This is a genomic window from bacterium (assembly GCA_020444325.1).
Taxonomy (GTDB): Bacteria; Bacteroidota; Ignavibacteria; order SZUA-365; family SZUA-365; genus BM516.
Genome location: JAHLLD010000009.1, coordinates 1 through 115,343 on the forward strand (window position 1 = coordinate 1; position 115,343 = coordinate 115,343).

The 115,343-nt window shown below is 56.4% G+C and carries 88 protein-coding genes, 2 tRNA genes and 3 pseudogenes (1 of these 93 running past the window's edge); 47 read left to right on the plus strand and 46 right to left on the minus strand.

Translation table 11 applies throughout. The annotated features are described in order from the left end of the window. From KQI65_12190 to KQI65_12215, 6 genes are all read right to left on the minus strand, one after another. Positions 1-1,675: hypothetical protein (locus tag KQI65_12190; GenBank protein MCB2205498.1), on the minus strand; the 1,675-nt coding region annotated here is incomplete at its 3' end. A 196-nt stretch (positions 1,676-1,871) separates the two neighbouring features. Continuing rightward, complete coding sequence (locus KQI65_12195) at positions 1,872-2,651, minus strand: RNA methyltransferase (protein ID MCB2205499.1); 780 nt, start codon at positions 2,649-2,651, stop codon at positions 1,872-1,874. Further along, on the minus strand, positions 2,651-3,049 hold the full coding sequence (locus tag KQI65_12200) for a hypothetical protein (protein ID MCB2205500.1): 399 nt from the start codon (positions 3,047-3,049) through the stop codon (positions 2,651-2,653). The genes KQI65_12195 and KQI65_12200 overlap by 1 nt, the downstream gene beginning before the upstream one ends. Then, positions 3,046-4,572, minus strand: a complete 1,527-nt coding sequence (locus tag KQI65_12205) for a 5'-nucleotidase C-terminal domain-containing protein (protein MCB2205501.1) — start codon at positions 4,570-4,572, stop codon at positions 3,046-3,048. The genes KQI65_12200 and KQI65_12205 overlap by 4 nt, the downstream gene beginning before the upstream one ends. Before the next feature lie 61 nt (positions 4,573-4,633). Then, positions 4,634-4,705 (minus strand) — tRNA-Glu (locus KQI65_12210). Between the two features lie 104 nt (positions 4,706-4,809). Further along, a complete protein-coding gene (locus tag KQI65_12215; protein ID MCB2205502.1) occupies positions 4,810-5,442 on the minus strand; it encodes a cation transporter in 633 nt (210 codons plus the stop codon). Between the two features lie 82 nt (positions 5,443-5,524). Here KQI65_12215 and KQI65_12220 point away from each other — a divergent pair, with 82 nt between their 5' ends. From KQI65_12220 to KQI65_12265, 10 genes are all read left to right on the plus strand, one after another. Further along, on the plus strand, positions 5,525-5,815 hold the full coding sequence (locus KQI65_12220) for a hypothetical protein (GenBank protein ID MCB2205503.1): 291 nt from the start codon (positions 5,525-5,527) through the stop codon (positions 5,813-5,815). Between the two features lie 45 nt (positions 5,816-5,860). Next, positions 5,861-6,793 (plus strand): ABC transporter ATP-binding protein, encoded by a 933-nt coding sequence (locus KQI65_12225; protein ID MCB2205504.1) that lies wholly within the window; start codon positions 5,861-5,863, stop codon positions 6,791-6,793. Next, positions 6,790-7,608 carry an ABC transporter permease gene (locus KQI65_12230; GenBank protein ID MCB2205505.1) on the plus strand — a complete coding sequence of 273 codons (819 nt, stop codon included), beginning with the start codon at positions 6,790-6,792 and terminating at the stop codon, positions 7,606-7,608. Before KQI65_12225 ends, KQI65_12230 begins: the two co-directional genes overlap by 4 nt. Positions 7,609-7,611: 3 nt before the next feature. Further along, the gene (locus KQI65_12235; GenBank protein ID MCB2205506.1) at positions 7,612-9,273 is read left to right on the plus strand and encodes a hypothetical protein; all 1,662 of its coding nucleotides are present in this window, start codon (positions 7,612-7,614) and stop codon (positions 9,271-9,273) included. A 189-nt stretch (positions 9,274-9,462) separates the two neighbouring features. Further along, positions 9,463-9,696 (plus strand): cold shock domain-containing protein, encoded by a 234-nt coding sequence (locus KQI65_12240; protein ID MCB2205507.1) that lies wholly within the window; start codon positions 9,463-9,465, stop codon positions 9,694-9,696. A 118-nt stretch (positions 9,697-9,814) separates the two neighbouring features. Continuing rightward, the gene (pgsA, locus tag KQI65_12245; GenBank protein ID MCB2205508.1) at positions 9,815-10,429 is read left to right on the plus strand and encodes a CDP-diacylglycerol--glycerol-3-phosphate 3-phosphatidyltransferase; all 615 of its coding nucleotides are present in this window, start codon (positions 9,815-9,817) and stop codon (positions 10,427-10,429) included. Between the two features lie 2 nt (positions 10,430-10,431). Continuing rightward, positions 10,432-10,914 (plus strand): phosphatidylglycerophosphatase A, encoded by a 483-nt coding sequence (locus tag KQI65_12250; protein ID MCB2205509.1) that lies wholly within the window; start codon positions 10,432-10,434, stop codon positions 10,912-10,914. Positions 10,915-10,968: 54 nt separating this feature from the next. Then, the gene (locus KQI65_12255) at positions 10,969-11,739 is read left to right on the plus strand and encodes a hypothetical protein (GenBank protein ID MCB2205510.1); all 771 of its coding nucleotides are present in this window, start codon (positions 10,969-10,971) and stop codon (positions 11,737-11,739) included. Positions 11,740-11,743: 4 nt separating this feature from the next. Further along, on the plus strand, positions 11,744-12,607 hold the full coding sequence (ispE, locus tag KQI65_12260; protein MCB2205511.1) for a 4-(cytidine 5'-diphospho)-2-C-methyl-D-erythritol kinase: 864 nt from the start codon (positions 11,744-11,746) through the stop codon (positions 12,605-12,607). Between the two features lie 88 nt (positions 12,608-12,695). Further along, complete coding sequence (locus KQI65_12265) at positions 12,696-13,700, plus strand: hypothetical protein (protein MCB2205512.1); 1,005 nt, start codon at positions 12,696-12,698, stop codon at positions 13,698-13,700. A 72-nt stretch (positions 13,701-13,772) separates the two neighbouring features. On the opposite strand, the gene KQI65_12270 is transcribed toward KQI65_12265, so the two are convergent. Beyond that, positions 13,773-16,136, minus strand: coding sequence for a hypothetical protein (locus KQI65_12270; protein MCB2205513.1), 2,364 nt, complete (start codon positions 16,134-16,136; stop codon positions 13,773-13,775). After that, entirely contained in the window at positions 16,129-17,898 is a 1,770-nt protein-coding gene (locus tag KQI65_12275; protein ID MCB2205514.1) for a glycosyltransferase family 39 protein, read from the minus strand. The genes KQI65_12270 and KQI65_12275 overlap by 8 nt, the downstream gene beginning before the upstream one ends. A gap of 159 nt (positions 17,899-18,057) precedes the next feature. Here KQI65_12275 and plsY point away from each other — a divergent pair, with 159 nt between their 5' ends. From plsY to KQI65_12295, 4 genes are all read left to right on the plus strand, one after another. Further along, positions 18,058-18,759: a glycerol-3-phosphate 1-O-acyltransferase PlsY gene (gene plsY, locus KQI65_12280; protein MCB2205515.1), complete on the plus strand. Its 702-nt coding sequence runs from the start codon at positions 18,058-18,060 to the stop codon at positions 18,757-18,759. Positions 18,760-19,017: 258 nt separating this feature from the next. Continuing rightward, complete coding sequence (locus tag KQI65_12285; GenBank protein MCB2205516.1) at positions 19,018-20,022, plus strand: NAD(P)-dependent glycerol-3-phosphate dehydrogenase; 1,005 nt, start codon at positions 19,018-19,020, stop codon at positions 20,020-20,022. Next, positions 20,019-25,115, plus strand: a complete 5,097-nt coding sequence (locus KQI65_12290; GenBank protein ID MCB2205517.1) for a sigma 54-interacting transcriptional regulator — start codon at positions 20,019-20,021, stop codon at positions 25,113-25,115. The genes KQI65_12285 and KQI65_12290 overlap by 4 nt, the downstream gene beginning before the upstream one ends. Before the next feature lie 210 nt (positions 25,116-25,325). Then, positions 25,326-27,578, plus strand: coding sequence for a carboxypeptidase regulatory-like domain-containing protein (locus KQI65_12295; GenBank protein MCB2205518.1), 2,253 nt, complete (start codon positions 25,326-25,328; stop codon positions 27,576-27,578). Between the two features lie 327 nt (positions 27,579-27,905). Here KQI65_12295 and KQI65_12300 read toward each other — a convergent pair whose 3' ends face one another. From KQI65_12300 to KQI65_12330, 7 genes are all read right to left on the minus strand, one after another. Beyond that, positions 27,906-28,562 carry a hypothetical protein gene (locus KQI65_12300; GenBank protein ID MCB2205519.1) on the minus strand — a complete coding sequence of 219 codons (657 nt, stop codon included), beginning with the start codon at positions 28,560-28,562 and terminating at the stop codon, positions 27,906-27,908. Between the two features lie 26 nt (positions 28,563-28,588). Further along, on the minus strand, positions 28,589-30,955 hold the full coding sequence (locus KQI65_12305) for an OmpA family protein (protein ID MCB2205520.1): 2,367 nt from the start codon (positions 30,953-30,955) through the stop codon (positions 28,589-28,591). Positions 30,956-31,031: 76 nt separating this feature from the next. Continuing rightward, the gene (gene clpP, locus KQI65_12310; protein MCB2205521.1) at positions 31,032-31,658 is read right to left on the minus strand and encodes an ATP-dependent Clp endopeptidase proteolytic subunit ClpP; all 627 of its coding nucleotides are present in this window, start codon (positions 31,656-31,658) and stop codon (positions 31,032-31,034) included. Positions 31,659-31,680: 22 nt separating this feature from the next. Next, positions 31,681-33,114, minus strand: coding sequence for a trigger factor (gene tig / locus KQI65_12315; protein ID MCB2205522.1), 1,434 nt, complete (start codon positions 33,112-33,114; stop codon positions 31,681-31,683). Positions 33,115-33,147: 33 nt separating this feature from the next. Next, positions 33,148-33,231: transfer RNA gene (locus KQI65_12320), tRNA-Leu, on the minus strand. Between the two features lie 250 nt (positions 33,232-33,481). Beyond that, the gene (locus KQI65_12325) at positions 33,482-33,772 is read right to left on the minus strand and encodes a nucleotidyltransferase family protein (GenBank protein MCB2205523.1); all 291 of its coding nucleotides are present in this window, start codon (positions 33,770-33,772) and stop codon (positions 33,482-33,484) included. A gap of 116 nt (positions 33,773-33,888) precedes the next feature. After that, on the minus strand, positions 33,889-36,165 hold the full coding sequence (locus tag KQI65_12330; GenBank protein ID MCB2205524.1) for a T9SS type A sorting domain-containing protein: 2,277 nt from the start codon (positions 36,163-36,165) through the stop codon (positions 33,889-33,891). An 844-nt stretch (positions 36,166-37,009) separates the two neighbouring features. Between KQI65_12330 and KQI65_12335 the strand changes: the two genes are divergently transcribed. The 6 genes from KQI65_12335 to KQI65_12360 are packed head-to-tail and all read left to right on the plus strand — an operon-like array spanning position 37,010 to position 44,789. Then, complete coding sequence (locus tag KQI65_12335) at positions 37,010-37,687, plus strand: response regulator transcription factor (GenBank protein ID MCB2205525.1); 678 nt, start codon at positions 37,010-37,012, stop codon at positions 37,685-37,687. Then, the gene (locus KQI65_12340) at positions 37,684-38,928 is read left to right on the plus strand and encodes a HAMP domain-containing histidine kinase (protein MCB2205526.1); all 1,245 of its coding nucleotides are present in this window, start codon (positions 37,684-37,686) and stop codon (positions 38,926-38,928) included. Before KQI65_12335 ends, KQI65_12340 begins: the two co-directional genes overlap by 4 nt. Positions 38,929-38,984: 56 nt before the next feature. Beyond that, positions 38,985-39,452, plus strand: coding sequence for a PepSY-like domain-containing protein (locus KQI65_12345; GenBank protein MCB2205527.1), 468 nt, complete (start codon positions 38,985-38,987; stop codon positions 39,450-39,452). A gap of 7 nt (positions 39,453-39,459) precedes the next feature. Next, positions 39,460-40,845 carry a TolC family protein gene (locus tag KQI65_12350; protein ID MCB2205528.1) on the plus strand — a complete coding sequence of 462 codons (1,386 nt, stop codon included), beginning with the start codon at positions 39,460-39,462 and terminating at the stop codon, positions 40,843-40,845. Continuing rightward, positions 40,829-41,773, plus strand: coding sequence for an HlyD family efflux transporter periplasmic adaptor subunit (locus tag KQI65_12355; GenBank protein ID MCB2205529.1), 945 nt, complete (start codon positions 40,829-40,831; stop codon positions 41,771-41,773). The genes KQI65_12350 and KQI65_12355 overlap by 17 nt, the downstream gene beginning before the upstream one ends. A gap of 4 nt (positions 41,774-41,777) precedes the next feature. After that, the gene (locus tag KQI65_12360) at positions 41,778-44,789 is read left to right on the plus strand and encodes an efflux RND transporter permease subunit (protein MCB2205530.1); all 3,012 of its coding nucleotides are present in this window, start codon (positions 41,778-41,780) and stop codon (positions 44,787-44,789) included. 391 nt (positions 44,790-45,180) lie between these two features. Here KQI65_12360 and KQI65_12365 read toward each other — a convergent pair whose 3' ends face one another. Continuing rightward, positions 45,181-45,855 carry a hypothetical protein gene (locus KQI65_12365; protein MCB2205531.1) on the minus strand — a complete coding sequence of 225 codons (675 nt, stop codon included), beginning with the start codon at positions 45,853-45,855 and terminating at the stop codon, positions 45,181-45,183. Between the two features lie 166 nt (positions 45,856-46,021). On the opposite strand from KQI65_12365, the gene KQI65_12370 reads away from it, so the two are divergent. The 3 genes from KQI65_12370 to KQI65_12380 are packed head-to-tail and all read left to right on the plus strand — an operon-like array spanning position 46,022 to position 47,997. Further along, a complete protein-coding gene (locus KQI65_12370; protein MCB2205532.1) occupies positions 46,022-46,651 on the plus strand; it encodes a TetR/AcrR family transcriptional regulator in 630 nt (209 codons plus the stop codon). Between the two features lie 10 nt (positions 46,652-46,661). Next, positions 46,662-47,225 (plus strand): nitroreductase family protein, encoded by a 564-nt coding sequence (locus tag KQI65_12375; GenBank protein MCB2205533.1) that lies wholly within the window; start codon positions 46,662-46,664, stop codon positions 47,223-47,225. A gap of 25 nt (positions 47,226-47,250) precedes the next feature. Then, positions 47,251-47,997 carry a DUF169 domain-containing protein gene (locus KQI65_12380; protein ID MCB2205534.1) on the plus strand — a complete coding sequence of 249 codons (747 nt, stop codon included), beginning with the start codon at positions 47,251-47,253 and terminating at the stop codon, positions 47,995-47,997. Positions 47,998-48,029: 32 nt separating this feature from the next. On the opposite strand, the pseudogene KQI65_12385 reads toward KQI65_12380, so the two are convergent. Continuing rightward, a pseudogene (locus KQI65_12385) lies at positions 48,030-48,272 on the minus strand (nitric-oxide reductase large subunit). A 401-nt stretch (positions 48,273-48,673) separates the two neighbouring features. Here KQI65_12385 and KQI65_12390 point away from each other — a divergent pair. The 3 genes from KQI65_12390 to KQI65_12400 are packed head-to-tail and all read left to right on the plus strand — an operon-like array spanning position 48,674 to position 51,595. Then, the gene (locus tag KQI65_12390) at positions 48,674-50,293 is read left to right on the plus strand and encodes a PAS domain S-box protein (protein ID MCB2205535.1); all 1,620 of its coding nucleotides are present in this window, start codon (positions 48,674-48,676) and stop codon (positions 50,291-50,293) included. A gap of 27 nt (positions 50,294-50,320) precedes the next feature. Further along, a complete protein-coding gene (locus KQI65_12395; protein MCB2205536.1) occupies positions 50,321-50,776 on the plus strand; it encodes a response regulator in 456 nt (151 codons plus the stop codon). A 27-nt stretch (positions 50,777-50,803) separates the two neighbouring features. Beyond that, complete coding sequence (locus KQI65_12400) at positions 50,804-51,595, plus strand: PAS domain-containing protein (GenBank protein ID MCB2205537.1); 792 nt, start codon at positions 50,804-50,806, stop codon at positions 51,593-51,595. An 11-nt stretch (positions 51,596-51,606) separates the two neighbouring features. Here the strand turns inward: KQI65_12400 and KQI65_12405 are convergent, their stop codons facing one another. The 6 genes from KQI65_12405 to KQI65_12430 all read right to left on the minus strand — a co-directional run bounded on the left by KQI65_12405 (position 51,607) and on the right by KQI65_12430 (position 58,868). After that, positions 51,607-52,503 (minus strand): AraC family transcriptional regulator, encoded by an 897-nt coding sequence (locus KQI65_12405; protein ID MCB2205538.1) that lies wholly within the window; start codon positions 52,501-52,503, stop codon positions 51,607-51,609. A 155-nt stretch (positions 52,504-52,658) separates the two neighbouring features. Continuing rightward, entirely contained in the window at positions 52,659-53,648 is a 990-nt protein-coding gene (locus KQI65_12410; protein MCB2205539.1) for an aldo/keto reductase, read from the minus strand. A gap of 38 nt (positions 53,649-53,686) precedes the next feature. Beyond that, complete coding sequence (locus KQI65_12415) at positions 53,687-54,874, minus strand: iron-containing alcohol dehydrogenase (protein MCB2205540.1); 1,188 nt, start codon at positions 54,872-54,874, stop codon at positions 53,687-53,689. Positions 54,875-55,045: 171 nt separating this feature from the next. Continuing rightward, positions 55,046-56,398, minus strand: a complete 1,353-nt coding sequence (locus KQI65_12420) for an MATE family efflux transporter (GenBank protein MCB2205541.1) — start codon at positions 56,396-56,398, stop codon at positions 55,046-55,048. Between the two features lie 50 nt (positions 56,399-56,448). Further along, the gene (locus KQI65_12425; protein MCB2205542.1) at positions 56,449-58,515 is read right to left on the minus strand and encodes a hypothetical protein; all 2,067 of its coding nucleotides are present in this window, start codon (positions 58,513-58,515) and stop codon (positions 56,449-56,451) included. After that, entirely contained in the window at positions 58,512-58,868 is a 357-nt protein-coding gene (locus tag KQI65_12430) for a DUF4180 domain-containing protein (protein ID MCB2205543.1), read from the minus strand. The genes KQI65_12425 and KQI65_12430 overlap by 4 nt, the downstream gene beginning before the upstream one ends. A gap of 204 nt (positions 58,869-59,072) precedes the next feature. Between KQI65_12430 and KQI65_12435 the strand changes: the two genes are divergently transcribed. Beyond that, on the plus strand, positions 59,073-59,360 hold the full coding sequence (locus tag KQI65_12435; protein ID MCB2205544.1) for a DUF2164 domain-containing protein: 288 nt from the start codon (positions 59,073-59,075) through the stop codon (positions 59,358-59,360). Between the two features lie 48 nt (positions 59,361-59,408). Here KQI65_12435 and KQI65_12440 read toward each other — a convergent pair whose 3' ends face one another. Next, a complete protein-coding gene (locus KQI65_12440; GenBank protein ID MCB2205545.1) occupies positions 59,409-63,647 on the minus strand; it encodes a T9SS type A sorting domain-containing protein in 4,239 nt (1,412 codons plus the stop codon). Positions 63,648-64,031: 384 nt separating this feature from the next. On the opposite strand from KQI65_12440, the gene KQI65_12445 reads away from it, so the two are divergent. The 3 genes and pseudogenes from KQI65_12445 to feoB all read left to right on the plus strand — a co-directional run bounded on the left by KQI65_12445 (position 64,032) and on the right by feoB (position 68,021). After that, complete coding sequence (locus KQI65_12445; protein ID MCB2205546.1) at positions 64,032-64,673, plus strand: metal-dependent transcriptional regulator; 642 nt, start codon at positions 64,032-64,034, stop codon at positions 64,671-64,673. A 1-nt stretch (position 64,674) separates the two neighbouring features. Beyond that, positions 64,675-65,760, plus strand: a complete 1,086-nt coding sequence (locus tag KQI65_12450) for a DtxR family transcriptional regulator (GenBank protein MCB2205547.1) — start codon at positions 64,675-64,677, stop codon at positions 65,758-65,760. 90 nt (positions 65,761-65,850) lie between these two features. Next, positions 65,851-68,021: pseudogene (gene feoB, locus KQI65_12455) on the plus strand (ferrous iron transport protein B). Positions 68,022-68,060: 39 nt separating this feature from the next. On the opposite strand, the gene KQI65_12460 reads toward feoB, so the two are convergent. After that, a complete protein-coding gene (locus KQI65_12460) occupies positions 68,061-68,513 on the minus strand; it encodes an SRPBCC family protein (GenBank protein ID MCB2205548.1) in 453 nt (150 codons plus the stop codon). Between the two features lie 465 nt (positions 68,514-68,978). On the opposite strand from KQI65_12460, the gene KQI65_12465 reads away from it, so the two are divergent. The 10 genes and pseudogenes from KQI65_12465 (at position 68,979) to KQI65_12510 (ending at position 80,019) form a co-directional block, all read left to right on the plus strand. Further along, complete coding sequence (locus KQI65_12465; protein ID MCB2205549.1) at positions 68,979-69,392, plus strand: hypothetical protein; 414 nt, start codon at positions 68,979-68,981, stop codon at positions 69,390-69,392. Between the two features lie 188 nt (positions 69,393-69,580). Next, positions 69,581-69,799, plus strand: coding sequence for a hypothetical protein (locus tag KQI65_12470; GenBank protein ID MCB2205550.1), 219 nt, complete (start codon positions 69,581-69,583; stop codon positions 69,797-69,799). A 58-nt stretch (positions 69,800-69,857) separates the two neighbouring features. Then, positions 69,858-71,156 (plus strand): annotated as a pseudogene (locus KQI65_12475) (hypothetical protein). A 55-nt stretch (positions 71,157-71,211) separates the two neighbouring features. Beyond that, positions 71,212-71,712: a hypothetical protein gene (locus KQI65_12480; protein MCB2205551.1), complete on the plus strand. Its 501-nt coding sequence runs from the start codon at positions 71,212-71,214 to the stop codon at positions 71,710-71,712. After that, complete coding sequence (gene gatB / locus KQI65_12485) at positions 71,709-73,154, plus strand: Asp-tRNA(Asn)/Glu-tRNA(Gln) amidotransferase subunit GatB (protein ID MCB2205552.1); 1,446 nt, start codon at positions 71,709-71,711, stop codon at positions 73,152-73,154. Before KQI65_12480 ends, gatB begins: the two co-directional genes overlap by 4 nt. 2 nt (positions 73,155-73,156) lie before the next feature. Next, positions 73,157-74,266, plus strand: a complete 1,110-nt coding sequence (locus KQI65_12490; GenBank protein MCB2205553.1) for a glycosyltransferase — start codon at positions 73,157-73,159, stop codon at positions 74,264-74,266. Between the two features lies 1 nt (position 74,267). Beyond that, positions 74,268-75,182, plus strand: a complete 915-nt coding sequence (locus tag KQI65_12495) for a class I SAM-dependent methyltransferase (GenBank protein MCB2205554.1) — start codon at positions 74,268-74,270, stop codon at positions 75,180-75,182. Continuing rightward, positions 75,179-76,189, plus strand: coding sequence for an SPASM domain-containing protein (locus tag KQI65_12500; GenBank protein ID MCB2205555.1), 1,011 nt, complete (start codon positions 75,179-75,181; stop codon positions 76,187-76,189). Before KQI65_12495 ends, KQI65_12500 begins: the two co-directional genes overlap by 4 nt. A 333-nt stretch (positions 76,190-76,522) precedes the next feature. Then, positions 76,523-77,293: an ABC transporter permease gene (locus KQI65_12505; protein ID MCB2205556.1), complete on the plus strand. Its 771-nt coding sequence runs from the start codon at positions 76,523-76,525 to the stop codon at positions 77,291-77,293. A 152-nt stretch (positions 77,294-77,445) separates the two neighbouring features. Next, positions 77,446-80,019: an ATP-dependent Clp protease ATP-binding subunit gene (locus KQI65_12510; GenBank protein ID MCB2205557.1), complete on the plus strand. Its 2,574-nt coding sequence runs from the start codon at positions 77,446-77,448 to the stop codon at positions 80,017-80,019. 117 nt (positions 80,020-80,136) lie between these two features. On the opposite strand, the gene apaG is transcribed toward KQI65_12510, so the two are convergent. From apaG to KQI65_12535, 5 genes are all read right to left on the minus strand, one after another. Next, entirely contained in the window at positions 80,137-80,520 is a 384-nt protein-coding gene (gene apaG, locus KQI65_12515) for a Co2+/Mg2+ efflux protein ApaG (protein ID MCB2205558.1), read from the minus strand. Between the two features lie 112 nt (positions 80,521-80,632). Continuing rightward, a complete protein-coding gene (gene lptB / locus KQI65_12520) occupies positions 80,633-81,448 on the minus strand; it encodes an LPS export ABC transporter ATP-binding protein (protein ID MCB2205559.1) in 816 nt (271 codons plus the stop codon). Then, on the minus strand, positions 81,445-82,260 hold the full coding sequence (locus tag KQI65_12525) for a TatD family hydrolase (protein ID MCB2205560.1): 816 nt from the start codon (positions 82,258-82,260) through the stop codon (positions 81,445-81,447). Before KQI65_12525 ends, lptB begins: the two co-directional genes overlap by 4 nt. Further along, the gene (amrB, locus tag KQI65_12530; GenBank protein MCB2205561.1) at positions 82,260-83,501 is read right to left on the minus strand and encodes an AmmeMemoRadiSam system protein B; all 1,242 of its coding nucleotides are present in this window, start codon (positions 83,499-83,501) and stop codon (positions 82,260-82,262) included. The genes KQI65_12525 and amrB overlap by 1 nt, the downstream gene beginning before the upstream one ends. Positions 83,502-83,512: 11 nt before the next feature. Then, the gene (locus tag KQI65_12535) at positions 83,513-84,538 is read right to left on the minus strand and encodes an ATP-binding cassette domain-containing protein (protein ID MCB2205562.1); all 1,026 of its coding nucleotides are present in this window, start codon (positions 84,536-84,538) and stop codon (positions 83,513-83,515) included. 245 nt (positions 84,539-84,783) lie between these two features. Between KQI65_12535 and KQI65_12540 the strand changes: the two genes are divergently transcribed. The 4 genes from KQI65_12540 to KQI65_12555 all read left to right on the plus strand — a co-directional run bounded on the left by KQI65_12540 (position 84,784) and on the right by KQI65_12555 (position 89,694). Beyond that, positions 84,784-86,940 carry a SpoIIE family protein phosphatase gene (locus KQI65_12540; protein MCB2205563.1) on the plus strand — a complete coding sequence of 719 codons (2,157 nt, stop codon included), beginning with the start codon at positions 84,784-84,786 and terminating at the stop codon, positions 86,938-86,940. A gap of 56 nt (positions 86,941-86,996) precedes the next feature. Next, positions 86,997-87,362, plus strand: coding sequence for an STAS domain-containing protein (locus KQI65_12545; GenBank protein MCB2205564.1), 366 nt, complete (start codon positions 86,997-86,999; stop codon positions 87,360-87,362). Positions 87,363-87,474: 112 nt separating this feature from the next. Continuing rightward, the gene (locus KQI65_12550) at positions 87,475-87,855 is read left to right on the plus strand and encodes an ATP-binding protein (protein MCB2205565.1); all 381 of its coding nucleotides are present in this window, start codon (positions 87,475-87,477) and stop codon (positions 87,853-87,855) included. A 96-nt stretch (positions 87,856-87,951) separates the two neighbouring features. After that, on the plus strand, positions 87,952-89,694 hold the full coding sequence (locus KQI65_12555; GenBank protein ID MCB2205566.1) for a SpoIIE family protein phosphatase: 1,743 nt from the start codon (positions 87,952-87,954) through the stop codon (positions 89,692-89,694). 259 nt (positions 89,695-89,953) lie between these two features. Here KQI65_12555 and KQI65_12560 read toward each other — a convergent pair whose 3' ends face one another. The 15 genes from KQI65_12560 to KQI65_12630 all read right to left on the minus strand — a co-directional run bounded on the left by KQI65_12560 (position 89,954) and on the right by KQI65_12630 (position 111,142). Next, positions 89,954-91,315: an MFS transporter gene (locus KQI65_12560; GenBank protein MCB2205567.1), complete on the minus strand. Its 1,362-nt coding sequence runs from the start codon at positions 91,313-91,315 to the stop codon at positions 89,954-89,956. A 34-nt stretch (positions 91,316-91,349) separates the two neighbouring features. Further along, positions 91,350-91,790 (minus strand): PqqD family protein, encoded by a 441-nt coding sequence (locus tag KQI65_12565; GenBank protein MCB2205568.1) that lies wholly within the window; start codon positions 91,788-91,790, stop codon positions 91,350-91,352. Positions 91,791-91,880: 90 nt separating this feature from the next. Continuing rightward, a complete protein-coding gene (locus tag KQI65_12570; protein ID MCB2205569.1) occupies positions 91,881-93,935 on the minus strand; it encodes an oligopeptide transporter, OPT family in 2,055 nt (684 codons plus the stop codon). Between the two features lie 200 nt (positions 93,936-94,135). Continuing rightward, complete coding sequence (locus KQI65_12575) at positions 94,136-94,645, minus strand: thioredoxin (GenBank protein ID MCB2205570.1); 510 nt, start codon at positions 94,643-94,645, stop codon at positions 94,136-94,138. After that, on the minus strand, positions 94,642-95,580 hold the full coding sequence (locus KQI65_12580; GenBank protein ID MCB2205571.1) for an NAD(+)/NADH kinase: 939 nt from the start codon (positions 95,578-95,580) through the stop codon (positions 94,642-94,644). The genes KQI65_12575 and KQI65_12580 overlap by 4 nt, the downstream gene beginning before the upstream one ends. A 105-nt stretch (positions 95,581-95,685) precedes the next feature. Continuing rightward, the gene (locus KQI65_12585) at positions 95,686-95,937 is read right to left on the minus strand and encodes a NifU family protein (protein ID MCB2205572.1); all 252 of its coding nucleotides are present in this window, start codon (positions 95,935-95,937) and stop codon (positions 95,686-95,688) included. 1 nt (position 95,938) lies between these two features. Next, a complete protein-coding gene (apbC, locus tag KQI65_12590) occupies positions 95,939-97,042 on the minus strand; it encodes an iron-sulfur cluster carrier protein ApbC (GenBank protein MCB2205573.1) in 1,104 nt (367 codons plus the stop codon). Positions 97,043-97,149: 107 nt separating this feature from the next. Further along, positions 97,150-97,794 carry a hypothetical protein gene (locus KQI65_12595; protein MCB2205574.1) on the minus strand — a complete coding sequence of 215 codons (645 nt, stop codon included), beginning with the start codon at positions 97,792-97,794 and terminating at the stop codon, positions 97,150-97,152. A gap of 46 nt (positions 97,795-97,840) precedes the next feature. Next, positions 97,841-99,208, minus strand: coding sequence for a sigma-54 dependent transcriptional regulator (locus tag KQI65_12600; GenBank protein MCB2205575.1), 1,368 nt, complete (start codon positions 99,206-99,208; stop codon positions 97,841-97,843). Between the two features lie 156 nt (positions 99,209-99,364). Then, on the minus strand, positions 99,365-99,694 hold the full coding sequence (locus KQI65_12605; protein ID MCB2205576.1) for a hypothetical protein: 330 nt from the start codon (positions 99,692-99,694) through the stop codon (positions 99,365-99,367). A 112-nt stretch (positions 99,695-99,806) separates the two neighbouring features. Further along, a complete protein-coding gene (locus tag KQI65_12610) occupies positions 99,807-101,696 on the minus strand; it encodes a T9SS type A sorting domain-containing protein (GenBank protein MCB2205577.1) in 1,890 nt (629 codons plus the stop codon). 351 nt (positions 101,697-102,047) lie between these two features. After that, entirely contained in the window at positions 102,048-102,377 is a 330-nt protein-coding gene (locus tag KQI65_12615; GenBank protein MCB2205578.1) for a hypothetical protein, read from the minus strand. An 89-nt stretch (positions 102,378-102,466) separates the two neighbouring features. Further along, on the minus strand, positions 102,467-104,332 hold the full coding sequence (locus KQI65_12620; protein ID MCB2205579.1) for a T9SS type A sorting domain-containing protein: 1,866 nt from the start codon (positions 104,330-104,332) through the stop codon (positions 102,467-102,469). Between the two features lie 340 nt (positions 104,333-104,672). Further along, positions 104,673-109,673, minus strand: coding sequence for a PAS domain S-box protein (locus KQI65_12625; protein ID MCB2205580.1), 5,001 nt, complete (start codon positions 109,671-109,673; stop codon positions 104,673-104,675). A 56-nt stretch (positions 109,674-109,729) separates the two neighbouring features. Further along, positions 109,730-111,142: a sigma-54 dependent transcriptional regulator gene (locus KQI65_12630; protein MCB2205581.1), complete on the minus strand. Its 1,413-nt coding sequence runs from the start codon at positions 111,140-111,142 to the stop codon at positions 109,730-109,732. Positions 111,143-111,297: 155 nt separating this feature from the next. Here KQI65_12630 and KQI65_12635 point away from each other — a divergent pair, with 155 nt between their 5' ends. From KQI65_12635 to KQI65_12645, 3 genes are read left to right on the plus strand one after another with little or no spacing between them, the layout of a single operon-like run. Next, positions 111,298-112,092 carry an SDR family NAD(P)-dependent oxidoreductase gene (locus KQI65_12635; GenBank protein MCB2205582.1) on the plus strand — a complete coding sequence of 265 codons (795 nt, stop codon included), beginning with the start codon at positions 111,298-111,300 and terminating at the stop codon, positions 112,090-112,092. After that, complete coding sequence (locus tag KQI65_12640; GenBank protein ID MCB2205583.1) at positions 112,089-112,790, plus strand: HAD hydrolase-like protein; 702 nt, start codon at positions 112,089-112,091, stop codon at positions 112,788-112,790. The genes KQI65_12635 and KQI65_12640 overlap by 4 nt, the downstream gene beginning before the upstream one ends. After that, positions 112,705-114,843, plus strand: coding sequence for a choice-of-anchor D domain-containing protein (locus tag KQI65_12645; protein ID MCB2205584.1), 2,139 nt, complete (start codon positions 112,705-112,707; stop codon positions 114,841-114,843). The genes KQI65_12640 and KQI65_12645 overlap by 86 nt, the downstream gene beginning before the upstream one ends. A 111-nt stretch (positions 114,844-114,954) precedes the next feature. On the opposite strand, the gene KQI65_12650 is transcribed toward KQI65_12645, so the two are convergent. Further along, a protein-coding gene (locus tag KQI65_12650; GenBank protein MCB2205585.1) for a hypothetical protein crosses the window boundary here: on the minus strand, positions 114,955-115,343 show its 3' end. 775 nt of this gene lie beyond the right edge of the window; 389 of the gene's 1,164 nt are visible here — the last part of the coding sequence; its start codon lies off the right edge, out of view — the gene reads right to left on this strand; it ends in the stop codon at positions 114,955-114,957.

Here is a 115,343-nt window from a genome sequence, read left to right on the forward strand (position 1 = left end):
CGCGGTCGACCATGCCTTCGCCTTCACCGGTGGAAACACCTTTCCCCGCGCCGCCTTCGGCTCCGCCGGAAAGTCCTTCCCCGTCAAAATTCTCGCCGATGACGATGTCGCGATCAGACATCCCGTCACCCTCACCGGTGGAAATGCCTTTGCCGCGTCCACCCTGGCTGCCGTCACCTTCGCCCATGCCCGATGCCCCGGAATTACCGGATTTGCCGTAATCGGACATTCCGTCGCCCTCGCCGGTTGATGGACCCTTGCCCCGCCCGTTCAGGGCCAGGGGATCGTCCATGGTGCCGACACCGTCGGGACAACCGTCGTCATCCTTGATGCCGTTGTAGGTTTCGGGCACGAGGGGACACTGGTCGATGCCGTCCCAGATACCGTCGCTGTCGGTATCACGGTCGAGGGGATTGGTACGGGTTTCGACGATTTCCCTGTCGTCGGTGATGCCGTCGCCGTCGGTATCACGCTTGTTGGGATTGGTGTGATGATAGGCGATTTCCTCATAGTCGTTGAGGTCGTCACCGTCGGAGTCGCCACTGTCCACTTTCGTAAAATACGTCGACACTTCGTTGTAATCGAACACGCCATCGCCGTCCGTATCCGGCTTGAGGGGATTGCTGTGATGCACCCGCACTTCGGCGTAATCCGTCAGTCCATCAAAATCCGTATCAACAAGGGTCGGATCGGTTTTGAAGCGCACCTCATCCGCATCCTCGAGTCCGTCGCCATCAGTATCCCGGTTGAGGGGATTCGTCCCCGTGCGATAGATTTCCTCGAAATCCGAGAGTCCATCCCCGTCGGAATCATCCGCATAGGGCTCGGTACGGAAAATCGTCACCTCGGCATAATCGTCGATCTGATCGTTATCCGTATCCGCCTTGCGCGGATCCGCCTGGAAATGCTGCGTCTCCTCGAAATCCGAGAGTCCGTCCCCGTCCGAATCCGGGTTGTACATATCACTTCCGAGTCCTTCCTCCGACCAGTTCGGCAGCAGATCGCCGTCGTAATCGTCGTTGCGGAAAAGGAAGACCTTCAATCCGATCGTCGCGGTAATGAGGTTGTCGTTGACTTCTTCGGGACGATAGGCGCGCGACCCGCCGTCCTTGATATACTCGATAGTGAGGATGCGCTCGTCATAGGCATCCAGATCACCTTTGAAAATCATATTGTAGCGCAGTTCGGTGCTGATGGCGACTTCATGCGTGACAAACACATCGAGTCCCATCCCGAACGGCACGGAAATCGTCCCGGGCATGTCGGCGTCGGGACGCACGGTGACCTGGTTTCCGCCGTGATCCTGCGCATCGTACACCGTGATGCCGGCGCCCAACAGAAAATACAGGTCGAAGATGGATATCTGCAGCGGGGAATACTGCAGCATGAGGTTGAAGGACGTATACTCGGTTTCCCGCTCGGCGTCCGTCCCGCCGAACTGGTAGTCGTACAGCTCCGGATCCACCGCCGCGCGTTCACGCAGGTATGAGAACTGTCCGTAATCCACGGAAATACCGGCGGACAGAAAAGTCCGCACAGTGTACATGGCGGACATCGAAAGCTGACGGTTGTCGTCCCTCGATGTGAATTCCCCCAGGTAACGGTTCAATCCCCCCGCTCCGCGGAAAGACAGCAGTCCCTGCGAATACCGGGATCGGTATTCCTCGTCGAGCATACCCATGTCCTGCGCATGCAGCAGTGGCCGTGCGAGGGATAGGAGGAAAACGAGGGCTAGTATTTGAAAAAGGATTCCTCTCCGCGTCAGGCGCATGGGGAAATTAATCCTTCAGGCTGTTCAGATGTATTGTATAAAGCCAATGTACAGAAGAACATCTAATAATACCAAGCAATTCAGGAGGACACATAAAGTATTATTTCAGGGAGAAGGCATAGGCAAGAATCGCATGCGCAATGGCGATATTCAACGATTCCGTTCCTCCGCCCGGGATACGCAGCGTTCCCGAGGTACGCGCAAGAATGGGGGAAGCCACTCCGTGCGCTTCGCTGCCGAGGAGGATGATGGGGTTGGCGGACGGGAAATCCGCCGGCGCCCTGCCCTCTTCCGCCGCAGTGGCGACGAGGGGACGACCGGTCCTCTCCGCCTCGCGTTCGAGCCAGTCGAAATCCGGGTACACGCCGATGTTCAGGCGCAATGCCGAGCCCATACTTCCCCGAAGGGTTTTTGAATTAAAGGGATGCACACTGTCGGCGCTCAGCAAAAGGGATGCGCCGTTAAACCATTCCGTCGTGCGCATGATGGTGCCGAGATTGCCGGGATCGGCGATGCCATGCAGTACGAATACCGGACGATCGGCCGGAGCGGCATCCAGCGCGGCACGGGGATCGGTCGCGGGCATGTCGACCAGCGCGAAAATGCCCTGGGGATGCGGCGTGTCCGAGAGCTTGCGGGCATTGCGCGCGGAGCAGTGAAGCACCGAAACGCCTTTTTTCTCCGCCAAATATGCACTTTCTGCATATTTTGACGCCATTTCCGACTCGATAACGAGCATTTCCGTGCGCAAATCGCTGCGAAGCACGTCGCCGACGAGCCTCTCCCCTTCCAGCAGCAGCTGTCCTGCAGCCTCGCGGTGCTTTTTCTCATGCAGGCGCGCAAAATCCTTCGCCTGCTGCTGTGTGAGCGTACCGAACATCAGTTGTACTTCGCACCCTCGTTGATCCAGGTACGGATGCCTTCGAGCTGATTGTCGTTGATGATGATGGGCACGTCGATCGGATGCGGCAGTCGTCCGTCAATGCGCTGCATGAGGAGACTGCCGTTCGCGTTTCCGGGACGCACGATCGCAGGGTTTTCCGTCGTTTCGGAATACGAGGCGAGACTCAAAGACCCTGCCCGCGTCGACGCGTCATGACAGCCGATATTGGCGCAGCGCAGGTTGAAAAAGGGCTGCACATGCTGGGAATAGCTGACGTTGGATTCCGGGAAGACGATTTCATCACCAGGACGCGTCCCCTCATCGTCACAGCCCGGCATTGAGGAAATCAGTACCACGGTCAGCAGCAGCGACAGCAGCGTCATGGGGATTTTCATGGTTTTACTCCGATAAGCGTGATACGTCCTTCAACTTGCGATCGCACGTTCTTCTGTTTGCGCACGGCATCAATGAATACGTCGCGGTCCACATGCGTGGGCAGCACTTCGTGCACCTCGATTTCTGCCTCGGGCAAACCGAACACGTCGTGCAGGTGTCCGCCCACATAATTGCTGGTTACCACCGAGTACACTTCATCGTTCTTGATGTTCCGGCCATTGACCGTCGCCCGCCTGATGCGCTGTGTCGCGGGAGCCTCGTAGTCGAAGGTGTACGCGAGTCCGCTCACCTGGCAAAACTCACCGGTCACCATCGCCTGGTGATGAATCATCTCGCGAAGCTGTGCGCCGGACACCTGAAACATAACAAAATGATTTCCAAAAGGCGCGATTTCCCAGATGTCGCGGAGGGTGATGGGACCCGCGTCGAGATCCTTGCGTATCCCGCCGCTGTTCTGAAACGCGACGTCCGCTTTCGCGTATGCGCGCATGACATCGGTTTCCCAGTTGCCGATGTTACTTTCGCCTTCGCGCGAGCGCTTCCAGTCCGTTTCCAGCGTGCCGATCTGCTCACTGAGTCCAGCCGCTACTTCTGATTCCAGCTCCTCCACCAGCGCGCCCACCACGGGATCCGGCGTCACATCCGCCACCACCGTGGGAAGCAGTTTCCCGAAGGATTTCACCACGCGTCCCTCATCCGCATCCACGGTGAGGGAAAGGCGTCCGAGAAATCGCCCCTTATCCCCCGCCTGTGCGATCACTGTGCCGTTGATTTTTTTCGGCACCCACAGCGAGGTGTGGGAATGTCCCCCGACGATCACATCGATGCCGTCCACATTCGTGGCCAGGGCACTGTCGACTTCCACGCCCATGTGACTGAGGACGATGAAAAATTTCACCCCGAAATCCCGCTCCAGCTCCTTCATCGTCTGCCGCGTGACCATGGCCGGATCGAGTACATCGAGATCCTTCACGTTCTCGCGCAGACTCAGTTCCGCCAGGTCCGGCGGCGCGAGTCCGATGACCCCGATGGCCATGCCGTCGCGATGCAGCACGCGGTAGCGCGGTACGAACGGTGCGCCGATGGTTTTATCCCACAGGTTCGCCGACACGATCGGGAAGGTCACCGTGGGAAGCAGGTGCCGGATATTATCCGCGCCGTAATCGAACTCGTGATTGCCAAGCGTCATCACATCCGGTTGTATCAGCTCGAGCAAACGGAACTGTGATCGTCCCTTCGTGATCGAGCTGATCGGCGTGCCCTGAAAATCATCGCCCGCGTGCAGGAGGATGGGATTCGGATCCGCCGCACGTTCGCGGTCGATATACGCCTTGAGCACCGCGCTGCCACCCACCTCGACTTTCCCGCGACTGCCATCATCCTGCGTCAACCAGGTCGTTGTCGGCACATTCTGGGAATGAAAATCATTGTAATGCAGAATGGTCAGCTCGACCATGCGCTGCGCCTGCAGCGGAAGCGCCAGCACGAGCAGAAGGAACATCGAATGTATGAAACGTCGCATCACTATCACCGCGAGTATGGTTAAAAGAGAAAAACCCGCCTTGCGTGGCGGGTTATCACTGTAGCGCGTACGGGAATCGAACCCGTGTTTCAGCCTTGAGAGGGCCGTGTCCTAACCGCTAGACGAACGCGCCAGAACAGATCAGTAAATATACTGCCTTCCGCCGTCCTGCGCAAGAGAATCTAACCACGATGTCTCCAGGAAGGTATTGCTCCGCGACAGCGGAGCAATTCCCTCCTAATGCTCGCAGCTGCAGGCGAGGGTTTCGCTTGAGGCCTTCTCGAAGGCTTCGCGTCCTTCAGAAAAGGCAAAGTATGCGATGCCGAGGCTGCCGAGGAGGTCGAACCAGGCAATGCCGAAGAGTTCGTAGAGTCCGCTCGATGCCAGAAGGATGATTGAGAGGTAGAAGCAGGTGCGCGTGCAGTTGGCGTCGGCGATGATGGCGTCGGAATTCAGCGCCTTGCCGACCGAGAGTTTTGCTTTCATCAAGCCGTACATCGTCAGTATCGACAGCGAGGAAATGATGATGCCCACCAGTGTGGTTTCCGGCTTCACGTCCTGTATGATATTGAGGACGACCCCGGCGAGGAGTCCCGCCGTCAGCAGGTAGAAGCTCACTCCCGTTACGCGCAGCGCCGTGCGTTCAAAGGAATCGCGCTGCATCACCGGCGCGCGCTTCATGCGCATTATCATGTGAAGGATTCCCAGTCCTGAAATCACTTCAACAAAACTGTCCGCCCCGAAGCCGAACAGCGCCAGCGTCTCATCAGCATAACCGAAGTACACAGAGACGAGTCCTTCAATCACATTGTAGACAATCGTAATAACACTGAGTATCAGCGCCCGTCGGAGGAGTTGCTCGTTGTTCATGGTATAGCTAACAGTTTGCAGGTCAGTTGAGTTCTATCTTCCCCGCATAGGAGGGAGTTGCTCCGCTGCCGCGGAGCAGTGTTTGCACCAGACCCCGCTTCGCGTGGCCTGGCGCAGGTATTGTTCCGCTGCGCGGAACGTAGTCGGCAACACCTGCGCTTCGAACAAACACCCGCGCGAAGTCCCGCAGATCGGGACGCAGCGCAAAGAACTCTCCGCGACAGCGGAGAAACACCTGCGCAAAGCGCAAAAAACTCGCCGAAGGCGAAACACCCGCGCGCAGCGCGAAGAACTCTCCGCGACAGCGGAGAAACACCTGCGCGAGGTGCCGCGCAGCGGACCGAAGCGCAAACACCTTTTCTTCGTGGTTTGAGCTGTTATCACTATCTTCTGTGAATCCATCACAAGAGGGTACACCATGTCGATCATACATGCTGAAGGCATTACGAAGGTGTTCAATCCGCGGAAGAAGAATGGCGCGGTGAAGGCGCTTTCGGATCTCTCGCTGGATGTGCGCGAGGGTGAAATTTTCGGATTGCTGGGACCGAACGGTGCGGGGAAAACCACCTTCATCAAGGTGCTGCTGGAAATCGTATTCCCGACGGCGGGACGCGCGGAGCTGCTCGGTGCGCCGGTTGGAACGGCCGCGATGAAATCCCGCGTGGGCTATCTGCCGGAAAACCACCGCTATCCCGATTTCCTCACGGGTGCGGGCGTGCTGAACTATTTCGGCAAGCTGTCCGGTCTTTCCGGCGCGAAGCTTGAAGAACGCGTGAAGGACCGTATGAAGCTGGTCAATATGCAGGATTGGCATAAAACGAAAATCCGCAAGTACTCGAAAGGGATGATGCAGCGTATCGGACTCGCGCAGGCGCTGATCAATGATCCCCAGCTTGTCATTCTCGATGAACCGACGGATGGCGTGGATCCACTGGGACGCAAGGAAATCCGCGATCTTCTCGTGCGTCTGCGCAACGAGGGTAAAACGGTATTCCTCAATTCCCACCTGCTCTCGGAGGTGGAAATGATCTGTGACCGCGTGGCCATCCTCAACAAAGGGAAACTCGTCCGCCTCGGCACCGTGCAGGAACTGACGATGCAGGACAACGTCTTTCGCGTCGGCGTACAGGGAGATATCCCCCAGGAACTGTTCACGCAGTGGGATGCGACGCGCATCCGTGCCGAGCTTGAAGGCACGGTGCTGAGCCTGACCCTTGAAGACGTTTCCACGCTCAACGAGGTCATAGACCAGCTGCGTGCAAGAGGCGTGCTTATCACGGAGATCTCGCAGAAACGACAGAGTCTCGAGGATATGTTCATTGACGTCATTTCGCGGGAGGAAAACGCATGAAACTCCTCGCCATCATTGAACACACCATACGGGAAGGACTCGCGCGCAAGACCATCATCGGCTTCTTCGTAATATCGAGTTTCTTCCTCGCCCTGACCGTGCTCGCCGCCGTCTTCATGCCCGAATCCATTGAAATGGGTAGTCCCGAAGGCAAGCAGCAGACGGTGCAGATCATGACCGATCAGACCATCATTCGTCAGATACAGGCGGGACTCACCGGTTTCATCAATTTCGCCGCTCTCGTTCTGTCTATTTTCGCGACCGCGAGCATCCTCCCCAACGCGATGGAAAAAGGCAGCATCGACCTGCTGCTCTCGAAGCCCGTTTCCCGCCAGGAAATTTTCCTCGGGAAATTTCTCGGCTCGCTGCTTATCGTCTTCGCCAACGTCGCTTACTATATCATAGGCATGTGGCTGATCTTCGGCGTGCGCACCGGATTCTGGAATCCCGGCTTCCTCGCGGTGACGCTGTCCATCACCTATACCTTTGTCGTGCTGTATGGACCGATGACGCTGATAGGGGTATCCTCAAGGAGTTCGGCGCTGACCATTATCGTGCTGTACGTGTTTTACTTCCTCATCAGTCCCATACTCGAATCCCGCGAAGTCATCGCCCAGGTTGCATCCTCGGATGCCATCGCCGATGTACTCAGCGTGTTTTACTACGCCCTGCCTCGCCCCGACGCGCTCGGACAATTCGGCCATGCGCTGGTGACCGGGCTGCCCCTGGAATGGTCCGCCGTATGGACCTCCGCCCTCTCGGCCCTGGCCATGTACGTATGGGCCGCGTACATCTTCCGGCGCAAGGACTTCTGACGGATGTCCCGCCGCCGCGCGTACCCTCAAGAGCAGTCCTTCTACGGAGATACCCTTCTTCTCCTTCTGCTCACGGCCGCCGCGCTGCTGTTTTTCCTGCAGCCGGTGATTGGGACGCATCTGCATATCGGCTTCCCGCTCGATGACGGGTGGATACACGCCGTGTATGCGCGCAGCTTTGCACATGACGGCACATTCTCTTTCAATCCCGGCGAACCGAGCACCGGCAGCAGCAGCCTGCTCTGGACCGTGTTCCTCGCCGCGGGGAGGCTCGCGGGTGGGGGTCCCGTCGCCGTGGCCTGGATGCTCGGCGCAGTCTGCGCACTGCTCCTTTCCCTCGCCTTCCACCGCCTGCTGCTGCGCGGGGACTACGGACGCATTTCCTCCGCCGCCGGAGCCGCGATATTGCCGCTGAGCGGACTGCTGCTCTGGTGGACGCTCTCCGGCATGGAAATCCTTCTCTTCCTGCTCTTCGCCACCGCAGCGATGCTGTTTTTCGTGCAGGGACGACTGAAACTGAGCGGAGTCGCGCTGGCACTGCTGGTGCTCACGCGTCCCGAAGGACTCCTTCTCGCCATCGTGCTCGCCTTCGCCGCCTGGCGCCATGCGCGCAGCTGGCGTCCCGCACTCATCCTGCTCTCCATCTCCTCCATCGGCGTCCTCATCTATGCCGGCTTCAACCTCGCGATGAACGGCACTGTGCTGACCAGCACCTTTGCCGGGAGACGCTGGCTCGCAACCGGGGGACGTCCCATCTCGGATAACCCCCTGCGCATCTTCCCCGCCATCGCCGATATGCTCTATCGATGGACCCGTACCCTCGTCTGGGGCGTCATGCGTGGCGCCGGACCGGGATTGTGGGGTTTGGCTGGGGCCGCGGGGTTGGCGGGGATTTGGGGGATAGCCCGGCGGATCCGGGGTTTCGTAGGGCGGATTCATGAATCCGCCCCACGGCGGGCGTCGATGGGTATGGTTTTAATTGTTTGGATCGCGGGGCACGTTCTCGCCTACGCGATAATGTTACCCTATCCCGGGCACGCGGGACGGTACCTGGCGCCGATGCTGCTGGGGGTGGGATGGTTCGTGGCCTGGGTTCTTCAGGGTTTGACGCGGCAGGAGGTCACGCTGTCCGCCCTACGGCTGCTTGGAGGTTACGTGCTGCCGCGAGCGGTGCTGCTGGCGGCCATGGTCGTGCTCGGCGCGCGGGCGCTGACCGAGTGGCGGGTGGTGTGGCAGAGCAGCGTGGAGCATATCAACAGTGTGCATGTGCGCGCTGCCCGGTGGGTGCACGATGAGACTCCCCCGGATGCGCGCATCGCTGCATACGATATCGGGGCGCTGGGATATTTCGGGAAGCGCTATGTGATCGATCTGGGGGGACTGATCGAACCGGCGGCACTGCCGTACATGCGCGGGAATATCGATGCTTTCATCGATTCGACCAAAGCGGACTATATCGCCATGGTGGCGCCGCATCAGGGTATGTTCACACCGGGTTACATCCCCGCCATGCTCGGATACGGCAACAGCGGCACCGTGCAGGCGACCCTCGAAGCCCATTTCTCCTATCCGGAACAGCGTTACCAGCGTCATGTGACCGTCACCGGCAACGCATATCCCCGGATTATTATTGAAAAAGTCGCCCAAATACCTGCAAAACCGTGAGTTTATACTTGCGTCAAGTCCCTGAGGGAAGTATTTTAGGTCAAAATTCTATCCCCATCCAGCCATGCATCCAGCATATCTCTCCAGCTAGACTGTGGATCAGTCTGTAACCCATGTTTTTCATTGCACGGAGGAACATGGTGTCACTGATGTCTTGGCACTTGTATCACGGGTTTTCTAGGAGGCACTATGGAACAGGGCGTCGTGAAGTGGTTTAACAACGCCAAGGGATTCGGGTTTATCAAACCCGAAGAAGGCGGCGATGTGTTTGTCCACTACAAATCGATCGAGGGCGAGGGTTACAAGAAACTCAAAGGAGGCGAAATCGTCGAATATGAGGCGCAAATGGGGCCAAAAGGCATGCAGGCCACCATCGTGCGCAAGCTGAAGGAGGAACCGGTTTTCGACGAACCGCTGCCCTGATTCCCATATCACTGACATGCATGAGCCTCCCCCCCACCGGGAGGCTTTTTTTGTCCTTAAAATTGCCGTAATTTCAACTTCGCAGCATTCGCCAATAGTGCCGATTCCCCGATTCACAATGTTTTCCACCCTCGCAAATAAGCTCTCGCTCTTCCGGATGCTGCTATCCCCCGTCTTTTTTTTCCTGCTCATCTCGGAAAACACCCTGCTCAATCAGCTTTCGCTGGCGGTGTTCCTCATCGCGGCGGTGACGGACTGGTATGACGGGGAGATCGCGCGGCGCAGCGGCACGGTGACGAACCTGGGGAAATTCCTGGATCCGCTGGCGGATAAATTTCTCACGTCCGCCGCCTTCCTGGCCTTCGCCTTCCTCGCCTACGTCCCATGGTGGATGGTCATGGTCATCGTCATACGCGACCTGCTGATCACGCTGCTGCGCTCGTTCGCGGAAAGCCGCAACATGCATATCGCCACCTCCAAATCCGCCCAGACCAAGACATTCATTCAGATGGCCGTGCTCTACTACTTACTGCTCGTCATCGTGGGACAGGACGTTAGCTGGGTGCGCGGCATCGTCGGCTCGGCCTTCGAGACGCTGCTGCATCCCACACTGACGTACGTGCTGATGCTCGCGGTCACGCTGATCACGCTGCTCACAGGAGTGCAGTACCTGATCGACAACCGGCGCCTCGTCATTCAACTGCTGCGAAAACCCAAACAGATCGCCGGATAAGCATGAAACAGCAAGACGCCGCTCCCCCGCACCCCATTCTTTATGCCTGGTATCATTTCCTCGGGAGTTTTGCGTTTACGGGACACGCCCCGTTCGCATCGGGGACCGTCGGCTCGGCGGCGGCGCTGGCGCTGTACTGGGTGCTGCCGTGGAGCGACAACGGGACGCTGCTCACGCTTTTCGCCCTGGTTTTCCTCTTCCTCGGCATCCCGGCCGCATCGGCACTGGAAAAACGTCATGGCGACGATCCCTCCCTCGTCGTGGTGGACGAAGCGGTGGGCATGTGGCTCGCGGTGGCTTTCCTGCCGAAAATCTGGTGGGTGGCGCTGGCGGCATTCTTCCTCTTCCGCATCTTTGATATTGTCAAACCCGCGCCCGCCCGACAGTTCGACCGCATGCGCGGCGGTGGCGGGATCATGATGGACGATGTGATCGCCGGCATTTACGCGAACATCGTCATGCAGATTGTTGTCGCATTGTTGTAGCGCTGTAAATCCTGCCTATATTGGGGCATTCACGCAACACAGGAAAGGTTTCCGATGACCCGCAACTGCTTTCCGATGACTCGCATCCTTGTACTGCTGCTCCTTGTCCTCCTCCCCGCGGCCAGTCTGCTGGCGCAGGAAGAAGATTATCCCCGCAACCGCAGACAGCGCGGCGGCGGAATCGTGGGCGGCGGCGGCGGCGTAACCCCCACCTGGTATTTCATCAACACCTCTCCGCTCAACAGCGCCCTTGCAGAAAAGGGATTTCCGGCATTGAACGAAGACGGCATGTTCCTCTTCGGGGGACGCGGCTACGCGTACATCATGATCGTCCCGAACCTGCGCATCGGCGGCATGGGATACGGCGGCTCTGCTGAAGAGCGCGTGGATATTGACGGGCTCTATCGCTCGACCAAGCTGGATGTCAATTCCGGCGGCGTCACGATCGAATACGTCATTCCCTTCGGACGCTTTCACATTGCCCTGGGCGGCATGCTCGGCGGCGGCAGCTATACGCTGACGATGACGCAATCCGAGAACAGGGATAAAACCTGGGGAGAACTTTTCCCCGTGGAATTCGAATCCCACGCCGACCGCAGACATGTTCTCACAAGCGATTTCTTCACATGGCAGCCGACGCTGTCGCTGGAATACGAAGTGCATCCTTTCGCCATCGTCGACCTGACCGGCGGCTGGTATGGCGGCTCGACCAGCGACTGGGAAATGGACGACCGTTTCGCGGTGAACGACATGCCGGAATTCGATTTCGGCGGCGGTTTCGTGCGGCTGGGGCTGACGTTCGGACTCTTTCTCGGGGAAAACTGACAGTATGACGGTACGTTCGTACGCCAAAATCAACCTCGGATTGTATGTGCTCGGAAAGCGCGACGATGGGTTTCACGACCTCGCGACCGTCTTTCATCGCGTCAACCTGTACGATACGCTGAGTTTCGAGGCAACGGACAGCGGCGTTACGCTGGATTGCAACAGGGATGATATTCCCCGCGACAGCGGGAATCTCTGTGTGCGCGCAGCAGAAATGCTGCTGCGTGACGAGCGGCACACCGGCGTACATATGTACCTGGAAAAACACATTCCCGCGGGAGCAGGACTCGGGGGCGGCAGTTCCAACGCGGCCGCCGTGTTGCGCGTATTGCCCGAACTGCTGGGACTCAGCGTTCCTGACGAAGAGCGCATGGAAATCGCTGCGATGCTGGGCTCCGACGTCCCGTTTTTTCTGCAGGACGACAGTGCGGAGGCACGGGGACGCGGGGAAATCCTCACCCCCTTTTCCTGGCAGTGTCCTTTTTACATTCTGCTCGTCTACCCCGGCATTCATGTCTCCACAGCATGGGCCTATGGAAGCCTTCGGGTGCGTGAACCGCGTCCCGAACCCGCCCTTCGTGAAAAAATTATGCAGATTCTGCATAATTCAGATGCGCTGGCCACTGTTCTGCACAACGATTTCGAGGAAGTTGTCATGCAGCAGCACCCCGAAATTCGCCACGTTCGCGACCGGATGATGGAAATGGGGTCTGTCGGATCCCTCATGAGCGGCAGCGGATCGAGCGTGTTCGGCCTCTTTGAAACTACAGAACAGGCAGCAGAATGTGCCGCTCAATTCCCTGATCATTACGTCACCTCCGTGACGGCACCCGATTTTTCCCCCAGCCATATGGTCGGTGATGCGTAACTTTCACCGAACATCCCGTGTTGTAGAGAACGAAGCACGGAGGGAAGCCCTGCCGCTCCACCAACCGATCAACAGTTCACCGACGCGCATGCTCACATTCAGACGACTTTTTCTCCCCATCCTCACACTGGCATTACTCTCTGCTTGTTCGGAAGACGATCCGGCGACAATGAGGCATTATTTCAATCCCCTCTGGACGCCGGATGGCAGCGCCGTTGTTGCGGGCTACCTCGAAGCACCTTCAGGCGTGGTGGATGCCGACAACCCGGTTTCCAGCGGCGAGCTCGCAGTGCGGGATTTCGACACCGGCAACCTCCGCATCGTGCCCATGCCCGACGTGCAGACTCTGCACCGACTCTACGATTTCGATCCTTCAGGACAGGCGCTGGCATTTACGCAGAACGGCAGCATCCGACTCTACGATCTGCAGGGACAACTGCTGCTCAACTACCAGCCGGCCGAGGGCGGCGAACCGCAGCTGATGCAGTTTACCAACACGGGAAAATCTTTCGTCTGGATTGGCGGCACACCCGGAAATTACTCGGTGAACCAGTCCACCTACGACATGGCGACATGGACGGTGGAGTCTGAATTCCCCATGATGACACTCGACAAAAATGCGTCGATTATCAGCATGGTGCTGACCGGACAGCGTTCGGTGGCGATCCGGTGGGATGACGGCGAAGTGAAGGAATACGATTTTACCGGGGCGGAACTCAACAGCCTCACCACCGTGCCCTTTACCGACGAAAATCCCTGGCAGCATCGCCTCGTGTACGCCACACGCTCACAGAACCGCTGGCTTTACGTCCGCGATCAGGAGGGCATTTACCAATTCGACCTGGAGACCGGCGAGGCTGATCAGATTCTCGTGGGACATGTGGTGGATTTCGACGTGCAGGGTGAGCGCGCGAGCATGGTGTATGAAACCGGCACCGGCGACACCTGGCTGGCCACGCTCGACGCCACGCCGCTGACGCGTATCGGTCCCCAGAACCTCATGCCCCGCTTCTCCCCCGCCGCCAACGGCATCGCGACCATCGAACGCCTCGACGCGTATACCGATACGTTGAGGATTCAACGCTTGAAATAGTCCCTACAATTCGGTAAGGCGGATTCATGAATCCGCCCTGCTGAAACCCGAATCCGCCCCGGTAAGGCGGATTCATGAATCCGCCCCACGAGAATCCGCCCTGCAGCGCTCCAACCACTCCTGGATCTCCAAACGCAGCATCTGCTCTTTCGGGAGCATGCGGTGTGCGGTCATCATCAGAGCCTTTCTGAAAAATTCCTTCGCCCGGCCATTTTCCCCCAGCGCGTAGTACACGGCGCCGCAGCGCATGAGCAACTCGGTGGGCATTCGATCCACCGGCAGCCAGGCGATGCGCGTCAGTGCCTGGCGTCGTCCGGAGCTGTCCCGCGCAACGAGGCGGAGCCATTCATCGAGCAGCAGCGGCGCTGCCGGATGCGCTGTACCGAGCGAGTCCATCCACATTTCCATTTCCTCACTCCGTACGTTGCGCAGCGAATCCTCATTCCGCTCCCGACGCAGGGCGCCAAGCAGTGTGTGGCGGAGTGCGGGACGCGCGGCGCCACCGATCCTCAGCGCATTGCGCATGCGCTGTGCCAGCGCCGTGGGCCAGCCTGAAGGATTCGCGGTCAGGAGCCGCGTCAGTGCACGATCGGCTGCGAGCGAATCCCCCAGCTTCCATGCGGCCGCGCCCTCCCAGAGCAGCAGCGGATAGAGGCTGTACGCGCGGGTGCTGTCGATGAGGTAGCGTGCGACAAGGGAACGGACAGAGTCCATTTCCCCCAGTTGATACAGCGCGCCGGTCATGCCGAACACGGCGCGGGCATTGGGCGCAAGCTGTTCGGTCTCCCTGTACATCTGCAGAGCGTCGGCGAAACGGAAATCCCGCAGCGCTTCGGCGGCATCACGCGACTGCTCGGTGATGACTCGGGGACACACCGCGGTGAAGAGCGAGGGACGTTTGAACGCGTAGAGCGTGGCGATGCTGTCGGGTCGGGCACGCTGAACGGTGCGCAGGTAGCGGCGCCAGCGCGAGTTCATTTCCTCGTACGAGATGCCGATGACTTCCTCGAGATTGTCTTCCGCATAGGCTCGGCGAATCACCGGCACGCCCAGCGAATCCATCAGCCAGCGTGTGAGACTGCCGCTGGCAACGTAGCTGACTGAAGAACTGTTGGTCGCGAAACCGATGGTGCTGATGCACTGCCGTGCCGTGGGCAGCAGGCCATAGTTGAGCATCGCGGCTGCGTGCTGATGCAGGGTGCGATTTCCCCACGACCATTCGACGGCCATTGCGAGTCCTTCTGTCAGTCCCAGCACCCGCACGAAAGGTGCATGATTGATGTAGGGACCAAAGGCGCCCGCCACCACGTGCACAATTTCGTGCTTGAGCGATTCGCGCCAGTAATCCATGCTGAGGTGGATTTCCTTTTTCCAGGGCCGCGCGATCTGAGAGCTCTCCGTTCCGAGCAGCCGCTTCTTCGTTCTACTGTCAGGATACAGATACGACTGCAGCCTGCCCTTCCATTGCACCTGCAGCGCCGTACAGACCTGTTTGAGCTGGAAGCGGTGTTCCCGTGCGATGAGACGGATATCCTCCCCGCTCACCTGCGTGCTGTCATAGTAGATGTCCACATCCCCGGAGCTGAATTTCGCCCCGAGTTCTTCACGCAGATGTTCATAGCTGTTCGTAAAACCGAGGGCATCGCTCTGCTGTGCAAAATACAGGGTGGCCGCCAGGGCAGGAATGAACATCGCGAGGAGAAGCAGCCGCATGCGTCCTTCCAGCACGCCGCCACGCCTGCGCTGCTGCAGTGCGAGAGACACCCCGAGAAGCAGCACAACGTATGCCAGCGTGGAAAGCCGGTAAAGAAGCAGTGTCAGGAAGGGCGGTTGCGTCTGATCCCACGACAGTCCGAGAAACATCCCGAACACGTGGTTGTAGGCGAAGAGCTGGGGACGCGTGTAAATCTGCACGAAGGGCTGCAGGAGGAAAAGCAGGATCAGCAGCGCGTACAGCAGTCCGGCACGTCTGCCCGCAACCAGGCGCAGCAGCAGTACGAGCGCGGAGGTGAAGAGCACGGTGGGAAAAGGCAGCAGGAGCCAGAAGCCTGCTCCGTCGAACATGGCGCAATTGCGTACGAAGGCCGCATTGACGGTGAGGACCGCAGCGGGCAGCACGAGCAGCAGCGCCCCTGTGCCCGCAACCCGCAGCCAGTGCGTGGCCAGGGCGGGAACCGGCAGTGACGCGGGTACATCGCGCAGCAGCCGCAGCGAGAGCACCCCGCCGGCAAAGGCAGCGATGAGCGCGAAGACGAGAGCGGATTCGTATCCGAGCGTGTTGAGCAGGCGGATCTGCGTCATCGCGAGTCCGGCAGCGAGATACAGCAGCGCCGTTACCGCCGTCGCGCGCGTGCGCAGCAAGGGGAAGCGCCCATCGGGAGGTGGCGTGCCAGTGCGGGAGGCTGATGGAGACGTGGACAATGGCTGCTCACTCATTCGGCTGCAGCTCACTTTCACCGGCAATGACATAGCGCCGGGTTTCAAAATAAATGCGGAAATTCGAGGGCATGACATCCTGCGCCGAGCGGTACACGCCAGAGGTGATTTCATCCTTCTCGATAATCATCGCGACGCGCGAGGTATCGGCGAAGCGTTCAGCGCGCGAACGAATGCCGTCCACCCCCATCGCCTCGGGTTCGAGACGGAAAAATCGCTGTCCCTCGCCCTCGACCCAGCCGATATCTGCACCGCCCAGGTACCATGTCAGTTGCGGATTGTCGCCGTTGCCGACAAGGAGCACATGATCAGCCTCCAGCGTCTCGAGTGCGTACACGGTGTCCTGCGCTCCATCCACAAACTTCGCCGGGTCCACAAACCAGATGCGGTACATGGTGGTGACGGCGATGATGACAGCGACGGTATAGAGCAGAGGCAGTGTGAGCCACGAGCGGAGCCGGCGGCGGCGGACGAGGATGAGCACACCGAGCAGCAGCGCGATCGTCGTTCCGGCCATCAGCAGCAATGCCGTGAGCGTATCCCCGGGAATGTTCCCTGCAAGCACGAGCGTGTACAGTTGCTTGACCGCCACACGTCCCTCGGGAAACAGCGACCACGCGAGGCAGAACACCGCAAAAATGGCAATGCTCGTGGCACCGATATTGCTCATTCGCTTCACCAGTCCGAACCCATGCACGGCGAGCAGGAAAAGCAGCGGGAAGGCCGGGAGCAGGTAAACGGTGAAAGAAGATTTCAGGAAAAGCAGTACGACGAACAGCAGCAGCGTAAACACCGAGGCCCATGACAGCATGCCGCGGGATTCACGGCGGAGTCCGTCAAGCAGTCCCACCACCGCAAAGGGAAACAGCAGTCCGAAATGCACGACCAGCTGATTGAGATAAAACATCATTCCCGTGTCTTTCGCCGTCCCCTCCGCTCCCGTAATGGTAGCGCCAAGCGGAAGTGCAGGGTCGAAGAGCCAGAACACATTCCCATTCCCATGGCGTGCGGTCATGGCCCAGAACCACGGCACCCACAGCGGCAGGGAAATGATGGTCATCAGCACGGCGACACGCAGGGTGCGCAGTCGGCGTGCAGGAGTTTCGAGCAGCGTCGTCAGTGCAACGGCGGCAGGGATGCTCAGCGCGAAACCGAATTTCGTGAGCAGGGCGACCCCGAGTGTGAGTCCCGCCAGCCAGGTATCCCCCGCTCTCCGGCTCTGCACGCTTCGCCATGCGAAATACAGCGCTGCAAGCATGCCCAGTGCAAGGAGCATATCCAGTTGTCCCTGCCGGGAATAAAAGGTGGGAAGAGGTGCGAAGGCAAAGAGTCCTGTCGTGACCAGTGCGCGTCCCGCGGGAGCGCTGCTGCGCGCGATACGGTAGACCAGGGGAATCAGCAGCGCGGCGGCGATGGCCGAAGTCAGGCGATACACCCACAGGGCATCCGTCGTCAGCAGCACAAGCGAGGTGGACAGCCAGACGTACAGCGGCGGATGCACCGCGTAATATAATCCGCTGAGCATGTGGGGACTCTGATCCCAGATATCCCCGAAGCGCAGGATATCCTGCACGCGCAGAGCGTAAATCGATTCGTCCCATTGCTGCATCTCACCAAAAGAGAGTCCGACAAAGCGGTACACCGCCATGAACGCAAGTATGGCAACCCGGTAGCGGACCGTCAGGCGCAGCAGGAGGCGCCAGAAGGATCGTCGTTCGCGCGGCGTGGGCGCCTCGGTGTCAATGTAGGTGATCTGTGGCATGTACGTGTCGCAATTTCATCGAATTCGGGCAGAAGAGCAACTGGAAGCGATTTTCTTCCCGCCATTATTTTGACACTTGATGTGCTTTCCCATTGATTTTATTAGTGCAATGCGATATGTTGCAGTATTGTATCTGACACGAAGTTTTGGTGTGTACATATGTATCTTCTCAGTCTGATCATCATCCTCAGTTACATCGCCGGCTCGATTCCCACGGGATTGCTTGTGGGACGCTGGCTCAAGGGCGTAGACATCCGTACGCAGGGCAGCGGCAACATTGGCAGCACCAATGTCATGCGCACCCTGGGATGGAAACTGGGATTGCTGGTACAGGCCGGAGACATCACCAAGGGACTCTTTGCCGTGCTGGTTATCGCACGGCTGCATTACGGGGATTTCCCATTCAACAACCGCACGCCGTTTGACGACTTCACCGTCGTGCAGATTATCGCCGGCATCGCAGCGGTTATCGGACACATTTTCTCGGTCTTCCTGAATTTCCGTGGCGGCAAGGGAATCAACACGGCAGCAGGCATGCTCGTCGGTATTGCGCCGATCGACATCTCGATCGCGCTCATCGTCTTCGTGCTCGTGCTGCTTTCCACCGGCTACGTTTCGCTGGGGTCACTGAGCGCAGCGACGGCATTTCCGTCCTCACTCTTCATCCGCTTCAATGTTTTCAACGTCGATATTCCGAGCTATCATACACTGATTCTGTTCAGTATCGCGATTACGCTGCTGCTGTTCTACGCCCATCGCGCAAATATTCGCCGTCTGCTCCAGGGACAGGAAAACCAGTTCAGCAAGCTGAAAGTCCTGGGCCGCAAAATGGGCTCGTCGATGAAGACCTTCATGTTCTAGCAGCGCGCCTGCGTAGAGGCGCCGCAGGCCTGATACGGCACGGCAGCCCCGGATATACACTCCCGATCACGACAACGCCAGCATTCACCGCGCAAGTAGTGCGTTGCGGTACGCGTATGTGTTGCGGAATGCGTGTGTGATGCAACAGGCGTATGCAGAACGTGCATAATATGCAGAAAGTGCATAATGTGAGCACGCGTGCAGGATGTGTTTCCGTCATCGGTCATGAAACAGGATTTGTCCCACAACAGGGTACACATGAATATCGGTATACTGGGAGCTGGCAGCTGGGGAACAACGCTTGCCGCCCTGCTCTGCGAAAAACAGCACGAGGTCACCCTCTGGTCGTACGACGCGCATGACGTGGAAACCATGCGTACGACGCGGCATAATTCCGTGTTTCTTCCCATGCTCGAACTGCCGGAAGCGTTGCAGCTGACGGCGGACATCAGGCAGGCGGCGGAGGGACGCGATATGCTGGTGATCTCTACGCCGTCGCAGTTCGTGCGTCCCGTCCTCCGCGGTATCGACGGCGATCTGATCGGGGATGCGACCGTGGTCAACGTGGCCAAGGGCATCGAGAACGGATCGCTGCTGCGCATTTCGCAGGTGGTGCAGGAGCTGTGGCCGCAGCTGACGCCAGGACGATATGCCGTGCTCTCCGGTCCCTCCCACGCCGAGGAAGTATGCCGCAAGCGTCCCACCACTGTCGTCGCCGCATCCAGCAATCCCCGCACCACGCAGAACGTTATCGAAACCTTCATGACGGAGAGTTTCCGGGTGTACGGATCGGATGACGTCATCGGCGTGGAGCTGGGCGGGTCGCTGAAAAACGTGATCGCCATCGGTGCCGGTATCTGTGACGGATCGGAATTCGGCGACAACACCAAGGCCGCGTTGATTACCCGTGGACTCGCGGAAATCCGTCGTCTCGGCGCTGCGCTGAATGCGGATCCGCATACGTTTGCAGGACTCTCCGGGCTGGGCGATCTGATTGTCACCACGATGAGTCGGCACAGCCGCAACCGTCACGTGGGTGTTGAAATCGGCAAGGGTCGTCCCGTGCGCGAAGTCCTTTCCGAAATGACCATGGTCGCCGAGGGTGTCGACACCACACGTTCGGCGCATGAACTGGCGCTGAAGCTGGGCGTGGAAATGCCCATCATTCATCAGATGTACGCCATCCTCTTCGAGGACAAGGATCCGATTCTCGCCACGCAGGAGCTGATGAACCGCGAGGCAAAACATGAGGGCTGGACATGAGTGAAGCCGCTGAAATCAGCATTCCCGAGATTTCGGGATATGATCTTTCCGCGCATGTGGGCGCCGGTGGCAGCGGACTCGTGTTCCGCGGCACACGGAAAAGCAGCGGCGGTGAAGTCGCCGTCAAGCTGCTGCGAGACGTCGACGCGGCGCAGCGTGAACGCATGCAGTCGGAATTCCGTCTGCTCAGCCGTCTCGAGCATCCGCAGCTCGTGCATGTGCATGACTTCGGGTATACGTCCGACGGACACGCATACTTCGCGATGGACTGGGTGGATGGCGACATGCTGGCGCCCGCACACGTACGCAACGACGAGGGACATCTCGACGGGGAACGTTTCGCGGAACTGGTGTACCATCTCACCGCAGCGCTGGATTTCATTCACAGTCAGCATATCGCGCACGGAGATCTGAAGCCCGCGAACATCCTGCTTCCGCAGGACGGCGCGCCGAATGCGCTGCGCGTGATGGATTTCGGCCTGAGCTCATTTTCATCAGGCGAACAGCGAGGACTGAGCGGCACCTTCGAATACATGGCCCCGGAAATCATCCGCGGCGCACTGCCGGATGCGGGATCGGACCTTTACGCACTCGGTTGTATCCTCTATGAACTGGCTTCGGGCGATCCGCCGTATCGCGGCGAGCGTCCCCTTGACGTCCTCAAGCAGCATATCGAAGCCCCCCTGCCCTCCATTCCCGATGAAACCGGCGCACCCTTCGCACTGTGGATCACCACGCTGCTGCAGAAGCAGCCGCAGCTGCGTTACCGCTCGGCCTGGCAGCTGCATGCGCAGGCCGCCGAATACCTCGGGCGGGAAACGGCAATGAAACGGGCGGAAGAAACGCAGGTGCTGCGTCTGCTCGACATTCCGCGAGAGCAGGAACGCGCCAGCGCAATGGAAGCATGGGAAAATTCCCGCAGCGACTCCGGCGTACTGCGCATCGAGGGCGCGCTCGGTGCCGGGAAAAGCCGCTTCATCCGTGACCTCGTGACCGATCTGCAGTTCAACGGCGCACGCGTCGAACGCATCACCCTTCGTCCCGGACAGAGCAGTTTCTTAGGCGTACTCGAACTGATTGACCGCGGCGTCGCCCGCAGTGATGAAAGCACGCCGCTGCTGCGCATTCTCGCATCATCCTTCCCCGGCAGCATCAGTGGGGTCGAGGCGAATGAAGAACCCGCGGCCAGTTTTGAAAATGAAAAGCTGCGCATCTTTCATGCGGCGGCCGAGCTGCTGACCGGCGCCCTCGGTGCGGACGCCGTCGCCGTCGACGATCTTCACCTCGCAGATGCGCTCACACAGCAATTCTGCGCCAGCCTCCCCTCGTTTCTCGAGGCGGGGAAGCACGAAGGCTTTCTCCTCATCATCGGCAGCGATCCCACGACCGAATCCGGTGAACCGGCGGCGTCCGGTAAGGACATGCGTCTGCGCCGCATCACCCTTCCCCCGCTGTCACGACAGGAAATCGCCGACAATCTCGCACAGCTGCTCGGCAGTGTCTCTCCCTCTTTCGTCGAAGTGATTGTACGACAGAGCAAGGGCATGCCCGGTCGCGTGGAAGACCTGCTGAATTTCTGCGTCAGTGAACAGCTGCTCGAGGCCACCGACCATGGGTGGCTCGTACATGAGCGCGAGAACCTCGGCGGGCTTTTCCCCTCGTCGATGACGCAGATGTATACGCGCGCCATCGAGCGCCTTGGGCATGATGCCCGGCGGCTTCTGCATTTCCTCACCGCTGCGCGCATTCCCCTCACGGCGGGAACGCTTGCAGAACTCTGCGAGCGTGGAGACACCGCGGTGTTCGACGCGCTGGCCGAGCTCCAGCATGCCGAGCTGGTGGAAGCCTCACCTGAAGGACTCTATCCCGCACACGATGCCGTTCGCGATGCCGCGGGCGATGCCGGCGCCGACGTGCACGATGTTCTGTTCCAGTGGTTCAGCGCGCATCCCCCGCAGCAGGATGCCGATGCCGTACTCGCGCATCACGCCCTGCACGGGTCTGACAGCCTGCGCGCACTCGAACCTCTGCTGACCGCGGCGGAATACCGCGAGCAGAGATTCGACTATTCCTCCGCCGACCGCTTCCTGCGCGACGCCCTCACATTGCTGCCCACCGATGAAACCGACAGACGGTTTGAAGTCCTTTCCTCCCTTGGCAGACTGAACAACATTCTCGGCCGACGGGCCGATGAGGAAGAATTTCTCGAAGAAATGCTGCTGCTCGCTGCGCAGTCAAATTCCCCGCAGCGCCTGGCCGGCGTATACCGGAGTCAGACCGAGTACTACCTCTCCACCGGAGAGTTCGATCGCGCGCGCCGCAGTGCTGAGAAAGCCCTCGGGTATTACACCGAGACCGGTGACGCGATGGGACAGGCGTACTGTCATCAGAAAATCGGTTTTGTCGAGTACCGCACCACTCCCGGCGAGAGCGTACTCGGGCATTACGAAAAAGCGCTTGCGCTGTTCGCCGAGCAGGATGCGGATACGGAAGAAGGACTCATCCTGATCGATATCGGACTGGTGCATTTCTCGGTACTCGAAAACCCGGAAAAAGCCATTGACCACTTCCAGCAGGCGCGTGAACGCTTTGAACGCGCGGGGTACCGCCGCGGTATCATCCGCGCATCCGGCAACATGGGCGCGCAGTACTACGCCCTCGGCCGCTATGAGGAGGCGCTGGAGCGTCACACCGAGGCCAATGCCGTCGCACGTGAACTTGGCGACAGGCGCATGCTGGCGACCAGTGCGGGCGGGATGGGACAGTGTGAAATCGCGCTCTGCCGCTACTCCCCTGCCCTGCTGCACCTCGAAGAAGAATTGCGCATCGCCCGTGAAATCGGCGACGCGTACCTGCAGGAGCTCTGTCACGAAAACCTGGGCGAGCTGTACATGACGCTCGGCTCCTACGATCGCGCCATGGAAATGTATGCTGCCGCACGCAAGCTCGCGGAGGGTGCAGGCAGTGATGCCGGCGTGGCGGCAGACGATATTGACATTGCGGGCTGCCGCATCGAGCTGCGGGAATATGACATTGCCGAAAAGCTGCTCGCACAGGCGGAATCACTGCTTGCGAAGGCGCAGGATGTAAACATCAGCGCAATGCTGCACTACCGCAGGGGCATGCTGCATCTGCAGCGGGGAAAAGACAATGATTTCGAGAAGGCGCTGTCTGCGTTCAATGCGCTCGGTGACACGGCCGACCGGCACGGATTTGATTCGCTGAGCATCCTCGCTCGATCGTATGCGGGACGCTGCCAGCTGCAGCTGGGACGCACCAGCATTGCGGTGGATCTGTCGACCGACGCCCTTGCCATACTCGAAGAGAAAGGTCCCCTCTACGGCGGCGCGCATGACATCCTGCTCAACCACGCTCTTATTCTTCGTGCCTCACGCGAACACGCCGAAGCTGCAAAAATGATCGAGCGGGCGCATGAGGAGCTGATGGCGAGCGCAGAGAGCATACAGGACGCACAGCTGTACCGCAGCTACACCGAAAACGTGCGCGTGAACGCGGAGATCATTCGGGAATTCGCCGTCACCCATCGCACGGAATCCCCGCACGCCCTCACGGCGGTGCGCGAGCAGAATCTGCGCACACTCTACAACGTGTCGGAAAAAATCAATTCCGTTCTCGACCTCGACCGGTTGCTCGACAATATCATGGACAGCGCACTCGAAGCCATGAATGGCGAGCGTGGCATGATTTTCCTCATCGAAAACGAACAGCTCTCGCTCAAGGTCTCACGCAACGTGGAGAAGGAGACCATTCGTGACGCAACGGAGATCAGTCTGAGCATTCTGCAGGACGTCCTTCACGCCGGCAAACCCATCATCGTTTCCGACACTGCGTCGGACGAAGAATTCAGCAGGCGCGATTCGGTGGTCAACTACAATATTCATTCCCTCATCTGCGTCCCGATGAAGATGAAGGATGAAATCATCGGCACCGTGTACGTCGATTCCCGCTCCGACGCCCTGCAGGCCATGAGCTTTTCCGAGATTGATGCGGAGTTTCTCGAAGCCTTCGCGAACCTCGCGAGTATTGCCGTAGAGAATGCCCGTCTGCATCACAAGCTCAAGCAGGAAAATCTGTACCTGCGCAAGGAAGTCGAACAGCGGTTCGGTTTCGAGAACATCATCGGTTCGTCGCGTCCCATGCAGCAGCTGTTTTCCGAAACGCAGGCCGCCATCGGCAGCGAGGGCAGCGTGCTGATTTACGGTGAGAGTGGAACGGGAAAGGAACTCATCGCCAAGGCCATCCATTACCACGGCGCACGCAGCGCGCATCGCTTCGTGGCAGTCGACTGCGGTGCCCTGCCCGACACGCTGCTCGAAAGTGAACTGTTCGGCTACAAGCGCGGCGCATTCACCGGGGCTGTGGCAGACAAGCCGGGACTGTTCGAAGAAGCGCACAGGGGCACGCTGTTCCTGGATGAAATTTCCAACACCTCGCTGGCCTTTCAGGCCAAGCTGCTGCGCGTGCTGCAGGAAGGCGAGTTCCGCCGCGTGGGTGAAACAAAGACACGCATGGTCAACGTCCGCGTGATCTGCGCAACGAACAAGGATCTCCAGGTGGAAATCGAGGCCGAGCGCTTCCGTCAGGATCTTTTCTATCGCCTCAACGTCATCCCCATCACCGTGCCGCCATTGCGTCAGCGCATCAGCGACATCCCCGAACTCGTCGAGCATTTCATTCAGAAGTACAACGAGAGGCATGCCTCCAACGTCCACGGTGCATCCGGTGAACTTGTCGAGCATCTGAAAAGCATACCCTGGAAGGGCAACGTCCGAGAACTGGAAAACCTGATCAACCGCATGATCGCGCAGAGCACGGAAGAAATGCTGATTACAAAAATGCTGCCTTCCGAGTACACGGGTGACGCGGTACGGCGTGATGCCGGCACATCCGGCAGCGACCTCGAGCTTTCACTCAGAGCCCCGAAACGTCTCAGTACGCTGAAGGAGATGGAAAAAGAGCACATCAACTTTGTACTCAAACACACCGACGGCAATAAAACCGAGGCAGCCAAGATTCTCGGGCTCAAACGCACCACGCTCGTCGAGCGTATGAAGAAGCTGGGCATGATGTAAACGTCAATTTATTGACGAAAACGGCATGTTTTGACGTCATTATGATGCCGTTGTAACAAAAACGGGGCTAACGGGTCTGTTTAAGGGGCCGTGAAATGGCATGAAAATCGCATGTGTATTAATGTAAACTTAATGTGAAAAACGTCATTTTTCTTTGCATTATTAGTCTCGATCCACTAATTTTTACGGGAATAATCGAGTAGTCTATACTTGTTACGTTCAGCTTCCATACTGCTTGCCCTCCTGCTGTGCATGACCACGCTGTCATGGGCACAGGAACCGCCAAGAAATCTGCAGGCACACGTTGATGTCAACGGGTATGTTACGCTCAATTGGGAAGCACCCGTCGGCGGACTCACACCGTCCTCCTACTGGATCTACCGGGGTGACGAGGACGATACTGTTCCCCTGAAAATCAAGGCACAGATATACAGCGCGACCGCCGTGCAGTGGACGGACTTTGAAGTTGAGATTTCGAAGTCATACAAATATCTCGTTGTCGCAAAGTACTCAAGCGGGCAGACTGGCTATTCCTCAATCGTCGCTATCGAAGTGCTGCCCCCGCGTTCTGGTCTGAAGATTGTCTCCACTGCTCCCAGCACTGCGCTGGTGGGCAATGAGTGGGTCTATCAGATCAGACTCGCCAATCCGGCACGCCAGAATATCGAGTACAAATTACACAACGCTCCTCCTGGCATGGATCCCCGTAATCTCGCAGACGGCACCACTTATATCAGCTGGGTACCTTCTTCTGTTGGACGTTTTAAAGTCACTCTCGAAGCAAAAGACTGGTATACGAACGAGCAGGATTATCAGGAATTCTTCGTCACGACCGCAGAGCACGCCGGGACCATCCAGGGCTTCGTACGAACAATCAACAGCAAACCGCTGGCAAACGCACAGGTCACGGTCAAGCAGTGGTCCAGCGATCTGGATTATACCACGGTTACGGATGCGGACGGCAATTTCACACTCGATTATGTCGAGGCGGGGAAGACCAGCGCACACGCGACTTCGCCGCATCCGGATTACAAAACCCAGTGGTACAGCAATCAGGTCAGCATTGATAATGCCGCACGACTGCCTCTCGCCGAAGGCGATACCATTCGTTACGAATTTTACCTTCTGCCAAAGCCCGGTACCCGTACCGGTGTCATTGGCCGCGTTTATGATGATCGCGGAGTCGAACTCGAAAACGCTAAGGTATCGATTTATGCGAAAGAGAATTTCATCCACATTGGTGATCAGCCCGGAACAAATACACTTGACGTTGGAGCCGAAAAGGAATGGCGTCAATCGCTCGTGGACACGGTCGTCTATACCGACTTCACGGGCAAGTATATTCTCTCGCTGCCTGTCGGTGAAGACTATTATGCAGTTGTCGAGAAACCGGGATACCTGAATGCATTCTCCGGGAACGTAACCAACGCCATGCTCGCCAAGGCATTTCATGTAGGAAGCACAGGGGCATCCCGGACATTCAACCTCCCTGAAGCTGCCCCGACCGTCAACACGATTTACGGCAAGGTCAGCAGCAAGAATACCGGCGTGAGCAAACAGGCCACCATCGTGCTCATCGACTCAGAGATGAAACGTGGTGCAGGCGGCGGACATACCTACCGTAAGTACAAGTCCGTCGTTACCGACAGTAATGGTGTCTACCGCTTTGACGACCTTGAAGAATCGCCGCCTTCTGCGCTGCTGGCTATTCCCATGGATACGCGGCTTGCCCCGCAGTATTACCATTCGAACAACGGGCGCCTGAACTTCGTTGAGAGTGAGGAAATCACTCCGCTCGGCACAATGCAGGATTTCGATTTCGAGCTGCAGGAAGTGGTGCGCAACGGTATTGGCGTATTTTATGGACAGGTCATCCTGCGTGTCGGAAGCGAACGCATACCCGTGCCGGGTACGCTCGTGTTCGCACAGGATAACAACACCGGAGACATCATGGGCTTCGCCGTCTCCGACAGTCTGGGCTGGTACTCACTGCCGGGTCTCGGCCAGGGTGACTACCTTCTGTTCGCGGATAATCCGCAGTACAGCTTCCATGAGGTGTACAGTCCCGCCAAACCGACAGAATCGATGCCGGTAGAAATGGCGTATACTTCACCTACGTCCCCCTCTCGTACGACATTGGTGAACTTCTATATCGACGACGAGCGCACGACGGTGGATGTTGATCCCTTCGCGCGTCCCACGTCCGTCGAGCTGTATCAGAATTATCCGAACCCCTTCAATCCTTCGACGACGATTCGCTTCGAAGTGCCGCAGCGCCAGCATGTCGTCCTCCGCGTGATCAACGCACTCGGCGAAGTCGTCGCCACGCTGGCCGATGAGTCCGTCAATCCCGGCGCGCATGTGATCGAATTCAACGCTGCCGACCTCTCCAGCGGAGTATACTTCTACCAGCTGCAGACCGAAGGTGCTCTCCTTACCAAACGGATGACGCTGACCAAGTAGCGGGCAAGGATACATCAAAGTTTATGAAAAAAGGACGTCAGCATAGACGTCCTTTTCTTTTGGGATCTCACGAAAGAGTTGTTTCCCACGCCAGGGCGTGGGAGTTGTTTTCGCTACGCGAAGGCATTTCCAACGCTTCGCGTAGGAGGTTTCAGCGAGCTTCGTCGATTAAAATACGCTCCGCAACAGCGGAGCGAAAACGCCACAGAGTGGCAAGAACTCCGATCCGACCCGCACTGCGGGACGGATCGGGAAAAACACGCCACGTAACGGCGCCTCATTTCCTTCGTACCTTCGCGACATCGCGGTTCCCCTTCCTTATTGGAGCTACTTCTTGTCCGCTCTGCGGCGGAGGAAACGGAAAGTGAAGACGAGTATGACGGCGATGAGAAGGATGCCAAGTACCCAGTCGACATGCCTGCCAGTGGAGGCTTCGATTTTGGCTTCGAGAACATTGTCTTTGTCGAAATCGGAGAGCGGAATGATCCAGACTGCTGTGCGCTCGTCAGTGCTGTCGGCGTTCGTCGAACGGATGTCCCCCGGGAAGGTCCACGCGTATGTGAAGGTGAAATCTCGCAGCAGGTCTTCAGACGAAGACATTGTCGCATCCATCTGCTGCTCGAAGCGGAAGAAGTCACCTTCGCTCTGCCAGATGAACGTCGTTCCCTTGAAGCCTTCGCAATTGGACAGATCCTGCAGCGCATCGAACTTCAATTTCGTGTGTACATGACGCGTACTGTCATCGCTGTCGGATGTCGTCGACGCCTCCAGCACTTCGACCCCTTCGGCCTGGTACTGCAGGCGTACGGAGTCTTCGTTGAACGCCAGCTTCCCCTTGTCCATCACCATGAACAGGTTTTCTTTGATCCAGTAGTGGATGTCCACCGTTCCGGAGCCATCCTCCTCGATCGTTCCGTGCTGTTCGTAATTGAGGCAGCCCGGAATCAACAGCAACAGCAGCAATCCCCAGATTGCATGTCGCATGTTCAGCCTCACGTTCATGTTCAGCCTCAGTCTATGGTTTCGATAAGGATCTGCACAGTGCGGCAGTAGAACCTTCCTTCGGGCAATGCGTTATCGAACAGCAGTTTCGACTCACCAACACCCTCGGAACGCATGGCGGCGTTGCCGAGCATATCATCGAGTTGCGCGCGTACGGCTTCGGCACGCCGTTCGGAAAGCCGCTGGTTGTATGTTTCATCCCCCAGAGCGTCGGTGTATCCACGAATAATCATCGTCGATTTCGTGGTAAGCCGGTCTGCGGCGTTACGAAGGATTTCCCGGTTGCGTGCGCCGAGATCGGAACGATCATAGTCGAACAGGATGAGGCTGATTTTCTCAATGCTCCTGCCAGGCAACTTCTCCACGTTTTTCTTCTGCAGCGTGAGCACGTTGACTGGAATGGTCTGCGGTTTCGTGGTCACCTCGCTTCCCTTTTCGTCTTTCGCATACAGCGTAAAGCGGAGGGTATCGCCAGTGGGGAGTTCGCCCGCAAGGTTGCGCCAGTTCCATGAGATACTGTCAGGATATGTCGCATAGCCGTCGCTGTCGCGCATGACCTGGTCGCCGTCGGTGACTTTGAATTCCCAGCGTGAGAGTCCTTCCTCAGCAGTGATGGAGGGGTAGAAACGCACACGATCAGGTTTGAGCAGGCGCTGCACGGAGGATGTTTCGATCGGTGCGAGAAGTTCGGCGTCGGTGGATGTCAATTCCACGCGACGGTTCTCCGCGCGTCCCTGTTGCGAGCGGCTGCTTGAGGGTGCTGCGGGAAGCCCGCGCGCATCGACACGCACACGATCCTGCTCAATGCCCCAGACATCGGTGAAATACGAGGCCACAGTGCGTGCACGCGCCTCAGCGATGCTGCGAAGCTCCTTGCCGTCCGTCGTACCGGTGAGCGTGATGGAAGAAGCGGGACGCTGTTTCATCCGCTTCGCCACGATATTGAGCATGTGGTAATACCGCTCGAGCGTCCCTTCCGGCAGTGATGCGATGGCGAAGGATTCCGCTTCGGCGGGAGCAAGTTTTTCATATCGAGCAGGCAGCTCCGCCTTATCCTCATCGAAAAATACGTAGTTGAGAAGCGGCACGGTCTCACGTCCCACGATCTCTTCGATGGTCAGCCCTGTCGTCCCTGCGGTATTTCTGATGAGCGAGAAATCGAGCACATCCGCGCGAACGCTGGCAGTCAAGTCGCCTTTCGCGGCTTCTTCGCCGAGCAGGAAATCATGGGTAATTTCCCCGTAGACCTCACGGTTGAGCAGATCGAAACGTTCTGAAACCGGGTCGAACGTGCCTGACTCGGCAGTGACGTCATATACCGCTCCCGCAGTAAGGACGATAATATACTCCCCTGTATAGGCGTTGCTTTGATGCGTCCCGATCACCGTACCGGTTTCCGCATCGCGCACGGTGAGTGTTGCGGCCAGCGGATCGCGCGTGCTGCGTTCTCGCACCGTCCCCGACAGCACGATGACAGCACCGGGAGGAAACGGGTTCGGTGCGGCCTGGTAGAGATCATATCCACCGAAGCCATCGTCGCGACGGGAAGAGAAATACACCGTATTTCCTTTTGCCGCGAGTGTAAAAAATTCGTCGTTGAGCTCAGAGTTGAGCGGGATACCCAGGTTTGTCGGCTCCGTCCACCCCTTCAGCATTTTGCGTGTCACGAACATATCCGTACCGCCGAGGCCCGGATGTCCATCACTGGCGAAATACAGGGTCACGCCGTCCGAGGCAATGTACGGTGAGACTTCATCGCCGTCCGTGTTGATAATGGGTCCGGCATTGTAGGGCCGCTGCCAGAATCCCATGGAGTCACAATCACTGATCCAGATATCGAGTCCCCCCTGTCCACCGTCGCGGTCCGAGACGAAATACAGGGTATTGCCGTTCGCGGAAATCGAGGGATGGGATTCCCAGTCATCGGTATTCACCGGCCAGCCGAGGTTTTCACCCTGGCCCCAGTCCTTCCCGATCAGCAATGAGCGATAAATATCGGACTTCCCTTCACCGTCCGCCCGGTCCGCCGCGGCGAAGAACAGTGCCTGTCCATCCGCGGCAATGCTCGGAGACCCTTCATTCAGGGGAGTATTGATGTCGCCCTGGGCGATGAGGGGACGCCGCCAGAAATCACCTTCCAGCGAACTCTCGTAAAAGTCCCGTTCGAACGGTGCGCTCGTGTGTCCGCGGGTAAAAACCATGCGGAGTCCATTTGCCGTAATGCTCGGTGCAAACTCGTCTTCTTCGGAATTGACGGCGGCGCCGATATTGGTTATCTGAACGGGATAATGGCGGATGTTTTCAGGTGCCGTTCCGGCGCAACCCGCAAACACCAGCGCGATCAGGACGGAGGTAACTGTTCGGGTGTATTTCATGACAATAAAAAAGGTGGACGAGTGCTTCGTCCACCAATATACACAAATATCCGCGCTTTGAGATGTGCTGGAGCTATCAGCTCTCGCCGGGTTTCTGCTTGCCTTTGAGCACGGTATCGATGATGCCGTATTCGAGTGCTTCTTCAGAAAGCATGTACTTGTCACGATCGGAATCTTTCGTGATCTCTTCACGCGATTTTCCGGTGTGATGTGCGATGATATCGTAAAGCTGATTTCGCGTACGCATCATTTCGCGGGTATAGATTTCGATGTCGGATGCCTGTCCCTGTGTACCACCCATCGGCTGATGGATCATGATGCGGGAATGCGGCAGCGCGATGCGCTTCTTGGCTGCGCCGCCCGCGAGGAGGATGGCGCCCATCGAGGCCGCGAGTCCCACACAGATGGTGGAGACATCCGAGCGAATATGCTGCATGGTGTCGTAAATGGCGAGTCCCGCCGACACACTGCCGCCCGGACTGTTGATATAAAGGAAAATATCCTTCTCCGGATCCTCGGATTCGAGGAAGAGGAGCTGTGCCACGATGAGGCTGGCGATGTGGTCGTCGATGGCGGTGCCGAGAAAGATGATACGTTCACGGAGCAGGCGGGAAAAGATATCCCAGCTGCGTTCGCCACGGCCCGTCTGTTCGACGACGACGGGAACGAGCTGATCGTAGGGCGGTATGGACATGCTGGACATATCCTTGAACTTGTCTGTCATATCACGCATCCTTCGTTGCTGAGTCTTCCGGTGAATTATCTTCGGCGGAGGCGTCCTCTTCGATATTCTCGAATTCCGCGTCGACAGTGCCGTCCTCATTCACATTGTCCTGCTCACCTGCACCTGCCTGTTCGGCGACGTCGGCCAGCTGTCCCATCCCCGTCTGCGAAATATCGTCATCGTCGATTTCCTTGATCTCTGCGTTTTCCTTGAGGAAGGCAACGAGTTTTTCGACGAGAATGGTCTGCGTGTACTGCGGCGAGCTCTTGTAGAACTCAATCAGGCGCTCTTTATCGATGCCCATGGCGGCGCTGTCGCGTTCCGCTTTCTCCTCAACATCGCTGTCCTCCAGTTTGATTCCCTCCTGCTCGATAATACTGTCGCGCAGGTACATCCATTTCGCAGTAAATTCCGCTTCCTGGCGGCGGGAATCGCGATAGCCTTCCATGTCGAAATCAGGCGGCATCTGCTGTCCGGGCTGGCGTTCCTTGATCTGCTTCACCCAGTCGTCGAGGATGCTTTCGACCATGGTATCGGGGGCATCGAAGGAATTGCGCTTGATGATCTCGGTGACCATGTCGTTTTCGAGCTGCTGTTTGTAGCGATCGGCCCAGACCTCGACGAGACGGTCGCGCACCATCTGCCGCAGTTCATCAACCGTCTTCGCCTGCTCATTCGTGTAGTCGGAAGCAAACTCGTCGGTCAGCTCCGGCAGCGTCACATGCTCGATGTTCTTGACGATGATATGCGCTTTCTCGATATGCTCATGGTCATCGTGCTGATGCGTCAGCTCGACATCCTTCTCCTCGCCCACCTTCATGTTGAGCAGCTCGGCCTTCAGGTCGCGATTCATATACTCGTCATCGAGTTCGACCTTCATGTTCTCGTTGTGCTGACCCTCTTTGGGATTTCCGTCATCGTCGAGCATCTGGATATCGATGGTCACGAGGAAATCATCATCATCCGCTTTCTCGACAGCCTCGAGGTTGCGACGTGATTTGAGGATGCCCTCGATTTCGTCTTCGACCTCCTCGTCCGTCACCTCATGCTTGAGCTGCTCGAGCTGTAGTCCCTTGTAGTCCTTTGCGACCACGTCAGGTTCTGTCTCGTAGGCAACTTTGACGGTGAGTTTTTCGCCCTTCTGATAATCCATGTCCTTCAGCACAGGCTGTCCGACCGGTTTGAGATCGCGCTCCTCGACTGCCTCACGGAAAAAGTCATTCGATAGCTTCTCGATCACCTGGTACTCGATCGCCTCACCGAAGCGTTTCTTGATGATCTGCAGGGGGACGCGTCCACGGCGGAAGCCGGGGATGACGATATTCTTCCCCTCTTCGCGATACGCCTTGTCGAAATGCGGCAGCAGTTCTTCGTAGGGGACAATGATTTCCATCTCGTGAGAGACGTCGTTCTTCGAATTAATCAGGACTTCCAAAAGTGCTCCTTGTCTATCAGTTTAAGATCTCTGTGCGAATGGGGGGACTCGAACCCCCACGGGACTAAGCCCACTAGATCCTAAGTCTAGCGCGTATGCCAATTTCGCCACATTCGCAAATGCCGGTAACTCGTTTCATGACTGTCAGTTGCAGCGATACTCCGGAGAGAAAATCGACTTTAATCCCGGAGGCGATCACAGGCCAAACTTGACTAAAACCAGGTGCGAGTCACCGCTTCAAACACGCTAGATTTTTTGTCTAGCGTGCTTGACTAATTCGCCTGACTCAAGTTTGATCGGATCAGACGAATCAAGGTAAAATACGGGAATTTCGGGTGGAGACAAAGGGAGGAATTATATCCGGGCATCACGCATAGACTGTCTCGCGTGAGATCACCGATTTGAGTCGGGGCTTGATGCTTTCGAGCAAAACAAGATCGACCTCTCTTCCGATCACTCGCTCCAAGTGGAATTTCAGATCCATGTATTTGTCGAAGGTCGGGTGTTTCATATCCACAACGATATCGATATCGCTTCCGGCGCTTTCTTCACCACGGATCACCGAGCCAAACAGTCCGATGCGTCTGACGGAGTAACGTCTTTCAAGATCGTCCTTGCTTGATCGCAGGAGTTCCAGTATTTGTGCTCTCTTCAACATGTCTTCAGTAACCGGAAAGTTGTCGAATGGAGAAAGATACAAGATGTTTCTCTTACATCCGCTCTCAGTCAAAATGCCGAATCGCAGCGAAAAATGCACCGGCAACCAACCTCTCTTTAATTCACCACCACCTTGCCGCTCGCCACGCCATTTCCCGCCGCCATCCGCAGCACGTACACCCCGCGTTCGAGTCCGATGGTGGACCATTGCACAGTTCGCCGGGTGACAGTGACCTCGGCATCCCACACCACCGCCCTCCTGCGGCCGAGAAGGTCGTAGAGTTCGATGCGAACGGGTCCCGGCCGGATGAGTTCGATCTCCGTGCTCATCATCCCGCCCTGCGTCAGCGGCTGCGGCCAGATGGAGAGGATGCGGGGGGATTGTGGAATGGAGGGCGTCACGTTCGTCCAGTTGATGCCGCCGTTGGTGGTTTTGAAGATGGAATATCTCGTCGTCACGTATCCGTTGTCGCTGTCGATAAACCGGATATCCTGAAACACGTCGGAGAACATCTCGCCTTCCACCCGAAACGTCTGCCATCCGTCGGTCGTTGACACCATAGGTCGCCCTCCTTGAAAGATCGACCTGGCAGCATACCCGCAACTCCTTCCTTCGTCATCGATCGTGGAAAACGTGATCTGCGTTTGAGTGACATCGACGGAATCCCATGTCGCGCCGTGATCGAAGGAGCGGAACATTTTCTCCACCGAAGCTCCCGAGCTGTTATCCCGAGCCTGAACATACACGGTCCCGTTTGGTGTGATCGCGAGCTGTCCCGTTCTCCACGATCTTGGGGCAGATGGAAATCTCGACCAGTGGTCACCCCCGTCAGTGGAGCTGAAGATCAGGCCGGCAGTAACGAAATAACAGTACGGATAGTGAGAGATGTCGAGCGTACCCTGGTACAGTCTCCCAACACCCGGATCGATGCTGCGCCAGGTGGTCCCACCGTCGTTTGTAGCGCGGAACACAGAATCCATGGGGAACCAGAACACCTCCTCACCGACGGAAAACGTTCCCTTCCACGTGTTGATCCGCAGCCAGTCGGATGAACCTTCATCAACGGCATTCCAGGTGCGTCCCGCATCCGACGTTCGAAGGACAATGTCGTCGTCCTCCGGGGTTGTAGCTCTCGTTGCATACCAGACCTCCGGGGTGGCGACGTGAAGATTCTCCCAGTCTCGGTTGCGCATGTCGATACACTCGTCCCAGGTCTCCCCTCCGTCCGTCGTTCGCATGTACCAATTTGATGAATACGGCTCCTGCGTCGGATACACGCTCATGAACACCGTATCCATCGAGAATATACGAGGTCTGGTCGCGGACGTGTATCGCTGGTATTTTTCATCCACCCAGCTGAGTCCGCCATCATTACTGTGTGCAGTCACGCCATACACATCCGCATAAAACAGATTGTCGGGTTCAGTGTGCAGGAGGAGGGGTATCTGCCGGCTGTTGAGGTACAGCGATTCGCGGATGGTGATAGCGTTCGCACCAAAACCGCTGGTTTTTGCGATCGTACCGCCATCGAACGCGAGATAGCCGCTTCCATCCCTCCCCAGGAAGTATGATGTTATCGAACCCGACCAGTTCGTCTGTGGTGACCAGGTCTCCCCGCCATCGGTCGACATCTGTGTAACGTAACTCTCATCGAGATACATGACGGTGTCCGCGGAGATCCAGATTGCGGGCGGTTTCAGTCTGTCATACAATTCGCCACCCCAACTTGGACAAGGCGCGACGGACGCACGCATCCAACTTCGCCCGGCATCCTGTGTCGTAAACACGAATGTTCCCACCATGCCGAGATGCATTCCTATTAACATACCGACATCCCTGTCATGAAAGTACAGGGAGTGTCTCGTGTTCAGGGAGTCCGGGATGGGCAGCTTCTCCCAGGTCCGTCCGAGATCCGTGCTGCGTATCAGCGCGGCATCGGTGTAGCCCTGTTGGAGAAAGATCGCGTCGTCAGTTGCATCGCAGAAGAGATAGCGCCTGAACGGTTCTGTCACGGGAATGAACCACGGGACTTCGATCAGCCTCGGTTCGATTTCGTCCTTCGTAAACAACAGCAGGGATGTATGTGTCGAATCCTCCCACCCATCCGGCGCCCAGCGCATCGGCAGCAGTGTCGCGATAGCGTAATCCCGCGCAGCGGCGACCTGAACGATATTGAACTGTCGCACATGTGGAGTCAGGGAGTGCCAGGTCTCGCCATTGTCGGAGGACATCTCAATGACATGCTCGAGACCGACCCGGTAGACCCGCTGTCCGAGCACGAACAGTCCGGTGTACTCGACATGCTCAAATCCGGGATACACTGTTTGGTATGGCTGCGCCGTGAGCTGTACGGTCAACAGGATCAGGACTGCTATCGCATATGATGAACGCATAAGGTCAACCTCTCGACGTCAATGCATCAGATAACTGGTTATGGGATTGTGGGCTACAATCAATAACACCATGAGAATGCAATGGTTACAGGGACATCAACTCCAGGCACAGAAGATACCGCATCACGAGATCTTTTTCTACAAAGAAGCTATCGTGAGGAGGTTGGAATATCAAGCGATCCCTCTGGTTTTCGGATCCTGGATTCCATGTCGACTGGGCATGACGCGTTTTTTCCAGACTCTGCAATTGCTGGAATGACCGGTAAGGAAGGGATCAGATGTGTTTGCTGAGGGTGCCGTGAAGAGTGAGACAGTCAATTTCCACTTGACTAACGTGCTCCCTGTTAGTCAAGTACACCGGAATTCAGAGTGATTCCCGAGACAAATTCCGGCGTAAGTGCTTGAAATTATTCGATAAAAGCAAGGATACGGGCTATTTCCTAAGTCTAGCGCGTATGCCAATTTCGCCTCATTCGCATGAGGATGCCCTGGTGCATCAAATGCGATGCAACAGGTCAATCCTAGCTAGGTAAAGTACGGGATTTTCGGGTGGAGACAAAGAGGGGAATTATATCCGGGCATCACGCATAGACGGCCTCGCGTGTGATCACTGGTTTGAGGCGAGGCTTGATGCTCTGGAGCAAAAATGGTGCGTCTATTTGAAACTTTAAGATGCGTCCAATTGCAATGTCCTGATATGACTGGGTTCGGGATTTGCCGACTGTCGATATCGATTGAACTACTCGCCTCTCAGCAGGACAAGCAGTGTTGCGAGTCTGGATGGCATCCGGGGAAACCGGCTGGATCTGAGAAGTTCTTGAGAATTCGTGGTTATATTGGCTGCATGAACATTCTCGTAGTTGAGGACGAACCTTCCCTGCTGGAGGAGATACTGCACAGTCTCCAGGGGCAGACCGGTGTTTGCGAAGCGGCGCGGACCTTCGCGGAAGCGGAAGAGAAACTGCTTCTGCATGAGTACGATGTCGTGATACTCGACATCATGCTCCCCGATGGCAGCGGACTCCGATTGCTGCGCATGCTCAGGGAGATGCAGGTCGGCAGCGGCATCATCATCATCTCTGCAAGGGATGCACTCGACGACAAACTCGAGGGGCTCGCAACTGGAGCCGACGATTACCTGACCAAACCCTTCCACGTGGCTGAACTCAATGCCCGCGTGCAGGCCGTGTACCGCAGGCGCTACATGAACAGCGATGATGCCATCGCCGTCGGTAGCATCCGGATCGAACCCGGTGCGCGGAAAGTGCTCGTCGGAGCTGCCGAGGTTCCGTTGACGGCAAAGGAGTTTGAATTGCTCCTCTATTTTGCCGTGAATGCGGGACGTATCCTGAGCAAACATGCCATCGCCGATCACCTGTGGGGCGATGCGTACGATACGGCGGACAATTTCCAGTTCGTGTATGTGCACTTGAACAATCTTCGGAAAAAACTGCAGGACGCGGGTGTGACCGATGCCATTCAGACGCTCTACGGCATCGGGTACAGGATGGAAGCGCCATGAGACTGATGTGGAAAACAACTCTGACGAGCGCGGTTCTCGTACTTGCTGCCTTCGTCGTTGCCGGCGTTTTCATGATCTTTCTCCTGACACGAATCATGAACGACGAGATCGACGAGCATCTGCTCCGACTCTGCGATCGGGCACAACGGCAGATCGCACTGCAGCAGCAGCCTCGGGATGCTGATGTGCGCGTGTTGGGAACGGGGAGCGTTCAGAAGACTGAGGACGAGTTTCAGGATGTCATGCTGCGAGACGGCGGCAGCGAAGCAGAACCGTTTCGCGTCCTTCACGCCATACGCACGGTGCGAGACACTGCGTATGCCATTACCGTGCGTTCGTCGCGGCTCGAATCCGAAGACCTTTCGGAGGCCCTGCTCCTCGTCTTTCTCCTCGCAGGAGGATTCCTGGTCCTCACCAGTGTGATCGTGCACGGACTGGTTGCACGACGACTCTGGAAGCCGTTTTACTCTACCCTCGATTTACTCCGTGACTTTTCGGTCCGTGACGATGCTGATATCGAGTGGAGTGCGACGCGAACGAGAGAGTTCGCCGAAATGACGGCAGCACTGGATGCACTGACCGCGCGGGTACGCAATGAGTATTCGACACTGAAGGAATTCACCGAGAACGCCTCGCATGAACTGCAGACTCCGCTATCCGTACTCCGCACCAAGCTGGATCGTCTGCGGCAGGATATTGCCCCCGGGAGTGATGCCGCTCACACGATCGCATCGATGGAAACCGCGTTGGATCGTCTGACGAGGCTGAATCGCAGCCTGCTGCTGCTCGCCCGGCTCGAGAACAGACAGTATGATATCGGACCCGGAACGGATCTCGGTGCACTGGTATCCCGCCAGATCACGACGGTCCGGGAGCTGTTCGACTCTGCCGGCTACCTGCTGGAGACCGACATCGCTGCAGATGCACATCAGCCCGTCAATCAGCACCTCTTCGACATCATGCTGTCGAATCTGCTCTCCAACGCCCTGCGCTATACCGCAAACGGGCGCACCGTTCGCGTGACCCTGAACACCGACACCCTGAGCGTTGAGAATCCCGGCGATCCGCCCGACGTCCCGGTCGAGGATTTGTTCAAGCGTTTCCGCAAGGCCGGAGGAGATACAGAGGCGACGGGACTCGGATTATCCATCGTACGTGAAATTGCTGCCTTCCACAGGTGGAAGGTCACGTATCGATACGAGAAGGGCATGCACATCGTCACCGTCCATTTTCATCTTTAGCTTTGCTTGAGAATAACCGCATATCTTTGCTCCGTAACAATAACACAGGAGCACCCATGCGCTATTTCATCATCGCAATGTTTTTCCTCCCCCTTCTCTCTTCCTGTGCCGAGGCACAGGCGGATATCCCCCCTGCAGTCAGCAAGGCGTTCGATGTGAAGTTCCCTGGAGCAGTCGATCTGCGCTGGGACAAGGAGGACGCCAAAACTTACGAGGCCGAGTTCACAATGGACGGCAGCGAAATGTCCGCGTTGTTCGATGCTTCGGGCACGTGGATGGAAACGGAGACGAGCATCAAAACCAGGGACCTTCCGCAGGCGGTGCACGAGACGATTGCGAAACAATTCTCCGGATATGACATCGAAGACGCTGAGCAGATCGAGGATGCGAAAGGAAGCATCTCGTACGAGGTCGAACTCGAAAATGAAGAGCACAGTGTGGAAGTCGTGTTCACCGCCGATGGACATGTGCTAAAGCAGAAGGCGGAAAAGGAAGATGGTCAGAACGAACGTGACAACGACTGAACATGTTTTGATTAACAGAGCAGCTGGAATCCGGCAGTGCAGCAACCGAAATCCCGTTCCTGGAGCTGTCGGACTCCTCTGCTGTCTCATCCTCTTCCTGATTTTCACTCCTGATCAGCAGGGGATCGCACAGTCCACTCAAGTTGAGACTCCCCGGCTCTCCCGCACGCTTGATTTCTACATCCGCGCTGCTCTGGAGAACGCTCCGGCACTGCATGATCTTGACAGACAACGCACGATCACCGCACTGCAAAAGGAAGTCGATGCCGCACGCGTAAGCGGTACGCATGCCTGGCTCAGCAGCGAGTATCTGTTTGCGCCCTTCTTCAGCAACTCCGGTCTGCTTGTCAGCACAAACCCGCCCCCCGGTGCCGTCGGATACGACGTGGGAATCACGAACGGAGGCCAGTACTCGGCACAGCTTCATGTGGAGCGCAGCATTTTCTCTGGCACGCTTACTGACGCCCTGTCGAGACAGAACGACGTGAAGCTGCGATCCCTCCAGCATGACTATGCATTCGAAGAACGGAGGATGAGGAAGGAAGTCACGGAACTGTATCTCCAGACATACCGGCTGCAGCTCCTGCGCGCGATGTCGCAGGATGTCGCGGACAACCTGCGCAGCGAACTCGCTGTTCTGGGCAGTCTGCAGCGCAAGGGTCTCTCACGTTCGAAAGATTTTCTGCTTCTTAAAATTGAATTCGAGGCACAGCAAATTGAACTCCGGAATGCCGAACAGGCACTGCGAGGTACCCTGCGCCGGCTCACGACGTCCTGCGGTCTGCCGTCCGATACCGTGCCCGTCGATCTGCAGCCGGTCACGCTGGCGGTTGCTGATTCCGGTGACGGCACCGGTTTCCTGCAGGGTTTCGTACTCGACAGTCTCGCCATCACCGCTGAACAGGAAGTAGTTGACGCCTCGTATCATCCGCAGGTCCGTTTGTTCGCGAATACCGGGCTGAATGCGGTGGAACTGCATGATATACAGCAAAAATTCGGTTTCAGTGCCGGATTCAGCCTCACCCTCCCACTGTACGACGGCGGGCAGAAGCAACGCAAGCAGGAACAGGCGGTCCTGGCCCTGAAAAGCCTCGACGAATACCGGCGGCGTTCTCGATTGAACATACAGTCTGAACGGGCCACAGCCAGGGACCGTCTCGAAACGCTCCGAAGTGGTCTGCAGTCGATGGAATCACAGCTCGCTGATTTTGGAACAATTATGGAAGTTTCACGGCGCCAGCTTAGCGCGGGAGGAATTTCGATGACCGAGTATCTGATACTGGTGAGGAGGCGGATTGACATGCTCACACGGCAGATCGATCTGCGAATTTCCATGCAGCAGCAAATCAACACATTGAACTACTGGAGCTGGCAGAATGAACGGCAGCACTGATCGATTGCATCATGCCCTGATGAGAAACGCGGCAGTGACCACCATGATCCTGCTGCTGTTGGCAGGATGCAACAGTGATACGGGTAAACGCAGCATGAGCAGGTTGCCGGGAACACCGGTGAAGACCGTGCGTCCGCTACGCTCGGATCTTACAGAGTTCGTGAACATGAATGCATACACGAAGTTTCTGCGTAAGGAATCCGTGCGTGCCACGTTCCAGGGATTCGTTGCCGATGTACGAAAAAATATCGGCGACAGGGTCGCGGTAAACGATACCCTCCTGCGCATGCGTACGCGTGAAGCCGCTGCGGACGACAGCCTCGCAGTGCGCGTGGGCGAAACGTCCTTCAGCGGAGTTGTCGTCGTCCGGGCACATACTGCTGGTATCCTCACATCGCTACCATTCAAGGGAGGGGATTTCGTGAACGAAGGCGAACAGGTGGCCGAGATCGTCGATCTCGCTTCAATGCGCATCGTGCTGAACGTTCCCTACCAGTATGCGGCTGCACTGAAGCCGCATGCGACATGTACACTGCAGCTTCCCGACGGTCACCTGCATCCGGCGCGGGTGGAACACAGTCTGCCCAGCGTAGACCCGGTGTCACAGACGCAATCATTCCTTCTCAGGACCGACGGGATGGGTTTCCTGCCTGAGCACCTGAACCTGCAGGCTCGTGTGCCAATCCGAACCGTTCATGATGCACTGGTTCTTCCGCGTTCCGCGGTGATGTGCGATGAGATGCAGACACAATTCTGGGTCATGCGTGTCGCAGGCGATACGCTGGCTTTGCGCGTGAATATCGAACCCGGGCTTGAAACGGACAGCCTTGTCCAGGTGCTGCATCCGGCGCTTGACTCGGCAGCGCTCTACATCTCCAAAGGTGCATTCGGACTGGCGGACTCCGCACGCATCACGCTCTCTCGCTGACACAATGGAACGATTCTATCTCACATATCGAGGACCGATCGGCGTATTCATACTCCTGCTGCTCGCAGCCGGCGCATACGCACTCACGCAGATCAAGACGGGGTTGTTTCCCGACATCACCTTCCCAAAAATCAAGATCATCGCCGAGAGTGGTGAGCAACCGGTCGAAAACATGATGGTCACCGTGACCGTCCCCCTCGAGAATTCCGTGAAGCGTGTCGAGGATCTGCAGATGATCCGCAGCACGACGAGTCGGGGCAGCTGTGAAATTTCTGCCTTCCTGAACTGGGGCACGGACATCGATCTCGGAAAGCAGCGTGTTGAAGCGCAGATCGCTGCCATCCGCCAATCGCTGCCGCCGGGTGTCGTCACCACAGTTGAGAAGATGAATCCTTCCATCCTTCCAGTCATGGGATTTTCCCTGCACGGTGCCGGACGCAGTGCGGTCGAGCTGCGCGAGCTGGCAGAATTCACGATCAAACCCATTCTCGCACGCATCGACGGAGTTTCCGATGTGGGCGTCAGTGGAGGGAAAATCAAGGAATACCAGTTGCTGCTCGATGAAAACCACATGAGCGACTACCGCATCACGCCAGCCGTGATCGCCGAGGTACTGGTACGTTCGAACTTTATCGCATCCAACGGATTCACGGTTGACCACAACCGCATGTACCTTTCGCTTACCGATGCCGCGATTGATAATATTGAAGAACTGCGAAACACGGTGCTCGTTAGCACACCCCAGGGCAATGTCCATATTCGGGATATCGCAAAGGTGCAGGTGGGCGAACGGCGGGAGTATGTCCGCATCAACGCCAACGGCGAAAATGTGCCACTGATCGCCGTACTCAAGCAGCCCAACGCCAATCTCATGGACGTAACACAGTCGGTACGCGACCGACTGGATGAGATCGCAGCAATTCTGCCTGCGGGCGTTCGCCTCGAGCCTTATTATGACCAGTCAGAATTCGTCCGTGGTGCTGTTGGCAGCCTGCGTGATGTGCTCTGGATCGGACTGCTTCTCGCGCTGTTCGTCACCGTCGCGTTTCTGCGCTCACTCAAGGCGAGTTCCGTAGTGCTGGTGACGATCCCGGTCACCCTTTCCCTTACATTGACAGTGCTGTACGCAGCCGGCTACACACTGAACATCATGACGATCGGAGCAATTGCTGCAGCGATCGGACTCGTCATTGATGACGCCATTGTTGTGGTAGAACAAATACACCGCACACACGAAGAGCATCCGGATGAAAGCGGCAGTCATCTCGTCGGACGCGGTGTTCGCTATCTTCTTCCAGCCATGATAGGATCATCACTCAGTACGATCGTTATCCTTCTCCCCTTTATGTTTATGAGCGGCGTGGCAGGAGCATATTTCAAGGTCATGACTGACACGATGATCATTGCTCTCCTCTGCTCCTTCCTCGTCACATGGATTGGATTGCCCGTCCTGTACCTCATGTTCTCTCGGGGTGCCAACGACGTGAAGAAGGTGGCGAAGACCATGCACAGGCAAACCTGGGTGGCCTTCTTTCTCCGAAGGCCGTGGATCGCACTGACGTTCTCGCTGTTGCTGCTTCTTTCCGGCATCTACGCGATGCGACTCCTGCCCAGCGGGTTCCTTCCGGAAATGGACGAAGGATCCATCGTACTCGATTTCAACAGTCCCCCCGGCACCTCGCTCGACGCCACCGACCGGATGCTCAGTGTCGTCGACCGTATTCTGCACGAAATTCCGGAAGTGGATCATTACTCGCGTCGCACGGGCACACAGATGGGATTTTTCATCACCGAAGCGAATCGGGGCGACTACCTGATCCAGTTGCGTGACGACAGGAGCCGAAGCACCGAGGAGGTTTCGAACGATATCCGCCGCCGCATCCATGCAATGCTGCCTGTGCTGCAGGTCGATTTTGGCCAGGTGATCGGAGACATGCTCGGGGATCTGATGGCATCGGTACAACCAATCGAGGTGAAGCTCTTCGGTGACGATCACACACGACTTGTGGCGCTCGCTGACAGCGTGGCAAAACAGGTCGGCAGTGTTCCCGGTACGGCCGATGTTTTCAACGGCATCACCATTGCCGGGCCTGAACTGAGCATGGAGCCGGATATCAGCCGGCTGGCACAGTACGGGATGAGTCCGAGTGATTTCCAGTACCAGATGCAAACCCGCATCGAAGGGTCGGTCATCGGCAGAATACGCGAAAAGAACCGCATGATCGATATCCGGATGCTGAACACAGGACCGGGCACATCGATAAGGGATCTACGGAGCGCCCGGCTGTTTCTGCCTGACGGACGTTTGAAGCCGATCGGGGAATTCGCCACCCAGCGATTGCGCAAAGGGGTCGCGGAGATTGACAGGGAAAATCTCAAACCGATGGTGGCGGTCACTGCCCGTCTGAATCAACGCTCACTTGGCGACGTGCTCAAAGACATACAGTCGCGCCTCGCCCGCACGGTCGCACTGCCACCGGGATACCAGATTGAGTATGGTGGTGCATACGCCGAGCAGCAGCAGGCGTTCGGGGAATTGCTCATCATTCTGCTTCTCGCGCTGCTCCTGGTGTTCATCGTGATCCTTGTGCTGTTTCACAGCATCCGCGTATCGCTCGTCATCATCACGCTGGCGCTCCTGGGTACAGCGGGGAGCATCCTGGCCTTGTTCGTAACAGGGACGGCACTCAATGTCGGGAGTTACACGGGGATCATCATGATCATCGGCATCATCGGTGAGAATGCCATTTTCACATACCAGCAGTATCGAAGCATGCGCGAAAAAGGCGTGGGCCGTGATGATGCGCTTATTTACTCGATATCGACCAGGCTTCGGCCCAAACTCATGACCGCGCTCGGTGCGATTGCAGCACTGTCTCCGCTCGCCCTGGGCATTGGAACAGGCGCGCAGATGCATCAGCCGCTGGCCATAGCCATAATCGGTGGTCTTCTTACGGCCCTTCCACTGCTGCTCATCGTGCTTCCTACCGCCCTCCATCTGACGGAAACCTCCTGATCATCGAGCGGGCAATCCCGCACAAAAGCGTGCATTCTACCGGGAGCATCAGTTGACTAACCTGCTCCCTTCTAGTCAAGTCCACCGGAAATTCGTCTGATTCCCGAGACAGATTCCGGCGTAAGTGCTTGAAATTATTCGATAAACTCCAAAAAACGCGCTATTTCCTAAGTCTGGCGCGTATGCCAATTTCGCCACATTCGCATGTGGATAACCGATTGCATCAAATGCGATGCAAAAGGTCAATCCTAGCTAGGTAAAATTCGGGATTTTCGGGCGGGGACAAAAGAACCTGGTTCCCTCTGCCCGGCGACCAAGGAGGCAGCTGCGTCCAATTGCAAGTTTTCGATGCGTCTAATTGCAATTTAATACTGCGTTCAACCGGTCCCATTCACCACGGATCCGAAATCCCTTCATAGATCTCCCGCAGCTGTGCCCGTGTGGGATTGTGGTAGTATGCACCCTTGCCATAGTTTGCGGCAGTGATGAGATCGGTCGCATCGACGTGTTTTCCGAAACTCAGCACGTAGATGCGGACGCTGTCCCGCAGGGCGAGTCCGACGCATTCGGGTAGAGTCGCCTTGGAGCCATATTCGAATCCGTCTGTCATCAGGATTACTGCTTTTGAGGGACGAATGGCGATGCTGTGTACTTCCCGGATCGTTCCGTACAGCGCGTCCCAGATCACCGCTCCGTGACTGAAGGGGTATCCGTTCTCGAGATGACTCAACAACAGGGAAGTGTCGTGCGTCATGATCTGCCGAAACATGGCGTACCTGTGAAACCAGGCAATGGTTGCCTCGTCCATCTCACCGTCCATCATGCCGATAAAATCCCGTGTCGCTTTCTCCATCAACGATGCCGGCGTCGGATCCCACATATTCATCGTTGTAGAGATTTGCGAGATGAGTCCCACGGAGATCGGGTGGGGATCTGGCTTATCATTCACCGGGTTGGTATCATCAGAGCAGGCTGGTACAAAGATGACCAGCAGTGTGGCACTGATGACTGAGCCCAGGAGACGCAGCGAAGTTCGCGCGCTGCCATGATGCTTTTTCCTGTCCATTCCTGCCTCCGATGATGCGATGGAATCTCTGGGACCCCGGCATTCTGCGGAATTCATTGGAAAGATTCAACCCACGCGGATGGTCTTGCCCGTCAATGGAATAATTCAGACGTTTGTATGATTTTATTGCTCGTGATCACCAATCGGCATCCAAGATCCAGAACAGATGAAAAGCACGAGGGAAAAGATTCTTGATACCGCTGAGCGTTGTTTTGCCCGGCAGGGAATTGCCTCTGCATCCGTGCGCAGCATCGTCGATCAGGCAAGGGTCAACCTCGGTGCAATCACCTATCATTTCGGGTCAAAAGACAATCTGGTGATGGAAATCTTCCAGCGGCGCATGCTTCCCATGACGAAAGAGCGACTCGATATGCTTCGCCGGGCCCGGGAGGCGTGCGGAGATGCTCCCATCCCGCTCCGCAGAGTGATCGAAGCGATCGTCATTCCTCAGTACCGGCTCACCAGCCGCTTTCCGCAGTTCATCGCATTCCTCGTGCACATGAAGAATTATCCGAATGCGAAGTTCATGAAGCTGATCAACGACGATTTCAACAACCTGTACGAAGAGATCCATCACGCCCTGCGCAACGCTCTTCCTCCGATGTCCGACACAGAGTTTTTTCTGAAGCTGCACTTTGTCATTCATATGATGGACATCATTCCCAAAAACGATTATCAGCTCAGGCGGCTCCTCCCCGGCCAGCTGAGCGGTGAGGAGATCACTGACGTCCTCATGGCCTTCCTCGAAGGGGGACTCACGAATCGCGCACTACATACACTCTCCAACGAAACGTAAAAGGTGTAACATGAATATTCTCGATCACATCAAGTCGCGCAGAACAATTCGGAATTTCAAATCCGACCCCATCCCTCAGCCGGTTCTGGATGAAATCTTCGAAGCTGCCATGTGGGCGCCGTCGCCGGCAAATTCACAGCCGTGGGATTTTTACGTGGTCGGACCGGAGGCGAGAGGGAAAATCCTTCCCCTGCTTCAGGCGAAGGCGAAAGAGTTCTACGCCGATCCCAATCTTCCCGAACCGAAGCGCAGGGCACTGGAAGCGCTGTCGGAGGATTTTGGCGGTGCGCCGTACATGGTGGCTGTGGTCAGTCGGGTTGGACACGAACCCATGGAGCAGATTGAGTACCCTCTCAGCGCTGCGGCAGCCGTGCAGAACCTCTGCCTCGCGGCGTCGGCGCATGACGTCGGATCGATCTGGCTCTCCGTGGGTGCCGCACCACCGGTGAGGCAATTCCTCGGCATCGAAGAAGGCGCATCGATGGTTGCCCTCCTCGCACTCGGCTATCCGGAAGTGATCCCGCCCGCATTGCCGCGCGACGACTACCGCACCCACATGAAACAGGTACCCTGAAAAGAGTAAAAAAGGAGATTGCTGCATGTCTCACCGTCTCACCGAAGCCCTGGGATTGAAGTACACCCCCCTGGCGATCCTGTTGACCGACACCAGACCGGAAAAGGCCGCCCAGTTCAAGGAAGGCAGCTGGGGTTGCGTGGCTTCCATGCTGCAGGCCGCCAGTGAAGGCAAGACCGTCGTCTTCGACCGTAAAACCAGCGGTTGTCCCAGTGGGGGGACCGGACTCGGTTTCGGAAACTGCTATACCGGTTTCCCGATCGACCGGCTGCTCTCAACCGGTGGAAAAGCCGACCTTGGTAACGGACAGGTTTTTGACATGGGTGAGGGAGAGCGTTTTTTCGACAGTCCCGAAGCAGCTGCCCGGTGGGCGGACGCTCTCCCCTATCGCGACGTCCCCACCGAATACATCGTCTGCAAACCGCTCGATCAGGTCGCAGAGGATGAAGAGGTTTCGCTCATCATGATGTTCGTCAATCCCGACCAGCTCTCGGCGATGGTAACCCTTGCCGGCTTTCACCGGGGCACCATCGATGCGACAGTGGCACCCTGGGGCGCGGCATGCCAGTCCGTCATGTTCGCGCATGCGGAATCCGAACGCGATACGCCACGCGGCGTGATCGGTTTTTTCGACATCTCACAACGCAGCAAAATCGGCATGGAGATGCTCTCCTACACAGTCCCGTACGCCATGTACCGCGAGATGGAAGCCAGCGTTGACGACAGCTTCCTGCGCACGCACATCTGGGAGAAACTGCGCGAACGCTGGTAGCTAACCGTGCTCCCGGTGCATAGTGCCGGTGATTATTCGGTCCTGGCTTTTGCTGCAGATTTATTTCTCACTGTGAGGGTCAGCACGAACCATCCACGTGCGAGCGTACCAATCGTAAAGACGGTATCGCCGACCACGCGCAGCCAACGAAGAGTTTCCATATGCGGAAGCTGCATAAATTCCGCAGAGAGTGCGTACCACATTCCATGGTTCACACTGGCGACGGTCTGCAGCAGACCAATCGGCAACAAGCTGATCAGCACCATGAGCAGCAGGGCGATGAACAGGAAGTTCACGCCGGCACGTTGAAATGCAGGATCCCTGCCGAGGCGTGATGGTCCGATATACAATCCGGTGGCCAGCCAAGCCGCTGCGATCCAGAATATGGCGAGCTGGGCAGGCCATGTTCGCGTCACGGAGTATAGATGCGGCGACATTCTGATAGCATCCATCCACGAGGTGAGCGGCCTTACAGCTGATCACACCTGCGAACGGCACCATCACAGGATGCGACCTTGATGGTGCCGTTTCGGGATTGACACTTCGGGAAAAAATTCCTACCATGCAGTAGTCATCATCCACAATTAATCCAACGGAACAGACGTCCCACCATGTGCGTGCAGGACGCGAATGTGCGTGTCTTCAATGGTGTGTCTGCCATCTACAGGAGGATGCGATGTTGGCCCGAGGCGGAAACAATCAGTCAGAGCTGGAACAGCTCGCAGCACGGACAGTACGGGATACCGAGGAACGGTTCCGGGTGGTGTTCGAATCTACCAACGATGCGATATTCCTCCTTACCGAAGGAGGCTTCTTCGACTGCAATCCGAAGGCGCGTGAAATGTTCGGCATCCCGTCGCATGAAGAAATCACGCGCATACATCCTGCGGACATCTCACCCGTCACGCAGCCGGATGGACGTCCATCAATGGAAGCTGCCCTCGCTCATATCACACGCGCACTCGCTGAAGGGAAAGATAGTTTTGAATGGGTGCACCGGAGAAGAAACGGTGAGGACTTCCCCGCCGATGTCCTCCTTTCGTCATTTGAATTCGGGGGACGGCGGGTACTACAGGCGACCGTCCGCGACATCACCGCCCAGAAGGCGGCCGAGGATGCGCTTCGGCAGAAAACCGATGAGCTCGATCGTTTCTTCAACCTCGCACTCGATCTTCTGTGCATTGCTGATACGGATGGCTATTTCCGCCACCTGAATAAAACATGGGAAACAACACTGGGATATTCCCTTGATGAACTGGAGGGAAGGCTGTTTCTCGACTTCATTCATCCCGACGATCTACAGCCTACACTCGAGGCAATCGCCAAACTTTCAGACCAGGTGCCCGTCATCGGTTTCACTAATCGCTATCGATGCAAGGATGGCAGCTACCGGTGGATAGAATGGCGCTCGGCACCGTCGGGCAAACAGATCTATGCGGCCGCTCGCGACATCACTCCCCATATCGAGGCCGCTGAGAAACTGCGAGAGATGAATGAAACGCTGGACCATCGAGTGTATGAACGTACGCTGGAACTGCAGGAGAGCAAGGCGCGGCTCCGTCAGCTGAATACTGAGCTCGAGCAGCGTGTGCAGGAACGCACCGCTTCCCTTGAGGCGGCGAATCGCGAACTGGAGGCGTTCAGCTATTCGGTTTCGCATGACCTGCGCGCACCGTTGCGTCATATCAGCGGATTTGTAGAGCTGCTTCAGAAGAACGCACAGAACTGGCTCGATGAAAAAAGTAAGCGCTGGCTGCGGCTGGTCACAGAATCCACCAGGGAAATGGGCAAGCTGATCGACGACCTCCTTGTTTTTTCCCGTATGGGAAGGACGGAGCTTCTCCATACAGATTGCGACCTCTATGGCATCACGGCGGAGATCATTCACGGTTTCGAGCAGGTCTGCATTGATCGCCATGTCGAATGGATGCTTCCCGACCTGCCGACGGTGCGCGGCGATCCGTCCATGCTTCGTCTCGTCATGGTCAACCTGCTCGGGAACGCCCTGAAATACTCGCGAACCCGCGATCCGGCCCGCATAGAAATCTCATGTACTGAGACAGAAGAGGAATGGATCATCTCGATACAAGACAATGGCGTGGGTTTTGACATGCGCTATGTCGATAAGCTCTTCGGCGTGTTCCAGCGGCTGCATTCAAGCAAGGAATATGAAGGAACAGGAATCGGTCTCGCCAATGTGCAGCGCATCATCACGCGGCATCGGGGGCGCGTTTGGGCCGAGGGTGCCGTGGACGAAGGCGCTACATTCCATTTCACCCTCCCACGAAAGCAATGAGGCGTACACCAGCTGGAGGACATTGCAATGAAACCTTTCTTTAGACGCATTCTTCTCGCCGAAGACAGCGCACGCGACGTGGAACTGACAATCGAAGCACTCGGCCAGCATCATCTCGCAAACGAAGTCTTCGTTGTCGAGGATGGTGCGGAAGCGCTCGACTATCTGCATTGTCGAGGGAAATACGAGGGACGCGTCAACCGTCCCCCCGCAGTCGTGCTGCTCGACATCAAGATGCCCCGAATGAATGGCATCGAGGTACTGCGCGAAATCCGCGCCAGTGAGAAATTCCACGCGCTGCCCGTCGTCATGCTGACATCGTCACGGGAAGAACGTGATATCGTTGAAAGCTATGATCTCGGAATAAACGCCTACGTCGTCAAACCCGTCGATTTCCAGGAGTTCATCGAAGCCGTCAAGACGCTGGGTCTGTTCTGGGCGGTCGTGAACGAGCCCCGGCCGCCCGGAGGAGGATATGTCTGATTCATTGCATCATCGAAAGGCACAAACATGAAACCGCCACTTCGCATACTCTATCTCGAAGACAACCCACGTGACGTCGAGCTCGTCAAAGCATGTCTGGATGCCGAGAATATCGACTGCAGTATTGTCGATGTGGATGATCGGCCCGGCTTCCTGGAACACCTGATCGTGAATCCACCGGATGTCATTTTCAGTGACTATACTCTCCCCTCGTACAGTGGACTCGCAGCGCTCGACGATGCCGTGGGTTTCGCCCCAGACATCCCTTTCATTTTTCTCTCCGGTACGATTGGTGAGGAAAACGCTATTGAGTCCTTGAAACGGGGAGCAACCGACTATGTGATCAAGCACAATCTCCAGCGACTGCCTCCCGTGCTCCGCAGGGCGATCGCGGAAAAAGCAGAACAGCGACGCCGCCGGAATGCAGAGGAACTTATCCGTCAGAAAGAGCAGCGCTTCTCGGCATTCATGAACAATCTCCCGGGCGTTGCTTTTATCAAGGATAAGGACCGTCGCTATGTCTATCTGAATGACGCCGCGGAGAATTACATCTGTCACGATCCTCTCGACTGCCTGGGCAAGCGTGACGAAGAAATACTGCCGGACGAACTCGCCATGCGCATGCGCGATAGCGATGAAGAAGTACTGAAAGAAAAGCACATTGTGCACATTGTCGAGGAAATCACGGTGACATCATCTCCCCATCGCTGGTTCACCACCAAGTTCCCCATCCTCGACAAGTACGGAACAGCCAACTGGCTCGGCGGCGTCGGTATCGACATCTCCTCCAGCGAATTTCACGCACTCGGTCTTCAGTAAAAGCACGTCCGTCAGCTGGCGTGTCCCGCCTGGCGCATCGCGGAAATGTCTTTGACGGGGGGAGCACCGAAGAGTCGGCTGTATTCGCGGCTGAACTGCGAGGGACTCTCATAGCCGACCTGGAATGCGGCACTGGCGGCATCGATGCGTTCGATGAGCATCAGGCGACGCGCTTCCTGCAGGCGCAAACGTTTCTGGTACTGCAGCGGACTCGATGCGGTCATCGATCGGAAGTGATGGTGGAAGGTCGATGGACTCATTCCACTGCGATCGGCAAGGTCCTCGATGCGCAGTGGCGCTGTGTAGTTTTCCTTCAACCATTCAATAGCCAGTGCGATCTGTTGGCTCTGGCTGCCGGTCGCAGCAATTTGACGCAGCCTTTCGCCCTGTTCGCCAACGAGCAGACGATAGAGGATTTCTTTCTGTATGGTCGGTGCAAGGATGGGGATGGACTCTTCATCGTCGAGGAGCGTGACAAGTCGCCTGAACGCGTCAACCAGCGCTGGCGTCATCTCTCCTGTCGTCATTCCACGGCTGGACTGCCGGGTACGGGGCGCCGGGAGGTTGCCGTCAACGAGCATCTGTGAAATTTCCCGTACATCGAGTGTCAGGGTGATCCCGAGATAGGGCTTCTGCTCACTTGCGTCCTGCACCTGCACCACCGTGGGCAGATGCACCGAGGTCAACAGGTAACGATACGGATCGTAGGAAAAAACTTCCTTGCCGAGCATGACCCGTTTCCCGCCCTGCGCCACAACACAGACACTGGGCTCATGCATGCCGATCACAGCCTGTATCGGTTCGTTGAGACGATAGAGAGACATTCCTTTGATCGCAGTCGCCGGATGCTTTCGCCCCTCGGTCAATCGCGCTACATCACTTCTGAATTCCTGCAGTAACTGTTCCATGCTTCTATCCATACGCTGTTTTGCACTCAACACACCGCACTGCCCGTCCTCCCTGGACACTTCAGTTTTTCAGGAAGCTAGTGCATTCGCACAGAAGTTCCCAGTAGAGGACGGGCTGCAAGTTTCGCTGAAATTATATCAGTGAGACTTCACTGCTACCGGCCAAGTGTCTTCATGGCCCGTTCAGGGTAGCGCGTGCCCACGATCTCGATCGCGGATACCGCAGCTGCGATGTCCTGCAGATCCTGGTCTGTCAACTCAACCGACAGCGCGCCAAGATTCTCCTCGAGACGATGCGGCTTCGTGGTCCCCGGTATGGGAACGATCCAGGGTTTCTGCGACATGAGCCAGGCCAGGGCAATCTGTGCCTGTGTCGCATTCTTCTTTCCTGCGATGTCGCCAATCACATCGACAAGTGCCAGATTCGCTTTGCGTGCCTCGTTGTTGAAGCGCGGGACCGTGTTACGGAAGTCCGTCGCATCAAAATCAGTGTTCTCATCGATAGCGCCGGTGAGAAATCCCCTGCCGAGAGGACTGTAGGTCACGAAACCAATGCCCAGTTCTTCGAGCAGCGGGATGATCACTTCCTGGGGCTCACGTACCCAGAGAGAATACTCACTCTGCAGGGCAGTCACAGGCTGTACTGCATGTGCGCGACGAATGGTATCGGCGCCGGCTTCGGACAGACCGAAGTACTTTACCTTCCCTTCCCGAATGAGATCACCGACTGCACCGGCGACATCTTCGATGGGAACGTCCGGATCGACGCGGTGCTGATAATACAGATCGATGACATCGGTTCTGAGACGTTTGAGGGATCCTTCCACGGCTTTACGGATGTGTTCGGGACGACTGTTCATCCCGTGGTTCTTTCGCTCTTCGTCAATATTGAAACCGAATTTCGTCGCGATAACAACCTCGTCACGAACCGGGGCGAGCGCTTTACCGACCAGTTCCTCGTTGTCGAAGGGTCCATAGATTTCCGCGGTGTCGAACAGGGTGACACCCTCATCCACCGCCTTTCGGAGGATTGCGATGCCGTCGCTGGTGTCCACTGCGGGACCATAGCCCCAGCTCAGGCCCATACATCCATAGCCCATGGCTGATACCATGAGCCCCTGACTGCCTAATTTCCGTTCTTCCATTGTATCTCCTTCCATTGTTCATTCAGGGCGAATTGGGATTACAGCGCTTCTCGCAGAATCCCGACGATTTCTTCTTTACTCATTGAGGGACGACCCGGAAGCTTCCCATTGCCGTCATTGATGATGCGCAGCGTGTCTTCCGCGTAGCGATCGAGCAATTCGTCATCGATGCCGAGTTCCGAGAGATGGGTCGGACATCCGATGGAGCGCAGGAATTCTTCGAAGCGGTCGATGCCTTTCAGAGCGGTCTCTTCCGCACCACCGCCGTTGGATTTCACACCCATGACATTCTCTGCGAACTGCGCGAAACGTTCGGGACGCTGCTTCGCGGCAAAGCGCATCCATGAAGGATTGACAACCGCGAGTCCCGCCGCATGCGCGACATCATGGTGCGCGGAAAGCGTATGCTCGATCATGTGTACCGGATAGCCGGCATTTGTCCCTATCTGCACCCAGCCGTTCAACGCCACGACTGATGCCCACTGCACCTGTGCCCGGGCTTCCAGATCGTCACCGTTCTCGACCGCTTTCGGTCCCCACTCCATCGCGGTCTGAATCACACCCTCTGCGAAGCGGTCCTGTATCGGCGTACCGTCCACACCATTGAAGTATCCTTCCGTCACATGCGTGATGAGATCACATACACCGTACGCGGTCTGATCCTTCGGCACGCTCACCGTGAGCTCCGGATCGACAATCGCCGCCTTCGGGAAAAGGATTGGGACGTTGACGAAGGATTTTTCCTTTGTCTCTTCATTCGTCACGACAGCACCGCTGTTCATCTCCGAACCCGTGGCCGCGAGAGTCGGCACGGTGATGATAGGCAATGCCTTCTTGGGCGGAATGAAAGTCCCTTCAGCAGTGAAAAACATATTCCACGGCTCGCCCTCGTAAAACACCATCGCTGCCATGGCCTTCGCGGCGTCCATCGTGCTGCCGCCGCCGAGCGCAATGACGACGTCACAGTTTTCGTCCTTCGCAGTCTGCGCGCCACGAAGCACGGTCGTCAGACGGGGATTGGGTTCGACGCCCGCACATTCCACAGCCTCGACGCCAGCCGTTCTCAAACTCTCGATCGCGCGATCAAAGGTTCCGTTTTTCTTTACGCTGCCGCCGCCAGTTACCAGCAGTGCTTTCTTGCCATGGTTCGCGGTTTCGCTGCCCAGTTCCGCCAGCTTCCCCGCGCCAAAGATGATTTTCGTAGGATTCTGAAATTTGAATTGCATGATGTGCTCCTATTGCTTGAAATCGCTGAAGTCCTGTTTTATCCGGCTCAACGGCTGACGAGAGCTGCCGGCACCGGTTCAAATTCACCTACAATGTAAAAATGCAGCAGGTTTCACCGGTAGAGTGATCCTGCTGCATTCTTGCCTGATCCTGCGAGAAGGGGATGAAAATCACATTTCCCACTCCCCTTCCAGCGTGCGGACCGTTTTCTGTAGGTAAAAGAACGAGGCCGTCCCTGCGACGACGTTCGCAATGAACGCTGCCCAGAACACCCCCGTGATGGCGAAAATGTGTGAGCCGATCCAGGCCAGCGGAAGGTAGAGTACGACCATGCGCAGGATGGAAAAGGCGGCGGAGGGGTAAGGGCGGTTCAGACCGTTGAACGTCGAGGTACTCATGACCACCAGTCCCTGAAAGCCGTAGCTGAGCGCCACGATGTGAAAGTACTTGTACGCGATGGCCACTACGGCCACATCATCGGTGAACAGTGCGGCGACGAATTCCCCAAAGAAGAAGAGGAGAACGAACACTACTCCGCCCCACAGCATGGAAAAACGCCCCGCATATTTTACCGCGTCGATGATGCGTCGGTACTTGTGCTTGCTGAGATTCTGTCCTGCGTAGATCACCAGCACCGAGCCCAGGGCCATGACGACCATGAGAGCGAACATCTCGACGCGCGTCGCGACGCCGAAGGCGGCAACGGCTTCCTTGCCGAAACCTGCGAGGATTTTCGTGATCACGCCAACGGAGACAGGGACGATCAGCATGGTGAGGGTGGCGGGACCGGCGATGTGCGCGATGCTGCGCCAGGTGGACAACAGCTGCTGCATTCCCCCGAAGTGACGGGAAACAAGAGGCACTTTCTTGATCAGTACCCAGGCGATGATAGAAAAGCTCACGCTGCGTGCGATGACGGTCGCGACGGCCGCACCACGAATGCCCATTTCCGGAAACGAGGCATACCCGAATATGAACAACGGATCGAGGATGGCGTTCACAATACCGCTGGCGAGCATGATCATTCCCGGCGTGAAGGTGTCGCCGGTGGCACGCAGGATATTATTGCCGATCATGGGAAACAGAACGAAGGGTACACCGAGATACCAGATGCTCATGTAGTCTTCGACGAAACCGAGTACATCCCCCTTCGCTCCCATAGCACTGAAGATGGGACGAATGGTGAGCATGCCCACGACGACCACAAGCGTGACAACAATGAAACCAAGCAGCAGCGCATGACTGCCCATGCGCTTGACTTCCTCCCGTTCGGTTTTCATGATGTGGCGTGAAATGAGCGAGCTCGTACCGATACCGATACCAAGGGACAGGCTGTTGAGCACCATGACCACGGGAAAAGTGAAACTCATCGCGGCGAGTTCATGTACCCCAAGCTGCCCGACGAAGTACGTATCAACGAGATTGAATATGACAATCCCCATCATCCCCAGCAGCATGGGCCAGGTAAGGGATACCAGCTGTTTCTTTATGTCACCTTCGGTGAGGTTGCGTTCTTTTCGCATGAAAGGTCTTTCGCTACCGTTCCCTGAACACGATCAGCTCGCTTCTGGTTCTACTGCGGCTGCGCCAGTGCGCTGTCGAGACTTGCAGCGCGCGCGTACCAGATGCGAGAGGAATCAATCATACGCAGTTGTTCGTACATCTGCGCGATTACGAAGGTTGTCCATGCACCGAAATGCCGGGAAAGCAGCGGTTTGTGTCCGATGGACGCGCGGGTAGATTCATCGTATACGGAAATGTATTCCTGCAGGGCACTAATATCCTGCGGAGGCGCTATCGCATATTTCAGCAGCCGGCATTGTGGTACATCGGGATGTGCGGCTGCAAAGGAAGCGATGTTTTCCGGCGTGAGCACGGACCGGGCGATCTGCTGATTGAAGCGGAACAGCTGGTCGATGACATATTCGCTCGAATCAGCGGCATCCACTCCCTGCTGCACGCTCATCAGCAAACTGTCGGTGGGTTTCTGCATGATGAGTCCGCGCACCGCATCAATGTCATCCCGCGCACGTAGAGGATTGCGCATGTCGTTCACATAGTTCGTGAAACCGGAAATATCCCAGGGATAGCTGCGCAGTTCTATCATCTTTCGAAACGCCTGCACACTGCGCAGATCGTCACCCTTGTGCTGATAATACTTCCGAAGATTCAGGTAGCCGTACTGCGCAAAGTCCGGATGCACGTGATCTTCATCGAGATGAAGAACGGTCAGGTAACGCTGCAGGGCGGAGTCCTCATCGACATTTGTATATACCCATAGTGTCAGGGCGACGGCGGACCATACAACCAGTACGCCTGCCAGATAGCGTTTCAGCGCATGTTCGAGCGAAGCAGCCTGCAAAACTGCGTACAACAGAAACGCCAGAGCAATACCCAGCGGTGCGTATATGTCCCAGTCCCTCGCCATCCCGTAAAACGGGAAATGCACGAATGCGAGCAACAGCAGAGAGAGGGAGAAAATGGAGAACACCTGCGTTACGGGACGCGTCAGGCTTCCCCGCAGGCGCTTCGAAAACAGCAGTCCCGCCCCGAGCGCAAGCGGAATGGCAGCGACGAGCAGAAGTTCATTGAGCAGGTCGACAAGGTGATAAGAAGACAGCATCGTGTACGAGCCGGTCCACGACTGTTGGGAAAGCGGAATCAGCGAACCGTACAGCGGGGAAATCCCGAGCGTCATCACGAGTCCGCAGGCGACTGCAAAAAGCAGCAGGAAGGAAATGGCGATGATGCGAAAGACCCCGGCCGTGCTTTCCTTCTCTCGCTGCTGCTGCGCACGCTGATACAGGGCCATCAGAAATGCGGGGAGGTAAAACAGCGCCAGAAAATGCAGAGCGATGCTCAGTGCCAGGAAGATCGCGGGAAGAACGAGGCTTTCGCGTTGTGCAACCGCGCGATAAAGCGTCATGGCATATGCCAGGGTAGCGGCGAACAGGGGCGCATAATACTCGACGTACCCGAAGAAAAGCAGCATCCCGCCGAGTCCGAGAAGCAGTCCCACGAGAATCGCAGCGTCCGCCGCATCTTCCACTATGCCGCGCAGCCCCCGCAGCAGTACGAACACGAACACTGCTCCACTCACAGCAGTAATGATCCAGAACACCTGGGCGACGTTCACTATACTGAACACCGCCATGATTTTGGAGCCGAGGTAGAGAAAGATGAACGACGAAAACAGCGAATTGTAGCGGAAGAAGTCCACCTGTCCGCTGTCAGCCGTCCGCAGAATTTCAGCGAGGTAAAGAAAGCTGTCCCCCAGGAAGGAAAATGGAATTGCCAGTATGTAGAAGAGCAATCCCGCGAAAGCTGAAAGCCCGAGTGCCGCTCCAACCCCGATGCCTTTCTTTCCCGTCGCACCTCGCAACAATCCCTCAGTCACCTTTCCCATCACACCTGCCACCTGTGGAAGCAGTGCGAGCAAGGCGAGGACGAAAAGCGTGACCGCGAGCGCGGTCGGGACATACGCAGCATGGCTGAAGCCCCAGGTGCGCTGCTCGGGATACAGCGAACCGACTATCCAGAGGAGAAGGAGGAAAACAAAGGAGATTGTGATGGCAATGGGGACACGCGCGGGCCGATTAGTGTCCCTGCCTTTTTTATCCTTTACGGACCGTTTTTTCATGTCAGCTTTTCCACCGCCTCCTCTCTGCCTTTAACAAATGAGATATGCTCCCCGCGATAGCATTCGAGAATGAAAGCGCGCAACGCACTGCTGCTGTACTTGTCGAAGTCCCCGACAATCGCAAGCCGGAAACGGTAGTTGACATACTTCTGCAGTATTTCGCCTGCCAAGCGGGTCTTCAGATCAAAGAACGCCGGATCCAACTGCTTCTCATGGAGGATGAGACTGCGGGCACCCTGATAATCGGCATTCCCCATGAGGTCGAGTGCATCCTGTACAGTGGAGAGGACAACCTCGTCACCTCTGATCTCAGCAACGCGGTTCTCACCAAGTTGAAGTATGGTCAACTCCATAGCCATTTCCCGCAATGGATTATCATGAATGTATTCCCAATGATAGACTTCTTTTCCCGGAATTGAAAGTACGCCAGAGGCGATGGGGGGATGCGCTCCGCTTCCTGAGCCGGGGCGCTGGATATGGTTGTGGCACTGCCCTATATTTCAATGCAGGACAGGATTTTCACCGCCTGATTGTTTCATCTGCCTCATGTATGCCCCATGCCTGTTGAACTGACCTCCGAACAGAAAGCCGACGTGCTTGACTCGCTGCAGCGCTACTTCGACGAAAATCTCGACGGAGAAATCAACGAGCTGCAGTCCACCCTCCTTCTCGATTACATCCTTACCGAGATCGCGCCCTTCGCCTACAACCGTGGCGTCGAGGATGCGCGGGCCTACATCGCATCCATGGCCGAAGACCTTCCCGGTGTGTGTTTCCAGGATACATTGACGTACTGGGAGCACAACGAGGGCTCCGCGCGCAGGGTGCGCCGCAAACCGGACTGAACGCGCAAACCGGACGGAATGTTCGGACAACTGCGCGCCCTGTTTTTTTTATTTCTCTATCAGAACCAGCCGCGTATCCGATGCGGCTCCCGCGGTAACGGTGAGCACGTAGCTTCCGCTTACGAGGGAGGTGAATGTCATACGTGTCGTTCCTATTCCTCGCTGGTCCGAACGAATGGTTTTGGTCCACACTTCCCTGCCGAGAAGGTCGTGCATCCGAAGCTGAACTTCGGTCTCGGGGAGCGTTTCACAGACAATCACAATTTTCCCGCTGCCTTCGACCGGATTCGGATACACCGCGTTGATGCGCAGCTTTGTCGCGAGTGGTGGAATAGCGACGGACAGCGGGTTGCGCAGCACATACACGATCTGCACGTCGCCCGTACTCAGCGGCGTGTGCGAAAAATCGAGCATGCCCGTGTGGGTGCCCACAGCGAGTCCGGTCGTGTTCGGCTGCACGGTGACAGTCTGCACGTTGCTGCCGGATGCAGGATCGCTGTCGATCCACGCAGGCTTCGCGCTGATGCTCCAGTTCGCGGGGGAAGCATCACCCATCCATGTCTGTACGGTTTGCGGAGCGGGAAGTGGTCCGTTGTGCTCAGCTTCAAAGCGCAGCAGCCATGGACTCACCACCAGTCCCGCTGGCCGTCTGTTCACAACATCGATCGGATGATCACACGCAGGCTGCAGCACGCTGTCACCACATGAAGTCTCCCACCGTACGATCCACGGTCCCGGCACCAAGGCCTGGTAGTCTATCGCAAGCAACCATTCGACACTGAACTGTGCGCCGGGCGAAAGGGCAGGAATGGACCGAATGCTGTCAGCGCCATTGACCAGGCGCAGCATCGCGGGTGGCAGAATTGCGACCTCGCAGGCCGGTGTGACCGACTGGCCGTCGTTCTTCAGCGTGTACTGCAGTTGCAATGGATCAGGAATGATTCGTTCGATGTAATCATCTACCCAGACTGTATCGTGTCCCGCCGTGACGCAACGCAGCACATGCTCCGGTGTTCCTCCCTCGACATGAATCGACCGCATGCAATCGGTGTGTGCTCCCGTTTCCGCGGCATCGAATTCCACGATGAGGGGATTGTCTTCCGACTGCACATCGTATTTCGCATCGAGCGTCCATGTGACAGTCCACGACGCCCCCGGACCCAGTACTGCGGTGTCGCGCGAGGCGGGACCAAGCAATGCGCATCGCGTCAATGAAGCGGTGAGCAGTTGTGCATGCACAAGTGTCAACGTTTCGCTGCTGTGATTGTTAAGCGTCCCTGTGAGCACGAACGGTGATGGCGTGTATGCATCCGACGCGCCGTCATACGTCAGCGTGTCGGGTGCCTGCAGTGCGCAGACAAGAGGAATCGCGGGAGCGTCGATGTGATGCATGCAGCGTGTTGCTTCCACTTCGCCTTCATAGGCCGCAACTGAAAGCTGCACGACGCGAGCCTCCAGCATGGACGGAATGTTTATCCACCAGCGCAACGTGTCGTGGTCGCCTGGAGCCAGTGTTTGCAGCGTTTGCTGCGCAGAAGTGAGCAACTGGGCTCCTTCGAGATTGAGTATGGCATGGGTCAACGGTCTCGCGGTGTTTCCCGTATTGGCAAACACGACCTCCACTTCGAACGTATCCTCCACATATCCGGTCCCTTCCCGATTCACTGCAATCGTGTCCGGTGCTTCAATACTGCAAAACACTTCCGATACGAGTACTTCAAATTTGACGACAACCTGACAGGTATGTGTTACCTGGTCCCATTCACTGACGTAACTGAATCGGATGGTATCGCTGCAGGATTCCACGATAGGTGTTCGCGGGATGAGATCCCACATGAATACACGACGGAAACGTTCCCGTATATAGAATGGCGGGCGAGAGGGCATGTCCCCGGCTCTCAGCGCAAGATGCGGTGCGGATGAAAGATCCATCTGCAGAGCACTGTAGTGGGTGGTCGTGTCGGTGGTGTTTTCAACGGTGACCGATATTCCGACGAGTGAAGGAGTACAATCTACGCCGGACTGGCAACGCACGACGGCGGGACCCACGGCCTCGCAATCCGATAAGCCAGCGCCCGGAACTTTCCACAGACTGTCGCAGAACTGCATGTCGAACCCGAAGGTATCGACAATCGCAACCGTGCAGTGCAGTTCGCGATCAAAAAGCCATGTCGGCACGCGCAGCGTCCAGAACACCTCTTTCGTCTCATGCGCCCGGAGTATCTGCAGCAGCGTGAACAGCGTCTGAGGAGGATACAGCGTTGCGCCGGATTCAGGAGAAATGGCAAGCCGTACGCCTTTGAGCGCAGCGTCCTCTCCGGTGAGATTGGTGACCTGGAGACGCAGCGTCGCTGAATCCGAACGGAGATGTTTTCCATCCAGACGCAACTGCGGAGGCTCCATCAGCGAGACGTCGCAGGCAAGTTCGGTGTAGGCCAGATCGCGGTACACCACAGTCATGCGCTCGATTGTGAAATCGCTTCCCGCGCAAAACCGTTTCTGCAAAGCGAGAACGGACAGTTCCAACGAGGTGTACGGTGCGACCAGGGAGATCACCGGATGCAAATGCCAGGTAATCGTTCTTTCACCACCCGGTTGGATGGATGGCAACACGACTGTACTGCCCGGGGATCCATGCGTGATGCTGAGTCCCGGCGGCAGCTGGAGTGTAATATGGACGGAATCCGTCGGTATGGTGGCGGATGGATTCCTCACGATCAGCAGGGCGGTCAACGTTGACGGATTGGTGACACCGCGGCGCAGATCGATAAGAAGGGTATCGGGCAATGAGAATTCTACCTCGACAACGGATCTGTCGGGTTTCAGGCCAGTGTGCAGCGCTTCCCTGCTGCAGAGTGCCGGCATGCTGAGAGCGCCAAGAAATGGATCGTTGACAGTGGTATGGGCTCCGTTCAATCCTGCCGTGGGCGGGAGTCCAACGGCAGCGTTTGAGGACCCACCGAGATACATGGTATTTCCATGAAGCGTCAGCGAAGGCAAGGGAGTCACTCTTCCGATTCGTGTGTTGTATGAAACCTCCCGGGTATTGGTATTGATGACAGTGATAAAGTTCTCGCCCTCCGGCGTCAGTGGGTCAGTGAGAGGAAAATTCTTTCCGAGGGTGACGCCGCTGAGTAGGACGCTTCCACAACTGTCTACGTCCATCTCACCGCAATATGTATTCTTGTCGCTGCAGATCAGTGTACCAAACGTGATCTGCCCGCTCCGATTGAACCGCGTGAGTGCGATAGCCTGGTAATTCGTCGGCAAGAGGAACAGTGTGTCGGTAACGGGATAATCGCTCGAACGCGTTTCCCCTACGAAATAGAGGTTGCCGAATTCATCAAAACGCAGCCTGCGGTGAAATGTGCCGGACGCGTTCCAGTACTCCGCCGCACTGCCTCCGAGGTAGGTCGAATAATTCACCCGCTGTCCATCAGATGACAGACAGGAAAGCACAAAATCCATACCTCCGGCAATGTTCGGCTGGGCTGCGTTGACCATGGGATAATCCCCGCTGTCCCACGCGATGCCCGCTACTGCAAGCTGATCATCCTGCACGGCGATGTGTGTGAATTCCTCATGGCCCATTCCCCCGAAACAGCTGGCATAGGCGAGCGAATAATCGGTCCCGCAGAAAATCATGATGAAGCCATCCTCGCTTCCCTGATTCTGGGCGAACATCGCGTTGCCTGTCGTGGACGGCGGTGTATCATACGTATGCGCAATAAAGTAGAGGTCCCCGTACGCATCCGTTTCCATGTCTGCGTACTGCTGGATTTTTTCATCCGGGAGATACGATACGTACTTGACGTATCCTGTGCTGTCGAGCACCACGATTCCCCAGTTCGACCGGCTCTTCTGCTGTGCATCGGGGGTGAGCCAGTCATCGAGCGGCTGTGATCGGAGCAGCATGATCAGATCATCATTGCTGCCAATCGCCATATCCATCAAACTCCGTCCCTGTATCGCAAGCGTACGACTGTAGATGATACTACCATCATCGCGGCATTTCAGCAGGAAGAGATCCCACTTGGCGGGAGGGGACGCAGCGGGCTGCTGCGGGAAATCCACTGATTGTGTTGTACCGGCCAGGTATGCATTCCCCTGTCGATCAACGCGCGTCATGTACGCATCATCGTTCCCGCTTCCCCCGGAATATCCCAGGAAAGAAAGGTCCACAGGGAACGGAGCTGCAGGGGGCGGCAACTGTTGCGCGTGGAGAATGGAAAGACTGAGAAGCAGGAGGAGCGGAAAATGAAAAGCTGGACGCTTGAGTATGAACATACCTCACCTCAGATGCACATGGCGGTCCCCCCGAGGCCACCCAAACATCGGGGTAATGATATTACTTCGTCTCTATGTCATGCGGCATGCATTCGCATGCATCGATTGGTCCAGTATCTTCGCCCCATATTAATCAGGTTATTTCGCATTGTCAATACAGTCGAGCGATACACTCCACCACAAAAACCACGCCGATGGCGAAAGCCACGTTGATGTTGGCTGCTGTGTCCAACGACGCTGGACGTCACCTGCCATGTGCCATCACCCTGAGTTCGGTCACAGGGCGTGAAAAATCCACTTGACATTCTAATTAGGCTGGCCTAAGTTATGACTTAGCACAGCATAATTCCGGTATGAGATATGAATGTCGCCACGGATGATTACTTGAAAACCATTTTCAACCTCACGCGCACGGGTGCGCGGGCCGGGACGAAGGAAATTGCGGGAATTCTGGCAGTCTCGCAGGCTTCCGTCACGGGATACCTGCAGCGGCTCGCGGCGGAGCAGCCCCCACTTGTGGATTATCGCAAGCGCGGTGGCGCGATGCTTACGTCCGAGGGCGAGCGCTGGGCGCTGAAAGTGATTCGACATCACCGTCTGCTGGAAACCTTTTTGCATCGCGTGCTTGGATATTCGTGGGACCGCGTGCACGACGAAGCCTGTCGGCTCGAACACGTAATTTCGGAGGAGTTCGAGGAAAAAGTCGCGGAATTACTTGGCAATCCCACCCATGACCCGCATGGGGATCCGATTCCCGACCGCGACCTGAACATGCCGGATGCGCGATCCCTTTCGCTTGCCGAACTGCAACCTGGGGACGATGCGGTGGTCGAGCGCGTCAGCGACAGCGATGCGGAGCTTCTGCGTTTTCTCTGGGAGCGCGATGTCGTACCAGGCAAGCGCCTGACGGTGGAGGGACTCTCCCCTTTCGACCGAAACATGACCATACAGGTGCATGGCGTATGCGGCACCGTCGTGCTTGGTCCCATGGTCGCACAGCAAATCTTTGTACAGAGCGAGGGGTGACATGTCACAACCATTGATAAACCTCATCATCTTTACGCTCATCGTCGCAGTTACCTGGCTGGGTTGGCGGTATGGACGCCATTTCCTGCGTCTGCTGCGCCGTAACCGGGAATTCACGGCGCGTGTACTGCGAGAAGACGTTCTCAAATTCCTGGTCGAACTCGGGCTCAATGACAGTGTGGCCGAAGAAAGGGATGTGCTGCGCGCATTGCAACTCGAAGAGCAGGAACTGCGTCCGGTACTCTCAGATCTCCGACAGCACGGAATGCTGGGCGAAGAACTTGAGCTCACAGAAAAGGGACGAGAATACGCGCTCCGCATCATGCGCGCGCACCGGCTGTACGAACGCTACCTGGCTGATGAAACCGGGTATGAGGAAACCGAGTGGCATCGCAGGGCGGATGAATATGAACACAGGATGACGGACAGCGAAGTGGCAGGACTGGCCCGCCAGCTCGGGAATCCCACGCATGATCCGCATGGCGATCCAATTCCCGCGCACGACGGCTACGTCGCCTATTATAAAAACAGCATGCCGCTCAGCGAACTGCCCGCGGGCAGGGAAGCACGTATCGTGCACGTAGAAGACGAACCGGAGGAAGCGTATGCGCAGCTTGTCGCCGCAGGCGTGGCAAGTGGACAACAGCTCCACCTGCTGCGGAATTCTGGTGGAGAGCTGACCTGTGCCTGCGAAGGACGCGAGTTGAACCTCTCATCTGCCGTCGCCGGGAATGTCACGGTCGTACCAATCGAGGAAAAGGCAGAGGAACAAACACACGCCGCAACTGTCGATGGACGCTCGTTGGCGGATCTGCGTCCCGGCGAATTTGCCACCGTACTCAGCCTTTCAAAGCGCATCCGTGGCAGTGAGCGCAGGCGTCTGCTTGATCTCGGACTTCTGCCCGGTACACGTGTGAGTGCGGAAATGCGCAGTGCCGGCGGTGATCCGGTCGCGTATGATATTCGCGGCTCACTCATCGCGCTGCGCCGCAAACTCGCGGAACTCATCCTTGTCCAGGCTGCGGATGGTGCAGCGGACAATGCTCCGCCTACCATCCTTTCAACGGAATCGCACACTGAGGAATAGACTGCCGTCATGGAAAAAGAACTTCCCATCGCACAGAACAATACACCCGCACGGAAACAAGCATCTGCGGATGCCTGTGCAAGTTGTCCCATGCATGACGCTGGTGCACTCAAGCGTCTTGGCGTGGATATGGAAAACTTCGATTTCGTCGTCGCCCTCGCCGGAAATCCAAACACCGGGAAGAGTACGGTATTCAATGCGCTGACCGGACTCCGACAGCATACCGGGAACTGGCCGGGCAAAACCGTAACGCGCATGGAAGGCGGCTTCTCCTACGGGGGACGGAATTACAAGCTCGTGGATCTTCCCGGCACGTACTCGCTGCTCGCAACGAGTGAAGACGAACTCGTGGCGCGCGATTTCATCCTGTTCGGACAACCGGACGTGACGCTGGTGGTCGTGGATGCCACACGCCTCGAGCGCAACCTGAACCTGGCGTTGCAGGTTTCGCAGATTACAGAGCGCGCGGTGCTCTGCCTGAACCTCATGGATGAGGCAAAGCGCAAGGGACTCGAGATCGATGACCGGCGACTGGCGCGCGATCTCGGCATGCCCGTCGTTCCCATGACCGCGCGACAGCACAAGGGCATTCCCGAATTGCTGAACGTCATCGCCGATATGGCGGCATCCAATGTGCGTTCCAAGCCCTATCGCGTCAGCTACCGGTCACGCGAACTGCGTTCTTCGCTCGCGACGCTGACGGAGATGATACAGAACACGGTACCAGGACTCCCGAATGCCGAATGGGTGGCACTGCGGCTTCTCGACGGGGATGAGTCCATCACCCAGGCCTTCCTCAAGGGCGAACTCGGGGAGATACGCGCATGACACCAACTGCCAATACTACCGCGGCAGACATCGTCTCCACCGCACAGAAACTGCGCTGGGAAATCGGTGGTGAGCTGCACGATCAACTTTCGGAATCCCTCTACGCGGAAGCAGCACGCATCTCCGACCGCGTGGTCGCAAGACCCGATCGCGCTGCATCCCGCGGCTTCGACCGCACGCTCGACCGCATTCTCACCAGCCGCATCTGGGGCTTCCCTCTCATGCTGCTGCTGCTCACGCTGGTATTCTGGCTCACGATCAGTGGCGCGAATATTCCGTCCGCCATACTGGCGGGATTACTGATCGATACGGTGCATCCGTTGCTGAAAGAGGCGGCTGCATCTATCGGACTCTGGTGGTGGCTCGACGGGTTGCTTATCGACGGCATGTATCTCGCAACGGCATGGGTTGTCAGCGTCATGCTTCCTCCCATGGCGATTTTCTTCCCCCTTTTCACCCTGCTCGAGGATTTCGGGTATCTCCCGCGCGTCGCCTTCAATCTCGATTCACTATTTCACCGTGCCGGTGCGCACGGGAAGCAGGCACTTACGATGACTATGGGCTTTGGCTGCAACGCCGCGGGAGTCATTGCGACACGTATCATTGACTCGCCACGCGAACGCCTCATCGCCATCATCACCAACAACTTCGCACTGTGTAACGGACGCTGGCCCACGCAGATTTTGCTTGCAACCATATTCATCGGTGCACTGGCACCGGCACACCTGGCGGGACTCATCTCCGCACTGGCTGTCGTCGGTATTGCAATGCTGGGCGTGCTGCTTACGTTCGTGACATCATGGAGTCTATCACGCACCGTGCTTCGCGGTGAAGCCAGTGCCTACAGCCTCGAACTGCCCCCCTATCGTCCCCCGCGTTTCTGGCAGACGATTTACACTTCCATTATCGATCGCACCGTCATCGTACTCTGGCGCGCCGTGAAGTTTGCATTGCCCGCAGGTGCTGCTATCTGGCTTTCCGCAAATATCATGGTCGGGGATGCGAGCATTGCCGAGCACCTCATCAACTGGCTCGATCCGGTCGGAATATTTATCGGCCTCAACGGCGTCATCCTCGTCGCCTACATTCTCGCCATCCCGGCAAACGAAATCGTCATTCCTACCATTCTCATGCTCACGGTTCTCGTTGGGGGACTGGCCGGTGTCGGCGACGGTGCCGGTGTGATGTTCGAACTGCAGTCGAACAATGACATTCTCACCGTGCTCCATGCCGGGGGATGGACGCTGCTGACCGCCATCAACCTCATGCTGTTCAGTCTGCTGCACAACCCCTGTAGCACTACGCTGTATACGATTTACCGGGAAACCGGGAGCATGAAATGGACCGTGGTATCCGCCCTGCTGCCCATCGCGATGGGCGTAGCGACAACGTTCGTGGTAACGCAGCTCTGGTACCTGTTCGGTCTTGGCTGATCAGCACGGAAGCGGATTCTCTGCGATCGTCACGGACACTCAGGCACCGTCGGGGACCTCAGCTTCGACGAGCAGCGCGAACAGTTGCAGTGACTCCTGCCATCCCAGGTAACAGGCGTCCTCAGGAATCAGGTCAGGAACGCCAGCTTGCACGATACGCAGTTCTGTCCCAACCGACACTTCCTTGAGTGTAATCGTCACCTCCATCTCTCCCTCAAGGCCTGGATCGTCGAACACGTCGATATACACCAGCTTTTCATTCGGGATGATCTCGGTGTAGGTTCCGCCGAATGCGTGTACGGTACCGGTGCTGAAATTCGTGAACGACATCTTGTACGTCCCACCCACCTTCGCATCGATGTGATGTACCTTCCCGGTAAAGCCATGCGGCGCCATCCATTTCACCAGAGCACCCGGATCAAGAAAAGCGCGATAGACGCGTTCGGGCGGCGCATGCAGAATGCGATGCAGTTTCACGGTAAACGTTCCCATGGGATCCCTTTACTCCATGATTCTTTCGAATATGCACTTTCTGCATAATCCGCACTTCAACAATCAAATACAAGTCTGGAAATACTGACCGGTTATCGTACAGAAGCGGCCAGATGACCAGCACCCTGTGAGTGCAGCTTTTTAGAAGGGGAAACAGTATTCCCGTGGATTACCGTGTTCGGGAATGAGACTTTTTCTCCGAAATCCTGTTCGTAATCCGAACGCAGGGACTATTTCGCATTCATAGAGTGAAGAAAACAAGCGGCATTCGCCGGTTTCTGCCGGGGAGTCCGTTTGGCACGGTTCATGCTTAAATATGGGCGAACCGGAAGTTCAGAAGTTTACGAGGAAGACAGGTCTCCGAACCTGGAGGAAGTGCCGCGGGCTCCGCCGACGGCGGCGGAGCTCCGCAGTTATCTCAAGTGCAAGTGCGCTTAACACCATTTTCAGCAGAGGAGATACATTATGGGCACTCAACAACTACTACTTATCGTTCTCGGCATCATTGTCGTCGGGATCGGCGTCAGCATCGGCTTTACCATCTTCGATGCGAACGCGGACCAGGCGAACAGGGATGCGATCACGGAGGACTGCCTCCACCTTGCCGCTGCGGCCCAGGGTTTCTATCACAAGCCTGCGGTGCTCGGAGGCGGTGGCCGCAGTTTTGAGAATATCTCCATTGCCGACTGCGGCATGGCGGATACAGATGATGCGCAGACCGGACGGAACCTCAACGCGACCTACGCTGTTGCCGGCGCCGGTGATCGATTCACCATCACGGCTTCATCCAGTGTGGGTGATGAAAAGACCGTGACACTTATATGTGACATGTCGCAGCCGGAACCAAACCGTCTCGATGTGCAGTACGCCAACTGGTAATTCCGTCACCCACTGCACACCGTCAGACACACTCGAACAATACCCCCCTCGACTCATAGATCCATCACCCAGGCACCCTTCCCCGATTTTCGGGGAAGGGTGAGTTTTATAACGACCTACAATCCCTGAAAACGCACGCTTGAGATTGGCGCGCCGCAGCAGTAGTATGCATTTAAAGCAGCATGAGCATGCGCGAACAGCTATATCGTTTCAGCAGGCAATTGTCGGGACACATCATCCTCCTGGCACTGTACTACTGCGTGTTTTTCCTGCTGTTCTTCTTCCTGGCGGATATGAGCATCGTACAGGTACGTGAGGACAGGCGCATGGGGCAGATATTTTCAGCCCTGCTGATGGGCGGGTTCTTTACCGCCTTGCATTACTATCTTTTCCGGAATCGACGGTAGCGAGGGTTCATATTCCGGGGTAGTTGCATCTGCGGGGGGAAACAGATTTATTGCGTTGATGCCGCAGGAGCGATCCATACCGACGTACAAAGGGATATTCATCTTCTGGCTGCCGCTGCTCGCGACGTGGCTGATGATGTCCGTCGAAGGACCCTTTCTCGCAGCCATCATCGCGCGCCTGACCGAGCCGAAATTCAATCTCGCCGCATATGGCGTGGCCTTCTCCTTTGCACTGATCGTGGAAGCCCCCATCATCATGATGATGAGCGCCTCCACCGCCCTGGTGAGCAATCGCACATCCTATCTCAAGCTGCGCAACTTCACGTTGCTGCTCAACGGAGGGATCACAGTGCTGATGGCCGTGCTCGTACTGCCCCCGGTCTTCCCCCTCATCGCGGAGGATCTGATCGGTCTCCCTCCCGAGGTTTCTCATCTCACGCATCTCGCAACAGCGCTGTTGCTTCCCTGGCCTGGCGCGATCGGCTTTCGCCGCTTTTACCAGGGACTCATGATTCGGGGAAACCAGACCCGGCGCGTTGCGTACGGCACCATCATCCGCCTTTTCAGCATGGCGGCGACGGCGCTGCTGCTCTACCTGTTTACCCATATCCCCGGTGCAGCGGTGGGTGCGATTTCCCTCTCGGTCGGTGTTTCCCTTGAAGCCATTGCCAGCCGCATCATGGCGCATGCGAAGCTGCATGAACATCTTGCCAATGACGACGCTTCCGATAATGGCATGACCTACCGTTCCATTTTCGCTTTCTATTATCCTCTTGCCCTGACCTCCCTGCTGGCGCTCGGCGTGCAGCCCATGATCACGTTTTTTCTCGGACAGTCGCGCATGGCACTCGAATCGCTCGCCGTCATGCCGGTGATCAATACGCTGGTGTTCATTTTCCGCAGCTTCGGTTTGTCGTATCAGGAAGTGGCCATCGCGAAGTACGGAGAGCATTTCGAGGGATATGTGCCCGTGCGGAATTTCGCGGCAGTGCTCGGGGTGAGTGCGGTGGTCGGACTGGCACTGATCGCATTCACGCCGGTGGCGGATTTCTGGTTTGTCACGCTTATGGGACTCACGCCTGATCTCGCGACGTTCGCCGAGCTGCCCACCATGCTGCTCGTGCTTATTCCCGGGGCGTCCGTTCTGCTATCCTATCAGCGCGCTACCCTGGTGAGTGCAAAACGGACTGGTCCGATTACCCTGGCGACCGGACTCGAAGTCGGTACCATCATCCTCGTCCTTTTCATCGGCATCGTCGCCTTCGATCTCGTGGGCGCCGTTGCCGCAGCTGTTGCGCTGTTCATCGGACGCCTGGTTGCAAACAGCTGGCTCTGGCGTCCCGTAGCCCGCGCCATCGCAGCAATGCGCAGTGACACAACCCCACTCCATCCATTGAAGGAAGAGAAAGCTCATGCGTGAACTCGACATCACAATCCAGACACCCTGGCAAAAGCGTCAGACGTTGCTCTTCGTCGCGGTCTGTATAGCCATCGTTGCTCTTTTCGTGTACACAATGAGTTTTGCTCACCCCTCGGACTCCATATGGTCTCTCCTCCTGCGCATTTGGTTCATCTATGTGCTGATCATTGGCGGATACCGGCGCGCGCGCTATGTCAAAGCGCAGTATGTACGTATTCATGATGGCGGGATGTCGTGGAGGCTCACACAGGGATACGATAACAATATCTATACACTGCCGCAGCTCTCAACGGGTGATTACCGCTGGGAGGAAATCGAAAACATCTGGCATTCCGCCACTGGCATGCACATTTCGATCAAAGGCATGAAGGAGGAATTCTACGTCGCCCTCTCGGTACTCTCCTACGTCCAGCGGCAGGAAATAAAAGCCGCCCTCGCAGAACACTTTCCCGCAGGCGCGCACAGCACCGGGGAAAAAGCAGCTGAAGCATGAGTGTTGACGTTGTCATAGGACTGGAAATCCACGCGCAGCTGCTGACACGCAGCAAAGCGTTCTGCGGTTGCGCCGTGGATGAGGAAGCCGCGCCGAACACGCGCTGCTGTCCGGTCTGTCTCGGCCACCCGGGTGCGATGCCCGTGCTGAACGCGGCGCTCCCGCAGGCAGCCGTGATGCTGGGGAGTGCATTGCAATGCGACATCCGATCGACATCCACTTTCTCCCGCAAACATTATTTCTACCCCGACCTGGTCAAGGGCTATCAGATCACGCAGTACCGGGATCCCATCTGTGCGAACGGTGCGATGTCTTACATCAATGCCTCAGGGGAAGCGGACAATGTGCGCCTGACGCGCATACACATGGAGGAAGACGCCGCGAAGATGAAGCATACGGAAGATGGGTCGCTTGTAGACTATAACCGCGCAGGTACGCCGCTGCTCGAGATTGTCACAGCGCCCGATTTCGACAATCCCGCCGACGCTGCCGCGTTTATGAAATCCCTGCGCCAGCTGCTGCGCTGGCTCAACCTGAGTGACGGAGATATGGAACGGGGATCGCTGCGCTGTGATGCCAACATCTCACTTCGCAACGCGGACGGCAGTGCGGGAGAGCGCACAGAGATCAAGAACCTGAATTCTTTCCGCAGCGTCGAACGCGCACTCGCGTGGGAAATCCTTCGACAGCGCCGCATGCAAGAGAGCGGCGGCACCATCGAGGCGGCGACGCTTTTGTGGGACGAGGATGCGCAGGAGGCACGCATCATGCGTGGCAAGGAAAGCGCAGCAGAATATCACTATCTGCCTGAGCCCGATCTCCCTCCTGTCCTTGTCACATCTGAGATGCTGCAGTCTGCGCGCGACACGCTTCCCGAACTTCCCTTCGAGCGCTGGTCGCGGTATGTCGAAGATTTCGGACTGTCACCGCAGGCTGCGACCACGCTTACGAACGAAAAGACCTTCTCTTTCTACTATGAGCAGCTGATCAAGCGGCTTCCGATTGAAAATGCACCTGTCATCGCCGCAAAGTGGATGACCGGAGAGGTCCTGCGCGACATGCACACCTTCGGTGACACCACACCTTGTACATCGGCAACTTCGCTGGCACGTCTGATCATGCGCGTGGAGGATGGTACAATCAGTTATTCCGCTGCGAAGGAGGTGCTTCCCGCGCTGCGTACAGGTGAGGACGTTGATGCGCTTATCGATAATATGGAGCTTCGACAACTGCACAATCCCACCCTCTTGCATCAGTATATCGTAGAGATCCTGGATGATTTCCCTGACCAACTGGCAAAATACTGCGAAGGGAAACAGCAGCTCTTCGGATTCTTCATGGGACAACTCATGCAACGCACCGATGGGAGAGCGGAACCGATCACAAGCAAATCACTGCTCACAGAGCTTCTGACAGAACGCTGCGCGAGAGGTGCATCCTGAGCATGGAGACCACTCTTTTCACCGTGTTCATCCTCAGCGCCGTGCTCACAGCACTCGGTTTCGTATTCATCTATCTCGGGTGGCGACGCGCATTGCGTATTCCGCCGCAATCGACACGGCATGAGGAAATAACCGTTGTGGTTGCAGCGCATAATGAAGCGGCGCGCATCCCTCGCCTGCTCGCGTCGCTTGCAGCACAGCGTTTCCCGAAGGAACTGCTGCATGTCCTTGTCGTCGATGATCGCAGTGAGGACGGCACGGCAGCGGTGGTGGAGCGTGCCACAGGTGCACTGCAGCTGCGGTTGCTGCGCATCGACAGCGTCCCTGACGATGTTTCTCCGAAAAAGTTTGCGCTTCATCGCGGAATCAGCGAAGCGCAGACGGACATCGTGCTCCTGACGGATGCGGATTGTGAGGCGGGGGAAGAATGGGCAGGGGCAATGCTGCGCACATTGCAGCGCGGGAATGATGTCGCAGCGGGACTCGCGCCCCTGCGATCAACACGATATGCACATTCTGCATATTCCTCATTCGATGCATGCCGTACGCTTGCGATGATGTCCGCTGCCACGGCCTGGGGCGTCCCGTACATGGCAACGGGACGCAGCTGGGGATTTCGCCGCGAGGCGTATGAGCGGTGCGGCGGACTCGAACCGCTGTTCGGGCAGCTCGGGGGAGACGACGACCTGCTGCTGCAGCGTATGCATGCACAGGGCGCGCGCATCGGCATGTGCATCGAACAGGATGCGATGGTCTGGTCCTCCACTCCCGCCTCCTGGCGCGCACTGCTGCGCCAGAAACTCAGGCATTACCGTGTCGGGGCGTCGTATCAGGGACGCGGCGCATGGCTGCTCGGGATCTTCCTCGGGGTCGAACTGCTGACGGTACTCACCGGTCTCATCCTCATCGCTGTTCTTCCCGGCATGCAAAAACTGCTCCCTCCCATTTTCATCGTATGGACGCTCTGGTACGCGACAGGCTTTCTCGTCGCCCCGTTCAAATGGATGGACGCAGAGCGCTCGCGGATACAGCTTGTGAAATGGGAAGCGTTTCATATTTTTTACTCCGTGATCGTATCCCTTTTGTCTCACATCCGTCCTTCACGCTGGTAGCATGCAGCAGAAGACACATAGCGTCCCGCGCATTGTACCGACACCTTCACGTAAGGTCGAGTCTGCACATGATGACGAGCATCCCACAACGTCGCACCCCGCAACGTCGCACCTTGACACCGCGCATCCCGACTATCCACGGTGGAAGCGTGCTGCCGAGAATGCCGTCCTTCGCGGATCGCTGGTCTGCCGTCTGCTCTCCGAAGCCATCCCACTTCGTGAGGCAAGGGTGCTGGATGCCGGTTGCGGTGTGGGTGGCACGAGCATTGCTCTTGCCGATGCAGGGGCGGACGTTACGGCAGTTGACAGAAATCCCGCTCGTCTCACCATGCTGCAGGAGAACCAAAGCCGTATCGAGGCAGAAGCTGGCGACCTGACTTCCCTTCGTTTTGCAGACCGCAGTTTTGATGCCGCGGTGCTGCAGGATGTTATCGAACATGTTACGGATCCACAGCTTGTGCTTCGCGAAATGGCACGCGTACTGCGTCCCTCCGGCATCCTCTATCTCAGCACGCCGAACAGGAATGCCCTGCCGAATCTCGTGGCAGACCCCCATTTCGGACTGCCGCTGGTGAGCCGAAAATCGCGTGAAGAATTGCGTCCCATCCTGCGCCGACGTCGTCCCTCGGACGCCGACCGCGATGATCTTGCACAGCTGCTCAGTGCCGAGCAGCTCAGCGCATTGCTCGGCAACGCCGGATTCAGCTGGCGTTATGTCAATCGCGCCGCCGCGAAACAACTGTTCACGCATCCCGAAACCGTGGTGTGGAGCGACATGCATCTGCGCATTGTGCGCGCACTGCGGGCGACGGGACTACAGTACCCGCTTCGCGTCCTGGTGCGTGATACCCCGGGGATATTCAATCGGTGGCTCAACCCCACCTGGTACATTCTTGCGAGAAAGGAAGGCGCATGACACTGCGCACTGTTCGAAATCTTCTTCGCTGTTTCACCCTTCGCCGTGCCTGGAATTTCCTGAGGATGTCGATTTCCTATCAGCTCTCCGCGCGTACCGGACGCAGCATCGTGTGGGGGAAACCGTGGACGCTGACGATAGAGCCGACAAACCGCTGCAACCTCAGCTGTCCCGAATGTCCTTCAGGCAACGGAGCCATGGTGCGAGCGATGGGACTGATGCCGATGGACGAATTCCGTCGCCTGGTGGATGAGGTCCGTCACGAAGTGTTTTATCTGCAGCTGTTCTTCCAGGGGGAACCCTTCATTCACAATGAACTGCTGGACATGGTGCGGTATGCGCGCAACCGCCGCATGTACGTCTCCATCAGCACCAATGCACATTACCTTCGTTCATCAAAAGCCCGCGAGGTCATAGCGAGCGGACTCGACAGGCTCATTATCTCCATAGACGGACTCACACAGGAGGTGTACGAGCAGTACCGTGTTGGCGGCAGCCTTGCAAAAGTACATGAAGCGCTCGAGAACCTCGACGCTGCCCGACGCGAGACGAAACGCAGCTGCACCGAACTCACACTGCAGCTTCTCGTGACGAAACAAAACGAAGAACAACTGCCCAAGCTGCAAGCGCTCGCCGCGAAATATCATGCACAGGTGGCGCTCAAGACCATGCAGGTGTACTCGATTGAAGGCGCGGAGAAATTTCTCCCGAGCAACCCGAAGTATTCCCGTTACGAAAATGTCGATGGCGAGTTGCGCACGCGCAATGCGCTGCACAATCGCTGCGTGCGACTGTGGGAGCGCAGTGTCGTGACCTGGGATGGTGTCGTCGTGCCCTGCTGTTTCGACAAGGACGCCGAGTATCCCCTCGGTCAACTCAACGGCCGCAGCTTCGCGGACATCTGGCAATCAGAAGAATATCACGACTTCCGCCGCCGCATCCTCCATGATCGCCGCAGTATAGAGATGTGCCGCAACTGCACCGAAGGCCTCCGCATATACCGATGAGCTCTGTTGACTCCGTCTGAAGAGGCAGAGAGCCTCGTGTCGCTCATCGGTAGTCTTTTCCTCCCGCTTCGCGGCAGGAGGCGTTTCTCCCCGCTCCGCGGGGAGAGTTCTTGGTCCAGCGCAGCTGGACAAACACCTGCTCCGCGCAGCGGAGCAAATAACCGCACCGCGCAAGCGGTGCGAAAAACTCTCCGCGACAGCGGAGAAACACCTACTCCGCAAAGCGGAGCAAACGCCTGCGACGCAAAGCGGAGCAAACGCCTGCGACGCAAAGCGGAGCAAACGCCTGCGACGCAAAGCGGAGCAAACAACATTATTCATTACATTGCGATCATGACGTTCGGCATAGACATAATTGGCCGGAGGACGATCGGCTTTTTCACGGAGCTGGGACAGGTCAGCAGGCTGCAGTGGAATATTCTGCGCAGCATGCATCGTCTGTTCAGGGACAGGCATCTGGTGATCGAGCAGATGGCGCATATCGGCGTAGGATCGCTGCCGCTTGTACTCATTATCGGTCTGTTCACCGGCATGGTTTCTTCGTGGCAGGCTGCATATCAGTTCCAGGGGATGATCAGCTTTTCACTGATCGGCGGTGCGGTGAGCCGCGCAATCTTCATTGAGCTGGGTCCCGTACTCACCGCCATTGTCATCGCGGGACGCGTGGGAGCTTCGATCGCGGCAGAAATCGGAACGATGAAGGTCACCGAGCAGATCGATGCACTCGAGAGCATGGCAATCAATCCAGTGCGTTACCTGGCCATGCCACGTTTCCTCGGTGCAGTGCTCATGATGCCTGTGCTGGTCGTCTTTGCGAACGGGATTGCACTCATCGGTGCCTTTGCCGTTGCGAACTTCTTTCTGGACCTTACTCCCCAGGTTTTCTTCGGCAGCGTCGAGCGTTTTTTCCAGTCGAAGGACATTATTTCCGGTATCATCAAGTCCCTCGCCTTCGGCGGAGTCACCTCGATTCTCGGCTGCCACATCGGCTTCAAGACCGCTGGAGGCGCGGAAGGGGTCGGCCGTTCGACAATTCGTGCTTTTGTGCTTTCTTCCGCCATGATCCTGATTCTTGACTATACGCTCTGGATCATCATTTTTTAGCTTCCACGGAACACGGGGAGGTACCGGAGGGACAAAGAGTGGCCTTGCAAGGGGGGAACCCTAGCACTATTTTTATTGTAGTACATGATACATCGCGCCTCGCACGCAAAGGGGGCTTTTCAAGCACGACTTATATATCCCCGGATAGACATATGGAAGGCAATTTTTCAAACAGAGTGCAGGAGGTCATCCGGCTCAGTCGCGAAGAAGCGCTGCGGCTTGGACATGATTACATTGGCACCGAGCATCTCCTGCTTGGCATTATCCGCGAAGGGGAAGGCATCGCTGTCAAAATCCTCCGCAATCTCGGCTGCGACCTCTACCAGGTGAAGAAGAGCATCGAAGACACCGTTCGCTCATCCGGCGGTACCATTACGATCGGTAATATCCCGCTGACAAAGCAGGCCGAGAAAGTTCTCAAGATCACCTACCTCGAGGCAAAACTCTATAAGAGTGAAGTCATCGGAACGGAGCATCTTCTCCTTTCCCTGCTGAGGGACGATGACAACATCGCTGCACAGATTCTCAACCAGTTCAATGTGCAGTACGACCTCGTGCGCAATGAACTCGACAACATTATCAGCGGCAAGCCCTCCTCACCTGCCGCTTCGCAGGAGCCGGGAAAGGCACCCGAGCGGAGTAGCGAAGGCACGCATGCACAGGCGGAGAAGCGATCCGAACGCGTGAAGACGCCGGTGCTCGATAACTTTGGACGCGACCTGACCAAACTGGCGATCGAAGACAAGCTCGATCCCATCGTGGGACGCGAAAAAGAGATCGAACGCGTTGCCCAGGTGCTGTCTCGCCGCAAGAAAAACAATCCCGTGCTCATCGGTGAACCGGGTGTCGGTAAAACGGCGATTGCCGAGGGACTCGCCCTCCGCATTGTGCAGAAGAAAGTATCACGCGTATTGCACAACAAGCGTGTGGTGACGCTGGATCTCGCAGCCCTGGTCGCGGGCACCAAGTACCGCGGACAGTTCGAGGAACGCATGAAGGCCGTGATGAACGAGCTCGAGAAGGCACGTGACATCATTCTCTTCATCGACGAGCTGCACACCATCGTGGGTGCCGGCGGGGCCTCGGGCTCACTCGATGCATCGAACATGTTCAAGCCCGCGCTCGCACGCGGTGACATTCAGTGCATCGGCGCGACGACGCTTGACGAGTACCGCCAGAACATCGAAAAGGATGGCGCGCTCGATCGCCGTTTCCAGAAAATCATGGTCGACGCCACAACAGTGGAAGAAACCATTCAGATTCTCGATAACATCAAGCACAAGTACGAAGAGCATCACAACGTACTCTACGCCAAACGTGCAATCGACGATTGCGTGCGTCTGAGCGACCGCTATATCACCGACCGCTTCCTGCCGGACAAAGCCATCGACGTGATGGACGAAGCAGGCGCCCGCGTGCATCTCGAGAACATCGTCGTTCCGAAAAACATCGTCACGCTGGAAGAAGAAATCGAGAAGATCAAAAGCGAGAAGAACCAGGTCGTGCGCAACCAGAACTTCGAAGAAGCCGCACGGCTGCGCGACATTGAGAAAAAGCTTCTGAACGAACTTGATGAAGCAAAGCGTGAGTGGGAAACCCAGTCACAGAGTATCGTCCATGACGTGGATGAAGAGGTGATCGCCGACGTCGTTTCGATGATGACCGGTATCCCGGTCAACCGCATCGCACAGTCGGAGTCCCAGAAACTGCTCAAAATGGGCGACGAGCTGAAGACCGAGATTATCGGACAGGATGAAGCGATCGACAAACTGGTGCGTGCCATCAGGCGAACACGTGCAGGACTCAAAGATCCCATGCGTCCCATTGGTTCCTTCGTTTTCCTCGGTCCCACAGGCGTCGGAAAAACTGAACTCGCCAAGGTGCTCGCCCGCTACCTCTTTGATTCCGAAGATGCGCTGGTGCGCATCGATATGAGTGAGTACATGGAGAAATTCTCCGTTTCCCGCCTGGTCGGTGCTCCTCCAGGATACGTCGGGTATGAAGAAGGCGGCCAGCTGACCGAAAAAATCCGTCGCAAACCGTATTCCGTCGTGCTGCTCGATGAAATCGAGAAAGCGCATCCGGACGTGTTCAATATTCTGCTGCAGGTGCTCGATGATGGTATTATCACCGACGGACTGGGCCGCAGGGTGGATTTCAAGAACACCATTCTCATCATGACCTCGAACATCGGGGCACGAGAGATTCGCCAGGAAGGTGTATTCGGTTTCGGTGAGGAACCGGAAGAGAAGCATCAGTATCGAGATATGAAGAAGACGCTTGAAGACTCAATGAAGAAGCTCTTCAATCCAGAATTCATCAATCGTATTGACGAAAGCATCGTGTTCCATTCCCTCACCAAAGAGCATATCAAGGAAATCATCGACATTTCCACAAAGAAGCTCTTCGATCGTCTCGGACATATGGGGCTTGCGCTCGAGTTTACGGCAGATGCCAAAGACTTTCTCGCCGAAAAGGGCTTCGATCCTAATTACGGAGCACGTCCCCTGCGCCGTGCGCTGCAGAATTACATCGAAGATCCCCTCGCCGAAGAGATTCTCAGGGGACGCTTCCCCGAAGGCAGTACCATTCTGGTTACCCTGGCCGAGGACAAGCATGGCTTCGAATTCTCGAATACGACAGACGATGGAAGCGGCAATTCTCCGGCGGAAGAGACATCCATTGTCGACGAAAGCGATGACAAGAGTGATGATTCCACCGAATAAGCTCCCCTGAAATATGCAGAATGTGCATAAAAAAAATGATCCTCCATCTGGAGGATCGTTTTTTTATGCAGTTTCTGCATATCACATTCTGATCTTATCCACCCCTGACAATTCCCGTCAATTCAGCCGTGCTTTCAGATGAAAACGCGGGATATTCACCTCAAAGCTGCTGCCATCTTCCCGCTGCATGGAATATGTCCCCTCCATAGCGCCGGCGAACGATTTCAGCACGCAAAAACTGTTGTAATGATACGTGCCGCCGGGCTTGATCTGCGGCTGCTCGCCCACGACACCCTCGCCCTCTACCTCATAATCCGGCGCGTCTGAATCGTGAATGTTCCAGTGCCGCCTGAGCAGCTTTACCGGCTGGTCTGAATGGTTTTCAAGCGTAATGAAGTAGACAAAGAAGAAATTCCGCTTCATCACATCGGACCGTTCCTCAAGAAAATAGCTCTGGACGGTGACGGTCACGCCCTCGGTGGTTTTTGTATAGGCAAGCATGGGATATGCGTCAGCTGCACTGTGGTGGAATGTGTACAGCAATGAAACGCAGAGATGGGGGTGAATAGTTCGGACCCGGGCGGGTTTCAGAAAAAAAATCTCTTTCGGATTTTTAGTACCGGTCGAGCTTGAAGCTCTCGCCGAGATAAATTTTTCTCGCTTCCTCATCATTGGCCAGTTTCTCACTGTCCCCTTCCATGAGAATATTGCCATCGAACAGCAGATATGCCCGGTCAACGATGGAAAGTGTCTCGTGTACGTTGTGGTCTGTGATAAGGACGCCGATATTCCGCTGCTTGAGTTCCTCGACAATACGCATGATATCTTCCACGGCGATGGGATCCACTCCGGCGAATGGCTCATCCAGGAGAATAAAACTGGGGTTCGTGGTGAGGGCACGGGCGATTTCCGTTCTTCTCCGCTCTCCGCCCGAAAGCATGTATCCCTTGCTGTCGCGGATATGGGCAATGTTGAAATCTTCGAGCAGCTGATTCGCCCGTTCTTTCCGCTCCTTGCGATTGAGTCCCATCGCCTCCAGTGTCGCAAGCAGATTATCTTCTACCGTCAGCTGCCGGAACACCGACGCTTCCTGCGGGAGATAACCGATTCCAAGGCGGGACCGTTTGTACATGGGCAGACGCGTAATTTCCCGGTCGTCGATGAACACTTTGCCGCTGGTGGGACGAATCATTCCCGTGATCATGTAGAATGTTGTTGTCTTACCTGCCCCATTGGGACCGAGCAGCCCGACGATCTCACCCTGGCGTACGGATACGCTGGCGCCCTTGACCACGAAGCGTTTTTTGTAGCGCTTTTTCAGTTCTTCCGAACGCAGTACGCGATCTCCCTCCCGGACCTCGAGCGGTGATATTTCCTTGTCCCGCTGCTCCAATGCCTTGTCCCGCTGCTCCAATGCTTCGCTGCTCATACCTGTGCCCGCTCCTCTGCTGCTGAAAATGAGTAGAGCCGCTCGGCATTTTGTGTCGTGACAGCGGCAATGTGAAAAATCGACTGATGTCGTGCCTGTGCGTATCGCTCAGCAATGCGGGGGATGTATGACGGCTCGTTGCGCTTGCCTCGATCCGGCACCGGCGTCATGAAAGGCGCATCCGTTTCAATGAGAAGGCGGTCATCCGGGACAAATGAAAGCACCGGATCCAGCACGCTTTTCTTGAAGGTGACATTGCCGGTAAACGAGAGATGGAACCCTGCGTCCAGTACCTGACGCGCATACGCGGGACCTGAAGAAAAGCAGTGAAACTGTCCCTCGAGACTTCCGTCCTGATGCTCACGAAGAACGGCGAGCAAATCGTCATCCGATTCCCTGTTATGCAGGATGACGGGGAGCTGTAGCGCAATCGCGGCTTCAATCTGCGCATGAAGTGCTTTCTGCTGCACCGCGGGAGTGGAAAAATCGTAGTAATAATCCAGTCCGATCTCGCCGATCGCCACCACTTTCGGATGCGCAGCCAGGCTGCGCAGCGTTTGCACAAAATCAGGTGACGCCTCACCGACATCATGTGGATGAATGCCCACGGCGAGATACACGCCGTCAAATCGCTCCGCGATGATGCGTGCTTCCTCGAACGTTTCGAAATCCGTCGCCGGGATGAGCATGCGGTCCACACCCGCGGCACGTGCGCGCGCGATCACCTCGTCGAGATCCTTTTGAAAAGTATCCCAGAACAGGTGGCAGTGGGTATCTATGAAGCGAGGGGAACGCTGATCACGATTATACATTACGATGCATCTCCTTCCCCGGCAAAGAATGCCATGCTTGCGAAGCTGACCATGGACGCGCGCTCCTCTTCATGCCATTGCTGATAATCGAACAGGCTGCCACGCGCAGGTTTCATCAGATCAAAAAACGTGGTGATGCAGGCGAACCCGTCGATGTTGGTAGCATTCCTGTTTTCACGGAGTACGTTGTAGAATTCGTCATAGTCGCATTTCTCGAGCAGTTGCAGCTGCTGTGAATCACTCTCCCGCACCGTGGAGAGCAGCTCCGCGGCGTCGGTTTCGCCGCCGAACTTTCGTCCCACATGCGACCAGTCGACGCTCAGGACGAATACAGGTTTCCGCCCGAGTTCCGAGACCGCCTGGTGAAACGCATTGATGAACGCGTTGTATTTGGCGTCCGCCGAGGCCCGCGTCCCTTCGACAAGGAACTCCTCAAAAGCCGTGCACAGCACGGGAAGAATGCGAACATCCCTCCCGCGAAAGGCATGCTGAAGGAAAAGCACAGGGAATTCGATGGAGTGTTCCTGCTTATGCGCCACATCCCTCCGTGTAAAGACATCGCCGCTGGCGGCATGGATACTGCGCACCAACTCGCTGTCCGTTTTCATCGTGCCGAGCGGTGTGGCAAAATCCTTCTCGGTCAGGAGGAACAGATCCTCGTACGAGTAGTGGCTGGTGCCGAGAATGACCACGGTATCGAAATCCGCCGACTGCAGCTGTTTGAACGCAGGCACGTAGACCTGGGGTCCGATTTTCAGATCGATATGCGGGGCGAGCACACCGAGCAGCTTTCCTTCTTCCGGCGAGAAACCATCGGCATCGAAGAGCTCCTGCAGAAAATCCGTAAGTTCTTCGGCGTCCTCGGGATAGGATTGCCCGGCATAGGCCGGATGCCGTACGTCCTGCGCCATGTAATTGGCATCCATTTCCACCCGCAAAGCAACGAAACGATCATTCTCGAGAAAGTAGCATTCATCCAGTGCCTGGATGATCTGCAGCAGAGGCGCGGGATCTATCCCCATGCCGGTTTCCGATTTGATCTCCTGTTGCAGTTCACTGATGCTTTTGCTTCCGTCAAAAAGCGCCAGAAGCAGACGCGCCTCGGGATGCAGCGAGAGCGACTTGTTCGAGTAGCCTGCGGGATCATGAAGTACGAGGATATCCTCACCTTCCTGCTGTGCAGGCAGAAGTTCGAGATCCCTGCGGAGAGGCGGAATACGTTCCGTGAGAGAATTAAACATGCGGGTATAGATCAGGTTGTTGATATCTCGTTTGCGGATGCAGCATGGGCAGTGGCCGATGGACGGGAACAGGCGTATTTGAGACAGGCTACGCGCTGACCGCCGGGCAGGTTCCCGAGCTGCGGTACCGTATGTCGGCAATCGTCGAACACCTCGGGACAACGGGTGTGGAAGGGACAGCCGGAGGGCATGTTGATCGGACTCGGTACATCCGAACCGATCAGCGGTGTGCGCCGATGGTAATCCGGGTCCGGATGCGGCGCGGCCGAAAGCAGCGCCTCGGTGTACGGGTGTTTCGAATGATGCAGCACATCCTCAACATTGCCGATTTCCACAAGGCGTCCCAGGTACATCACTGCGATACGGTCGGCAATGTGCCGCACCACCGCAAGGTCATGCGATATGAACAGGTACGTCAGGTTGAGCGCGTCCTTCAAATCCTGCAACAGGTTCAGAATCTGAGCCTGGATAGAGACGTCCAGCGCAGAGACCGGTTCATCACAGACAAGGAACTGCGGCTCAACGGCAAGCGCCCGGGCAATACCGATGCGCTGACGCTGTCCACTGCTGAATTCATGCGGATACCTGCGCGCATGGAAACTGTTGAGTCCGACCATTTCCAGCAGAGCGTCAATGCGTGCCGGCATTTCCTCACGATCGGCGAGTTCATGCACATGCAGCACCTCGCGCAGTACCGAGCCCACCGTCATTCTCGGGTTCAGCGAAGAATATGGGTCCTGAAACACCATCTGCATGTTTTTTCGCAGCTGGCGCAGATTCTTGCGCCGCAGGGCGCTAACCTCCTGACCGTCAAACATTACACTCCCGGAGGTGGGAAGCAGCAGATGCAGCAGTATGCGTCCCAGGGTGCTTTTCCCGCAGCCGGATTCTCCAACGAGACCGAGAACTTCACCTTTCTCAATGCAGAACGTCACGCCATCGACGGCGTGCACATGTTCTACGGAACTGCGCAGCAAGCCGCGCCGTACGGGGAACCATTTTTTTACGTCCTTGACCTCGACAAGAGGCTTGGGCATCTGCTGCATCCGATGCTCTGACACAATACGGTAAAATAGCAAAGAAGTGGACGCGCCGCCATTGCACGTCATGCTCTTCCGTATCTTTGGCACCTCTCGATCAGCTTCCTTCGGTAGCTGTGCCAGCAATCCTGCACTTCTGTGTGGTGTGGTGAAATCGTATATTGATGCAACCCGGAAAGAGCTTTTACGTAAGGAGAAGTATGTCCCGAAACTGAGGACTTCCGGGAATTGCAAGCAGCCTGATGAAACTCAAACAGCGCATATTTTTTCTGACCGCCGCCATCGCGTTTGTACTGGACTTTATCTACATCATTGTCCAGCGCACGCTGTCGTCCGGTGGAGCCCCGGAAGGTGATATTTTCCACACCTTCCTTGTGCTCATCATGCTGCTTTCACTCGGATATGCGTATTTCCGGCTCAGCAGCGATCATGAAAACTCCGCTGTGCAGTTGATCGGACGCACTGTTATTGCGATTACCATCTACCTGCTGATTATAGGGATCGTGCAGCTTTCGGCAATGACGGATTTCCAGTCAATTCGCGGCGTTGTGCAACCCGCATCGTACAGCACGCTGGTCGTTGCGGCAGTAATTTCGGGTATCGGAGCCATTGCGTCGGTTATCGTCTTCGCCTCGCTGACAAGGCTGATCTTCGTCAAGCGCCGGCAGAAGACGAAACGGAACTTCATCATCCTGCTCGTGCTCGGCGGACTTACCATCATTTTCGAGTTCCTCGGGAGTCCGAACGGTGTCGGACTGGGCGGTATTTCAGCGCTCAGCGGCATTCTCCTCGCCATCACCATCATGATGATGATCGTCAACGCCTTCCGTTTCTCGTGGATACTGTCCCTTACGCGGCGGGAAAAGATCATCAATCTTCTGCTTTCCCTCGTTGGATTTGTCTTTTTCATCATCCTTTCGATATATGCGAGCGGCAATGAAGCGCTGAACAAATCCCTGCTCTATTATCACCCCATGCTGCAGCAGTTCGTCGAACTCTGCTTCATTTTCGGGGCGATTTACATGGGAATCGGCTTCACCAGCACCTTGCTGCATCTGCCGACGGCGAAGGAATTCGACCGCAAACAGGTTGAGCTCTCCTCCCTGCAGAACATGAGCCGGCTGATTACGCAGGTATTCGACTTCGACGAACTCGTCGCCACCACGACGCATCTGGCACTGGAAGTGAGCGAAGGTGATGCCGCGTGGCTGGAGCTGCTGTCAGACGAAGCACTTACCCGTCCCCTTGCCGGAAATGCAAAAAGCGGGACAACGGGTGACGCCGTGCGCAGCCGGGAAACCACCATTCTGCGGAATTCCCTTAAAAACATCGATCCGGAATCCATCGCAAAACTGCGGCGCAACGACGGCAGCCCGCTGCAGTCCCTGGCCTTCGAAACCGCCAATCCCGTGCTGATTCAGGACTTTCACGGGGACCGGCGCGTCAGCGCGGAAGCGCGCAGCCTGCGTGACATCGGTACGCTTCTGATTGCGCCGCTGAGCAGACATGGCGAGATCATCGGACTGCTCTGCGTGACAAAGCGCAAGGCATACGAATTCGATCGCGACATCATGAATGTGCTCTATGCCTTTGCTGATATGGTATCGGTTGCGCTGGAGAACAGCTCACTCATACGGGAATCCATTCAGAAGGAGCGTATGGTGCGTGAGCTGCAGGTGGCGCATGAAATGCAGCGCAGTCTCCTTCCGCAGGATCTGCCTTCCTCCCCGCGATTTGAAATCGCGGCGCACTCGATTCCTGCCTATGAAGTTGGCGGTGATTACTATGATGTGCTGTCATTCGACGACAATCGGCTCGGACTCCTGGTCGGGGACGTCTCCGGCAAAGGCGTGTCTGCCGCCTTGTACATGGCACAGGTAAAGGGTATATTTCAATCACTTAGCGGCGTCAGTGCTTCAACCAGGGACATCCTCATTCGTATGAATGGGCCTCTGTGCAATGGCATGGAGCGGAAATCGTTCATCAGTCTTCTCTATGCGGTACTGCATACCGAAGAAGGACTCCTGACGTTTGCACGTGCTGGACACTGTCCGTTGCTGCATGTCCGTGACAACCGCGCTGCCTACCTTCGTCCCGAAGGTATGGCCCTGGGATTGGATCCCACACCGCGGTTTGCGGAGTCGCTCGAGGAAGAGACACTGCGCCTCGCCGCCAACGACATCGTTGTCATGTATTCAGACGGTGTGACGGAAACGCGTGACCGCAACGACGAGGAATTCGAGTATCAGCGGCTTGCGGACTGTGTGCTCGAGCATCGCGATCATTCGGCACAGGAGATTCTGACCTCTATTCTCGAGCGCGTCCAGAATTTCAGCGGGAAACAGGAAGCCGACGACGACGTCACGGTTCTTGTACTTCGCTGGAAAAACACACTTTGATTGGCAGGAAAAAAATTTAAATTGAAAAAGATTTATCCGGAATTGAGGAGCAAGGTATGAGTGAATTCTCGGTAGGTGTCCGTCAACGGGATACCATCTCCGTTCTCGATCTGCGAGGGTATCTCGATGCCCACACTGCTCCGGAGCTGGAAAAAGCCTTCCAAACGGAACTGGAAGGTGACCGTTACAACATCGTGGTCAATTTTTCCGAGCTGTCATACATCAGCAGTGCAGGACTCGGTGTACTCATGCAGTTCATCGAAGACGTGAGAAGCAACGATGGCGACATAAAGCTCTCGAATATGTCCAGCAGGGTCTACAACGTGTTTGATCTCCTCGGATTTCCGATGCTGTACGAAATCTTCGATCAGGAAGATGACGCTGTGAAGAAATTTCTGAACAAATCGGAAAATCTTTCGTAATACGTCACAGAGGGAAACGTCATTACAGGAATCATGTAACCGCTTGACATCCACGAACAAACATAGTGTAGAATCGCTGCGCATTCAGAGCCGAACCGAACTACTGGCGGACATGCGCACATTCGTCTCCGATGCCGCGCTGCGCCTCGGCTTCCAGGACGATGAAGTCGGCCAGATTGAACTGGCCATCGACGAAGCCTGCACCAACATCATCAAGCACGCCTACAAGTACAATCCCGACGGTATCATCGAAATTCGACTGAGCACACTCAAAACTGACGGGAAAACCAAGTTTATCGTGGATATTTTTGACAGCGGTATTTCCTTCGACAGCAGCCGCTACACCGCCCCCGACATGAAAGAATACTTCAAGAAGCTGCGGCACGGTGGATTGGGCATCGTACTGATGAAAAAGCTGATGGACGAAGTTGAATACGGTCAGATGGTCGGGGAAAAGAATTCCATACGTCTGGTAAAGTATCTTCCCTCCTGACCGCATCGTGCGGCAGTGAGAACGTGGAAACGCCCGATGATCGGGCTTTTTTTGTATATTCCACCTGTCTCAACCTTCAAAGATGAACCTCCGCGAATGGCACCGGAAAACACCCATACTGCACAGGATATCATTTCCGACAGCGCAGCTCTTCTTGAACTCAGTACCATACTGAATGCAGCGACGGATCTCGATTTCATTCTCGGCAATATCCTTCTCTCATGCATGGGAAAGCTGCTCGTATCCCGCGGGATGATATTCGTCGAAAAGGGCGAACAGGAATACCATCTTCGCTCCGTCAAGGGAATCGGGAAGCGGGAGGGACGTGATCATTTCACGCTCCCTGTCGCTTGGGATCATGTGCAGCATGTTGGAGAGCTGCAATCCTCTTCCAACGCCGCAATACGGGATTTCGCCGCATTCGCAGAGGATTCCGGGCTCGAGCTGCTTATTCCCATGCTGCTGGAGGAACATATGGTGGGAATTGTCGGACTGGGGAAAAAAATCACGGGACAGGAACTGCTCTCCGCCGACATCACTTTTCTCGAATCCGTTGCCGCGGTGGCCGCGACAGCGGTAAAAAGCGCCCTGACCATCGAGGAACTGCGTGTGGTGAATCGCCGCCTCGACAGCAAAGTGCAGGAAATGAACACGCTGTTTGAGATCAGCCGGGAGATGAACACCACCTTCGATCCTGACGCCATCCTCCGTATCATGAGTTATGCGCTTATGGGCCAGCTTCGCGTGATGCGCTACATCGTCTACACATCCGATGGCGAGAAGCTGCAACCGGTGCTCACCAAAATGCCGGACTTCGACTGCGACGGCGAACGCATCGCAGAGCTTTCGGACCTGCGTGAGACCGTTGTTTTCTCGGAACGCCGTCACCCGGAGAACTCCGCTGAACAACTGCTGGCGGATGTCGGCGTGCATACGATCATCCCGATGCTTTCCCAGAACACCCCGCGTGGCATGCTCTGCCTGGGTGAACGCGTCGGCGGAGGACGTTTCGACACACTCGAACTCGAGTATCTGCACGCACTGGCAAATATTACCATCTCGGCTCTCGAAAACGCGAGGCTCGTGAAGGATACGATTGAAAAGCAGCGTCTCGAGAAGGAATTAAGCGTCGCGAAGTCCATTCAGAAAGGCCTTCTCCCGAAGGAAATTCCCACACTCGCCGGATATCAGCTCGCAGCCATCAATGAATCATCGCAGCAGGTCGGCGGTGATTACTACGATGTGCTCGCAGTTTCAGACCATGAATATGTGCTCGCCATCGGTGATGTCGCCGGCAAGGGCGTTCCCGCCTCCCTGCTCATGGCGAACGTGCAGGCAGCCCTGCGCACCATCGCCCCCCTGCGCCTCCCGCTTCCGGAAGCGACGGCACGTATCAACAGCCTGATCTATTCAAATACCAGTGCGGATAAATTCATCACGTTTTTCTGGGGCATACTCGATACGAATGCACATACATTCGAGTATGTGAATGCCGGACATAATCCCCCCTACTTTCTGACCGGCGAAGCGCAATGTGATGAACTGAATGAAGGTGGACTCATCCTCGGCATCATGGGGACCACGCCACCGTATGAATCCAACAAGCTCTCCCTGCAGGGTGATGACATGATCGTCACTTTTACCGATGGCGTCAACGAAGCGATGTCACGTGAGATGGAAGAATTCAGTGATGAACGGTTGAAAGCGCTTGTGCAGGACTGCCGCAGCCTGTCCGCCAAAGACACGTTGCATCGCATCCGTGATGAAGTGCTCGCATTTACTGAAGGCGCCGCGCAATCCGACGACATTACGATGCTTATCCTGAAACGATCGGATTGATACTCCGTTTGCAGACATCCCCCGCATAAAAGATTTCCTCAGAAAACAGGCGGCGCGAGTATAACGGATTGTTCCGTTACACTGACGGCCCGAATACAACGGATTGTTTTCCCGTTTGGGAGAGAAGCGTCGTTTCTGCCCCCTCCTCATTTCAGATGATCAAATACGGGATCAGCAACCGGAAACAATCCGTTCTCCTGGGGGACGGAACGATTTCGTGGGTGCGTGCGCGAAAACAATCCGTTCTCCGTGAATGGTGCTAGCGCGTGGTTCCGAGTTCGAGGCCGAAGCCTTTTGAGCCAGCGTCCTCGCGTTTGAGAAGCCATGCGAAGAGGAGACCGACAACGCCGAGGATTGCGAACATGAGGACGGTCCACGTGTAGTCATACGTCGCGCCCTGGGCGATCATGTCTTCGGTGATGCCGGGATTGGTTTTGTCGAGGATGTAGCCGGCGAGAATCGGGAAGGCCCAGAGGCCGAGATTCTGCAGCGAGGCCATGATGCCGTAGGCGGTACCGATGCGGCGTTCATCGACAATGAGAGCGACGGAAGGCCACATGGCAGCAGGGACGAGTGAGAACGCGATACCGAGAACGAACATCGGAATATACGGGGTCACAGAGGTCAGGGAGAGTGTGAGGTGTACGATGACAAGCAGGAAGGAACCGAGCAGCATGAGGCTGGCACGTTTCCCGCGTTTATCGACAAACATGCCGAACAGCGGTGTGAAGACGATGGTACCCCAGATGATGAGGCTTGTCAGCGTACCGCTGGTATCGATGCTCAGACCGAACTTGTTGTGCAGGAGGTCAGGACAGTATGCCTGGAACGGGAAGACGGCCGAGTAGAATGTGACGCAAAGGAGGATGACATAGATGTAGGATCTGTTTTTCAACAGTGCGGTGATATCGCGCACGTGGAACTCTTCATCCGCATCGATCAGTGACTGTTTTTCCTCGCCCTTGCTTATGCTGCTGTCGAACACCATGTAGATGATAAAGAAGACGAGTCCGACACCCATCAGCACCGCTGCAATCCACAGTGCGAAGGTCCAGCCGTATTCCGAATCGATAAGCACCGGGGAGAGGATGAGGGCGAATGCCGTGCCGAGCCGTGCGATGGCAACGTTTACGGCGAATGCCGTAGCGAGTTCCTTGCCCTTGAACCACTTCACCATGATCTTGTTGATCACGACAATGCTCGTTTCCGCCCCGAGTCCGAACAGCAGCCGGCCGAACATCATCATTTTCAGCTGCGGAGAGTATGAAGGGAGAAATGCGTCCATCACGCCAAAGCCGATGCCGCCGTTCTGAAAATGCTCTGTCGCGCCGTAGGCGGTCACCACCGCACCGATGGCGCAGAATGCAACGAACAGGAAACCGGTTTTTCGTATCCCCCATTTGTCGAGGATGATACCACCGAAAATGGCCATCAGCAGGAAGGTGTTCGGAAAGGAATAGAAGGAAACGATCAGGCCGTAGTCGACATTCGAAAATCCGAGTTCCGCCTGCATGACGGATTTGATCGACGACATGGCATCGTACACGTAATAATTCGCGGCGATGACGATGCTGACCAGAATAAGAACGATCCAGCGCGTCGAAGGTGATATCTGCTTCATACCGGGTTCTTTCCTGCTGAGAAATGATGGAAGGCTATTTACGAACGGGTGTTCCGTCCGCATGCTGCATGACGATGAAACCGCGATGCGTCAGCTGTTGAATAAAGAGCTTGAGGCGATCATGCACGGGTTCGATTTCTTCTCCGAAGGCCTGCAGCAGACTTTCAGAAATAGTATGAACATTGGAATTGCCGTCACAGGCGAGCCAGACATGGGATCCAAACGCATCAAGCTTTGTGTGGATATATGCGCTTTTGCGCTTCGGAAGGAAGGCCACGGCCATCCAGTCGTATTTGAAGCGCTTGACACGAACGGTGACCATGCCCTCATCGTCCACATCGAATTCCTGCACACGGCGTGGAACGAGTTCAAGAAGGTTGAGCTGCGGCTTTTTGGAATTAAAAAACATCGATGGAACAAACCCTGCTTCGGTGAAGTGCTGCCGTGAGACGACAGGAAAATAAAAGGTAGTCATCCGTCGGCAAAACAAAAAGAGGCCGGCCCTCGCAAGAAGGCCGGCCTCATGAGCGTTGCCGTCAGTGACGGTTCGCGTCATTCATCGCGATCACTGTGCTGCGGGAGGTGCAGGTTCGTCAGGTGATCCGGCATTTTTCAGCGGCAGGCGCACAAGCACCCAGCCAATGATGGCCATGATCACGAGGCTTACGATGAAGGACGGGTTGTCGAACACGGCACCCGGGAACATTTCGAACGCGGCGAAGCCGGCAAAGACGAGACCGATAAGGGCCTCACCGGCAATAAGACCGGACGCCAACAGAACACCGACATTGTCGATGCGGGCCTCCTGTCCCGAAGTCGCCTTCATTTTCTTCTTACCCATGTCGACGAGTCCCTTGATGAGACCGCCAAGGAAGATGGCGAATGTGGTTTCGAGCGGGAGGTACATACCGACGCTGACGAGCATCGGGCTCTTCACCTGCATGAGGATGAAGGCGACGCCCATGAGCATACCGACGATAATCAGCGGCCAGGCCATCTGCTGCTCCACGATACCGCGGGAGAGAATTGCCATGAGGCTTGCCTGCGGAGCGGGAAGCTCGCGGCTGCCGAAGCCACCGGTGTATCCTTCACGGAGACCATTTGCGATATCGCCGTTGTTGAGGAACACCAGGACGCCAAACATGACGATACCGGCAAGCACGACACCGATGATATCACCGATCTGCATCTTCCAGGGGGTACCACCGAGGATATGACCGGCCTTGAGATCCTGAAGCATCTCACCCGCAACGGCTGCTGCGACGCAGACAATGGCTGCGACACCGAGCACGGCGGCGACGCCCTGCGTCTCTTCGGCACCGAGGATGACCATGATGAGTGCAGTCACAACCAGGGCTGTCAGCGTGAGTCCGCTGATCGGGTTGTTACTCGAACCCATGATACCGACAAGGTAACCGGATACTGCAGCGAAGAAGAAGGCCAGGATGATCATGACCGTCGCTGCGACAAAGGCGATGATGAACGTGGTGTTGAACAGGTAGAACGCAATCAGGAAGGTCGCAACGGCAACGCCGGCGATTCCGATCAGCGTCCAGGTAAACGGAATATCTTTCTCCGTGCGTTCGATATCGACAACGTGGCCTGCTGCGGCTTTCTTGACGTCGCTGATCGAACGCGCGATACCGGCGGTCAGGCTCTTGCGCATCATAAAGAGCGTGTAGCCTGCACCGACGAGCATACCACCGATGGCGATGGGACGCACGATGAATTTCCAGACATCATACGCGGTGTTGATCCATGCCTTGTCCATGGCCGCCGACTGCGAGAGTGACGGATCAGCGGACATCATGGCCGTTGCCATACCGGCGATGTCGAGATAAGGGGCAATGAAATAAAGAATGATGGGCGTCAACAGTCCCCATGCCATGATACCGCCTGAAAAGTTCAGGGAGGCGAGGCGCGGACCGATGATATACCCGACACCGACGTAGGCGGGACTGATCTTGAATGAGGTCAGGACCATTCCACCCTGTCCGGTGAATTTGGTACCTGTAATTGTCTGCTTGGCAAAGCCGATGAAGCGTTCCCACAGGGGCAGGAACAGCTTGAATTCGCCGGCGGCCTTTACGAGTCCACCACCGATCATGGCGCCGAAGAGGAACTTCGAGCCACCGCCGCCACCGCGGCCGGCCTTGTGGATTTCGGCTGCAGCGACGGACTCAGGATACGGCAGCTCCGGATCCTCAACCATCACGCGGCGCAGCAATGCGACAAACATGATACCCAGCACGCCGCCTGCGATCAGAATCAGCGTGGAGGTGATGTAGTTCGACGTCGTGAAAAATTCCGGCCAGATGCCGGCGACGAAGAATGCAGGAAGCGTGAAAATCGCACCTGCGGCGACGGACTCACCGATGGAACCGACGGTACGTGCGATATTCTCTTCGAGAATCGTCCCTTTCATGGCTTTGAGTATTGCCATGCCGATAACCGCCGCAGGGTACGTTGCTGCAATGGTCATACCGGCCTTGAGGCCGAGATAGGCATTGGCAGCACCCAGAACGACGGCGAGGACGAGACCGATGAGCAACGCGCGTAGCGTAAACTCCTTCATATCCGTGTCCGCGGGGACGAACGGAACATGTTTCGTCTCAGCCATACAAGTCTCCTAAATGAACAAACGATGGAAATATGATAACGAGCTGATTGATTGCGCTCCTGTGATGGGCAGTCTCGGGGATTGACTCAGAGGTATCGTTTCCGACGCATCGGACCGATTACATGAAATTACACATGCATGGCCTCAAACACAAGGAAGGAACGGGCCGGAATGCTGTTGTCAACAGCATGGTGACGGGCTTATTCGCCGTTCTGGCTCACCATGAGAATTCCCATCATATCCCTCTCCAGCGTCGCCAGCGGCTCTTCGACGATGCGTCCTATTTCTTTCCCGTCTCGCAGAAATACGAACGTCGGTACATGCGTGATATGGTATGGCGCTGCTTCCCCGCCCGGACTTTTCTTTTCCCTGTCCACCCCGATCATCTGCAGCTTTTCAGGTGTGATGCCGGCGACCTGCAGGATGCGGAGAAGACGCGGCACTTCACGTTTGCTGTCCGAGCACCATGTGCCCAGGACGCATATGATCGATACATCCGTCATATAGTTGGAAAGCTCTCCGGTATACTGCGGATCCGGTGTGTAGGAAACAAAATCATCACCGAACCATCCGGGGAGTTCGAGCAGATCCGGGATCTCCAACGGGCCGGTCAGCACCGGCTCCTCGTCCTGCGCAAATATGGGAGCAGCGAGCAGCACGCCCAGAACCCCCGTGATGAACATAGCGCGGAAAAAACTTGCCTTCTTCATCGTTGCGGTTCCTCTGGATGATGTGTGGCCGATGACATACCGTTGAATCTGCCGTCCTGCGCCCAGCTGAGTTTCCTGCGCAGGGTCTCGAAATACTGTGGTCCCATTCCCTTTACCAGAGCGACGGCATGGTCCCCGCGTGAAATATCGACCTCGACCGAAGGAATATCTTCACGCTGATAGCGTCCGTCAGCCATCACCATGACGCTGCCGTCCTCCGACCAGGCATGCACATGAATATGGCTGTCGCCGGAGACAATCACGGGACGCGCCGTCAGCGTATGGGCGCTGATGGGACTGATGATAATGACACCGCTTGAGGGCACGACGACGGGTCCCCCGGTCGCCAGCGAATACGCCGTCGACCCGGTGGGTGTTGAGACAATGAGTCCATCAGCGATAAACGTCGCAAGCAGATCGCCATCCACCACCGCTTCGACGGTGATAACCTTGGTGGAGCCGCTTTTCGCCAGAACAATATCATTCAGGGCATGGAAGCGCGTATCACCATCAGCGATATATCCGGTGATGGTCATGCGTTCTTCGATACTGTATTTGCCTTCGAGAATCTGTTCGATGGCCCAGAAGACCTCGTCGACACCGAGGTCGGAAAGGAAGCCGAGCTTCCCGAGATTGACGCCGAGCACGGGTGTTTCCGGGATCAGCGTATGCTGCACGGTTGCCAGCAGCGTCCCGTCTCCGCCGAAATTGATGACAATATCCGCCTGCTCCGCCACGGCATCCCTGTCGGCCACGCTCCAGAGGGCGCTGTCCCCTCCCTGCGGGGAGGGACGCACAGGTATCCCCTCTTCGATGATGAAGGGAATACTGCGCTCGAGAAGGAAAGCTGTGACGCGTTCGATGGCCTCGACGGCATGCGTTTTGGAGATATTCCCCATGATGCCAAATACGAGTGATGTGCGACTCGCCGACATAATGAACCTGTTGGAGAAAGCGACGTGGTAATGAGCTGCCAGATGCGCAGCATGCTGCCACGTAAATTGCAAAAGAAATATGCAGGGGGCAAGAACAGAAAGGAATCAGGCGAGTTCTATGCGCCGGATTTCCGGGAGGGCCAGCATCAATGCGCGCTCGACACCGGCGCGCAGGGTCATGATCGCCAGAGAGCAGGTTGCGCATTCGCCGAGGAAGCGCACTTCCACGATACCGTCAGGATGGACGGAGACGAGTTCGATATCGCCTCCGTCCTCCTGCAAATAGGGGCGAACGCTTTCCAGCGCCTTGAGGATGACGCTGCGGGCATCGTCGATATTCGGGATAATCGGTTCCATCCTAGCCAAGGGAAATGTCGATGGATGGAGCACCGGGCGAGGAAAGATTCTTCTGGGAAATCCCGCCCGCGAGCGTCAACGCTACATCGATGAAACTGTTGGTGACATCGGATTCCGGTTCGAGTTCGACGATGGGGACACCTTCGTCGCCACCCACGCGGACCTTCGTGGTGATGGGGATTTCCCCGAGGAAGGGGACGCCGAGTTCGGTTGCGGTGCGTTTACCACCTCCATTGGCGAAAATCTCTTCGCGTTCACCGCAGTGCGAGCAGATGTAATAGCTCATGTTCTCGACGATACCGAGGATGGGAACGGACACTTTGTCGAACATGCGGAAACCCTTGCGCGCATCGGCCAGTGCAATATCCTGCGGCGTCGTGACGATGACCGCGCCTGACAGTGGAAGCGACTGCGAAAGCGTGAGCTGAATATCCCCCGTTCCGGGAGGCATGTCGAACAGCAGGTAGTCGAGCTCACCCCAATCGACGTCGGTGAGGAACTGCTTGAGCGCGCCGCTGGCCATGGGGCCACGCCAGATAAGTGCGTCTTCCTGATCAATGAGGAAGCCGATGGACATCAGCTGCACACCGTACGCCTCTGTCGGCAGCAAACGAGTTTTCCCGTTGTCCTTGTACGCACGGGGCTGTGTTTTTGCGTTCATCATGAGCGGAATGCTGGGACCGTAGATATCTGCATCGATGAGTCCCACGCGTGCTCCGGATTTTGCCAGGGCGACCGCGAGGTTCACAGCGACAGTCGATTTTCCAACACCGCCCTTTCCACTTGAAACAGCGATGGTATTTTTCACACCGGGGAGCACGCTGTTTTTCATGGCATCTCCGGAATCCGGGATGGTCACGGTCGTGTCCATCGTCACCTTCGCTGCTGGGAGAGCCTCTGCGAGGGTTTTTCGTACCTCCTCTTCGAGCCCGGGACGCGCAAAACGGGGCGGGATTTTCATATCAAGTGTAAAACGAAGTTCTTCACCGCTGATGGTAAGATCACGAATCATGTCTGCCGCAACGACATCCATGCTCATGTACGGAGCAGTCACCGTGCGCAACGCGTCGAGAACGTCCTGCTCATTAAAATTCGCCTGTGCCATTATTTCTCCTTTGTCACAAAATGCAAACTGCAAGATCAGCAAGGATGGCAAGGAATGCAAAATCCTGCCATCGTATGGACTGTAAACACCTTATACTGCAAATGGGTTCAGGATTCGGGAGGGTTTGAGCCGGATTGCTGTGCTTTCCCCAGAGACAGCAAGTCATCAACGATACGGCCCGCCCTGTGCAGTCCGGTTGAAATCGTCTGCACGCACTGCGCCCTGACATCATCCGCGATACGGGGATCTTCGAGCAGCTGCGCGGCCGAGACCGCATAGGAGAGCGGATCGCGTAAACGGTGCGCCAAGCCTTCACTGCGTTCGCCAATGCGCGCCATGCTGCGTTCCTGCCGGAGTTCCTCCTCCAGCAGGCGCTGTTGGGTGATATCCTGTTCCATCACCAGCCAGTGTGCATCGAAGGGGAGTCCGTCACGCCGCAGCCATACGGCATGGACTACCCGCAGGTCGCCCTTCGGGAACATGCGCTCGCTGTCACCTTCCCAGCTCACCTGCTCACGGAGCCGCTGCAGCATGGGAATGCGGAAGGCTTCAGGGAATACGGGCAGCGAAAGGAGTTCCTGGTCAATCAGCACCGAAGCTTCGCGCTGACAAAGCGCACACGCTGCAGGATTTATGTACTGCACCGTTCCTTTCATGGAGAGCAGCAGAATCGCCTGCGGCAGAAGATCGAGCACCGTCGCGGCGGCGTTGGAGCTGTCGAAATAGCTGGTATGTTCAATGTGTGAAGGCATGCAACAGGACAATGGCAGACGCCGTTTTTCATGCGATGGAAGGATATCAGAGATAGCGCTCATCGAGATGATATTCGCTTACCTTTTTCAGCATGGTTTTATAGGTGATGCCCAGGATACGTGAGGCTCTTGCCTTGTTCCAGTCCGTGCGTTTGAGGATATCGAGTATCATATCCCTCTCGACGCGGGCAACATGTTCCCGGACCTGATTTCTGAGAGGCGTGCGTTTGACCGTGATCGGCGGCATGTTCAGGGCCGGCATCACATCCCGGAGCGACCGGATCTCGACATGCCTGGCCTCGATACTTTCGGCCGCGATGAGCACGGCCCGTCGTATTGTGGCCTTCAGCTGATGCACATTTCCCTGCCATTCTTCCTTGCGCAGCGCGTCGAGGGCCGCCTCCGTGATTTCAGGTGCAGGTCTGTCGAATTCCCTGGCAGACTCCTCAATGAACTCCTGAGCGAGTACAGGGATATCCACCAGGCGTTCACGCAGAGGTGGCAAATGAAGTACGCGTGCTTCGAAAATGGCGAGGAGCTCCGGGACGAGTCCATCATGCACTTCCTCAATAGGCTGTGACGAACTGCAGATCACGGCTGCGCCGAGCTTCAGCCAGGCACCCGTGGCCGGATGGGCGTATCCATCGCGTTCAATGTCGCGTGCGAGCCGTTCCTGCAGGGATTGCGGCATTTCCAGGATTTCATCGAAAAACAGTGTCCCATCCCGCAATCGCTCAAATTTCCCTGCACGTGACGGTCCCGTCGCGCGTCCCCCACCATACAACTCCGCCTGCAGCAGGGATTCCGTCGCTCCGGCACATTCAACGACCAGCATCTCACCCTGACGCTCACTGACCTCGTGCATCAGACGTGCAAGACGGCGTTTTCCGCAACCCAGTTCACCTGTCAGCAGGCAGGGCTCACCTGCGCGCGCGATGCGCTGCACCGATCGGGCAAGCGCCTGTAGCTCCTCCGCCTGTGAAAGGTCCGCCAGGAGCGGATGCAGTTCTTCCTCGACCTCTTTCTCGGGAAGCGGCATTCCTGCTGCATAGGCGAGAGCCCTGCGAATCGTTTTCACCATTTCGTCGTTATCGAATGGCTTAGCGACATAGTCGAACGCACCGGCCTTGATACCATCGACAGCATCGCGCACACTGGAAAGTGCTGTCATGAGGATGACCGGTAGTGAAGCATCCACCTCATGAAGGCGTTTGAGCACTTCAAAGCCATCGATCCCCGGCATGCGAATATCGAGTATGACAAGGTCGGGCCGCCTCGAGGCGACCATATCGATGGCCTCCTCCCCACGCGTCGCTGTGTGAACAGTAAACCCGTGGACTTTCAGCAGGTGTTTGAGGACGAAGAGAATCAGTTCTTCATCGTCGACGACAAGGATATCGGCGGAATCGGTCATGGATACACCCTATTTGGCAGGAAAAGCCGTGGTCCCTGCCAATAATATAACAATCTCTCATTCCCCGAAAAGTGCAGCTACAAAAAAACCCTTCCGCTGCTTAGCGGAAGGGCTTCTCTCCTCGTACGTATCTCTTGTACCGTACGTTTCTCTTTCCTAGCCCACCATTGAGCTGTCTGAGTCCGTATTCATCACCAGCGTTCTCTGTTGTACGCCATGCTTCGTGTGCAGGCGGGCGTAGCATCCCCCTGAGGGGAAGGTTTCGCCATAGAGTTTCAACTCGTGATAGCCTGGCTTCATCATTTTATGATCATAGATCGTATGGATGACCTGGCCGTAGTTGTTGTAGATTTTCAGTGACACTTCCTGCGCTTCCTCCAACGTGAACGTCAATGTCGCACTCGGATTCAGCGGGTAGGCGTACTGTGAAAATGAAAAAGGGATTTCCATTGCTGCTTCACTGCTCCGTTCCAGGCTGTTTCGCATGAGCTGTGTTCCTCGAAAAAGTTCACTGTGGGCGGAGACGGCGCTCCGCCCACAGTGCTGCATTTGTGCTCTACTCTCTCCACTCTCACGTGTATAGAGCACATATATGATCTTACTTGTTGAGGACGAGTTTCTGCTGCTGGACGGTACCGGCTGCTTCGAGGACGGCGATATACACGCCGCTTGGCAAGGCTGATCCTTCAAATTCCACCGTGTGGAAGCCGGCATCGAATTCGCCGTCGACCACGGTTGCCACAACCTGACCGAAGGTGTTGTAGACCTTCAGCGATGCGTGGGCAGCTTCCTGAAGCGAGAAGCTCAGCTTCGTGCTGGGATTAAAGGGATTCGGATACGCTTCGTAAAGCTCGACGCGGTCGGCCTGTGCGCCGGTGAAAGCGTACACGATGCCAGAGTAGTCGATCGTACCGTCACGGTCTTCCTGGCGAAGACGATAGGCGATCTGCGGCACCTCCAGGAGTCCACGATCCAGGATATCAGTGTAGTTGTAATCGAGCGGCACATTCGACGTACCCGCGCCATCAACGAAGCCAATATCTTCCCAGCTCTCGCCATCGAGCGAACGCTCGACGTAGAAGCCGTGATTGTTCAGCTCAGTCGCGGTCTGCCACTTCAGGTTAACGTTGCCGTCATAGTAACGCGCTGAGAACGAGGTCAACTCGACGGGGGGCACACCAGTGCCCTGACCAACGGAGAGGTCTCCGTAACCGGGCATGCAGGCTGCATTCGGATTGGTGTAGAGCGACTGAGGTGCCGGTGCATTCACATCAGGGTAAGGCCCGAAATTCACGAACCAAGTACTCGCGATCTTGTAGCCATCGAACGATCCACTGATGTCCCAATAGCCACTGGAGGGTGAATCCTCAACATTCGGTCGATAGATTGCCGAATAAATCCGAGGGTCATTGCTCCGATATTTGCTATGGAAAGCGATCTGGCCCATCAATCCCGGCTCGTATGGGCCATTCGGGATTCCGGCCCCCTTTACGGACCAGTAATACCACATTGTTGCGGCGACATTAGCCTCGGGATGCTGTGAATTATGGTTGAACACAGCGCGGACGGAAAGATAGCTGAACGGGAACGCTGAAGGTGTCGAGATGGGCCATGCCTGGCCCGGGCAGAGTCCAAGCCGGAGAATCGTGATGCCTTCTGTCGTTGACGCTCCTGTCACCGTACCAATCGGGAAATCCCAGGTACTGCCAACATTTGTGGAGGTAAACTCCTTGCAGACACGGCCCTGCGCAGGTGTGCTGATGTAGTCTCCGTTGACACAATAAAACGCGCCAGGGTCATTCGAGCCGTTGCTCGGAGATGTCGCAGCACCGATAAGATCCGCATCAATACCCAGGTACAGATTGTTGTATCCCAGCCGTACCGGGACGGCGGAGATATCGATGTCGCCAAGGAAGCACACAGGACCGGCCATAAAGTTGCCGTTCTGAATGTCTGTGACGACACCGGAACCGATATAGGTCGTGTTGGTCGTTTCGCATGCGGGCATGGAAAGCGTACCGTGCATCTCAATACCAGCTGTGCCGGTGACATTTGCATCCTCATCAACAAACATTGCACAATGCTGACCCACGATCAGTAACCCACCCAAATCGAGGATTTGGAAGGGGGCCGGAGTCAATCCATCGCCTACGGTGATTGCTCCTGTCACGGTCAGATCTCCCCATAACGAGAGTTTCTGTACCGGCTGGACACCACCGGTGACCTGAAGTTCCGTAATGGTTACACCTGCCGACGGTGTCTGGGGAATGCGCGCAGCGGATGCATCAAGAACAGCAATATCCGTGACGTTATTACCCGGCCACTGTCCACCCAGGGAATCGCAGGTCCAGTTGCCGGCATTATCCCATTCGTTATTGACCGTTCCGGTCCACGTGAACGTGGCCTGTGCATTCATCTGCATTCCCAGAAAGAGAACTCCCACTATTGTGAGTGCAGAGATACGTGAAATCAGTTTCAAGGTCGACATATATACTCCTCAGCTGGACTTTCAAGTGATGTATTAATTCGCACTGCTGATATACATGCATGAACCGTGCCAGTATTTGGAGTATTTGTACAATCATTGTCCGTATTAAGCCGGCGAGAAACAGGGCTCGGCCTAAACGGCTAATTCTCAATGCCTTAGGTGTTTTTTTTGAAGGGTAATGCTACCGTGATCGGGAAGCAGGGAGAAAATGGAATGCAGGTGATAAGAATTCTGGGATCGATGTCACGACAATATGTATACATCGGATTGCATAGGTATGCAATCCATTGCATACAAAAAAAGCCCGGTCCTCTTTTTTAAGACCGGGCTTCTCTCCTCTCTTGCTCGTTCCTACCCTGCAGTTGGGTCAGGATGCTCAGTGTGCATGACGAGTGTGCGCTGAAGGACACCGTGTTTTGTCTGAAGCCGGGCGTAACAGCCTCCAGCAGGGAACGTTTCGCCATACAGTTTGAGTTCGTGATAACCAGGTTTCATCATCTTCTGATCGTATATCGTATGGATGACCTGGCCGTAATTATTGTAAATCTTCAGTGAAACTTCCTGGGCTTCTTCCAGGGTGAACGTCAAAGTTGCACTGGGATTCAGCGGATACGAGTATTGTGCGAATGAGAATGGGATTTCCATGGCTGCTTCACTGCTCCATTCGCCGGGTTCAATCATGAAGTCTGTTTCCTTGGGTCGCGAAAAAATCTGCTGTGGGCGAAGCTGCCCTCCGCCCACAGCATGTGAATTGTGCTCTCTCTCCACTCTCACTTATTGAGCACAAGTTTCTGTTGTTGCACAGTACCGGCTGCATCGAGCACTGCGATATACACACCGCTCGGCAGAGTCGATCCTTCAAATTCAACCGTGTGGAAACCAGCTTCAAACTCGCCGTCGACGACGGTGGCAACCAGCTGTCCGAACGTATTGTAGACCTGCAGTGTTGCGTGCGAGGACTCCTGCAGCGAGAAGCTCAGCTTCGTGCTGGGATTGAAAGGATTCGGATACGCTTCGTAAAGCTCGACGCGGTCAGCCTGTGCGCCGGTGAACGCGTACACGATGCCAGAGTAGTCGATTGTACCGTCACGGTCTTCCTGACGAAGGCGGTATGCAATCTGGGGCAATCCTTTAAGGCTCCGGTCCAGAATATCCGTGTAGTTGTAATCGATAGGTGCATTCGACGTCCCAGCGCCGTCGACAAAGTCAATATCTTCCCAGCTCTCGCCATCAATCGAACGCTCGACATGGAAGCCGTGGTTGTTCAGCTCGGTCTCCGTCCGCCACTTGAGCTGGACATTCCCATCATAGTAACGGGCGCTGAACGAAGTCAGCTCGACCGGGGGAACCCCAGTTCCCTGGCCAACGGAGATGTCTCCATATCCTGGCATACAGCTTGCGCTTGGGTCGTAGTAGCCCACTTTCTTGTTGGGATCTTCATATGGTCCGAAATTCACGTACCATGTATCCGAAATTTTGTACCCATCGAATGATCCGTTAATATCCCAGTAAGCGGGATCAGGCTGATCTTCGACATTCGGCCGGTAAATGGCTGTATATATGCGGGGATCGTTGCTTCGATACTTCGCATGAAATGCCACCTGTCCCATCAAACCTGGGTCCACAGGCACTCCAGCGCCTTTCACTGACCAATAATACCACATAGTTGCGGCAACATTTGCGGCGGGATGTTGGGAGTTGTGGTTGAAGACTGCGCGAACTGAGAGATAATTGAAGGGGAACGCAGACGGAGAATCGAATGTCCCATATTCATACGTGCAAATTCCGAGCGTGAGGAGCGTGATGCCCTCTGTCGTTGTCGCACTCGTCACTGTTCCAATCGGGAACGTGAAGACTTGATCTGCCTGGGTAAATTCCTTGCAGATCCGTCCTTGAGGCGGGTTGCTAATGTAGTCGCCATTTTCGCAGTAGATAGCACCAGGAGCGTCTGAACCATTGCCAGCGTCGCTGGCGGCTCCAAGCAAATGCGCATTTACGCCTAGATACATATTATTATATCCAAGTCGAACTGGCACTGTAGAAATGTCGATATCGCCAAGGAAGCACACAGGACCGACCATAAAGTTGCCGTTCTGAATGTCTGTGACGACACCGGAACCGATATACGTCGTGTTGGTCGTTTCGCATGCGGGCATGGAAAGCGTACCGTGCATCTCAATACCAGCTGTGCCGGTGACATTTGCATCCTCATCAACAAACATTGCACAATGCTGACCCACGATCAGTAACCCACCCAAATCGAGGATTTGGAAGGGGGCCGGAGTCAATCCATCGCCTACGGTGATTGCTCCTGTCACGGTCAGATTTCCCCATAACGTGAGTTTCTGTACCGGCTGGACACCACCGGTGACCTGGAGTTCCGTAATGGTTACACCTGCCGACGGTGTCTGGGGAGTGCGCCCCACAGATGCGTCAAGAACAGCAATATCCGTGACGTTATTACCCGGCCACTGCCCACCCAGGGAATCGCATTTCCAGTTGCCGGCATTATCCCATTCGTTATTGGCCGTTCCGGTCCACGTGAACGTAGCCTGCGCATTCATCTGCATTCCAAGAAGGATGACTCCCACAAGAATGAGCGCGGACATTCGGGAAATCAGTTTCAACGTTGACATAATGTTCTCCTCAGCTTTAGCTATCAAGCAACGGTTGTTTCCAATCGCTACAGATGATGCACAATCCGTGCCAAAAAGCTGACGAAGCGGGGTTATTGCCGATTTAGGGTTGGAATTAAAGAAACACATGAAGGGGCGGGGAGGATGAACCCCATATAAATCAAATGTGATCTACAGCCTGCTTCATGCTGAGGATGAAGTGAAGTGCAGAATTGCTGCATTCGAGATAAGCAGATTAGAAGGACCGTTTATCTGAACTCACAACGAAATGTATACAACGTATTGCATAACTATGCAATTCGTTGAATAGGTGCAGAATATCTGGAACTCAGCGTTCGGGTTACTGTGTGGCCGACGTATCTACGGGGAAGGAAAGCAGGAAGGCCGCTCCTTCGTCGGTGTCGGTATCGAGTTCGATACGTCCGTCGTGGTCTTCCATGATGAAGTAGCAGAGGGTGAGTCCGAGTCCCACGCCCTTGTCGCCTTTTTCTCCCTTGGCGGTCGTGAAGAATGGATCGAAGATGTGTTCGATGTATTCCGAGGGAATGCCTGGACCGCTGTCGCACACGCGAACAAGATTCTTTTCGTCGCTGCGCTCACCTTCCACCTGGATGCGCCCCTGCCCGTTCATGGCGTGGACGGCATTGGTGAAGAGGTTGTAGAATAACTGCACAACCATTTCCCTGTTGCCGTTGATCAGCAGCGGTTTGTCGTGGAAGGCGGTCTGTATGGTCACTCCCTTGCCGAGGTCGTGTTCGTGCAGCAGCTCAACGGCTTCTTCGATGATATCGATGATGTCGACCTGCTTTTTCATCAGCTGTCCCTTCGGCTTGCCGATGAGCAGCAGGTTTTCGACGATCTTGTTCGCCTTGTCAACCCCGGTGTGAATCGCGGTGCTGAACTTGTCGAGTTCTTCGGGTGTGGGATTCTGCTTTCTCCTCAGCAGCTGCGCAGCAGAACTTGCGTACCCGAGGGGATTGCGCAATTCGTGGGCGATTCCCTCGGAGAGTATGCCCAGGGACGCGAGTTTCTGCGATTGCAGCAGTTCGCGCTCGAGTTTCTTGCGCTCGCTCAGGTCGATGCCGATACCGACATAGCCGGTGACCTTGTTCTCATGGACGATGGCGTTCCAGACCGCGTAAATCGCAAGTGGAGCGCTGTCACGACGGCGTCGGTCGACCTCGCCCTCCCACTGTCCCCGCTGATGCAATACAGGAAGCAGCTGCTCACGGAATTCCTCGCCAAAGCTGGGGATTTCGCTGAGCTTTCGGCCCTCGACTTCGGAAGCCGGCCAACCATAGAGAATCTCAGCATACCGGTTCCAGTAGGTGACGCGTCCCGTCAGATCGATGGCAATCACGGAGTTGCGTACGATGCTCAGCAGGGATGCCTGGAAACGGATGTAATGTTCCGCGTTCTTTCGCGCTGTGACATCATTGAAGAAGTTCAGGGTTGCGGGTTCGCCTTCCCAGGTGATGAGCACGTCGCGGACTTCCATCCACTTGATGGTGCCGTTGCTGTCGAACATGCGTACGTCGTAACTGTCGGGGAGATGCTGCCCCGCGATACGTTTTTCGTACTGCAGCTTGACGGATTGATGGTCTTCGGGATGTACAAACTCCAGAATTGAGATATTCACCAGTTCTCGCTCAGCGAGTCCCGTAAGTTCAAGTACCTTGTAATTGAAGAATTTCAGCAGGTTGTCCTGCAGCACGATGATGGCTTCGTTTGCGTTCTCGAGGACGTTCCGGTATTTGGACTCACTGTCCTTAAGCGCCATCTCCACCTGCTTACGCCGCGTGATGTCGCGTGCGGTGGCGACGAGAAGCTGACCACTGACGATTTCGAAGGAACGGACGAATACTTCGACAGGGAAGTCGCTGCCGTTCTGCCGCCGATGCCGCGTTTCGAACATGCCGACTTCAGTCTTGCCCTGACGGACGTCCTGATACATCTGCAGGTAGTCTTCACTCTGTCCGCTCGATTGGATATCGGCAGGACCCATGTTCATGAGGTCTTCGCGTGAATACCCCAGTGCCCGTACGGCACTTTCATTCAGATCCACGAATTTCATCGTCTCCGGGTCGACGATGTAAATATTGTCCGCCGCACTGTCGAGCGCAAACCGGAAACGCTTGAGGCGCTCATTGGCGCGCTCCAGTTCGAGCGTACGTGCTTCGACAAGCTCCTCGAGATGATCGCGGTAACGGCGAAGCTCATGATCAGCGCGAATGCGCCCGGTGATATCGACAGCCACGCCGATGACCTGTGTGAGTTTTCCGCGATCGTTTTTCAGTGGCGTGTACCAGGTCTCGTAATAGTGTTCGCCAACATTACTGACCTCGGTGAAACTGTCTCCCTCAAGACTGCGCCGCACTGCGTCGAGCACGGAAGGATTGTCCCCGTAAATATCGAACACCGACTGTCCCACGACCTGGGACGACTCGAGTCCGAGAGACTCCAGCCCTTTCCCTTCGGAAAGCAGGAAAATCCCATCCGTGTCATAGGTAAACAGGATGACAGGAAGATTTGAGATGACACTGCGGAGCCGCTTTTCACTCTCTATCAGCGCCAGCTCTGCCATCTTACGCTCGGTGACATCACGTCCCACACCAATAATGGCCGAGACCTCCCCGTTTTCGTCCATCACTGCCGTATCCACCCACGCGAGCCATCGCCATCCATCCCTCGTCAGGGCACGCTGTTCGATATGTGCGATGTACGGTGGCTCGAACAGCCCCTTCATCGCTTCAAGCGTTGCATTCCGGTCGTCCTCATGCACGAGCGGGAAGAACGTCTCACCGAGCAGTTCATCTTCCGTCTTTTTGAAGAGTTCGCAATATGAGGGACTCACGAAGTGGAAACGTCCATCCAGGTCGACCTTGACGACAAGGTCGGTCTGGTTCTCGACGAGAAGCCGGAATTTCTCTTCACTCTCCTTGAGTGCCAGCTGTGCGAGTTTTCGTTTATGGATATCGCGCGTATTGCCATGAACGGTAACCACCTTGCCGCTGTGATCGAGCACAGGTGTGGCCACGATTTCAACCCAGAGCAACGAACCGTCATTTTTCCGGAGCTGTGCTTCGGTGCGCAGGCTTCGCTGCGAGATATCTCCGTCCTTTCCTTCCCGGACCCGCTGCTCCATGAGCGCGATCACATCCTCTCGCTGAAAATCATGCACCAGCTTTTCAAAACCCAGCTTCATGACCTGGTCCGGGGTATACCCGAGAATGAATTCGCTGGAAGGGCTGACGAAGGTAAGATTCAGTTCCGCGTCCGCTGTCCAGATGATATCCGTTGAATTTTCTGCCAGCAGCCGGAACTTCCGCTCACTGTCCTCGAGAGCGACTTCCGCATACTTGCGCTCGGTGAGATCGAGATAGGTTCCGGAGACGCGCAGGGGACGACCGGAGGAGTCATACTCGACGGTTTTCCCTCGCTCGAGTATCCACTTCCAATCTCCCTTTGCAGAAATCATCCAGGTCTCCGCCTGGTAGAAATCCGTCACGCCGTCAAGATGGTCGCGAAGCAATTCCTCCAACCGTCCCTGGTCCTCCTCCGGCAGGGTTTTCTTACGGAACTCCTCGAACACGGGCAGATCGGTTTCGTCGTACCCGAGCATCTCCGCAGCACGGCGGTTAAGCGACATCCTTCCGGTATCGAGTGAAAACTCCCATGCGCCGAGATTCGCACCCCAGAGCGCGAGGTCGAGCAGTTCGCGGGATCCCCGTACTTCCTTCTCGATTCTACGCCGCTCGGTGATATCTTCCCCACTGCTGAGAATGCCGACGAGCCTGCCCTTGCTGTTGTGCAGCAGGGCGTTGTGCCAGCGAAGCAAGCGCTCCTCTTTCTCCCTGTTCAGCACAACATTCTCGTGGGTCTCCGGCTGGTCAACTTCCCCATCTACAATTCTGTGGAAATATCGACGGAGCTGTTCCCTGTCGCGCTCGGGAATGCAGAGTTCGAACCAGTCCTTCCCCACCAGCTCATGCTCCTGATAGCCCAGCAGCTCACAGCCTTTGCGGTTGATAATGCTGATCCGGCCTTCGAGATCAAGAGAGAGCAGCATGACACCGGCGATGTCGAGATACTGCTGCGTCTCCGTACGCACATCGCGCAGCGCATCCTCGGTCCCGCGTTTTTCCGTCACATCGGAAATCACGCCACTGAGTCCGACCAGGTAATCTGCCTGCATGCGCCGGCGTCCACTGAAGTGGAGGATATACTCGCTGCCGTTTTTTGCATGCACCGGGTATTCGCAATCGGACAAGCGACCCTGGAGCATGGACAGCAAACTCTCCGCCCACTCCGCTCTTCTGTCCGGAAGCAGAATATCAGCCACGGGCATGCCTGTGAGTTCATCGGCGCTGTACCCGATAATGCGTGAAATGCCGGGACTCAGGAAGGTAAAGCGCCCGTTGATATCAATCTCATACAGCGCTTCGTCGATGTTTTCGAGTATGGTCTCAAAGCGCCGCTGCGTATCCTGCAGACGGTTTTCCGCCCGCTTCCTCCCGCTGATATCTACGATGTATGCCGTGTGTGAAACAGGGACATCATCCCCGGCCCGCTGCAGACGCGTTGTCTCATGCACCCAGACAGTTTCCTGTTTCTGGTCGAGCATGCGATAGTCGATCTCCAGTACTTCGGTCCCCTCCGCAATCTGTCGTTCCCATTTTTCCACGACACTGTCACGGTCTTCCGGATGCAACAGGGCCAGCCCCCCCTCTTCGTCCTCCCTGAGTGCGACAGGCTGATAGCCGAGTCGCACAATATTCCGCGAAACGTAAAGAATGCCGAACGGTGGCTGTGCGAGACGCTGAATGACGATGGTCGGACCCGCGACAAACATATCACGCTCGGCCTGCAGCTGCTCTCGTGCTACCTGCAGCGCGCTGTTCCGCTCAGCCAGTTCCTCCTGCGTGTGACGCAATTCCGATGTAATGCGCTTGCGTTCGATCGCGTAGCGGATGCTGCGTGACAGCAGAGGTTCGCGCGCATCGCCCTTGATGATATAATCCTGCGCACCGAGACGCACCGCTTCGACAGCAATGTCTTCGTCAGTATTGCCACTGAAGATGATGATGGGAATTTCCTGCACCGCGGCGTTCATGCGCCGGAACGTGTCCAGTCCGTCGCTGTCCGGCAGGTTCAGATCGAGCAGGATACAATCGGGCTCCCATTCGAGCGCGATCTCTATCCCCGCTTCCAGCGCTTCGGCCGCCCGCAATTCCTGCACACTGCTTGCGTCCTGCCCCAGGATGGTGCTGATAAACTGTATTTGATCCCGATCATCTTCGATCAGAAGGACAGCATAGCGATCTTGGTCGGATGAGGTCATGGAAGACGCAACGGCGCAGTGAAACAGACATAACGCTGTGATGTTCGGACTGAGTATCAGCCGTTCGGATTCTGCAAATCGTATTCGTTGATTTTCGACAGCAGCGTGTTGTACGCAACCTGCAGGACACGTGCGGTCTTCGCTTTGTTCCAGTTCGTGGTGTTCAGGGTTTCCAGAATGATCTGGCGTTCGACCTGGGCGATGTGCTTTTTGACATGGTCCTTCAGTGCCGCGCCCTCTTCGAGCCGCGGTATGGGAGCACTGCCCGGGTTTGGAGTGCCTGGGACGGTTCCATCCATGAATTCGAGGTGTTCGAGTTCCACGACCTCCGATGCCTGCAGCACGCTCGAGCGAACAGTGGAGCGGAGCTGACGCACATTACCCGGCCACTCGAACATGATAAGAGCATCCATTGCAGCTGCCGAGCATCCCTTCACCTGCTTACCGAGTTCCTTGTTCGTCTGTTCGATGAACTTATCAACCAGGAACGGGATGTCACCTTTCCTCTCACGCAGCGCAGGGACATGGATGGAAAATTCCTTCAACCGGTAGTAGAGGTCCGCGCGGAAATCTTTCTTTTCAATCAGCGATTGCAACTCCGTATTGCTTGCTGCGATGACACGGACATCGATACTGATGGACGTTCCCCCGCCGACACGGAAAATGGCACGATCCTGCAGCGCACGCAGCAGCTTGGCCTGCGAAGCCCAGGACATATTTGGCACCTCATCGAGAAATATCGTCCCACCCTGCGCGAGTTCGAATTTTCCTTTTTTCTGATTCTTCGCGTCGGTAAACGCCCCCTCTTCGTGACCGAAAAGCTCACTTTCGAGCAGAGCCTCGGGGATTGCACCACAGTCGACAGGAATGAACGGCTTGTCAGCTCTCCCGCTCATGCTATGGATGGCGCGTGCAATAAGCTCTTTTCCCGTTCCTGTTTCTCCCGTAATCAGCACGTCGAAATTGCTCTTCGCCACTTTCCTTGTGCGCGCGGCAAGTTCTGTGATGACCTCACTGGTCCCCATGTCATGCAGAATGGGATCCTGCTGGGAATCACCACCTCCATTGTTCTGTACGTTGAAAAGGTCAGTGCGCGGCTTGTTCCGCTTTACCGCCTCCCCGACGACGCGGAGAAGTTCATCATTGTGAAAAGGCTTGGCGATGTAGTCGAAGGCGCCATCACGCATAGCGTCTACAGCGCCCGTGACACCGGCCATGGCGGTCATGAGAATGACGGGGAAGGTATCGTCTATCGTTTTTACACGACGAAGGACCTCCATCCCTGTCAGTCCGGGCATGATGATATCCATGAGCAACACGTCCGGGAGGCGGTCACTTATCAGTTTCAGCGCCTGCTCGCCATTGGAGGCCGTTCGTACCGCGTAGCCCGCGTCCTCGAACACGCCCCCCAGCACCAGGCACATCATTTCTTCATCGTCGACGATCAGTATTTCGTCCTTTGGAGGCATAGTCCCTCAATAGCCGAATGCAGCGTAATGAACGATGTTTTTCAGGTGATTTTGACAATTATTCGTTCGCTCAGTTTATTCATTTCAAGGATGAATCGCAAGTTTGCGTGTTGTATACTTGAAGGAATGGAAATGATCATTTCAATCGGCTGTACATGCGTTTAAACCGCTCAACCGTGCTCATTACCGGTGCGTCCGAAGGCATCGGACGCGCAACGGCGAAGCTCTTTGCCACAAGGGGCTGCCATGTGATCGCCGCCGCGCGAACCGGCACGAGACTTGAGAGTCTCGCCGAGGAGATTCATGCGGAAGGAACCGGCAGCTGCGAACCCCTGCTTATTGACGTTTCCGACGCGGAAGGTACGGTAGACAAACTTGGCAGCATCGCGGAGGAGAAGGATATCTCCATCGCAATTATCAACGCCGGGGTGGGCCAATACGGACCTTTCGCACAGACACCATGGAGCGACGTCGCTCCACTGCTTCGTGTAAACATCGATGGTGCCATGGCTGCAACACGTGCAGTCATTCCCTCAATGATCGCGAAGCGCAGGGGAAGCGTCGTCCTTATCTCCTCCACCATCGGAAAACGTGCAGTGCCGTATAATGCCGCGTACTGTGCGTCCAAATACGCGTTACAGGGATTCAGTGAAGCGCTTCGGCTCGAACTTCGTCCCTTCGGCGTACACCTTGGCGTTGTGTGTCCGGCCCGCACGGATACGGCCTTTTTCAACAGCATGACCTTCTCTGTGCCGCAACGCAGCAGCCGGAAGGTGCCCACGAGCGATCCCCTGCGCGTCGCCCGCGCCATTCTGCGCTGTGTCGAACGCCGGAGGAGGGAAATCGTGGTCAGTCCTGAAGGAAAGCTCTACACGTTCGTTGGCACGCATTTCCCGCGCCTGACCGACGCCATTCTGTATCACAGTGTCCCACGTCCCACAGAACCATGAAAACGCAACAGTATCTCCGCCTCATTCTTTTCGATATTGATGGTACGCTGATCTCGACAAACGGCATCGCCCGCACGACTTTCGCCGAAGCATTGGACGAAGCGCTGCAGCGTACAAGCGCTGCGAAGGAATATGATCTCGCGGGAAAAACTGATCAGCAGATTTATACGGACATCATGCGGGCATCGGGTGCGGATGACACGCAGATCAGCGAGCTTCGCGAAAAAACGTTCGATACCTTCTTCAGACTGCTCGAACAGCGTCTCAACCGTGACAACGTGACCGTACTCCCCGGCGTTCGGGAGCTCCTCGCCGCTCTCGCCGTTGAACAGGTCGCCACCGTTGCACTGCTGACAGGCAACATGCTGCAGGGAGCGCGTATCAAGCTTACGCCGCCGGAACTGCTGCAGCATTTCACTTTCGGCGCCTTTGGCAACGACGCGTTTCACCGGCATGAACTGCCGGCAATCGCCGCAGCGCGCGCATATGACCGAACCGGTGCCACCTTCAAGGCAAAAGACATTGTGATTATCGGCGACACCCCGCATGACATCGATTGCGGACGGCATCTGAACGTGCGGAGCATCGGCGTCGCCTCCGGAGGTTACAGTTATGATGAACTCGCAAAACACAAACCGGATCACTGTTTCGAGGATCTCACCGACATCGACAGGCTGTTCAGCGCGATCTTCGATTAACCTGCTGCAGCTGCCCGCTCCGCTGCTCCTGCTCGCTCTGCTGTTGTTCCTGCCAGGGGTGACCGCAGCTCAGGCCCCGCTCCCATGGAGAAGCAACATCTGGGAGGAGGATTTCAGCAGCTTCGACGCCGGCAGCTATTTCCTCGGCACCAACAGCCGTCATGATGCGGCAAACGGGAATTTCATCCTCACCCCGGAGGAGCCCGCGCAGGCAGGACGCCTCTACCTCTTGCGGCGGCTTCCCATCAATACATTCGATTTGAGCTTCCGTGCGCGCTTCGGCGTCAACACGCCGGCGAATCAGAGCGGTGCCGACGGCATCGCCTTCGTCATGGGCGCTGTGTACGATTATCCTTCCGCGGGAGGAGGGACGCTGAACTTCGACGGCTGTGTGGGATTCGGAATGGAGTTCGACACATACGAAAATTCGGGGCAGAACGATCCGTCGCAGGAACATATCGCCCTGTTGCGGGATCGCGCCGATAATCACCTTCAATACGAAACGCTCGTACCGGGCACGCTTGAAGACGGCAATTGGCACACATTGCAGGTGCGTTTCCACGACGGCTACATCGAAGGCTGGATCGATGGTGTCCGTCGCCTCAATACGTCAATTCTTAATTTCTTCCCTTACGATGGATACTTCGGCTTCACCGCTGCTACCGGCTCCGCGTTCAACGAACACCGGATCGATGACATCAGCCTCTCCGCGCCGACGCGGATTTCAATGAATGCCGGGACACACAACGTCTGTGAACCTGTCATCATTGACACGTCGCTTCTGCTGCTCAACAATCACCCGTCGAACGAAGTCCTGACGATCACCGATGTATCGCTTGACGGCGATGTGGACGTCTTCAATCTCGCACCGGTTTCGCTGCCCCTGAATGTGGGACCCGGTCTAACCCACGAACTTCCGCTTCAGATTCAACTTGACCGCGAAGGATTGTTTTCCGCCATACTCACCTGTGTCTCCCAGCGCGGGGAACGGATTTATGACACGTTGCGCATTCGCGGCACCTTGCCGCGCCTCACGTTCAATCCCTCGTCGTACGCCTTCGCAACCACTGCAACGGGAAGCAGCCGTACTGCTACGGTTTCACTACGCAATACCGGCGCGGTAGCTGTCGATCTCGAAGGATTGTCACTTCCCACCGGAATGTTCTCTGTGCTATCCCCGGTGAGCTTTCCCGTGCACATCGCTCCCGGCGCACAGCTGCAGGTGCAACTGCAGTTTTTACCATCACGCAGCGGAACGTTCACCGATACACTGCACATCGTCAACAGCTGCGGTGCGTTCAATACACTGCTGCTTCTCGGCGAAGCTGAGGATGATCGTATCGCTTTTTCATTTCAGCCACGCACCCTGCTGCTTCAGCCCGGTGGCAATGATGAGATTTACCTCCACATCGACAGTCTGCCACGCTTCACCGGAATTCGGCAGCTGGAACTGTACATCAGCTTCCCGAATGCGCATACCAACCTGGGCGGTTCAGGAAAGGTGGACGGCACCCTGCCGCCGGGCAGCGACACACAGCAGCTGGCGGTGGAATGGGGCAGCCCGGGATTCGTACATACGAGGTTGACGCTCCCCAGCGTCCTGGACGATACCGGCGCCGTGTTTTCCCTGCTATTCCTTGGCGCAATGGCGAGTCCTCCCTGCGACAGTATCACGCTCGACAGCGTCCGTATCAATGATGGAATGATGCTGTATCCCGGAACAGCGCTCCTTGTGCAGAACGGCCGTATCTGCGTAAACGGGTCCTGCAGACACCCGGAAGGACTTGTGGCACTTCCCCTCCCCGAAATGCTTGTCTCCCCGCATCCGCTCGCATCGGGCAGCACGGTACACATCACGCTGCCGGACCAGGGGATGGTTCGTCTGCGGCTCAGGGACCTACTCGGCCGCTCACGAGCAAACATCCTGCATACGACCCTGCCCGGTGGAGAACATGTCGCCACCCTGCCGGTCGATGATCTCCCTGCGGGGTGCTACATGCTGGAGCTGCAGTGGAATGAGCATACAGTTCTGCAGCCGGTACTGATGCCCTAGCGGTGCGAGGCCCTCCACTCGCTTCCCTCAGTCACCGATCAACAGCAATCAGTCACCGATCAACAGCAATCAGCCACCGATCAACAGCAATCAGCCACCGATCAACAGCAATCAGCCACCGATCAACAGCAATCGGCGCTGCATGCCGGCGGGGGAATGCAAGACGAGATGATAACTCCCTGCCGCAAGTCCGGAAAGCGGGATCTGCAGGCTGCGCGTCTCTGCGGTCATTCTTCCCTCCCAGATGCGGCGAACCATTCTTCCCAGCTCATCATACAGTGCAATATGCACCGATGACCCGCCTGCTGCACCGCCCAGCTGCAGCGTAAAGCTGCCATCGACATGTGCTGGTTGCGGAAATAATCCTTCGATCTCGGGAGCCTGTGCTGCTGCCATCGGATGCGCATCCAGCGGTCCATCAATCCCCAGATACGCAAGCGATCCCTCTAACAGGGCCCGGGCGGTGCGATCGAAGTCACCAGCTGCGGTGCAGTTCATAT

Bases quoted from the DNA above. Each gene is read 5' to 3' on its own strand.
- KQI65_12195 (MCB2205499.1), bottom strand. From the start codon at position 2,651: ATGTTCGGTACGCTCACACAGCAGCAGGCGAAGGATTTTGCGCGCCTG.
- KQI65_12200 (MCB2205500.1), bottom strand. From the start codon at position 3,049: ATGAAAATCCCCATGACGCTGCTGTCGCTGCTGCTGACCGTGGTACTG.
- KQI65_12205 (MCB2205501.1), bottom strand. From the start codon at position 4,572: ATGCGACGTTTCATACATTCGATGTTCCTTCTGCTCGTGCTGGCGCTT.
- KQI65_12215 (MCB2205502.1), bottom strand. From the start codon at position 5,442: ATGAACAACGAGCAACTCCTCCGACGGGCGCTGATACTCAGTGTTATT.
- KQI65_12225 (MCB2205504.1), top strand. From the start codon at position 5,861: ATGTCGATCATACATGCTGAAGGCATTACGAAGGTGTTCAATCCGCGG.
- KQI65_12230 (MCB2205505.1), top strand. From the start codon at position 6,790: ATGAAACTCCTCGCCATCATTGAACACACCATACGGGAAGGACTCGCG.
- KQI65_12235 (MCB2205506.1), top strand. From the start codon at position 7,612: ATGTCCCGCCGCCGCGCGTACCCTCAAGAGCAGTCCTTCTACGGAGAT.
- KQI65_12240 (MCB2205507.1), top strand. From the start codon at position 9,463: ATGGAACAGGGCGTCGTGAAGTGGTTTAACAACGCCAAGGGATTCGGG.
- pgsA (MCB2205508.1), top strand. From the start codon at position 9,815: ATGTTTTCCACCCTCGCAAATAAGCTCTCGCTCTTCCGGATGCTGCTA.
- KQI65_12250 (MCB2205509.1), top strand. From the start codon at position 10,432: ATGAAACAGCAAGACGCCGCTCCCCCGCACCCCATTCTTTATGCCTGG.
- KQI65_12255 (MCB2205510.1), top strand. From the start codon at position 10,969: ATGACCCGCAACTGCTTTCCGATGACTCGCATCCTTGTACTGCTGCTC.
- ispE (MCB2205511.1), top strand. From the start codon at position 11,744: ATGACGGTACGTTCGTACGCCAAAATCAACCTCGGATTGTATGTGCTC.
- KQI65_12265 (MCB2205512.1), top strand. From the start codon at position 12,696: ATGCTCACATTCAGACGACTTTTTCTCCCCATCCTCACACTGGCATTA.
- KQI65_12270 (MCB2205513.1), bottom strand. From the start codon at position 16,136: ATGAGTGAGCAGCCATTGTCCACGTCTCCATCAGCCTCCCGCACTGGC.
- KQI65_12275 (MCB2205514.1), bottom strand. From the start codon at position 17,898: ATGCCACAGATCACCTACATTGACACCGAGGCGCCCACGCCGCGCGAA.
- plsY (MCB2205515.1), top strand. From the start codon at position 18,058: ATGTATCTTCTCAGTCTGATCATCATCCTCAGTTACATCGCCGGCTCG.
- KQI65_12285 (MCB2205516.1), top strand. From the start codon at position 19,018: ATGAATATCGGTATACTGGGAGCTGGCAGCTGGGGAACAACGCTTGCC.
- KQI65_12290 (MCB2205517.1), top strand. From the start codon at position 20,019: ATGAGTGAAGCCGCTGAAATCAGCATTCCCGAGATTTCGGGATATGAT.
- KQI65_12300 (MCB2205519.1), bottom strand. From the start codon at position 28,562: ATGCGACATGCAATCTGGGGATTGCTGCTGTTGCTGTTGATTCCGGGC.
- KQI65_12305 (MCB2205520.1), bottom strand. From the start codon at position 30,955: ATGAAATACACCCGAACAGTTACCTCCGTCCTGATCGCGCTGGTGTTT.
- clpP (MCB2205521.1), bottom strand. From the start codon at position 31,658: ATGTCCAGCATGTCCATACCGCCCTACGATCAGCTCGTTCCCGTCGTC.
- KQI65_12325 (MCB2205523.1), bottom strand. From the start codon at position 33,772: ATGTTGAAGAGAGCACAAATACTGGAACTCCTGCGATCAAGCAAGGAC.
- KQI65_12330 (MCB2205524.1), bottom strand. From the start codon at position 36,165: ATGCGTTCATCATATGCGATAGCAGTCCTGATCCTGTTGACCGTACAG.
- KQI65_12335 (MCB2205525.1), top strand. From the start codon at position 37,010: ATGAACATTCTCGTAGTTGAGGACGAACCTTCCCTGCTGGAGGAGATA.
- KQI65_12340 (MCB2205526.1), top strand. From the start codon at position 37,684: ATGAGACTGATGTGGAAAACAACTCTGACGAGCGCGGTTCTCGTACTT.
- KQI65_12345 (MCB2205527.1), top strand. From the start codon at position 38,985: ATGCGCTATTTCATCATCGCAATGTTTTTCCTCCCCCTTCTCTCTTCC.
- KQI65_12355 (MCB2205529.1), top strand. From the start codon at position 40,829: ATGAACGGCAGCACTGATCGATTGCATCATGCCCTGATGAGAAACGCG.
- KQI65_12360 (MCB2205530.1), top strand. From the start codon at position 41,778: ATGGAACGATTCTATCTCACATATCGAGGACCGATCGGCGTATTCATA.
- KQI65_12365 (MCB2205531.1), bottom strand. From the start codon at position 45,855: ATGGACAGGAAAAAGCATCATGGCAGCGCGCGAACTTCGCTGCGTCTC.
- KQI65_12370 (MCB2205532.1), top strand. From the start codon at position 46,022: ATGAAAAGCACGAGGGAAAAGATTCTTGATACCGCTGAGCGTTGTTTT.
- KQI65_12375 (MCB2205533.1), top strand. From the start codon at position 46,662: ATGAATATTCTCGATCACATCAAGTCGCGCAGAACAATTCGGAATTTC.
- KQI65_12380 (MCB2205534.1), top strand. From the start codon at position 47,251: ATGTCTCACCGTCTCACCGAAGCCCTGGGATTGAAGTACACCCCCCTG.
- KQI65_12390 (MCB2205535.1), top strand. From the start codon at position 48,674: ATGTTGGCCCGAGGCGGAAACAATCAGTCAGAGCTGGAACAGCTCGCA.
- KQI65_12395 (MCB2205536.1), top strand. From the start codon at position 50,321: ATGAAACCTTTCTTTAGACGCATTCTTCTCGCCGAAGACAGCGCACGC.
- KQI65_12400 (MCB2205537.1), top strand. From the start codon at position 50,804: ATGAAACCGCCACTTCGCATACTCTATCTCGAAGACAACCCACGTGAC.
- KQI65_12405 (MCB2205538.1), bottom strand. From the start codon at position 52,503: ATGGAACAGTTACTGCAGGAATTCAGAAGTGATGTAGCGCGATTGACC.
- KQI65_12410 (MCB2205539.1), bottom strand. From the start codon at position 53,648: ATGGAAGAACGGAAATTAGGCAGTCAGGGGCTCATGGTATCAGCCATG.
- KQI65_12415 (MCB2205540.1), bottom strand. From the start codon at position 54,874: ATGCAATTCAAATTTCAGAATCCTACGAAAATCATCTTTGGCGCGGGG.
- KQI65_12420 (MCB2205541.1), bottom strand. From the start codon at position 56,398: ATGCGAAAAGAACGCAACCTCACCGAAGGTGACATAAAGAAACAGCTG.
- KQI65_12425 (MCB2205542.1), bottom strand. From the start codon at position 58,515: ATGAAAAAACGGTCCGTAAAGGATAAAAAAGGCAGGGACACTAATCGG.
- KQI65_12430 (MCB2205543.1), bottom strand. From the start codon at position 58,868: ATGGAGTTGACCATACTTCAACTTGGTGAGAACCGCGTTGCTGAGATC.
- KQI65_12435 (MCB2205544.1), top strand. From the start codon at position 59,073: ATGCCTGTTGAACTGACCTCCGAACAGAAAGCCGACGTGCTTGACTCG.
- KQI65_12440 (MCB2205545.1), bottom strand. From the start codon at position 63,647: ATGTTCATACTCAAGCGTCCAGCTTTTCATTTTCCGCTCCTCCTGCTT.
- KQI65_12450 (MCB2205547.1), top strand. From the start codon at position 64,675: ATGTCACAACCATTGATAAACCTCATCATCTTTACGCTCATCGTCGCA.
- KQI65_12460 (MCB2205548.1), bottom strand. From the start codon at position 68,513: ATGGGAACGTTTACCGTGAAACTGCATCGCATTCTGCATGCGCCGCCC.
- KQI65_12465 (MCB2205549.1), top strand. From the start codon at position 68,979: ATGGGCACTCAACAACTACTACTTATCGTTCTCGGCATCATTGTCGTC.
- KQI65_12470 (MCB2205550.1), top strand. From the start codon at position 69,581: ATGCGCGAACAGCTATATCGTTTCAGCAGGCAATTGTCGGGACACATC.
- KQI65_12480 (MCB2205551.1), top strand. From the start codon at position 71,212: ATGCGTGAACTCGACATCACAATCCAGACACCCTGGCAAAAGCGTCAG.
- gatB (MCB2205552.1), top strand. From the start codon at position 71,709: ATGAGTGTTGACGTTGTCATAGGACTGGAAATCCACGCGCAGCTGCTG.
- KQI65_12490 (MCB2205553.1), top strand. From the start codon at position 73,157: ATGGAGACCACTCTTTTCACCGTGTTCATCCTCAGCGCCGTGCTCACA.
- KQI65_12495 (MCB2205554.1), top strand. From the start codon at position 74,268: ATGCAGCAGAAGACACATAGCGTCCCGCGCATTGTACCGACACCTTCA.
- KQI65_12500 (MCB2205555.1), top strand. From the start codon at position 75,179: ATGACACTGCGCACTGTTCGAAATCTTCTTCGCTGTTTCACCCTTCGC.
- KQI65_12505 (MCB2205556.1), top strand. From the start codon at position 76,523: ATGACGTTCGGCATAGACATAATTGGCCGGAGGACGATCGGCTTTTTC.
- KQI65_12510 (MCB2205557.1), top strand. From the start codon at position 77,446: ATGGAAGGCAATTTTTCAAACAGAGTGCAGGAGGTCATCCGGCTCAGT.
- apaG (MCB2205558.1), bottom strand. From the start codon at position 80,520: ATGCTTGCCTATACAAAAACCACCGAGGGCGTGACCGTCACCGTCCAG.
- lptB (MCB2205559.1), bottom strand. From the start codon at position 81,448: ATGAGCAGCGAAGCATTGGAGCAGCGGGACAAGGCATTGGAGCAGCGG.
- KQI65_12525 (MCB2205560.1), bottom strand. From the start codon at position 82,260: ATGTATAATCGTGATCAGCGTTCCCCTCGCTTCATAGATACCCACTGC.
- amrB (MCB2205561.1), bottom strand. From the start codon at position 83,501: ATGTTTAATTCTCTCACGGAACGTATTCCGCCTCTCCGCAGGGATCTC.
- KQI65_12535 (MCB2205562.1), bottom strand. From the start codon at position 84,538: ATGCCCAAGCCTCTTGTCGAGGTCAAGGACGTAAAAAAATGGTTCCCC.
- KQI65_12540 (MCB2205563.1), top strand. From the start codon at position 84,784: ATGAAACTCAAACAGCGCATATTTTTTCTGACCGCCGCCATCGCGTTT.
- KQI65_12545 (MCB2205564.1), top strand. From the start codon at position 86,997: ATGAGTGAATTCTCGGTAGGTGTCCGTCAACGGGATACCATCTCCGTT.
- KQI65_12550 (MCB2205565.1), top strand. From the start codon at position 87,475: ATGCGCACATTCGTCTCCGATGCCGCGCTGCGCCTCGGCTTCCAGGAC.
- KQI65_12555 (MCB2205566.1), top strand. From the start codon at position 87,952: ATGGCACCGGAAAACACCCATACTGCACAGGATATCATTTCCGACAGC.
- KQI65_12560 (MCB2205567.1), bottom strand. From the start codon at position 91,315: ATGAAGCAGATATCACCTTCGACGCGCTGGATCGTTCTTATTCTGGTC.
- KQI65_12565 (MCB2205568.1), bottom strand. From the start codon at position 91,790: ATGACTACCTTTTATTTTCCTGTCGTCTCACGGCAGCACTTCACCGAA.
- KQI65_12570 (MCB2205569.1), bottom strand. From the start codon at position 93,935: ATGGCTGAGACGAAACATGTTCCGTTCGTCCCCGCGGACACGGATATG.
- KQI65_12575 (MCB2205570.1), bottom strand. From the start codon at position 94,645: ATGAAGAAGGCAAGTTTTTTCCGCGCTATGTTCATCACGGGGGTTCTG.
- KQI65_12580 (MCB2205571.1), bottom strand. From the start codon at position 95,580: ATGTCGGCGAGTCGCACATCACTCGTATTTGGCATCATGGGGAATATC.
- KQI65_12585 (MCB2205572.1), bottom strand. From the start codon at position 95,937: ATGGAACCGATTATCCCGAATATCGACGATGCCCGCAGCGTCATCCTC.
- apbC (MCB2205573.1), bottom strand. From the start codon at position 97,042: ATGGCACAGGCGAATTTTAATGAGCAGGACGTTCTCGACGCGTTGCGC.
- KQI65_12595 (MCB2205574.1), bottom strand. From the start codon at position 97,794: ATGCCTTCACACATTGAACATACCAGCTATTTCGACAGCTCCAACGCC.
- KQI65_12600 (MCB2205575.1), bottom strand. From the start codon at position 99,208: ATGACCGATTCCGCCGATATCCTTGTCGTCGACGATGAAGAACTGATT.
- KQI65_12605 (MCB2205576.1), bottom strand. From the start codon at position 99,694: ATGCGAAACAGCCTGGAACGGAGCAGTGAAGCAGCAATGGAAATCCCT.
- KQI65_12610 (MCB2205577.1), bottom strand. From the start codon at position 101,696: ATGTCGACCTTGAAACTGATTTCACGTATCTCTGCACTCACAATAGTG.
- KQI65_12615 (MCB2205578.1), bottom strand. From the start codon at position 102,377: ATGATTGAACCCGGCGAATGGAGCAGTGAAGCAGCCATGGAAATCCCA.
- KQI65_12620 (MCB2205579.1), bottom strand. From the start codon at position 104,332: ATGTCAACGTTGAAACTGATTTCCCGAATGTCCGCGCTCATTCTTGTG.
- KQI65_12625 (MCB2205580.1), bottom strand. From the start codon at position 109,673: ATGACCTCATCCGACCAAGATCGCTATGCTGTCCTTCTGATCGAAGAT.
- KQI65_12630 (MCB2205581.1), bottom strand. From the start codon at position 111,142: ATGCCTCCAAAGGACGAAATACTGATCGTCGACGATGAAGAAATGATG.
- KQI65_12635 (MCB2205582.1), top strand. From the start codon at position 111,298: ATGCGTTTAAACCGCTCAACCGTGCTCATTACCGGTGCGTCCGAAGGC.
- KQI65_12640 (MCB2205583.1), top strand. From the start codon at position 112,089: ATGAAAACGCAACAGTATCTCCGCCTCATTCTTTTCGATATTGATGGT.
- KQI65_12645 (MCB2205584.1), top strand. From the start codon at position 112,705: ATGATGAACTCGCAAAACACAAACCGGATCACTGTTTCGAGGATCTCA.